This window comes from Pseudoxanthomonas dokdonensis, assembly GCF_001431405.1.
GTDB classification, from domain to species: Bacteria; Pseudomonadota; Gammaproteobacteria; order Xanthomonadales; family Xanthomonadaceae; genus Pseudoxanthomonas_A; species Pseudoxanthomonas_A dokdonensis.
This window is the reverse complement of sequence record NZ_LDJL01000008.1, coordinates 1-92706: the sequence shown is the minus strand read 5'-3', so window position 1 is coordinate 92706 and position 92706 is coordinate 1. Positions and strand designations below refer to the sequence as shown.

Here is a 92706-nt window from a genome sequence, read left to right as displayed (position 1 = left end):
GCTGGCCGGAGTCGAGTTTCTTCACGGCGACTTCAGGGAAGACAGCGTGTTATCGGAACTTGAAAGCATGCTGGACGGCCAGCCGGTGGACCTTGTGCTGTCCGATATGGCCCCCAATAAGAGTGGGGTGGGTGCGGTGGATCAGCCCCGGGCGATGTATCTGGCGGAGCTGGCCATGGATTTCGCCGACCGGCACCTGAAACCGGGCGGTACTTTCCTGATCAAGCTGTTCCAGGGCACCGGTTTTGACGAGTACGTGCGCGAACTCCGCCAGCGTTACGACAAGGTGGTCATCCGCAAACCCGACGCCTCACGCAAGCGTTCGCCCGAGGTCTATGCCCTGGGTCGTGGCAAGCGTGCAGTCGGTTGAGCTGCCGCCGCCCGGCGTGTGCGCAACCGACATGTTCAGATGAAGTAAGGTGAGATGACGTGACAATGCTGGACGCAATCCATTCAAGCAGGGAACCCCGGAGTCCATGAGGATGAACGACTTGACCAAGAATCTATTGCTGTGGGTAGTCGTCGCCATCGTGTTGATGGTGGTGTTCCAGAGCTTCTCCCCGAAGATGGGCCCGGGCACCGGTGCCTCTGAAATCACCTATTCCGAGTTCCTCGGCGAGGTCAACAACGGTCGCGTGTCGTCGGTCGATTTCACCAATGACACCAACTTCACCACCAATGCCATTAATTACAAGCGCAGCGACGGCACCAGCGGCACGGTCTATGGGCCGACCGATGACAAGCTGATCGATGTGCTGGTCAGCAAGAACGTGCAGATCACCCGCGAGAAGCCCGATAGCGGCATCTCCTTCGGTGCGATCCTGCTCAACTTCCTGCCGGTCATCCTGATCATCGGCTTCTGGATTTTCATCATGCGCCAGATGCAGGGTGGTGGTGGCGGTGCCAAGGGCGCGATGAGTTTCGGCAAGTCACGGGCCAAACTGCAGGGCGAAGACCAGATCAAGGTGACCTTTGCCGACGTTGCCGGCTGTGATGAAGCCAAGGAAGAAGTCGGCGAGCTGGTTGAGTTCCTGCGCGACCCGAGCAAGTTCCAGAAGCTTGGCGGCAAGATTCCGCGCGGCGTGCTGATGGTCGGCCAGCCGGGTACCGGCAAGACGCTGCTGGCCAAGGCCATCGCCGGCGAGGCCAAGGTGCCGTTCTTCAGCATTTCCGGTTCCGATTTCGTCGAGATGTTCGTCGGCGTCGGCGCCAGCCGCGTCCGCGACATGTTCGAGCAGGCCAAGAAGCATGCGCCATGCATCATCTTCATTGACGAAATCGATGCGGTCGGTCGTCACCGTGGTGCCGGTCTCGGCGGTGGTCATGACGAGCGCGAGCAGACCCTGAACCAGCTGCTGGTCGAGATGGACGGCTTTGAAGGAGGCGAGGGCGTGATCGTCATCGCCGCCACCAACCGTCCCGACGTGCTGGATCCGGCGCTGCTGCGCCCGGGCCGTTTTGACCGCCAGGTCGTGGTCGGCCTGCCCGACGTCAAGGGTCGCGAACAGATCCTGCGCGTGCACATGCGCAAGCTGCCGTTGGCTGACGATGTCGAGCCGATGGTCATTGCCCGCGGTACGCCCGGATTCTCCGGTGCCGACCTGGCCAATCTTTGCAACGAGGCCGCCTTGTTCGCCGCCCGCGGCAACGAGAAAGAAGTGCGGATGGATCATTTCGATCGCGCCCGCGACAAGATCCTGATGGGTGCCGAACGTCGCTCGATGGCGATGAGCGAGGACGAGAAGACCTTGACCGCCTATCACGAGGCTGGCCACGCCATTGTCGGCCGCCTGGTGCCTGAGCATGATCCGGTCTACAAGGTCACCATCATCCCGCGTGGCCGCGCCCTTGGCGTGACCATGTATCTGCCCGAAGGCGACAAGTATTCGTTGAACCGGGTCGCGATCGAATCGCAGCTGTGCTCGCTGTATGGCGGACGGGTCGCGGAAGAACTGATTTTCGGTGCCGACAAGGTCACCACCGGTGCTTCCAACGACATCGAACGGGCGACCAAGATGGCGCGCAACATGGTCACCAAGTGGGGCCTGAGCGACGAGATGGGACCGATTGCCTACGGCGAGGAAGAGGACGAAGTGTTCCTTGGCCGCTCGGTGACCCAGCACAAGAACGTGTCCGACGAAACCGCGCGCCGGATTGACGAGGTCGTGCGTACCATCCTCGACAAGGCCTACACCCGGACCAAGCAGCTGCTGACCGAAAACCTGGACAAGCTGCACACCATGTCACAGCTGTTGCTGGAGTACGAAACCATCGACGTGCCGCAGATCGACGCGATCATGGAAGGCCGGGATCCGCCGCCGCCGATAGGCTGGACCAAGCCGGAAAACAAGGATGGCAAGGGCGGTGGCGGCGACAGCCGACCATTGCCGCCGATTGCAGGGCCTGCCGCCCAGACCTGAGCACCGCGGCAGCCTGGTTGGCTTGCCAAAGCAACGTTGAAAGGCCAGAGTTCGCTCTGGCCTTTTTGCATGCAGAGTCAGCGGAAACATCCGCAGCGATGAACAGCAGGAACAAGGAAAATGCGATCGGTGCCGGTCTGGGCGTCGGCATTGCCGTGGGTGCGGGCGTCGGTGTCGCCTTCGGCAGTCTGGCCCTGGGTATCGGCATGGGTATCGCGCTTGCGTTTGCCGTCGGTATGCTGGTCGCGCACCTCAGGAAAGATTGATCATGTTCGATACCACACCGCAGCTGGATTGCGCAGGTCGCATCGTCAAGCTCGATCGCCCACGAGTGATGGGCATCGTCAATGTCACCCCGGATTCGTTTTCCGATGGTGGTGCCCACGATACGACCGATGCCGCGATTGCTCACGCGCTGGAGCTGGTGGCGCAAGGCGCCGACATCCTCGATATTGGCGGTGAATCGACCCGGCCCGGCGCGGCCGACGTGCCGCTGGCGGAAGAATTGCGACGGGTCATTCCGGTCATCGAGCAACTGGCGCGGCAAACCGACGTGCCGATCAGCATCGACAGCTGCAAACCGGAAGTGATGAGCGCAGCGGTCAGGGCCGGCGCCGGCATGATCAATGACGTCCGTGGCCTGCGCGGTGATGGCGCACTGCAGGCTGCCGCCGAAGCCGGTGTACCAGTGGTGCTGATGCACATGCTGGGTGAACCCCGGTCGATGCAGGATGCACCGGCGTACGACGATGTGGTCGGCGACGTGCATCGGTTTCTCGCCGAGCGCATTTTTGCCGCCGAGATGGCCGGGATCAGCAAAAAGAACATCGTCATCGATCCGGGTTTCGGCTTCGGCAAGACTACCGCCCACAATCTGGCACTGCTGGCACAGCTGCAGCGCTTCAGCGAACTGGGCGTGCCGGTGCTGGCGGGGCTGTCACGCAAACGCAGCATTGGCGAACTGACCGGCCGTGAACGGGCCAGCGAGCGGGTGGCCGGTTCGGTCGCCGCGCATCTGATTGCCGCCCAGCGCGGGGCGATGTTGCTGCGCGTCCACGACGTCGCCGCGATGGTGGATGCGCTGGCGGTGTGGAACGCGGTATCGGCCGTGGCATTGCCGCGGCAGACAGCCTCCGCCGCCCAACCGCTGTGGCCGGAAGACGACTGAGCCGGTGTGTCGGTCGTCCTGTCGAAATGAGGCAGGCATTCAGATTTGCGCCAGAGAGCCAGAATGATGCTTGATTTGAGCGGAGTTGAGCGATCTTGGCTGCTTTTGCCGCCAGCGACGTGAGTTCACCGGGTCTGGCTGGGGTTGGCGGGCTGCTTGCGTTAAGCTCGGTCGCTGTTTTTCTGCAAGGGGCCCTTCATGACCGTCAGTACACCGCTGCTCGTCACCTTTTCTCTGTACCTCGTCGCCATGGTGGGCATCGGATTCTGGGCCTGGCGCTCGACCAAGACGTTTGATGACTACATCCTGGGTGGACGCTCGCTGGGCGGTTACGTCACCGCCCTGTCGGCCGGCGCCTCGGACATGAGCGGCTGGCTGCTGATGGGCCTGCCCGGCGCGCTGTATCTGACCGGCGTGTCTGAATCGTGGATCGCCATCGGCCTGTTGCTGGGCGCCTGGGTCAACTGGAGCTTCATTGCCGGCCCGTTGCGGGTGTATACCGAGCGCGCCAACAACGCGTTGACGTTGCCGGACTATTTCACCCATCGGTTTGCCGACCACAACCGGGTGCTGCGGCTGGTGTCGGCGCTGGTGATCCTGGTGTTCTTCACCGTTTACTGTGCCTCGGGCATCGTCGCCGGTGCGACCCTGTTCCAGGGGGTATTCGGAATCCCGTATTCGTATGCGCTGTGGCTGGGCGCCGGTGCGACCATCATCTATACCCTGGTCGGCGGCTTTCTGGCGGTGAGCTGGACCGACACCGTGCAGGCCACGCTGATGATCTTCGCGCTGCTGCTGACCCCGATCATCGTGCTGATGCACAACGGCGGCTTCGAACACAGTGTCGAACTGATTCGCCAGGTTGACCCCGGCCGGCTCGAATGGATCGGCAAGGGCGGCGTCATCGCGGTGATTTCGGCGTTGGCCTGGGGCCTGGGCTACATGGGCCAGCCACATATCCTGGCCCGCTTCATGGCCGCCGACAGCGTCAAGACCATTCCGCAGGCGCGGCGCATCGGCATGAGCTGGATGTTCCTGTGCATGCTGGGTTCGGTCAGCGTCGGTCTGCTCGGCATCGCCTACTACGCGGCCAATCCGCAGGATGCCGGCATGGTCAACGAGAACCGCGAACGCATCTTCATTTCGCTGGCCACCCAGTTGTTCAACCCGTGGGTCGCCGGCATCCTGATGTCGGCCATCCTGGCGGCGGTGATGAGCACCTTGTCGTGCCAGTTGCTGGTCTGCTCCAGCGCGCTGACCGAGGATTTCTACAAAGGCTTCCTGCGCAAGGATGCCGGCCAGAAGGAGCTGGTCTGGGTCGGCCGCCTGATGGTGCTGGCCATCGCGCTGCTGTCGATCTGGATCGCCCGCGACCCCGACAGCCGCGTGCTCAGCCTGGTCAGTTACGCCTGGGCCGGCTTTGGTGCCGCATTCGGCCCGGTGGTGATGTTGTCGCTGTTCTGGAAGCGGATGACCCGCAATGGCGCGCTTGCCGGCGTGGTGGTCGGCGCGCTGACGGTGATCCTGTGGAAGCAGACCGGCAGCAGCCTGTATGAAATCGTGCCTGGCTTCATTGCCGCCACCCTGGCCATCGTGGTGGTCAGCCTGCTCGGCAAGCAGCCGCCGGCGCAGGTGCAGGCGACCTTCGATGAAGTCGATGCCGAGCTGCACGCCAACGGCTACTGATCCGGCGATCACCCACGTCCATGTCACATGATCCACGCCCGATCGCCATCGCCCTGATGGGGCCGACGGCATCGGGCAAGACCGCACTGGCGCTGGAATGGGCGCAGCGCCTGGGGGGTGAGATCGTCAGCGTCGATTCGGCGCTGGTCTATCGGGGCCTGGATGTCGGCGCGGCCAAGCCGAGCGCGCTGGAGCGGCAGACGGTGACGCATCACCTGATCGATATCCGCGAGCCTTGGCAGCGTTATTCGGCTGCTGATTTCGCCAGCGATGCCCGGCAGGCGATGCAGGCCATCGCCGGACGTGGCCGGTTGCCAATCCTGGCTGGCGGCACCGGGCTGTATTTCCGGGCGCTGCTGGAAGGGCTGTCGCCGATGCCCGAGGCCGACCCCGCGACCCGCGCGGAGATCGCGGCCGAAGCCGCGCAGCAGGGCTGGGCGCGCATGCATGAGCAGCTGGCGGCCATCGATCCATTGGCTGCCGCGCGGATCAAGCCAGGTGATCCGCAGCGCATCCAGCGGGCGCTGGAGGTGTACCGTTTGAGTGGCAAACCGATCAGCGCATGGCAGGCCGAATCGCGCCTGCAGCGGCCGCCGTTCCGCGTGCTCAAGCTGGTGCTGGCGCCAGAACAGCGCCGTACCCTGCATACGCGCATCGAACAGCGCTTCGATCAGATGCTGGCGGCCGGCTTCCTCGACGAAGTCCGCCAGCTGCGCCAGCTGCCCGGCTTGCAGGCAGTGGCCGAACCGCTGGATCTACCGGCGATCCGCGCGGTCGGCTACCGCCAGGCCTGGGAACACCTGGACGGCGCGACCTCGGCGGCGGAGTTCCGTGATCGCGCCATTTTCGCCACCCGCCAGCTGGCCAAACGCCAGTTGACCTGGCTGCGCGGCGAACTGGACGCCCGCTGGTACGATCCGCAGCGGCAGCGTGCCGCGCTGGAATCAGCCTTGGCTCTCTTTGTCGCCGCGTGAGGGCGCGCGCCGGCGTACAGGCGACCCGTCGCCGCATGACGCCGGGCCCCGGCGGGTACGGCACTTGCTGGCCGGCCGGTCGCCGTCGCGGCGTGATTCATGCCAGGCCAGTACCTTCGGGATGCGATCCGTCGCGCCGATGTTGTGTAACATCGGAGCATCGCCAGCGGCAGGGGAGTTGTTTGCCCGGCGGTAAAAAAACAATACCTATAAGAACCAAAGGCGGGAACACGTTATGTCCAAGGGACAATCCTTGCAGGACCCTTTCCTGAATGCACTGCGTCGCGAGCGCGTGCCAGTGGCGGTTTACCTGGTGAACGGCATCAAGTTGCAGGGTACGATCGAATCCTTCGACCAGTTTGTCGTGCTGCTGCGTAATACGGTCAGCCAGATGGTCTACAAACACGCCATTTCCACCGTCGTCCCCGCCCGCAACGTGCGCATGGGCCCCGGTGGTGGTTACGTCCAGAACGGCGACGACGAAACGGCCAGCGAGGACGGCGGCGAATAATCTTGATGACAGGAGCCTTGACCCCCTTTGTTTGAACGATCCCGCAAGGGCGAACACGCGCTCCTGATTCAACCTTATTCCGGTGGCCCGCCTGACGAAGGCGCATCGGAGGAATTCACCGATCTTGCCCGTTCGGCCGGCGCCAGCATCGCTGCGCTGCTGACCGCGCGCATCGATCGCCCGAATCCGGCGACGCTGATTGGCAGTGGCAAGCTGGAAGAGGTCAAGGCGGCCGCCGATGCCACCGGTGCCGACCTCATCCTGGTCAATTTCCCGCTGTCGCCCGGCCAGGAACGCAATCTGGAAAAACACCTGCAACGGCGGGTGCTGGACCGTACCGGGTTGATTCTGGATATCTTCGCCCAGCGGGCGCGCAGCCACGAAGGCAAGCTGCAGGTCGAGCTGGCCCAGCTGCGGCACATGGCAACCCGGCTGGTCCGCGGCTGGACCCACCTTGAACGCCAGCGCGGCGGTTCGATAGGCCTGCGTGGCCCCGGTGAAACCCAGCTGGAAACCGACCGCCGACTGCTGCAGAAGCGGGTCGAGCAATTGCAGAAGCGCTTGGAAAAGGTCGAAGTGCAGCGGACCCAGATGCGTCGTGCCCGGGTCCGCAGCGAACTGCCACGGGTGGCCCTGGTCGGCTATACCAACGCCGGCAAGTCGACGTTGTTCAACGCGTTGACCGGCGCCGACGCTTATGCCGCCGATCAGTTGTTCGCCACCCTCGACCCGACCGTGCGCCGGGTGGATCTTTCCGGTGGCAGCGTGGTGCTGGCCGATACCGTCGGTTTCGTCCGCGATCTGCCGCATGAACTGGTCGCCGCGTTCCGCTCGACCCTGTCCGAGGCGCGCGAGGCCGACCTGCTGCTGCATGTCATCGACGCCGCCGACCCGGTACGCAATGACCGCATCGGCCAGGTCGACGAGGTGCTGCAGGAAATCGGTGCTGGCGATATTCCCCAGATCCTGGTGTTCAACAAGATTGATCGCATCGAGGGTGCGCAGCCGCGTCGCGACCAGCCCAGCGAGGGGCGCGAACGGGTCTGGCTGTCGGCCCGCGACAACCTCGGTCTGGATCTGCTGCAGGCGGTGCTGGCCGAACGGCTGGGCATGCAGCGGGTCCGTGGCGCGCTGCATCTGCCTTCGCGGGCGGCGCGGTTGCACGCGCGACTGCACGCCCTGGGCGCGATCCGCGCCGAATCGCACAACGATGAAGGCTGGCAGCTCGACATCGACATGGCCCTGGCCGATGCGCAGCGGCTGGCAGCACAGGCGGATGGTCATCTGCTGGAACCGCTGTTGCCGGCACAGGAAAACGAGCCCTGGCAGTGATTGCCGGCATCGCCCACCGCTGCGGCGGCGCGGCCGCGAGGTGGCCAGTGGCCGGCAGGGCCTTGTTCAACGGCCATCCGCCCGCATCTTGTAGAATCAACGACCTGCGCTGGCGGCTTGCCCGCGCATTTTCAATATGGAGTGGGCATGGCCTGGAATACACCTGGCAGTAATCGTCCCGGGGGCGGCGACGCTGGCGGCAGCGGATCCAACAATGGCCGCCGTGGCGGCAATCGACGCGGCGGTGGCAATGGCGTCGGCGATATCGTCGACCGTCTGCGTGGCCTGCTGGATGGCGGCGGTGGTGGCGGCAATCCGCTTCGCTGGGTGCTGATCGTGCTGGCGCTGCTGGTCCTGTTCAGCAGCTTCCAGCTGGTCGGCGAACAGCAGCGCGGCGTGGTCCTGCGTTTTGGCCAGTACGCCCGCATCATGCAGCCGGGCCCCAATTTCAAGTGGCCTTGGCCGATTGAAAGTGTCACCAAGGTCAACGCCACCGAGATCAAGACCTTCAGCAATACCGTGCCGGTACTGACCAAGGACGAGAACATCGTCACCGTCTCGCTGAACGTGCAGTACCGGATCCGCGACCCGCGCCTGTACCTGTATGGTTCGCGCAGCGCCGATGACGTGCTCAAGCAGGCTGCGCAGAGCGCGGTGCGCGAGCAGATCGGCCGCTCGGACCTGGATACCGTGCTCGGCGTGCGTGGCCCGCTCAGCGCCTCGGCCAAGGAGCGCCTGCAGCACTCGCTGGACGAATACCGCACCGGCCTGGTGGTGACCGAGCTCAACCTGCCTGACGCACGTCCGCCGGAAGAAGTGAAGCCGGCCTTCGACGAGGTCAACAGTGCCCAGCAGATCAAGGATCGCCTGGTCAATGAAGCGCATGCCTACGCCGCCAAGATCGTGCCCGAGGCACGTGGTGAAGCCGCCCGCAGGCGTACCGAAGCCGAAGGTTACAAGGCCGCGCTGATCGCCCGTGCCGAAGGCGACGCATCGCGCTTCGCCCAGTTGCAGCAAGCCTATGAAACCGCGCCCGAAGTCACCCGCAAACGCCTGTGGCTGGAAACCGTGCAGCAGGTGCTGTCGAAGAACCGTAAGGTCGTCGGTGGCGATGGCCGGCAGCTGATCTACGTGCCGATGCCTGGCGCGACCGGTAACGCGGCTGGCAACAGCGCCGCCCCGGCGGTACTGCCGCAGGACGTCATCATGCCGACCGTGCAGAGCGACAACGCACCGCTGCGTGATGGCGAACGCAGCCCCCGTCCGAACGGTCGCGAGGAGGCCCAACGATGAAAACTTCCCTGTGGGTCGCGCTCGGCGTGGCCGTACTGCTGGGCCTGATGGGCTCGGCCTATGTGGTCCGCGAGGGCCAGAGTGCGCTGGTCATCAACCTCGGCCGGGTCGTGCGTTCGGACATCAATCCGGGCCTGCACTTCAAGGTGCCGCTGGTGGAGACCGTGCGCGTGTTCGACCGGCGTTTCCAGGTGCTTGAAACCACCCCGGAACGTTACCTGACCTCCGAGCGCAAGGACGTCAGCATCGACTTCTTCGCGGTCGGCTACATCTCGGACCTGCGTGCGTTCTACGTGGCCACCAACGGCACCGGCGACCAGCGCGTGGCCAACGACCGCCTGCGCCCGATCATCACCGACTCGCTGCGCAACGAAATCAACAGCCGCACCCTGCAGCAACTGGTGTCGGGTGACCGCAACGAAATCGTCGCCGGCCAGCTGGAGAACATCAACAAGGCCACCGCCACCCTGGGCATGCACATCACCGATCTGCGGCTGAAGCAGATTGATCTGCCGACCGACAGCCAGGTCATCACCGACGTCTACGAGCGCATGCGTGCGCAGCGCAAGCAGGTCGCCAGCAAGCTGCGCGCCGAGGGTGAAGAGCAGGCCCGGACCATCCGTGCCGAAGCCGACCGTGACCAGACCGTGCTGGTAGCCGAAGCCGAGCGCGATGCCCAGGAGCTGAAAGGCCAGGGCGATGCGCAGGCGGCGGAGATCTATGCCAAGGCCACGGCCGCGGATCCGGCGTTCTATGCCTTCTACCGCAGCTTGGAGGCCTATCGTGGTTCGTTTGCCGACGGCAACGGGGTCATCGTGCTGGACCAGAACGACCCGTTCCTGCAGTACCTGCGCAACGACCGTTGAGGGATCAGCCGGCGCCGCCTCCGCACACCGGGGGCGGCGCTTTTTCGTAGTGGAGATGGCACATGCAAGATTTATGGACCGCACTGTGCCTGGTGGCGGTGCTTGAGGGCTTGTTCCTGTTTGTCAGCCCGGGCGGCTGGAAGCGCACCGTCGAGCAGCTGTGGCAGCTGGATGACCGCCAGATCCGCCAGTTGGGCGGGTTGATGCTGGTCGCTGGCGCCGCCGCGCTGTGGTGGCTGCGGCATTAGCCCGGATTCACACAAACACTGGCCGCAACGGTCGAAAACCCGGATAATGCACAAAAGCCGGATGGGTGGTTCTCGAATCGAGCCCCCCGCCGGCTTTTCCGCGTTCAGGGCCACCCCCGGCCACATATTTCTGGAGCAAGTGATGGGTCAGTCAGTCGTCGTTCTCGGTGCCCAATGGGGCGATGAAGGCAAGGGCAAAATCGTGGATCTGCTGACCGAGGAAATCGGTGCGGTGGTCCGCTTCCAGGGCGGCCACAACGCCGGCCATACCCTGGTCATCGGCGGCAAGAAAACCGTCCTGCACCTGATTCCGTCCGGCATCCTTCGCGAAGGCGCGCTTTGCCTGATCGGCAATGGCGTGGTGATTTCGCCGGCGGCCCTGCGCAAGGAAATCGAAGAGCTGGAAAGCGCTGGCATCGATGTCCGTTCGCGGTTGAAGATTTCGCCGGCCGCGCCGTTGATCATGCCGTACCACATCGCCTTGGACCAGGCGCGCGAAAAAGCCGCCGGTGGCAAGGCCATCGGCACCACCGGCCGCGGCATCGGCCCGGCCTATGAAGACAAGGTCGCGCGTCGTGGCATCCGCATCGCCGATCTGCATTACCCGGACCAGCTGGCGGAAAAGCTGCGCAGCGCGCTGGATTACCACAACTTCGTGCTGACCAAGTACCTCGGTGTGGACGCGGTCGACTACCAGCAGACGCTGGATGAGGCGCTGGCCTTCGGTGAGTACGTCCAGCCGATGAAATCCGACGTCGCCGGCATCTGCCACGAACTGCGCAAGCAGGGCAAGCGGGTGCTGTTCGAAGGTGCGCAGGGCGCACTGCTCGACATCGACCACGGCACCTATCCGTATGTCACCAGCTCCAACACCACCACCGGCGGCGCGTTGGCCGGTGCTGGCGTCGGCGCCGACGCCATCGACTACGTGCTGGGCATCTGCAAGGCCTACGCCACCCGCGTCGGCGGCGGCCCGTTCCCGACCGAGCTGGACGACGAGATCGGCCAGGGCATCCGTGACCGTGGCCAGGAATACGGCGCCACCACCGGGCGCCCGCGTCGCTGTGGCTGGATCGATATCGTCGCCCTGAAGCGTGCGGTGGCGATCAACGGCATTTCCGGCCTGTGCATCACCAAGCTTGACGTGCTTGACGGCATGAAGACGCTGAAGATCTGCATCGCCTACGAATACCGCGGCAAGCGTACCGAATACGCACCGCTGGATGCGCAGGGCTGGGACGAGTGCACGCCGGTCTACCTGGAATTCCCGGGCTGGGAAGAAAATACCCACGGCATCACCGAGTGGGACAAGCTGCCCGCGGCCGCCCGCGCTTACCTGCGCGCGCTGGAAGAACTGGCCGGCTGCCCGCTGTCGATTGTCTCCACCGGCCCCGACCGCGACCACACCATGGTCCTGCAGGATCCGTTCGCCTGAGCCAGTACCCCGGCGTCAGCAGCGCTGGCCGATAGCTCCACCACAAACCCCTTCCGACCGCCGGAAGGGGTTTTTTGTCTGCGCCAACGGGACCACGGGGCCTTCACGGGGCAATGCTAGCTTGGCTGCCATTGCGTCCCGTCCGGCGACGCGGAAGACGACAGGCGACAACGCATGGATCTGAAAAGCGGATATCCCTTCTGGGCGGTCAAGAACGGTCTGATGCAGGCGTTCCCGCCGCTGCGCACGGACCTGCGTTGCGAGGTCGCGGTGATTGGCGGCGGTATCACTGGCGCCCTGATTGCCGACGAGCTGTCCAGCCACGGCATCGACGTGGCGGTGTTCGAACAGCGCGACATCGCCTGGGGCAGCACCGCCGCCAGCACCGCCTTGCTGCAATACGAAATCGACACGCCGATGGCCACGCTGGCCCGGCAGTACGGCGAAGACAATGCGGTGCTGGCGTACCGTGCCTGCGCCGAGGCCATCCCGCTGCTGCAGGCCAAGGCCCGCTCGCTGCGCGATGTTGATTTTGCCCGCGTGCAGAGTCTGTATTACGCCAGCCGGCGACGGCATGTGGACGACCTGCGCGAAGAATTTGCACTGCGCAGGAAGCATGGCTTCGACCTGCAGTGGCTGTCGGCCGAGGCGCTCGACGAGCGCTTCCAGCTGAAGGCGCCGGCGGCGTTGTTGACTGCGCTGGCGGCCAGCGTCGATCCGTACCGCTTCTGCTATCGCCTGTTTGGCAGGCTGCAGCGGCGCGGCGTCAGTGTCCATGACCGCACCGCCATCGAACGGATCACGCCGACACCACGCGGCGTCGATCTGGTTACTGCGCAGGGCCATGCCATTCGTGCTGGCCATGTGGTCATGGCCGCTGGCTACGCCAACCAGCGCTGGCTGCGGCACAAGGTCGCCAGCAACCGCAGCAGCTATGCGTTCATCACCGACCCGCTGCCAGCCGGGCAACTGGATTTTCTTACCGACACGGTGCTGTGGGAAACCGCGCGTCCGTATCTATACCTGCGCACGACCGGCGACAACCGTCTGCTGGTGGGTGGCCAGGACGACACGATTGATGTGCCTGCGCGCCGCGATGCGCGGGTGGAAAAGAAAACCCGCAAGCTGGTGAAACAGGTGCAGGCATTGTTCCCGCAGCTGCCGGTGCAGCCGGCGTTTTCATGGGCCGGTACGTTTGCCGAGACCGACGACGGCCTGCCATTCTTCGGCGCCCATCCTGACAGCGGCAAGCGGGTGCTGCTCGCGATGGCCTATGGCGGCAATGGCATCACCTATTCGGCCATCGGCGCCGGCATCATCCGCGCCGCGATCCAGCGCCAGCCGCATCCGCTGGCGCAGTTGTTTTCGTTCAATCGCATCGACTGAAAGTAGAGCGGAGCCTGCTCCGCTGGGACGTGGACCCAACAACAACGGCATTGGCGCGCGTGAATAGCAGCAGCGCCTGCTCCGCTGAAGAAGGCTCTAGGCATTGCCGGCCATCACCCGCTGCACCAGCCGCTTGATGGTGGTGCCCTGTACCAGGATCGAGAACACCACCACCGCGTAGGTCATCGACAACAGCAGATCGCGGGCGGGTCCAGATGGCAGCGACAACACCAGTGCCACCGAGATGCCACCGCGCAGGCCACCCCAGGTCAGCAGCTTCCAGGCGCCGTCGGGAAGATTGAAGCTATGGCCGAATGCAGCCACCGGCACTCCCACCGCCAGCCAGCGTGCTGCCAGCGCGATGACGATGGCAACGGTCGCGGCCAGCAGCACCGGGCCATTGAACACCACCATCACAATCTCCAGTCCCAGCAGCACGAACAGCACGGCGTTGAAGATCTCGTCCAGCAGTTCCCAGAACAGATCCACGTGGTGGCGGGTGGTATCGCTCATCGCCAGCGCCCGGCCCTGGTTGCCGACAATCAGGCCGGCCACCACCATCGCCAGCGGACCGGACACATGCAGGGCGTGGGCCAGTTCGTAACCGCCGAGCACGCCGGCCAGGGTCAGCAGCACCTCGACCTGGTAGTTGTTGATGCTGCGCAACAGATAGAACAGCAGCGCACCCAGCAGCCCGCCGAGCAGCAAACCACCGCCGGCCTCCTTCAGCAGCAACAGCCCTGCATCGGCGACGCTGGGCGGGGTGTCCTGCAAGGCGGCGCTGAGCAGGATCGAAAACAGCACCACGCCGACACCATCGTTGAACAACGATTCGCCGGAGACCACCAGCTTGACGCTGTCCGGCGCGCCCGCGGATTTCAGTATCCCCAGCACCGCAATCGGGTCGGTCGGTGATATCAGCGCGCCAAACACCAGGCAGTAGCCGAGCGACAGCTCAAAGCCCAGCCAGGGCAGGGCGACATACAGGCCATAGCCGACGATTACCGTCGACAGCGCGGTGCCGAACACCGCCAGCAGTCCGACCGGCCAGCGGTAGCTGCGCAGTTGGCTCAGGTCGATATGCAGGGCGCCGGCGAACAGCAGCACCGACAACATCCCCTGCATCAGCAGGTCGGAAAAATCGATGGATTGCAGCAAGGTGGTTTCGTACTGGCGCAGGCTGCCGAATCCCAGCCGGTCCAGCCCGATCAAGCCCAGTGACAGCAGCAGGGCGACCGCCATCACCCCGATGGTGGTCGGCAGCCCGACGAAACGGTGGTTCACGTAGGCCAGCAGCGCGGTCAGCACCAGACAGATGACGGCGACTTCAAACATGTATCAGCTCCTTGGCGAGGCACGCCTTGCGGACCAGAATGTAGCAGGCCAGGATGGCGACACGACCGCCATCGCAAGCAAAGGCAGCACTGTGCCCGTGTCATCGGTGCTTGACAATTCGACGTTCCAGGCGCATTGATGTGTATATATAATGCGCCATATACGACGAATTAACGCGTTAATATCAGTTAATTCGTCAAAAAAGACGATTTATGGGAAATGAAATTTCAGATGATGCGGTGCTTCAGCAGCTGGGTTCCCGGCTGGCAGCGCAGCGGCTGGCACTCAATCTGACCCAGGCCGAGCTGGCCGAGCAGGCCGGTGTTTCCAAGCGCACCCTGGAGCGGTTGGAGGCCGGTGCAGTCGCCTCGCAGCTATCAACGCTGGTGCGCGTGTGCAGGGTGCTGGGGTTGGCCGACAATTTCGAGCGTCTGGTCCCGGCAGCGCCCAGCAGTCCACTGGCTGAGCTCAAGCAGCAGGGCGGCCGGCGGCAGCGAGCCTCCGGCAGCAGCGTGCCGGGCAGTCGCAAGCCGGGCAAACCCTGGCGGTGGGATCCGTGACCGTTGCCGAAGTACAACTGTGGGGGCGCACCATCGGCGCGGTGTCGCTGGCCGAAGGGGCGAGCACGGCCGCGTTCGAATACGTGCCCGAATTCGTCGACAGCGGCATCCAGCTGTCGCCACTGCGGATGCCGCTGGCACCACGCATCTACACGTTTCCGGAACTGCCAGCACCAGCCTTCCATGGCTTGCCCGGACTGTTGGCCGACTCGCTGCCGGATCGCTTTGGCAATGCCCTGATTGACCAGTGGCTGGCCAGCCAGGGCCGCAGCGCCGACAGCTTCAATGCGGTCGAGCGACTCTGCTACACCGGCGCCCGCGGCATGGGCGCGCTGGAGTTCCGGCCGGTACACGGTCCGCGCGCGCGCAAGGCCAGCCGCATCGACGTGGCTGCCCTGGTGCAGCTGGCCTCGGATGTGCTCAGCCAGCGCCGCGGCCTGCAGGCACGCTTGCAGGAGCCCGAGCAGCAGAAAGCACTGCAGGACATCCTGCGGGTCGGCACCTCGGCCGGCGGTGCCCGGGCCAAGGCCGTCATTGCCTGGAACCCCGGCAGCGGCGAAGTGCGCTCCGGCCAGGTCCCGGCGGATCCCGGCTTCGGTTACTGGCTGCTCAAGTTCGATGGCGTTGACGGCAACCGCGACAAAGAGCTGCTCGATCCCAGGGGCTTTGGCGCCATCGAATATGCATACGCATTGATGGCGCAGGCTGCCGGTATCGAGATGAGTGAATGCCGGTTACTGGAAGAAGGCGGACGTCGCCATTTCATGACCCGCCGCTTCGACCGGCTGGCCGACGGCAGCAAGCTGCATATGCAATCACTCGGCGCGCTGGCGCATTTCGATTACAACCTGCCCGGTGCCTATTCGTACGAACAGGCCATGCAGGTGATCCGCCAACTGCGACTGCCGATGCAGGCGCTGGAGCAGCAGTTCCGCCGCATGTTGTTCAACATCGTTGCCCGCAACCAGGACGATCACGTCAAGAACATCGCCTTCCTGATGGACCCGCAGGGCCAATGGTCGCTGGCCCCGGCCTTCGATGTCAGCTACAGCTACAACCCGGCCGGGGACTGGACCTCGCGTCACCAGATGAGCATGGCTGGCAAGCGCGACCGGTTCACCCTCGCCGATGTCGGCGCCTGCGCCAAGACCGTCGGCCTCAAGCGCGGTCGCGAGAAAATCCTGCTCGAAGAAGTCCGCAGCGCCGTGCAGCGCTGGCCGCAGTTCGCCGAACAGGCCCAGGTGAGCGAGCAGCAGAGTCGGCAGATAGGCAATGCGCACAGGCTCCAGCTGGCGGCGGAGTAGGGCGCCGATATCTTGCGTTTTTCAACAGATTGCATGAAGATGCGTTGCATATGCAACGCAAAGAGTCCTCGCTGAAATCCGCTACGCTCCCGTCGCTTCGCGTATCGCCCGCATTGCGGGAGGCCGCGGAGAGTGTGCTGGAGGAAGGCGAAACGCTGTCCAGTTTCGTCGAAAGCTCGGTGCAGGCGCAGATCTCACATCGACAGGCCCAGGCGACGTTCCTGGCACGGGGCCTGGCGGCACGCGAGCACGCGCAGATGACGGGACGGTATGTCTCATCGGCCAGCGTCCTGCACAAGCTTGAGGGGCAGTTGGACAAAGCCAGGCAGCGATTGAAGAAATGACCTTCCAGGTGCGCTTCACGGAAGAAGCTGCAGTTGATCTTGAACGGCTGTATGGCTTTCTGCTGGAGCACGGAGATGGTGACGCAGTTCAGGGTGAGCGAGCATTGAACGCGATCAGGCAAGCACTGACATTGCTTGAAGTGACACCTTTCAGTTGCAGGAAAGCCGGTACCCATCCATTGTTGCGCGAGTTGGTCATCGGATTTGGCAGCAGCGGTTACGTGGCGCTGTTTGAGATCGAGGACGCGCAGACAGTCACGGTGCTGGCGATACGTCACCAGCGCGAAGACGACTACCACTGAGCATGGAGATCACGCTCGGGATATGGCGTCGGCAACATCTGCCTTGAACCTGCAGCGATCCGCCAATCCTTTCAGTCCAGAACGTAACCCGCGCCCGCATCGTTGACCCGTAGTTCCACCCGTACGCGGGTGCGCAGCCAGTCGGCGAATTCCTGTTGGCTGAGCCGGCCTTCGGCCAATGCCTGCAAGTGCTGGTACTTTTCTTCGTTGCCCGTGGTGACGGTCATGCCATTGCAGGCCAGGAACAGGCGGTAGCTGATCTGGGCGGTGCGCAGGTTGCCGTCGCGGAACGGGCGCAGGTGGGCGAGGCCGAATGCGAGATGCGCGGCCAGATCGATGATATCCGGTGCTGTCGAACGGGCTGCGCGCCGGCGTTGTGGTGGCGCCAGTACGGTATCCAGGGTCGGTTCGCTGCGGACGCCGGCTTGTCCGCCGTAGCGGCCGATCTGATGGTGATGGATGGCGAGGACGAAGTCCTTCTGCAGCCACGCGATCATGGTGATGGCGGCTCTTGCAGTTTGCACAGCACTTCGTCGTCCTCACGCATGATCTGTTCGATGATGGCCAGGTGGTCCTCGAGCTGCGCGTCGAATCGACTGAGCTCGATGCCATCGCCGCTGATGGCCGCGTTGAGCACGTCACCCGCATTCAATCGCAGGCGTGCCAGCCATTCGCCGGGCAGGACGACGCCGAGCGCGTTGCCGATGGCGGTGATTTTCAGTTTCATGTCGATCCCTGACAGTCGTTGCTGACGCAAGCTATAGCGAAGCAGCGGCAGGATCAATCGCGTGGCTGGTCGAGGCCCACGTCACGCTGCACCTGCGTGACGCTGGCAGAAGCAGCCGACGCATCGGTTGCGAGGCAAGGCACGAACGTGAAGCGCGAGGCCGACGGGATCGACCGGCCTGCCCGAAGCTGCCGTGGCCGCTGGCACAGGACACAGAAAAAGGCCCCGCGATGCGGGGCCCTGGTTCAGTTGCCGGTGGCACGGGTGCTCAGGCGGCAGCGTCTTCTTCTTCATCCTTGAAGGCGTCGACCGGGATGCAGCTGCAGAACACGTTCTTGTCTCCATGCACGTTATCGACACGGGCGACCGGTGGCCAGTATTTCTGCTGGCGCAACACCGCCAGCGGGAATGCCGCCAGCTCGCGCGGGTAGGCGTGGGTCCATTCGCTGCCGGCGACCATGGTGGCGGTGTGCGGCGCGTGCTTGAGCGGATTGTCTTCGCGATCCAGGCGGCCATCTTCGATCGCGCGGATTTCCTCGCGGATCTCGATCATCGCGTTGATGAAGCGGTCCAACTCATGCAGCGATTCGCTTTCGGTCGGCTCGACCATCAGCGTGCCGGCGACCGGGAAGCTCAGGGTCGGGGCGTGGAAGCCGAAGTCGATCAGACGCTTGGCAACGTCTTCGGCGCTGATGCCGGTGGCGTCCTTGATTGGGCGCAGATCGAGGATGCACTCATGCGCGACCAGGCCGTTGCGACCGGTGTACAGGGTCTTGAAGTGCGGCTCCAGGCGCTTGGCCACGTAATTGGCGTTGAGCAGTGCGACCTGGGTCGCCTTGCGCAGGCCTTCGGTGCCCATCAGGGTGATGTACATCCAGCTGATCGGCAGGATGCTGGCGCTGCCATGGGTGGCGGCGCTGACCATGCCGACGGTCGGCGCGCTGTCGCCATAGGCCGCCGGCAGGAACGGGGCCAGATGCGCCTTGACCGCGCAGGGGCCGACGCCGGGGCCGCCGCCGCCGTGCGGGATGCAGAAGGTCTTGTGCAGGTTGAGGTGGGACACGTCCGAACCCCACTTGCCGGGCTTGGCGACACCGACCAGTGCATTCATGTTGGCGCCGTCGGTATACACCTGGCCGCCGTGCTGGTGGACGATGTCGCAGATCGCGACCACGTCTTCCTCGAACACGCCGTGGGTCGACGGGTAGGTGATCATCAGCGCGGCCAGCCGGTCGGAATACTTCTCGGCCTTGGCGCGGATGTCATCGACATCGACGTTGCCGTTGCTGTCGCACTTGGTCACCACCACGGTCATGCCGCACATCTGCGCGCTGGCCGGGTTGGTGCCGTGCGCGGATTCCGGGATCAGGCAGATGTCGCGCTGGTCGTCGCCGCGCGAGCGATGGTAGGCACGGATTGCCAGCAGGCCGGCAAATTCGCCCTGTGCGCCGGAGTTGGGTTGCAGGCTGACCGAATCGTAGCCGGTGCATTCGACCAGCATCGCTTCCAATCCATCGATCAGCTGCTGGTAACCGCGCGTCTGCCCGGCCGGCGCCAGCGGATGGATGTTGCCGAACTCGGGCCAGGTCACCGGGATCATCTCGGCGGTGGCGTTGAGCTTCATGGTGCAGCTGCCGAGCGGGATCATGGTCCGGTCCATCGCCAGATCCTTGTCCGCCAGCGAGCGCATGTAGCGCAGCAGTTCGTGTTCGCTGTGGTGGGTGTTGAATACCGGATGGGTCAGGAACTGACCGGTACGGCGCAATGCAACCGGCAGTGAATCATCGGTGCTGGCATCGGCCGCGTCGATGTCGGCAATCCGCGCGCCGAACAAAGCCGCCAACGCGATGACGTCTTCGCGGGTGGTGGTTTCGTCCAGGCTGATGCCGACGCTGCCGGCATCGATCTGGCGCAGATTGATGCGCGCAGCAGCGGCCTTGGCGTGCAGGTCGGCGGCATCGACGCCGGTGACGTGCAGGGTGTCGAAGAAATTGTCGCCGACGCTGGCACCGGCGCCGCGCAGGGCGCTGGCCAGGATTGCCGCCAGCCGGTGGACCCGGTGGGCAATCCGGGTCAGCCCTTCTGGGCCATGGTAGACCGCGTACATGCTGGCCATCACCGCCAGCAGGACCTGCGCGGTGCAGATGTTCGACGTCGCTTTCTCGCGCCGGATGTGCTGCTCGCGGGTCTGCAGGGTCAGGCGATATGCCGGTTTGCCTTCGGCATCAATGGAGACGCCAATCAGGCGGCCGGGCATGCTGCGCTTGTAGGCATCGCGGCAGGCCATGAAGGCCGCGTGCGGACCGCCGTTGCCAAACGGCACGCCAAAGCGCTGGCTGTTGCCGATGACGATGTCGGCACCCCAGCTGCCGGGCGCGGCAATCAGGGTCAGTGCCAGCAGGTCGGTGGCAACGCAGACCAGACCGTTGCGCGCGTGCACCGCGTCGCTGAGTGCCTGGTAATCGTGGACCTGGCCGAACGTGTCCGGGTATTGCAGCAGCACGCCGAAGCTGTCCACGTCCATCGCCTCATTGTCGTCGCCAACGTGCAACTGGATGTCCAGCGGTTCGGCGCGGGTGCGCAGCACCTGCAGGGTCTGTGGGTGCACGTTCTTGGAGACGAAGAACACATCCGACCTGGACTTGGCCGAGCGCTTGGCCAGGGTCATCGCCTCGGCGGCGGCGGTGGCTTCGTCCAGCAGCGAGGCATTGGCGATTTCCATCCCGGTCAGATCGGCGCACATGGTCTGGAAGTTGATCAGCGCTTCCATCCGGCCTTGCGAAATTTCGGCCTGGTAGGGCGTGTAGGCAGTGTACCAGGCCGGATTTTCGAGGATGTTGCGGAGGATGACGTTCGGCGTGTGGGTACCGTAATAGCCCTGGCCGATGAAGCTGCGGAAGACCTGGTTCTGATCGGCGATGGCGCGGATCTTGGCCAGCGCTTCGACTTCGCTGATCGCCTTGGGCAGGGCCAGCGGAGTGGGGGATTTGATCTTGCCCGGGACGATCGCGTCGGTCATCGCATCCAGCGAGTCATGGCCGATGACGCCCAGCATGTGCGCGATTTCGGCATCGTTGGGGCCGATGTGGCGCTCGAGGAAAGCGCTGTGGTGTTCGAGTTCCAGCAGCGACGGCTTGCGCTGCGGCGACGAGGCAGAATTCTGAGACATGGATAGGCGTCCAATAGGAGCGTGCGTGCCGCACGTTGGGCGCCCCTCTGTCCTTTTGCCTGAGAGTTTGGAAGCGTGCCACCCGCGGGTGGTCGACGAGGAATCTACGCTTCGTGCCCCTTCGGCGCCGGTTCGCCACAGTGGGCGTCGGTCTCTCCAGAGTGTGTATGCACGTCGGTATAAGGGCCTGAGCGATTACGGGCGTTGCGCCTTCGGCAGCGGTTCCGTCCGCTTCTCCCGCCGTGCATTTCGGCGCCAATTATACCCGTCCCCGGCGCGTGCGGGAGCCCACCACGGCGACCGCAAGCGCCGCCAGCGCGCGGTTTGGCGTTACCATGGCGGCCTTCCCCCACCCGCGTTCATCTGCCGGCCAGCCCGCGCCCGTCCGCCGGCCGCCGTCGGCCCTCCGCCCGTTCATCCGCGGCGGCGGCCCGAGCAGCCGGATGCCACGCGGCAGCACAGCGGAGTTGTTGACCCCATGACGTCCCCGACGAGTTCGTCCGCGCCGGTTTCCCGCGCCCGCCTGGCCATCCTGCTCGGTGGTCTGGCGATGTTCGGCCCGTTCTCCATCGATACCGTGTTCCCGGCCTTCCCGGCGATGGCTGCGCAGCTGGCGGTCGACAAGGTGGCGATGCAGCAGGTCATCAGCGTCTACCTGCTGACCTATGCTTTGATGAGCCTGGTGCACGGGCCGCTGTCGGACGCGTTTGGCCGGCGCAAGGTGATCCTTGGCGGATTGTTCGTATTCCTGCTGGCCTCGATTGGTTGCGCGTTGTCGATGACGATGACCCAGTTGCTGTTGTTCCGCGCGCTGCAGGGTTTGTCGGCCGGGGTCGGCTTCATCGTCGGTCGCGCGGTCATCCGCGATCTGTACGACGGCGACGACGCCCAGCGCCTGATGAGCCAGGTGTCGATGATATTCGGCATCGCCCCGGCCATCGCCCCGATCATCGGCGGCTGGATCCTGGGCTGGAGTGCCTGGCCGGTGATTTTCTGGTTCCTGGCCGGCTTCTCGCTGTTGCTGCTGGTGTCGGTCTCGATCTGGTTGCCGGAAACCCATGCAGCGGGTGCGCGCTCGCAACCTTCGCCACGACAGCTGTTGCGTGACTACTGGGGTATCGCCCGTAATCCGCGCTTCCTGCGGCTGGCCGCTGCCGGTTCGCTGAGCTTTGGTGGCATCTTCCTCTACATCGCATCGGCACCGGCATTCGTGATGGATCTGCTGCATCTCAACGAGCAGCAGTTCGCCTGGCTGTTCCTGCCAACGATTGGCGGAATGACCCTGGGCGCGTTCCTGTCCGGGCGTGCGGCCGGTCGCATCAGTGGCACCGCGCTGACCCGCATCGGTTTCGCCTGCATGGGCGCGGCCGCCATCGGCAACGTCACGTACAACCTGCTGTCACCGCAGCTGGGCCTGCCGTGGGCGGTGCTGCCGATGTGCGTGGCGGCGCTGGGGGTGGCGATGATTTTCCCGATCCTGACCCTGGCGATCCTGGACATGTATCCGCGCCAGCGCGGTGCCGCGTCATCGTTGCAGGCGTTCAGCAACCTGATGGTCAATGCCCTGATCGCCGGTCTGTTGTCGCCGTTGCTGAGCTTTGCCGGGCTGCCACTGGCGCTGGGCGCGGCCGCGTTCGCACTTGCCGGCTGGCTGTTCTGGCGCTGGGAAATGCATGTCAGTCACCGTCGTCCGCGGCTGCCGGCGGAGCCGGCGGCGATGGAACCCACCAACCAGATTTGAAGCTTGCCGACTTTCCAGGAGTACCCCTATGTCGATCCAGTCCAAGGCCCGTCGCGAGGCCAAGAAACGCAAAGTGGAAAAAGCCCGCAACCTGGCCCGCGCCAATGCACCGGCGATTGAACCGCACGCCGAATTACGCGATCCGCAGGGCCAGTTGCTGGCCGGTATCGTGCGCCGCGCCGATGTCTGGGTGCTGGGCATGAACGGTCAGATTGCCGGCAGCAGCGACAGCGCCGCCGAGGTGCTGATGATGATCAAGCGCGCGGCCAAACTGCACGAAGCCAACGGCCAGCCAGTGCGGCTGGTGTACTCGGATGAACTGCGTGATTTTGCCGAGATGGAAGCGGCAGCACTGAATATGTCGCTGGATGATTACGAAGCCAGGCTTGAGGCGGAGATGAAAGCCGCCGCCGAGGGTGAAGAGCCGCCGCCGTCTGTTGCCGCTGATGCGGCAAGCGTAGACGCCGACAACTCATCAAGCGACTGAATCGATCAGGATGTTGCTTGGTATTGCGGGTGCTTGGTATTGCGTGTTCGTAGAGCGCAGCTTGCTGCGCTGCCGCCATCGGCAGCAAGGATCAGCCGCGTTCAATCAGGCGTCATATAGTCTTGTCTTGGGCAGTGCAGCAAGCGCTGTTTTAGGTGATGTCTGGAAAGTAGCGGAGCAAGCTCCGCTCTACAGTGGGTTGGAAAGTAGTGCAGCGAGCTGCGCTCTACGGGGGACAAGTCGGATGCGGCAAGTGCCGCATCCGTTTCTGTATCCGCTCGGTTTGGTCAGTCCTGCTTGGCCGCTGACTCGGCTGCCGGTGTCGCCGCCTCGGGATTGCCAGCGGCCGGGGTTTCGACCGCGGCGGTGTCCTGCCAGCCGCAGGTCTGGCCTTCGTTCTGCTGCTTGAGCCAGTTCTGCAACGGAGCGAAGTATTCCAGCACGGCGCCGGCGTCCATCTTGTCGCTGCCGGTGACTTCCTTCAGCGTGGCCTGCCATGGCTGGCTGGCGCCTTTTTCCAGCATCGCCCAGAACTTCTGTCCGGCGGCCTTGTTGCCGTAGAAGGTGCAGTTGTACAGCGGGCCCTTGTAGCCGGCGGCATCGCACAGGCCCTTGTAGAACTGGAACTGCAGGATGTGCGAGAGGAAGTAACGCGTGTATGGCGTATTGCCCGGCACGTGGTACTTGGCACCCGGATCGAAGAAATCCTCGCCACGTGGCGTTGCCGGCGCCACGCCCTGGTACCTGGCTTTCAGGTCCCACCAGGCCTTGTTGTACTCGCTCGGCGTGATCGAGCCATCGAACACACCCCAGCGCCAGCGGTCGATCATCAGTCCGAACGGCAGGAACGACACCTTCGCCAGCGCCATGCGCATCTGCGCATTGACCAGCGCTTCGTCGCTGAGGCCGGCATCGGACATGCCGATCGACTTCAGGTAGTCCGGCGTCATTGCCAGCACCATGGTGTCGCCGATGGCCTCGTGGAAACCATCGTTGGCACCGTTCTGGAACAGCGGCGGCTGCTTGTTGTAGGCCAGGTCGTAATACAGGTGGCCAAGCTCGTGGTAGATGGTGGTGAAGTCTTCTTCGTTCGGCTTGATGCACATCTTGGTGCGCACGTCGCCGGCCATGTTCATGTCCCAGGCACTGGCGTGGCAGACCACGTCGCGGTCCAGTGGCTTGATGAACTGGCTCTTCTGCCAATAGCTTTCCGGCAGTTTGGGCATGCCCAGCGAGGTGTAGAAATCCTGCGCGCGCTCGGTCATCTGTTTGGCCACGTCCAGTTGCGCGGCGCGTTCGACCTTGAACAGCTGTTCGGTGTTCAAACCGGGGCCGGCCTTGGCCAGCTCGCGCGAATAGTTTGCCTGGTACTGCTTCTGCAGCGCGCCGGTGATGTCCGGGCTGCCGGCGTTGGGATAGGGCTGCAGCAGATCCCACAGGTTGCCCCAGTCCTGCTGCCACATGTTGCCCATCAGATGCGCTGGCAGCATGCCGCCAGTGACTTCGCCGCGCTCCTTGCCGTATTCGGCGTCGAGCTTGGTCCGGGTGTAGCAGTGCAACTGTTCGTACAGTGGCTTGACCTGGCCCCACAGACGGTCGGTTTCGGCGGCGATCTCCGCCGGTGTCATGTCGTAGCCGCTACGCCACATTTCGCCGGCATCGGCGTAACCCATCTCCTTGGCACCTTCATTGACCAGTTCGACGAAGCGCTGGTAATCCTTGCGCATCGGCTGCGACACGGTATGCCAGCCTTGCCACGCATCCAGTTGCGTGTTGTAGTCGCGACTGTTGCGCAGCACGTCTTCAAGCTCGCCCAGCTGGCGGCACTTCTGGTTGTCGCCTTCGCCGGTGCAGTAAGTGCCGGCGCCGTACATGCCGCCCATCCTGGAGGCAATCCTGGTCAGCTCGGCGAGCTTCTCCGGATCTTTCGGTGCCGGCATCGCGGTCGACAGTTTCAGCAACCGCAGGGCGCGGGCACTTTCCGGCGACATCTGCTTGCCTTCGAATTTGCGCGACTGCTCGATCCAGTCGTTCAACTGGGTCAGGTAGCGCTCGTTGTACTTGGATTCCAGCAGTTGGGTGTCATCGGTGATGTAGGTCGCCGACAGCCATTGCGACGCCACCATCTCCGGATACATCTTGCGGTACTCGTCGTTGATGCGGGCGACGAACTGATCCGCGGTTTCGCCCTCCGGTGCGTGCGCGGCGGTGGTCGGCGACTCGGCAGCATCCTTCTTGCAGGAGGCGAGGGTGAGCATGCCGGCGCTGACGGCCAGGGCGAGCAGGAGATGGCGTGGTTTCACAGGCAATCCTCAACGGGGGCGCGACGCGCAAGAACCGGAAGGCTAGTGCCCGGACGCGGGCTCCGCAAGTGGCCCCGGTGTGGCCAGGCTGGCGCGGATACGCTGCCGCAGGCGTTGCGCCCGGCGCCGGATTTTGCGCCGCAGCAAGGATTTGGACCAATACGAAACGGGGATGATTTCCTTGCCCCTGAGCACCGATTTGGCATCCACGCAGACCAGCCGCAAGCCGTTGGTTTCGTGCACCACCACCAGATTGCCGGCATTGAGGTCGAACAGCGGGATGCAGCGCTGCAGCAGCCATTGCTCCAGATCATCGACTGCCGCGCACAACGCGTCGACCAGTCCTTCGCCCGCCTGCGGTGGCGCTTGCAGGCAGGCAAACACGCTGCGTGCCAGCTGTCCGTCATCGTCAAACACCGCCCGGCATACCAGCGCATCGCCCCAGGGCGTGGCCTGGATGCGTTCGCACAGGCTGAAATGGCGTTGCACCTCGATGCCCCAGCGTCGCCGCAGGTAACGGCAGGCGGCCAGCTCGGTGTGGTTTTCGCCGGAGCGCGGAAAATGCCGTGCCCACCAGCGCGCCAGGCGCAGACGGCCGCGTGCCGGTGGCCGCTGATCGTCGGGAAGCTCGAACTTGAGCAGGGTCAGCGGGCTTTCCGGATTTCGCGTACATACGCGATTGGCGCCGCGGCCGATGATGTCCAGACCGCGCCAATGCGCTGTGCGCAGCGGCGGATATGGCGGGTGCCCAGGCACCTTGCTGCCGCTTGCCAGGTGTGCGGAGCCGCTCATGCGCCGATTTTCGCGCAGCCGGCCGGAGCAGCGCGTCGGATGCAGGCGCTCAGGCGGCGCACGAAACCGATTGCCGGAGTTCCAGCAGTCCATGGCCGGCTAGGAACTGCCGGGCATCACCGGCATCCTGCTCGAACCATGCCTGGGTCGACCCTAGCCGGAACGAATAGCCCCATGCGTCCATGTCCGCCATCAACCGTTGCCGGCCGACGCCGGGCAGCAGGTCGGCGAGGAGGATCTGCAGGTAGCAGGTCGCGTCTTCCTCGATATCCGAATCGGTCGCATCGGTATGCACCAGCGCCCGGCGCTCGGGCGGCAGCACGATCAGATGGCAGGCCTCGTGCAGCATCGAATGGATCGGCGTGTCATCACGCACGTAGACGTTGTGCGCGATGACCCCGGCTTCTGGATTGCCCCAGAAACTGCCGGGGATGTCGGCCCCATCCTCGACCCGGTGCAGTTCCAGATCGTAGCGGCGCAGCAGGTCCTGCAGGCAGGCAAACGGCAGCTCGGCGACACGCAGGACGGTCGATTCAAGCACCGCGGTCGCTGGGTGGTTCATCGGTGACATCCGGCATCGGCAGCCGCGGGCTCAGCCCTGCTGGCCCTCGGGCAGTGCCACTGAGATATCCAGCACGTCATGGTCGCCGTCCTTGATCAGATCGACCTTGACCGCATCGACGTCGACATTGACGTACTTCTTGATGACTTCCAGCAGTTCGCGGCGCAGCAGCGGCAGGTAGTCGGGGGCACCGCGGGAGCTACGTTCCTGCGCAATGATGATCTGCAGCCGGTTCTTGGCCGTCGCCGCAGTCGTGTTCTTGGCTTTCAGGAAATCAAATAGTCCCACAATCAACCTCCAAACAACTTGCTGAAGAAGCCCTTCTTCTCCAAGGTGGTAAAGCGCAGCGGGCGGTCTTCACCCAGCAGGCGGCCGACGGTGTCGTCATAGGCCTGGCCGGCTGGCGATTCCAGGTCCAGGATCACCGGCTCGCCCTTGTTGGATGCATTGAGCACGTCGCCCGACTCGGGAATCACGCCCAGCGTCTTCAGTCCCAGTACTTCCTCGACGTCGTTGATGCTGAGCATTTCGCCGGTCTCGACCCGTTGCGGGTTGTAGCGGGTCAGCAGCAGGTTGGCCTTGATCGGTTCGCCATCGCTTTCGGCGCGGCGGGTCTTCGAATCCAGCAGGCCGAGGATGCGGTCGGAGTCGCGCACGCTGGAGACTTCCGGGTTGACCACGACAATGGCCTGGTCGGCGAAATACATCGCCAGGAACGCACCTTTTTCGATGCCGGCCGGCGAGTCACAGACGATGAAATCGAAGCCGTCGGCGCTGAGATCGTTGAGGACTTTCTCCACGCCTTCCTTGGTCAGGGCATCCTTGTCGCGGGTCTGCGAGGCAGCCAGCACGTACAGGTTGTCGAAACGCTTGTCCTTGATCAGGGCCTGCTTCAGCGTCGCCTCACCGGTGGTGACGTTGACGAAGTCATACACCACGCGGCGTTCGCAGCCCATGATCAGGTCGAGGTTGCGCAGGCCCACGTCGAAGTCGATGACGGCGACCTTCTTGCCGCGGCGGGCGAGGCCACAGGCGATGCTGGCGCTGGTGGTGGTCTTGCCGACGCCGCCCTTGCCGGAAGTGACTACGATGATTTCAGCCAACGGGATTCTCCTTGCGAGTTGTTGTGTTTGAAGGACGCCGGGTTACTGGGCGGCGATCTTCAGTTGGTCTTTGTCCAGCCAGATCTGCACGGCCTTGCCCCGCAGTTCCTTGGGAATGTCTTCGAGCACCTGGTAATGACCGGCGATGGCCACCAGTTCGGCATGGAAATCACTGCAGAAAATCCGCGCGCTGGTGTTGCCCTGCGCGCCGGCCAGTGCCCGCCCGCGTAGCGTGCCATAGATATGGATGGAACCGTCGCTGATGACTTCGGCACCGGCGCCCACCGTATTGAGTACGGTCAGGTCGCGCTGTTCGGCATACAGCTGCTGGCCCGAGCGCACCGGGGTCTTCTGGATCATGCCGGGCTGGCCGGGGCCGGCGCTGGCGGCCGGCTGGCGGACCGGTTCCGGTGCCGGCGCGGCCGCAGCGGGGGCGGGCGGGGCGGCGTCGACGCGCTCGTACTGGGCACGGAATTTCGACAGCAGCGGCAGCCCCAGCTGCTCGGCCAGTTGTTCGGTTTCACGGGTGCCGTAGGCCAGCGCCACCGGCAACACGCCGGCGTCGCGCAGGCCCTGCAGCAGCGCCTGGGCGCTGTCCAGGTCCGGGATCCGTGAAAGGCCACCGAAGTCGATGATGACCGCGGCGCGGCCAAACAGCTTGGGCGCGCGTTCGACCCGCTCGCGCATTTCGCGGACCAGTTGCGGCACGTCCAGCGTGCGGACCCGCAGGTTGGCGATGCCGACCTGGCCGATTTTCAGTTCGCCGGCCTGTTCGTAATTGCTGTTCATCGGGGCGGCGCTCATGGATCGTTGGCCCGCGGAGTGGCCGAAGGTGTGGCATCGGCCAGCGTGCGCGCACGCGCCCACGGCTGGTCGGGCAACTGCCCGCCATAGGTATCACGCACCCACGGATAGCTGCACAGTTCCTTCATCAGCATGCTGGTGCGCACGTTGACGTTGGGCATGGTGTTCTGGCCGACTTCGCGGAAACCGAAACTGCCATGGAACAGCAGCGCCGGGTCGGCGCCGTGATCCAGGAATACTTCGCAGGCCAGCTGCGGATAGCGCAGCTCGGCATAGCTCTGGACGTCGGCGTAGAACGCGCGACCGACGCCGCCACCGCGACGGCGGCTGGCGACCACGATACGGTCGATGTAGAAGAATTGCGGATAACGCTCGCGGAACCAGGCGAAATTGCTGCTGTCGTGGTCCGCCTCGGAGCCAAACGCGACCAGGAATCCGGCCAGGTTGCCATCGCGCTCGGCGACGCGGAAATAGGCAGCCTGTTGGTAGAACCGTTGAAGCTTGACCGAATCCAGCGGGAGGATCGCCAATCCGGCGTTGTTGTTCAGGGCTAGGACGGAATCCAGCTCGTGCTCGCGCACGTCGCGGATGACAATCGACATTAATGACTCCGTACGGGGTCTTGCAGGGACATGGTGCGTAGGCCGGCTGCGACGGCCACCGCGCAATTATCGCACGGGCGGACCAGCCTGGCACGCTGGCGGTAAGCGTGCCGTGAACCGCCAGTGCCGCGCCGGGACATGACTTTAGTGGGGAGGCGCGCCGTCCCATTGGCCCTACTATGCTGGCCATGCTCGGACGAATCAGCCATACCGGACTCCTGCGCGCCACCGGCCTGTATTCATGGGCGCTGGTCGGCATCCCGATCATCCTCAATGTCTGGTTCCTGCCACCGTCCAGCGGCGCCGACGGGCAGGGCATCAACGTGCCGCTGACGGCACTGGCGTATTTCGGCTTCGGCGCCTGCTACTGGCAGCTGACCCGCTCGCTGGGCAGCGACAGCCGCGAACAGGCCAACGACATCTGGAACGTACCGCTGGCGCTGGTGCTGACGCTGGCGGCGGTGGCGGTCGGCTTCTACAGCCAGACCGGGCTCAGTGCGCTGTTGATGATGATCGTCGCCGGGGTGCTGCCGTGGCTGCTGAGCCTGCGCATCGCCATCCTGTGGCTGTTGCTGGCGCACGTGCCACTGGTCTGGTCGTTCATGGCGCTGGAGGATTTCAGCTTCTGGGAAGCGCTGTTCCAGTCGGCGTTCTACGTCGGCTTTGCCGCCTTCGTGCTGGTCACGGCCAATGTCGCCCGTGAACAGGCCCAGGCGCGTGAGGAACAGCGCCAGCTCAATGCCGAACTGCGTGCGACCCGTGCGCTGCTGGCCGAGAGCGCCCGGGTCAACGAGCGCACCCGCATTTCGCGTGAACTGCACGACCTGCTCGGCCACCACCTGACCGCGCTCAGCCTGAACCTGGAAGTGGCCAGCCACATCACCGAAGGCCGGGCCCAGGAACACGTGCGCCAGGCCCATACCCTGGCCAAGCTGCTGCTGACCGATGTCCGCGAAGCGGTCAGCCAGCTGCGTGAAAGCGGCGCCATCGACCTGGGCGCGGCGCTGCTGCCGCTGGCCGAGCAGGTGCCGTCGCTGGCCATCCACATGGACATCCAGGAACCGCTGACCCTGGACGATCCGCACCGCGCCCACGTGCTGCTGCGCTGCACCCAGGAAATCATCACCAACGCCGTCCGCCACGCCCACGCCAGCAATCTGTGGGTGCATTGCTGGCGCACCGGCGCCGATCTGTGCATCGACGCCCGCGACGACGGTGGCGGCGCCAGTCTGGTGGTCGCCGGCAACGGCCTGCGCGGAATGCGCGAACGGCTGGCCCAGTACGGTGGTCAACTGCAGGTCGAGAGCCAGCCGGGACAGGGGTTCCGGCTGCAGATCACGCTGCCGCTGCTGGACCCGGTGAGCGGGCCGGTGGCGGACATCGAGCGGCCTTTTGAGTCACAATCCGAACGGATTCCCGGAGGTTCCACATGATTCGTGTCTGCCTGGTCGACGACCAGACCCTGGTGCGGCAGGGCATACGCTCGCTGCTGGCGCTGGATGACGGTATTGAAGTGATCGCCGAGGCGGCGGATGGCAAACAGGCGGTCGAGCTGATCCCGCAGATCAAGCCCGACGTGGTGCTGATGGACATGCGGATGCCGGTGATGTCCGGGCTGGAGGCATTACAGGCACTGGCGCGTGCCGGCGAGCTGCCGCCGGCGATCATCCTGACCACCTTCGACGACGATCAGCTGGTGCTGGCCGGACTCAAGGCCGGGGCCAAGGGCTACCTGCTGAAGGATGTGTCGCTGGAGCAGCTGGTCGGCGCCATCCGCACCGTCGCCGACGGCGGCTCGCTGGTCCAGCCGGCAGTGACCCAGCGGCTGCTGTCGGGCCTGGAGCACATGCGCAACGAGTTCGTCAGCCTCGACCGGCCCGACCCGCTGACCGACCGCGAGACCGAAATCCTGAGGCTGATGGCCAGCGGCTTTTCCAACAAGGAAATCGCCAATTCGCTGGGCGTGGCCGAGGGCACCATCAAGAATCACGTCTCCAACATCCTCTCCAAACTCGGGGTGCGCGACCGCACCCGGGCCGTGCTCAAGGCATTCGAGCTCAAACTGGTCTGAGTCAGCGGTATTGTCCCCGGGCCATGCCGGTGCTGGCCGCAGCACGCCCCGGCCGGCCCGGATATTCGACCTTTTATGTGCCCGGATGGACTGCCGCCGGGCCGCCAAGCCTGTTAGGATGCCGGTTGCATATTTTTCAACGGCCGAGGCACCGGCCCCCGGAGACTCCTGAATGACCCGTTTGATCGAGTTCGTGATTGCATTGGCGCTGGTCCTGGCGCTGTTTGTGGTAATCGGCCTGGTATTGCCGTCCAAGCGCCACCTTGTAGAAAGCGTCGAGACCAACCGCAAGATGAGCATCGTGTTCGATACCCTGAACAACGTGCGTCGCCTGAAGGATTGGAACCCGCTGATTCCGGCCGGTGAAATGAGCTATGCCGGTGGCGACGCCAGCCATGCAGGCCAGGGCGCCCGCGTTGAATACAACTCCGAATCCTGGGGCAAGGGCAGCTGGGAAATCGTCGAAAGCGAACAGCCGGCCAGCCAGGATCAGCCCGGCAAGGTCGCCTACGCGATCAAGGACGACCGTACCGGCAAGAACAAGCACAGCGTGTTTTCGCTGGAGCCGACCGGCAAGAACAACCGCAACGTCAAGATCACCCAGACCTACGACATCGACTACGGCTGGGACCTGATGGGTCGCTACTCGGGCATGTATGTCAGCCGCCAGGTCGGTGACCTGATGAAGGCCGGCCTGTCCAAGCTGACCACCCTGCTGGCGGGCGTGCCGAACTATGACTACCGCCTGGAAGGCAGCAACCTGACCGGCCTGAAGGTCGTCGACGTACCGGCCGAGAACGTCCTGTTCGTCAACGCCGGCAACATCGACCGTACCAACGACGCCATCAAGGCGTCGATCAAGGCCAATGCCGAATGGATCCACCGGGTGATGGATGCCAACAACCTGGAGGCCGCCGGTCCGCTGCGTATCATCACCACCGATTTCGGTGCCGAGAAGTACGCCTTCGACGTGGCCATGCTGGTCCGCAAGAAGTCCGGCGACGCCAAGAAGGACGATGACAAGAAGGCCGACGCCGACAAGGCCGATGGCGATGACGCCGACAAGGCCGAGCCGGTCAACACCGACGTGGCCGAGGTCTATGCCGGTGAGCTGAGCGTCAAGATTCCCGACGGTGCGCCGGTGGAATACATCCACATCCCGGCCCACAAGGCAGCCAATGCCCAGTACACCGGCTTCATGGCCGGCCTGGACGTGGTCCGCAACTCGCTGCGCGCCTGGGCGACCACCAACGGTTACGAAGTCACCGACCGCCCGTACGAAGTCTGGAAGAAGGGCGTGGATGGTTCGTTTGAAGAAGACGGCGAATTCGACGTCTACTGGTCCGTCAAGCAGTAAGCAAAGCAGGTATCCATCCCTGATGCTGGTTTTCCAACGCGCCGCTTTTCAGCGGCGCGTTGCGTTTTGCACGATCCCTTTTTCCGGCAGGAAGCCATGTCCGCGAGAACCGATGTGCTGATGACTTATGACCGCCGCCAACGCAAACCCTCGTTCCTTGCCCTCACCGGTGGCCTGCTCGCCGCCACCGCGATAGGCCTGTCCGCGTATGCGGCCCATGGAGTGGCCGACGGCCACCAGCAGAGCAGCCTGCAGACTGCGTCGCTGTATGCGTTTGGCCATGGCATCGCGCTGGCGACACTGGCCCCGGGCACCACCCGCACGCTGGGCCGGCTGGCGTTGTACCTGCTGCTGCTGGGCACGCTGCTGTTCTGTGGCAGCCTGGCGCTGGGCGTGCTGGCCGGGGTCAGCACACGGATGGCGCCAGCCGGTGGCATCACCTTGATGCTGGGCTGGGTGGTGTGGGCGCTGGACGCCGTGCGGCGCTGAGCTGATGCCGCGTTATCGCCGTGGCCATGATGTTGATGCGGCCCACGCGCACCTGTTGCGGGTGGATCGCAGGCTGGCGGGCTGGATGCGGAAGCTGGGGCCGCTGCCGGCCATGCCCGAATGGCGCAAAGCCTTTGATCCGGTCGATGCGCTGGCGCGGGCCATCCTGTTCCAGCAGCTCAGCGGCAAGGCGGCGGCGACCATTGTCGGTCGGGTCGAGGCCGCGATTGGCAGCAAGCGCCTGCACTTCGACACCTTGGGACGAGTGGACGATGCCACCCTCCGTGGCTGCGGTGTGTCCGCCAACAAGACCCTGGCGCTACGGGATCTGGCCGCGCGCGAACAGGACGGTGACATCCCCGATCTGCGCAGGATGTCGCTGCTCGACGATGGACAGATCATCGCGGCGCTGACGCCGGTGCGCGGCATCGGTCGCTGGACCGTGGAGATGATGCTGATGGCGCGGCTGGGACGGCCGGACGTGCTGCCGGTCGATGACCTGGGCATCCGCAAGGGCGCGCAGCGGGTTGACGGCCTGCAAGACATGCCCAGCCCCCGGCAGCTGCTGGAGCGGGGCGAGCGCTGGGGGCCGTACCGCAGCCATGCCAGCCGCTATCTGTGGCGGATCGCCGATTTCGATGGCACCGCCAGGGCGCCGACGCCCCGCTCGCAGGAGTGAGCCGCCGGGTCCGGCCGAGGCTTCACCGGCCACTAACCGATGACCTCTGAAGATACCTGCAGCCGGGCATGCCGCCCGGATTGTCGGTTGGGGAATCGATCATGTCTGCAAACGTTCGTGTTGGTGGTACGCGCTCGACCATGGCTGTTCTGGCGTTCGGCCTGGCCTGTCTGCTGGCGGCAACGGCGGCATGGGCCAAACCTTCCAACAAATGGCGGTTGGAAGTCAGTGAGGGCGCCAATTCCGACGGCGTCATCGTCGTGGAGATAGTGCCCGAAGGTGGCACCGCGACCGACATCAGCATCCAGATCAAGGATGGCACCGGTGAGAACCACGTGGCGCGGGTCATCAAGGACGCGCTGGAACAGCAACTGGGCAAGGGCTATCACGTCGAGGTCGATGACGGCGAGGACGTTCTGGTCAAGGCCAAGTCCGGTACCCCGCACTTCGACATGGTCATCAAGCAGCAGACCGTTACCGGCGTGCGCCTGCACCTGCAGCGCGAATAATCAATCGTCGACGGATGCGTCTGCCGCCGGGCCGTGGCGCCAATGCCACGGCTCGTAGACGATGCCATGCGGATTGTCGCGCGGGTAGCTCATGTGGAAATCGTGGGCGGCGGCGTGCTGTTGCAGCCAGGCGAAGGCGGCGCTGTGCTCGAAGCTTTCCTCGGCTGCCGGCTCGCCGGGAGTGCTGATGTCCAGCGCCATGCCGCCGTGGTGCTCGCTGTAACCGGGCGCGGCATTGACCGTGAGAATCTGCGCGATGGTTTGCCCGCGTGCCAGCTTGCGCTCGAAAATGCCGAGCTGGTAGGCATGGCTTCGATAACCCGAGATCGCCTCCAGGCTCACGCCATTGGCGGCGGCGGCGGCGCGCAATGCCAGCCAGGCGCGAGCGGCGCTGGCGCTCAGCCATAACGGACGCCGGTAGCGGTCGAAACCGGCGAATGCCAATGTTGCCGGTTCGGCAACCAGTGGCAACCCGCTGCGCTGGCCGTAGCTCTCGTCCAGATCCAGCGCCCGCAGCCGCTCACGCAATCCATCCAGCGGCAACGGCGGCAGGGCCGCGAGGTCGCCCGCGCGGCGATCCAGCCAGTCGTCGCAGGCCGATACCGCCTGTGCCAGGCCCGGCTCATACGCCAGCCGGTTGACCAGTGGCTGCAATCCTTCCGCCTGCACGACAGCCAGATAGCGGCCGTCGCGCTTGCGCCGCAATACCGCCAGCGCACGCGACAGGTGGCGGGCGTCGGCATTGCTGCGCGCCTTCAACAGGCCGGCTGGCCAGACCTCGATATCGGCGCTGTTGAGCAGAACGGTTTTCAGTGGAATCGGTTGCCGATGCATGTCGCCAGCTTAGTGCGTGCAGCGCGCTTTGGGGCAACGGCGAACCAGGCAATGCGTCGCTTTGACGCGGTTGCCGGCAGCGGTCAATCGAATCAGCGTCATGCTTCGCGTTTGAACACCAGCAGCGACATCTGCATCGGGTGGCTGACCAGGTTGACCAGCTCCCAGCCCAGCTTGCCGTGGCGGGTCAGCTCTTCCTGGATGGCATCGGCCCGGAAACCGCCCAGCATGCCGGGTTTGACTTCGATGACCTGGTATTCCCAGCGCTTGCTCATGTCGATGACTCCTGGTTGTCTGGATCGGGTGTCGGCAGGCGCCCGCTCTTGCGCAGGGCGTCGCGCAACAGATATTCGATCTGGGCGTTGACCGAGCGCAACTCGTCATCGGCCCAGCGCTGGGTGGCGTTGAGAACCTCGGCACTGATCCGCAGCGGATAGGCTTTTTTTTCAGCCACGATGCTTCCCGCTCACCGGCTCAGTACAACGAGCCGGCGTTGACGACGGGCTGGGTGCCGCGGTCGCCGCACAACACCACCAGCAGGTTGCTGACCATCGCCGCCTTGCGTTCCTCGTCCAGCTGCACCACATCGTTCTTGCGCAGCTCGGCCAATGCCATTTCGACCATGCCGACGGCGCCGGCGACGATCCGCGTGCGTGCGGCGATGACCGCACTGGCCTGCTGGCGTTGCAGCATCGCCTGGGCAATTTCCGGCGCATAGGCCAGATGGCTGATGCGCGCATCCAGCACCTGCACGCCGGCATCGGCCAGGCGCTCGGCCAGCTCATCGCGCAGATGCCGGGAAATCTCGGTCGCATGGCTGCGCAAAGCCACCTGGCCTTCCTCGTGCTGATCGTAGGGATAGCTGGTGGCCATCGTCCGCAACGCCGATTCGGACTGGATGTGGACGAAGCTTTCGTAGTCGTCGACGTTGTAGACCGCCTCCGAGGCATCGACCACCTGCCAGACGATGACCGCGGCAATCTCGATCGGGCTGCCTTCCAGTTCGTTGACCTTGAGCTTGCCGCTTTCGAAATTGCGCACCCGCTGGCTGACCTTGCGCTTGCTGAAGAAAGGGTTGTTCCAGCGCAGTCCATTGTCCTTGACCGTGCCGACGTACTTGCCGAACAGGCTGACCACTGCTGCCTGGTTGGGCTGTACCGTGTACAGGCCAATCAGGCTGAGGAAGGCCAGCAGGCCCAGCAGCACGCCGGCCACGATCATCGGTACCGAATCGGGCCCCGGCGTGGAAGGGCCGATGCCGCTGAAGAACAACCAGCCGGCGATTACCGCGATGACCACGACGCCGAGCAGGAACGGAATGCCGGGCAGGGAACGGATGCTGTTTTCTTTCATGGTTGTCCTCCAATGAGGAATTAAAGATATCAAATTGATATCAGGTGTCAACGGTCGGTCGGTCGCATCGCCGCGGCCGGTAGAATGCCGGCCCAGACTCCCGCTTCCGGAAAATCGCATGACCACCATCGGCACGCCGCTGTCCCCGTATTCCACCCGTGTGCTGCTGCTGGGTTCCGGCGAACTGGGCAAGGAAGTGGCGATCGAGCTGCAGCGGCTTGGCGTGGAAGTGATTGCCGCAGACCGCTACGCCGACGCCCCGGCGATGCAGGTCGCGCACCGCGCGCACGTGCTGGACATGCTCGATGGCGAGGCCATCCGCGCACTGGTGGCAAGCGAAAAGCCGGATCTGATCGTGCCGGAGATCGAAGCCATCCATACCCAGACCCTGGTCGAACTGGAAGCCGAGGGCGTGGCCCGGGTGATCCCGACCGCGCGCGCCGCGCGACTGACCATGGACCGCGAAGGCATCCGCCGGCTGGCCGCCGAAACCCTCGGCCTGCCGACCTCGCCGTACCGGTTTGTCGACACCCATGCCGATTACCGCCAGGCGGTCAGTGAGATTGGCGTGCCGTGCGTGGTCAAGCCGCTGATGTCCTCGTCAGGCAAGGGCCAGAGTACGGTGCGCAGCGAGGCCGATATCGATGCCGCATGGGATTACGCACAGACCGGCGGCCGTGCCGGCGCCGGCCGCTGCATCGTCGAGGGCTTCGTGGATTTCGATTACGAGATCACCCTGTTGACCGTGCGCCATGCCGGCGGCACCTCGTTCTGCGCACCGATTGGCCACCTGCAGAAAGATGGTGATTACCGCGAAAGCTGGCAGCCGCAGGCGATGTCGGCGCTGGCCCTGCAACGTGCGCAGCAGATTGCGCAGGCGATTACCGATGACCTCGGTGGTCGCGGGGTGTTTGGGGTGGAGTTGTTCGTCAAGGGCGACGAGGTCTGGTTCAGTGAAGTCTCGCCGCGCCCGCACGACACCGGCCTGGTCACTCTGGCCTCGCAGGATCTGAGCCAGTTCGCGCTGCATGCGCGGGCGATTCTCGGCTTGCCGGTAATGGCCATCCGCCAGCATGGCGCCAGTGCCAGCTGCGCCTTGCTGGCGCACGGCAACGGGGTGCCGGTGTTCGACAATATCGATGCGGCCCTGCAACAGGCCGACAGCCAGCTGCGGTTGTTCGGCAAGCCGCGGGTGCAGGGCCAGCGCCGGGTCGGGGTGACCCTGGCACTGGGCGACGACATCGGCCAGGCGCGCCAGCGCGCTCGCGATGCGGCGGCGGCCATCGACATTCGACTGCAGGACGCGCCATGAACGTGCATCGTGGTTACGCCGTATTCCTGTTCCCGCAGGCGCTGGAAGCACTGGGCGATGCGATCAAACCGTACCTGGCCGACAATGCCGCCGGTCCGCATTTGCTGTGCCGTGAAATCGACACCGGTGGCGCGCTGTTCGAGATGACCCTGGAAGGCACCAATCCGCAGGGCGAAACGGTGCAGGTCGAGTTGATGCTGCCCGGCAGCATGGTCAAGCTGGTGGTGTCGGCGCAGAACGATGGCGCCATCGGTTTCGTCCCGCGGGTGCCGGCCAGCGATAGCGAAAAGACCGATTCCACCGCTTCAATGAATCTGTAGCACGCCGCCGGCGCAACACCCGCGCGTTTGCCTGGAAGCAGCCGTCAGGCCTGCTGCTAAGGCTGCAGATCGACCCAGACCAGGTGATGGTCGCTGCCGTCGGCGATAGCGGCGCGCGGATCGTCGCTGGCTGGCCAGAACACGCCATTGCCGAGCAGGCCGAAGCCGGTCGATGGCAACACGTAATCCAGTCGCATCGCCCCGGACTGCGGGCCGAAATCGCCGGTGACGTGCTGCGGTGCGCCGCGATGGACGATGCCCTGGCTGGCATAGCGGCGTGCGGTTTCGGCACCACCGGCGCTGCGTGGCGTTGGCTGCCGCATGACCCGCGGATGTTCCAGCAATGCCAGGATGGCGTCGTGATGGCCGTCGCCGTCGATCGGGTCATTGTTGAGGTCGCCGGCGATGATGAAGCGTGCATCGGCGGCCAAGCCACCACAGTGGCCTTGGTCATCGCACAGCCACGGTTTTTCCCCCGCCGAGATGTATTCGCGCCACAGGCGGATCTCGTCGGCATTGCGCAGGCCGTTGCGATCTTCAGGCCCGTCGAACACCGGCGGGGTCGGGTGCGAGACCAGGAAATGGACGGTCGCGGCAGGGGTCAGCACCGGTACGTCCCAGTGCGATTTTGACGACAACCTCAACTGCGCCCAGACCTGCGGCGAGTACCACGGTTTACCGGTGGCCGGGTCAAGCGGCTGCACCGCGCCGGGCATCGTGCTCCAGCGCAGCAGGCGGAAACTTCGCACCTGGCGCGCATCAATCGGATAGCGCGACAGCACCAGCATGCCGTACTGGCCCGGGTGCAGGCCGTAACCCCATGCGTCATTGCCACGGCTGCGGCCTTCACCGCCGACGTCACCGTTGCCATCCAGATCCAGGCCGCTGGGCACACCGGTATTCACCGGTGCCAGATAGCGGTATGGATACGTCAATGGTTCGCCGCCGCCTGGCTGCGCGACCTGCAGGTAACGTTGCTGGAACAGATCCGCGGCGCGCTCGTCAGCGTCGTAGTCGAATTCGTTCAACAGCACCAGATCCGGGCGCACCTGCTGCAGCACCGCGGCGATCTTGCGCGCATGCACGCTGTCGCCCTGCAACTCGGCAATCAGCCCGCCGGCGTCGTCCGAATACAGCGATGTGTTGTAGGTGGCCACGCGCAGTGGCTGGGCCGGTTTGGCCGGCGCCGGCTGATCAGCGGCGGTGGTACAGGCCGTCATCAGCAGCACCAGTGGCAGCAGGATGCATGCAGGCAGACAGGGCAGGGAAGGCAATGGGATTCGCATGCCCTATTCTGGCACGCACGGGTGACCGCGGAACGACAGTCAACGCTCGCTGCCGCCGTCATCTTCGCTTTCGGCAAACGCTCGCCAGCCACGGCCATCAAACGCCTGCAATGGGCGGAAACGACGCTTGTAATCCATCTTCCGGTGGCCGCGGATCCAGTAACCCAGATACAGGTGGGCCAGCGACTCCCGGCGTGCCCACTGCACCTGCCGCAGCACCGCCAGGGTGCCGAGCCCGCGTTGACGCAGGTCGGGATCGAAGAAGGTGTACACCGCCGACAACGCATCCGGCAGCACGTCGGTCACCGCCACCGCCAGCAGCCGGCCATCCTCGCGCAGCTCGAGGAAACGGCTCTGCGACCACGACCCCACGAGGAACTGATCGAACTCGCTGGCGCCATGATCGTCCATCCCGCCCTGCGGGTGGCGCATGCTCAGGTAGCGCTGGTAAAGCGCCAGGTGTTCCGGGGTGCGGCTGGCCATCACCACCCGGCTTTCGACCCGCTGGTTGCTGGCCGCGCAGCGGCGCTGGCTGCGGTCGGGGCTGAACTCGGCGACTGCTATGCGCACGGCGATACAGGCCCGGCAGGCGCCGCAGTAAGGTCGGTAGACGATGTCGCCCGAGCGGCGGAAACCCCATGCCAGCGCTTGCGGATAGAACGCGGCCAGGCGCGGATCACGCGGGTCCAGCACCAGGTCACGGGCCTGCCGGTCAGGCCAGTAACCGCACGCATGTTCGCCGGTATGGAACAGGCGCAGGTCCTCGGCCGGCTGCTGCGGATCAGCGCCCATCGCGAACTCCCTGCCGGTGACGCGGATTCGTCAGCGCAGGCGCCGATGCCGGCGCGGTCAATGGCCGGGACAGGCAGGACGCGGCGGGGGCGGGGCGCGTGCACATGACGGCAGCATACTGCGACGCGACGTTCGCGGCAGCTGCGACTGTCCATAAACTGAATGTTGCGCGACGCCGGTCAACCTTGTCAGGCGCCGGGCGTTTCCAGTGGCAATGACGCAATCGCGTCTGCCACCCGGAGAATGCAATGACCCGCAAGAGCATGATGATGATCGCCGTACTGACCGCATTGAGCGCCAGCGCCGCCTGGGCGGCCGCACCGGCCGCCACCGATGGCGCGGGTGCCCGGCCGCGGCTGGACGCCAACAACGATGGTGCGATCGACAAGGCCGAAGCGGCCAAATCGCCGTGGCTGGCGCAACAGTTCGACAGCCTGGACAAGAACCATGATGGCAGGCTGAGCGCCGACGAGCGGCCGCAGCACCGGCAGCGCAAAGGCACGCGTGGCGGCCACGGTGGCCCGCACGCGGCGATGGCCAGGCTGGACGTCAATCATGACGGCAAGCTGAGCCGTGACGAGGCCAAAGCCGATCCGCGCATGGCCGCACGCTTCGACAGCATGGACGCCAACGGCGACGGTTTCGTTGATCGCAGTGATCGCGAACTGGCCGAAAAGAAGCGCCGCGACCAATGGTTCACCGATGCCGATAGCGACAAGGACGGCAAGCTGACCCGTGCCGAAGTCGCCGCCGCCGATGCCAGGCGCGATGGCCAGAGGCGTGAGCAGATGCAGGCACGCATGCAGCAGCGTTTCGAAGGTGCCGACAGCAACAAGGACGGCAAGCTGAGCCGCGATGAAGTCAAGCAGAACCCGCGCCTGTCCCAGAAGTTTGATCAGATGGACAGCAACAAGGACGGTTATCTGGGCAAGGACGAATTGCAGAGCGCACATCCGCGGCGTTGATTGCCCCGGCTGTTTCCAAGACAACCATGGCTAGACCTGACCCCGCGCCGCAAGGCGCGGGGTCTTTCATGGGCTCATGCACGCTGTCCTGTTCCTGGCTGGCACAGTTATTGCCTGCGCCGGAACCGTAAGTCGATCAAGATCCGTTGTGGTCTACAGCAAGCCTTTGTTCCACAGCACACTGATCAGCGCGGTAACCGCCAGCACGCTGCTCAGTACAATCGATGTTGGCCCTGCCAGATAGGAGTAGCTGCGCCGGCGTCTGGCGTTGCCGGGTTTGGCCAGCAAAGGCCGCATGATGCGCGGCAATATCACCACGTATTGGTAGTTGACGACGGTCAGACCGGCAGCAAACACCAGCACGATCGGCCACCAGCGGACACTGACGGAGATGACCAGCAGCAGGGTGAGCAACCACAGCATGCCGGTGACTGAATTGCGCCACAGGAAACGCCGTATCTGTGCATATTCATCAGCGGTTTCGCAGAAACTGGACAGATACCACCAGCTCAGCAGATAACTCAGCAGACCTGCACCAATACCCAGCCCAATGCTTTGCCACAAAGGCATCTGCTCGATAAGGCCAGCCAGCAACACCCCAGCCGAGCCACCCGTCGCGCTGCTGGAAATCGCGCCGCCGAGCAGGCTGCCGGACCCCAGTTTTCCGACCCCGCCTCCAAGCAGGCCGGAGCCGATCACCGCCGCGGCGCTGGTCGCCGGGGTGGCCATCACCAACGCCCCGACCACCGTCAGGGTGAAGGCACTGCCTGGTGCACTGCTGCAGGCAAACTCGCCGAAGCGGCTGAGCATTTCACTGCGTACCAGCGCACGCGCACGCGACAACCGTTTGCGCACAGCGGCGTCACTGAGCCCCAGCAGCTCGGCTACTTGCTTTGAACTCTGGTCTTCGCGGTAATACAGCAACAAGGTTTCGCGGCTTTCGGCCGGCAGCGCCGAGATGAGCTCGTTGGCGACCTGTTCTTGTTCAGTCCTGGCCATCGACTCGGCCGGTGAGGGTGATGGATCGGCGCTGAGGCGGATCGCCAGTTCAGCAGCTTCGCCGATCAACGGACGGCGGCGATTGGCACGCAGCCAGTCGCGGGCCAGGTTGCGGGTGATCTGGCGCAGCCAAGGCAGAAAGCTGCTGTTGTGGTGCAGCTTGTCCAATTGTTGCCAGGCCTTGAGGAACGCCTCCTGGGCGATGTCCTCGCTGCTGGCCACGTCGCGGGTGATTGCCAGGGCGATGGCGGTGACCGTGTTCTGGCAGGCCGCGACAATGCGCCCGTAGGCGTCTTCATCACCCGCGCGGGCAGCGGGCAGTGTTTCATGCAGCATGGGTTCCAGCTGGGTGGCAATCATCGCGGTCTTCTCCAATGGCTCGCAATCAAGACGCGCGCTGCAGCAGGATGTGACCGGCGGCTTGCGCCGGTGTCCGCCGGGATCAACCGGAAGCGGGCTTGACCTGGACCCGGACCGACTCATCTTCGCTCGCGGGTTCGGCCGGTGCCGGTTGGCTTGCCGGTGACTCGGCCGGACTGCTCGGCACGCCGCGATGGCGGGTGAAGGTCATGTACGCGGCCGCGGCGATGATGATCAGCAGCAGGCCGCGGATCCACCAGGCCCAGTTGCGCCGCGTCGGCGCCTCATCCTGCGGCGGCCGGAAGGTCAGGCTGGCACCGGCGCCGGGACGGGTGCTTTCCAGCAGCCCGGCTTCGCGCAGGATCTCGCGGGCCCGCGGCTGGTCCTCGGCGTGGCGCACCCACAGCCCCGGCTGCAGGCCGGCCGGGACCGGGTCGGTGAAGCTGAACTGGCTGTTGCGCTTGCTCTGGTAGGAGCGGCCGTTGCTGATGTGCACTTCGATGCCGGCGTCGGTCAGCAGCCGCGCCACCCCTTCGACGGTCTCGATGCGCTGGCTGGTGAATATCTGCCGCATGTCAGCTCCTGGCCGGTACGTGGGCGGCGGCGCTGGCGTCGGGCACCACCCGGATCAGGCCTTCCTGGGCGGTACTGGCGACCAGCCGGCCCTGGCGGTCGAAAATCTGTCCGCGGGCCAGCCCACGCGAGTCCTGCGCGCTGGGGCTGTCGATTGAATACAGCAGCCACTCGTCGGCACGGAACGGACGATGGAACCACAGCGCATGATCCAGCGAGGCCATCTGCACGTTTGGCTGGTAGTAGCTGATGCCATGCGGGAACGTGGCCGTGCCCAGCAGCTGGAAATCCGATGCGTAGGCCAGCAGGGCGCGATGCAGTTCGGGCGAGTCGCCGACTTTTTCACTGAGCCGGAACCACACCTGCTGGTACGGCGGCCGCTTGGGCGGCGACAGTTCATCACGCGGATGCACATGGCGGAATTCGAACGGCCCGCGTCGCGACAACCAGCGCTGGACCTTGATCGGCAACGCCGCCAGCCGTTCAGCCGGCAGCGACGGATTGCCATCGAGGTCTTCCGGCGCCGGAACCTCGGGCATGTGGACCTGATGCTCGGCGCCGTCTTCGGCGGCCTGGAACGAGGCCGCGCAGAAAAAAATCACCCGGCCATGCTGGATGGCGGTGACCCGGCGCACCGAGAAGCTGCCGCCGTCGCGGGTACAGTCGACGTCGTAGACAATCGGCGCATCGATGTCGCCGGCGCGGAGGAAATAGGCATGCAGCGAATGTGCCTTGCGTTCGCTGGCCGACACCGTCGCCTGCGCCGCCGACAGGGCCTGGCCCAGCACCTGGCCGCCAAACACGTACTTGGTGCCGATGTCGCGGCTCTGGCCGCGGAACAGGTTGTCTTCCAGCCGCTCCAGCGACAACAGATCAATCAGTTCGCTTACGACGGGTTCGGGATGTTGGGGCACAAGCGGCTCGACGACGAAAACCAGCGCTGATTATAGCGGGGCGGCGTCGTCGGGCTGATCCAGCGGCAATCGCTGCAGCGGCGTGGCGGCGATCAGCGTGGGCCACGGGAACAACGGCCCCGGGTCGCGCTTGCGTAGCACCCGCTGCGTCGGGTCGTCGCTGGCCGGTTCGCTGCGCTGGTCCAGGTCTTCATGGCCAGCGATCCAGGCCAGAGCCGGCAACTGGCCGCGCAGATGGGCCAGCAATGCCAGCAGCGCGTCGATCTGGGCTTGCGGATAGGGCTCGTCCATCTGCTGGTGGGCGGCCGCCAGCCAGTGCGGGTAGCGGCCGCGGTTGACCAGTTCGATGCCAACCGAACGCGGGTTGTAGCCGCTGACGTGATGGGCGCAGCGTTCCAGCGCGACGTATTGTTCGATGCGACCATCGCGGTCGATGTAGAAGTGGCCACTGTTGCCGGTGCCGGACGCATACAGCACGCGTTCGCCGTATTCGCGCGCCATCGCCAGATCCGGCAGCTCGGTGCAGTGGATGACCACCAGATCGATGTCGGTCAGCGCGCGTGCCTGCAGCAGATGCTGGTACGGCAAGGGATGGGCGTGGATGAAAGGCGGGGCTGGCTGCATGGGCCGCATGCTAGCAGCCGGTGGGCCACAGCGGGCGCGCCAGCGCTCAAGTAAACTGTGGGCCTGCGCCGCCGCGCACCGCCGACTGCTGGAACCGCTGATGCCGCTCAATCCCGACTCGCCGCTGGCCAAACTGATGGCCACCCTGCCACGTAGCGGACAGCTGCGCTGGATTGGCCTGCGGCCGTCGCGTGAACAACCGATGGACGCGGTCGGCGAGGCGATCGCGGTCACCGGCGGCGGGCTCGAGGGCGACCGCTACCACGGCGGCAGCGGCAAGCGCGGGGTCACCCTGATCCAGGCCGAACACCTGCCGGTGATTTCGGCACTGGCCGATTTTCCCAACCTGATGCCGGAACTGCTGCGCCGCAACCTGGTGGTTTCGGGACTGCCGCTGATTGCGCTGAAAGGTCGCCGCTTCCGCATTGGCGAGGTGGTGCTGGAAGGCACCGAGCCCTGCGATCCATGCTCACGGATGGAAGCCGCGCTTGGCCCAGGCGGCTACAACGCCATGCGTGGCATGGGCGGCCTCTGCGCGCGCATCGTCGAAGGCGGCCGCATTGCCATCGGTGACCGCGTGGAAGCACTGTGATGGCGCGCGGCCACTGTATCCTCTCGCACGGTTTCGAAAGCGGCCCTGACGCGACCAAGGTCACCGCACTGGCCGAGGTCGCGCAGCGCCTGGGCTGGAGCCACGAACGGCCCGATTACACCGATCTGGATGGCAACCGCGACATCGGTCCGCTCGGTGACGTGCCGGCGCGCCAGCAGCGGCTGCTGGAACTGGCGCGCCGGGCCGCCGCGGCGGGGCCGCTGGTGCTGGCCGGTTCCAGCCTTGGCGCCTATATCGCCGCGCGGGTGTCGTTGCAGGTGCCGACGCGCGCGCTGTTCCTGATGGTGCCGCCGACCACGATGGGACCGTTGCCGGCGCTGGAGGCAGCGGCAGTGCCGACCAGCATCGTGCATGCCTGGCATGACGAGCTGATTCCGGCGGCCGAGGTGATTGCCTGGGCCGGCAAGCGTTCGGCCCGTTTGCTGCTGGTCAACGACAGCCACCGGCTGGCACGCCATGTAGAGACGAGCGCACAGGCATTCGAACAGTTGTTGTCGAGCTTGTAACCCACCCGCTGGCGCCGGCCTTGATGGTGGGCGCGCACCGGTTCCCGGCTGATGGAGGCGATTCCATCAGCCCTGTAGTGATTGATTGCATCCCGAGGTTGTCTTGAAATTCTTCGCTTCCTGCGCCAAAGGCCTGGAATACCTGCTTGCCGACGAACTGGTCGCGCTGGGTGCCAGCAAAGCCACCGCCACCACCGCCGGCGCCAACGTGCAGGGCGAACTGCAGGACGCGCAGCGGGCGGTGCTGTGGTCACGGCTGGCCAGCCGCGTGCTGTGGCCGATCGCCGAGTTCGAGTGCCTGGACGAGGCGGCGCTGTACCACGGCGTGCTGGCCATCGACTGGACCGCGCACATGCGGCCGGGGCTGACCCTGGCGGTGGATGCGCACGTGTCCGGCACCGCCATCACCCACGCGCGCTATGCCGCGCAGCGGATCAAGGACGCGGTGGTTGACCACCTGCGCCAGCAGGGCTGGGAGCGGCCTTCGGTGGATGTCGACAATCCCGATGTCCGCATCAACCTGTCGCTGCGGCGTGGACGGGCAACGATCTCGATCGATCTGTCCGGTGGCTCGATGCACCGGCGCGGCTGGCGGCAGGTGCAGAACGATGCCCCGTTGAAGGAAAACCTGGCCGCGGCGGTGCTGATGCGCGGTGGTTGGCCCGGTGCCTACAAAGGCGGTGGTGGGCTGCTGGATCCGATGTGCGGCAGCGGCACCCTGTTGATTGAAGGCGCGTTGATGGCCGCCGATGTCGCCCCTGGCCTGCAACGTCACGGCAACCTGCTGCCGACGCGCTGGCCGGGCTTCGACGACGAAGCCTGGCGCGGGATGTTCGCCGATGCCAGTCATCGCGAGCAGGCAGGCATGGCGGCACTGAAGCCGGTGTTCTTTGGCAGCGATCTGGACCCGCGGGCGATCCGCGGTGCCCAGGACAACGCGGTGCTGGCCGGTCTGGCCGGGGTCATCCAGTTTTCCGTGGCCGACGTCGCGCAACTGGCGGCGCCGGCGCTGGCCCATGGCCTGGTGGTCTGCAATCCACCTTACGATGAGCGACTGGCCGCCGATGCCGCGTTGTACAGGACCATCGGCCAATCCTTGCAGCGCAGCGTGCCGCAATGGCGTGCCAGCCTGCTGTGCGGCAACCAGGAACTGGCCTACGCCACCGGGCTGCGCGCGGCCAAGAAATACCAACTGTTCAATGGCGCCATCGAATGCGCGTTGATCGTCTGTGATCCGATCGGTACGCCACGCGCGCAAAGCGATGCACCGCGCGAGCTCAACGAAGGCGCGACGATGGTCGCCAATCGCCTGCGCAAGAACCTGAAGCGCTTCAAGTCCTGGACCGGGCGCGAGGGCATCAGCTGTTACCGGGTCTACGATGCCGATCTGCCCGAGTATGCCGCCGCGATCGATCTGTATCAGGAGGCCGGCGGCCAGGCGGGAAGCGGTCGCCGCTTCCTGCATGTGCAGGAATACGCGGCCCCGGCATCGATTCCCGAGCATGACGTGCGGCGTCGATTCGGCGACCTGCTGGCGGCGGCACGCGAGGTATTCGCATTGCCGCCCGAGCAGGTGGCAATCAAATCGCGTGAGCGTGGCAAGGGCGGCAGCAAGTACGGTCGCATGGAGCAGCGTGGCGAGTTTTTCTGGGTCGAGGAAAACAACGCGCTGCTGAAGGTCAACCTGTTCGATTACCTCGACACCGGCCTGTTCCTCGATCATCGGCCGTTGCGCAGGCGGATCGCCAGCGAGGCGCGGGGCAAGCGCTTCCTCAACATGTTCTGCTATACCGGCGTAGCCAGCGTACAGGCCGCGGTCGGCGGCGCGGCAACTACCACCAGCGTGGACCTGTCGGCCACTTACCTGGAATGGTGTGGCGACAATCTCTATCGCAACGGTTTTGGTGGCGATGCCCATCGCCTGGTCCAGGCCGATGCGTTGCGCTGGCTGGAAGCCGAGGGCGGCGAATATGATCTGATCTTCTGCGACCCGCCGACGTTTTCCAACTCGGCCCGGGCCGACGATTTCGACGTCCAGCGCGAGCACGTGCGCCTGCTGCGGGCAGCGGTGTCGCTGCTGGCGCCGGGCGGCGTGCTGTATTTCAGCAACAACTTCCGCCGTTTCAAACTGGATATCGAGCAGGTATCCGCCTTCGCCCGTTGCGAGGACATCAGCGCCAGCACCATCCCGATGGATTTCGAACGCAACCCGCGCATCCACCGCTGCTGGCGACTGCAGCGGGCCTGACGCGGCCATGCGCTTGTAGATGAGCGGCATCGGCGTGCACAGGGACTGACCACCTGCGCTCTACCGCTCGCCACATCTGCGCGCGCAGCTTTCATGGGCCAGGAAAGCGAAAGCAAACGCCAAAGCGAATGCTCAAGCAAGTGCTCAAGGGCAAGTGCTCAAGCAAGTGCTCAAGCAAGTGCTCAAGCAAGTGCTCAAGCAAGTGCTCAAGCAAGTGCTCAAGCAAGTGCTCAAGCAAGTGCTCAAGCAAGTGCTCAAGCAAGTGCTCAAGCAAGTGCTCAAGCAAGTGCAAAGGCTCAAACAAAAGAAAAAAACATCATCGTCATCCCGGCGAACGCCGGGATCCAGCTTCTCAGCCTCAGTTCCGGGCAAACGGCTAGATCCCGGCATTCGCCGGGATGACGGGCATCTGGAAGGTCGCGGAAGGTGGATGACCCGACATTCGTCGGTTGAAAACCCGGCGAACGCCCGGATGACGACTTAATTGGAGAACCCGGCTGGGTGGTGGTGCTTCATTTGCCACACATGTGTCTACTGGCACAATCGAAACGTCCATGAAGGAGTAAGGAACATGACCCTGTTGCGCATGTCACCGTTGTTGCTGGTGTTGTTGGCCGCCTGCAGCGCCCCCGAGCCACCGGCCGCAGCACCGGCCCAACAGTCGGCTCCGGCTGCTGCCAATCCACCGCAGCGGGCCGATGTGCCGGAGGTGCCGATGCCCGGCAGTGATCGCGACAGCCACGGCTGCATCGGCTCGGCCGGCTATCGCTGGTGCAGCAAGACCCAGCAATGCGAGCGACCCTGGGAGTTGGCCAAGCAACAGGGCTTCGACAACACCAGCGACGCTTTCGATCAGTATTGCGGGATGCCCGACGCGACGTCTTCGTGAAGCCCGGGCCTGCCGCCGTGGGCGGCAGGTCTATTTCATCGTCGGCATCGAAAACTCAGCGGCGTGCGAATCCGGCCAGCGCGCGGTGATGGTCTTCAGCCGGGTGTAGAAGCGCACGCCATCGGGACCGTGCATGTGCAGTGGGCCGAACAGCGAGCGCTTCCAGCCGCCAAAACTGTGGAATGCCATTGGCACCGGAATCGGCACGTTGATGCCGACCATGCCGGCTTGCACCTGGTGCGCGAACTGGCGGGCGGCGCCGCCATCGCGGGTGAAAATGGCGGTGCCGTTGCCAAACTCGTGCTGGTTGACCAGCGCAAGCGCAGCGGCCAGATCCGGCACCCGCATCACGCACAGCACCGGGCCGAAGATCTCTTCACGATAGATCCGCATCTGTGGCTGGACATGGTCGAACAGGCAGCCGCCGAGATAGAAACCGTCTGGATGATCGGCCATCGTCAGGTTGCGGCCGTCGACCACCAGGCTTGCCCCTTCCTGCACGCCGAGATCGACATAGTCACGGACCTTGTCGCGATGCGTGGCGGTGACCAGCGGGCCCATTTCCGGATCATCGCAACCGGGTCCGATGCTCAACGCGGTGACCCGGGGTGCGAGTTCGGCGACCAGCGCGTCGGCGCAGGCATCGCCAACGCAGACCGCGACCGAGATGGCCATGCAACGCTCACCGGCGGATCCGTAGGCAGCGCCGAGCAGTGCCGACGCGACGCCCGCGATGTCGGCATCGGGCAATACCACCATGTGGTTCTTGGCTCCGCCCAATGCCTGCACCCGCTTGCCCTGGGCACTGCCACGGGCATGGATGTATTCGGCAATCGGGGTTGAGCCGACAAAACCCAGGGCCTGTACCCGTGGCTCGTCGATCAGCGCATCGACGGCTTGCTTGTCGCCATGGATGACATTGAAAACGCCATCGGGCAGGCCGGCCTGTTGCAGCAGTTCGGCCATGAACAACGCGGCTGACGGATCCCGCTCGGACGGCTTCAGCACAAAGGTGTTACCGCAGGCCAACGCGACCGGGAACATCCACAGTGGGACCATCGCCGGGAAGTTGAACGGAGTGATGCCGGCGACCACGCCCAATGGCGAGCATTCGCTCCAGGAGTCGACATCGCGACCGACGTTGATTGAATGCTCGCCCTTGAGCAGGTGCGGAATGCCGCAGGCGAACTCGACTACTTCCAGACCGCGGGTGACTTCGCCACGGGCATCGGAAATGACTTTGCCGTGTTCGCTGGTGATGATCGCGGCCAGCGCGTCGGCATGGCGCTCAAGCAATTCCTTGAAGCGGAACATCACCCGCGCGCGATTGAGTGGAGTGGTTGCCGCCCAGCCCGGATAGGCCGCCGCTGCCGCGTCCACCGCCAGCGCCACGTCGGCGGCGCCGGCCAGTGGCACCCGCACGCTGATCTGTCCGCTGGCCGGATTGAATACTTCGCCATGGCGGCCACTGCTGCCCAGCCAGGGCTGGCCATTGATGTGGTGGTTGAGTACGTCGGTCATGGCTTCACCACCTCGGCGCAGTTGCGGACATCGCGTTGATGCAGGGCAGGGTTGTGGTCATTCCAGCGCTTGCAGCGCCGGCAGATAGTCGTAGCCCAGATCCTCGGCCACCGCCTGGTAGGTCACGTGGCCGCGATAGACGTTGAGTCCGGCGCGCAGGTGCGGGTGATCGAGCAAGGCCTGGCGCGCGCCCTTGTTGGCCAGTTGGATGGCGTATGGCAAGGTCGCATTGGTCAGTGCGAAGGTCGAGGTCCGCGCCACTCCGCCGGGCATGTTGGCCACGCAATAGTGGATCACCCCATCGACCTCGTAGGTCGGGTCCTGGTGGGTGGTCGCCTTGCTGGTCTCGAAACAACCGCCCTGATCAATCGCCACGTCGACCAGCACCGAACCGGGTTGCATCAGCCTGAGTTGATCGCGCGCGATCAGCTTGGGTGCGGCCGCACCGGGTATCAGCACCGCGCCGATCACCAGATCGGTGGTTGGCAGGCGCTCTTCGATCGCATCGTGGGTCGAATAGATCGTGGTCAGTTGATGTCCGTAGATCTCATCCAGGTATTTCAGCCGTTCCAGTGAACGGTCCAGCACGGTGACGTGGGCGTTCATGCCCATTGCCATCCGCGCGGCGTTGATGCCGACCACGCCGCCGCCGATCACCAGCACTTCCGCCGGCTTGACCCCGGGGACGCCGCCGAGCAGCACACCGGAACCGCCCTGTGCTTTTTCCAGGGCATGGGCGCCGGCCTGGATCGACATCCGCCCGGCCACTTCGCTCATCGGCGCCAGCAAGGGCAGGCCGCCGCGATCATCGGTGACGGTTTCATAGGCGATCGCGATGCAGCCGGACTTGATCAGTGCCGCGGTCTGTTGCGGGTCCGGTGCCAGGTGCAGATAGGTGTAGAGAATCTGATCCGGACGCAGCATCGCGCACTCGACCGGCTGCGGCTCCTTGACCTTGATGATCATCTCGGCGCGCTGGAATATCTCGGCCGGGGTGGCGACGATCTCGGCACCGGCACGCTGGTACTGCTCGTCAGTCAGGCCGATGGCCTTGCCGCCGTCCTGCTGGATCAGGACCTGATGGCCGTGCTTGACCAGCTCGCGCACGCCCGACGGAGTCAGGCCGATGCGGTACTCGTGGTTCTTGATTTCCTTGGGGACGCCGATAAGCATGTGATTCTCCGGAGCATGACCCGCGCCTGGCGCGGGCGGAAGTGTCAGGGACAGCGGTAACAGGATCAGGCAACGCCGCGGATGATGTCGGCCAGGCGCTCGAAGATCTGATCGATGTGTGTTTTCTCGATGATCAGCGGCGGTGACAAAGCAATCACGTCACCGGTGACCCGGGTCAGCATGCCGCCCTTGTGGAAGGCGTCGTTGAACACATCGAAGCCGCGCGTACCGGGCGCGCCGTCGCGCGGGGCGAATTCGATCGCGCCAATCAGACCGTAGTTGCGGATGTCGATCACGTTCGGCAATCCCTTCAGCGAATGGATCGCCTGTTGCCAGTAGTCGCCCAGTTCGATGGCTTTTTCGAACAGGTTTTCCTCGGCATAGGTATCCAGCGTTGCCAGGGCGGCGGCGCAGGCCAGCGGATGACCGGAATAGGTGTAGCCATGGAACAGGTCGATGGCGTTGTCGGCGCCTTGCGCGAAGGCCTGGTGAATCCGCTCCGAGACCAGCACCGCGCCCATCGGCACGCAGCCGTTGCTCAGGCCCTTGGCCGCGGTAATGATGTCCGGGGTGACACCGACACGCTGTGCCGCGAACGCCTTGCCGACGCGACCGAAGCCGGTGATCACCTCATCGAAGATCAGCAGGATGCCGTGCTTGTCGCAGATCTGGCGGATGCGCTGCAGGTAACCGTCCGGCGGCAGGATGACCCCGGCCGAACCCGAGATTGGCTCGATGATGACCGCGGCGATGGTCGAGGCATCGTGCAACGCGACCAGCCGTTCCAGATCCTCGGCCAGCTCCAGTCCATGCGCCGGCAGACCCTGGGAAAACGCGTTGCGCTGGATGTCCAGTGTGTGCCGCAGATGATCGGTGCCGGGCAGCAGTGGGCCAAACCACTTGCGGTTGTTGGGCAGACCACCGACCGAAATACCGCCAAAGCCGACCCCGTGATAGGCCTTCTCGCGGCCGATCAGGCGGGTGCGCTGGCCATCGCCGCGGGCGCGGTGGTAGGCGAGCGCGATCTTCAATGCACTGTCGACCGATTCAGAACCGGAGTTGGTGAAGAACACATGGTTCAAGTCGCCCGGACTCAATTCGGCCAGGCGCTGCGCCAGCACGAACGGCAGCGGTGAACTCATCGAGAAGTTGGGCGCGAAATCCAGGGTTTCGATCTGGCGCTTGACCGCCTCGACGATACGCGGCCGGGCGTGGCCGGCGTTGACGCACCACAGGCCGGCGCAGGCATCGAGGATCTCGCGGCCGTCGACGTCGCGGTAATGCATGCCCGAGGCGCTGGCCAGCAGGCGCGGCGCGGCCTTGAACTGCTTGTTGGCGGTGAACGGCATCCAGAACGCATCCATCGATGCCGGCTTGGCGGTCGCCTGTTGCTGGTAGTAATCCGCCAGCGCGGTGGTGGCGGCAGGGTCGGGGCTCATTGGTGACTCCAGGCGGACACGGATGTTGCCGGCAGCTTATCGCGTTGAAAAAACTTTACAACTGGCCATGGGCATGCCCATCCGGATGCCGGGTGGTGGCGGTCATGAGCGTGTCAAATGAACAGTTATCGGCGCGTAACGCGCGGTCGCGCAAATTGACCCGTCGCCGCATCGGTGTAAAGTATCCGGCAATATTCACTGAGCCCGGCGATGTCGCGATGGATATAGGTGCCCGCCTGCAGCTGGTCCGCAAAACCAGGGGCCTGAGCCAGCGCGAGCTGGCCAAGCGGGTCGGCGTGACCAACAGCACCATCTCCCTGATCGAGCAGAACAAGGTCAGCCCGTCGGTCAGCTCGCTGAAGAAAGTGCTCGATGGCATCCCGGTGTCGCTGGCCGATTTCTTCACCCAGGATCTCGACATCGGCCTGCCGGACAACCCGTTCTACTCGGCCGATGAGTTGCCCGACGTCGGCAACAATGACATCCACTATTTCCTGGTTGGCCAGCATCGACCGCAGCGGCAGATGTGCATCCTGCGCGAAGTCATGCCGCCGGGCAGTGACACCGGCGAAAGCATGCTGGTACATGCCGGCGAGGAAGGCGGAGTGGTCATCGCCGGCCAGGTCGAGGTCACCGTAGGCGATCAGGTGCGGGTGTTGCAGGCCGGTGAAGCCTACTATTTCGAAAGCCAGGTGCCGCATCGTTTCCGCAATGTCGGCGAGCAGGAAGCGGTGATTTTCAGTGCCAATACGCCCGCGACTTTCTGAGGCGCGGCAACGCCTTGTTGATCTCTGCCGTGGTCGAAGCCGACATCCGCTTCCACCGCCCCCAATGACAGGACTTGAGCATGAACGCAGCGCATACCCGTGACAGTTGGCAGGCCCTGGCCGATGCCCTGACGCCCCGCACCCAGGCCTTCATCGATGGCCGCTATGTGGATGCGATCAGTGGTGCCGGCTTCGACTGCATCAGCCCGATTGACGGCAGGCTGCTGGGCACGGTGGCGCAATGCGATGGCCGCGACATCGACCGCGCGGTGCTCGCCGCGCGCCGCAGTTTCGACAGCGGCGCCTGGTCGGCGGCCAAACCGAGCCATCGCAAGAAAGTGTTGCTGGCGTTTGCCGCGCTGCTGGAGACCCATGCCGACGAACTGGCATTGCTGGAATCGCTGGACATGGGCAAACCGGTCAGTGATGCGCGCAACGTCGATGTTGCCGCCAGCGTGCGCTGCTTCCGCTGGACCGCCGAGGCACTGGACAAGGTCTACGGCGAAATCGCGCCGACCGGCAACAACGAACTGGGCATGATCACGCGCGAACCGCTGGGTGTGGTGGCGGCGATCGTGCCGTGGAATTTCCCGCTGTTGATGGCTTCGTGGAAGCTGGCGCCGGCGCTGGCGATGGGCAACTCGGTGGTGCTGAAGCCGTCGGAGAAATCACCGTTGAGCGCGATCCGCATCGCCGAACTGGCGATCCAGGCCGGTTTGCCCGAAGGCGTCTTGAACGTAGTGCCGGGCTTCGGCAAGGAGGCCGGCGAGCCGCTGGCGCTGCACATGGATGTCGATGGACTGGTGTTCACCGGCTCGACCGCGGTCGGTCGCCGGCTGCTGCAATGCGCCGGTCTGTCGAACATGAAACGCGCTTACATGGAATGTGGCGGCAAGAGTCCGAACCTGGTCTTCGCCGACGCCCCGGACCTGGACAAGGCCGCCGAAGCCGCGGCCAGTGGCATCTTCTACAACCAGGGGGAAGTCTGCACCGCTGCCTCGCGGCTGCTGGTTGAGCGCTCGATCAAGGATGAGTTCGTTGCCTGCGTGGTCGAGGCCGGACGCAGGCTGCAGCCTCATCATCCGCTGGAACCGGGCGCGCCGATGGGGGCGATGGTCGATGAAATGCAGACCACGCGCGTGCTCGGTTATATCGAGCAGGGCGTGGCCGAAGGCGCGCAACTGCTGCTCGGCGGCAAGCGTGCACAGGTACAGGAGGGCGGCTGCTACATCGAACCGACGGTGTTCGATGGCGTCGCCCATGAACACATCATCGCCCGCGAGGAAATCTTCGGGCCGGTGCTGTCGGTCATCGGGTTCGATGACGAAGAACACGCCTTGCGGATGGCCAATGACAGCGAGTACGGATTGGCCGCCGGGGTCTGGACGCGTGACATCAGCCGCGCCCACCGGGTTGCGCGCAGGCTGCGCGCCGGCAGTGTCTGGGTCAATTACTGGGACGGTGGTGACATGACCGCACCGTTTGGCGGTTACAAACAATCCGGCAACGGACGCGACAAGTCGCTGCACGCCTTCGACAAGTACACCGAGGTCAAGGCGACCTGGATCAATCTGGGCGATTGAGCAGAGCGCGGATGCCGGCAATGGCGTCGTCGCCACCATTGCACGCGGCAGCAGGCATCAGATTCAATCCGGTCGATCAACGCCGGTCCAGCAGCGCTATGATCTCGTCGCTGCTGGCGCGCTCGCCGAGCCGCGGGAATATCCGCTCGATGCTGTTGTCATGCGCATCGGCGCGGGTATCGGTCATCGCATCGGTGGCCAGGACCACGTTGAAGCCCAGTTCGTAGGCCTGGCGGGCGGTGGACTCGACTCCGATGCTGGTGGAAACGCCGGCGATGACGGTCTGGGTGACATCAAGCTGGCGCAGCCGTGTTGCCAGATCGCCGTGGGTGAAGGCGCCCCACACCTGTTTGCTGATCAGGATGTCGGTGGGCTGCGGCCGCAGTTCGGCGACCAGCTGCGACCAGTCGGCGGGACGTTCGCCGGCCATGCCTCTGGATTCAACGCGGCCCGGCGCGCCACCGGTCACGTTGACCAGGACAACCGGTAGACCACGTTGGCGGAACGCCTCCGCCAGTCGGGCGGCATGCTGGACGATGACATCGGTGGGATGCACGGTCGGCTGGTTGACGATGCCCTGCTGCAGATCGATGCAGATCAACGCGGGTCGGGGATCCAGTCGGGTCAATGGCATGAGATGGCTCCTGTAACCTGGGTCGGACGATGACGATGGGCGGCCCGGGCAGGGCACGGCCAACGCCAGCATGACAGCAGCGGTGTTGCCGGCGTGTATTGGCAACCCCCATCCACGGCCACGATGATTTCGCCGCGCGGCGGCTTATCTGCCAGAATCCGGCGGTCAGCCCGCGATGGAAGTCCAATGCCAGAGACCGTGATGCCCGGCGCCGCCCGCGCCACCAACTCGCCTGCGCGGGTACTGTTTGCCAGCCTGATCGGCACCACCATCGAGTTCTTCGATTTCTACATCTACGCCACCGCGGCGGTACTGGTGTTCCCTAGCCTGTTCTTCCCCTCCGCGGACCCGGCATCGGCGACCCTGCAGTCACTGGCGACGTTTGCGCTGGCGTTCTTCGCCAGGCCGATAGGCTCGGCGCTGTTTGGCCATTACGGCGATCGCATCGGCCGCAAGGCCACGCTGGTGGCGGCATTGTTGACGATGGGCCTGTCGACGGTGGCGATTGGCCTGCTGCCGACCTATGCCAGCATCGGCGTGGCGGCTCCGGCCTTGCTGGCACTGTGCCGGTTCGGCCAGGGCCTGGGGCTGGGTGGCGAATGGGGTGGCGCGGTGTTGCTGGCGACCGAGAACGCGCCGCCCGGCAAGCGCGCCTGGTACGGGATGTTCCCGCAGTTGGGCGCGCCGATCGGGTTCCTGTGTTCGACCGGCATTTTCCTGTTGCTGAGCGAAGTGCTGACTGATGCGCAGTTCATCGGCTGGGGCTGGCGGATTCCGTTCCTGGCCAGCGCGGCGCTGGTGTTCGTTGGTTTGTGGGTGCGCTTGCGGATCACCGAGACACCGGACTTCCAGAAGACGCTGGACAGCGACCAGCGCGTGCGCCTGCCGATGTGGACGGTGCTCAGCCATTATCCGGGCCAGCTGCTGGCGGGCACCTTCATGGTGCTGGCGACATTCGTGCTGTTCTACCTGATGACCGTGTTCTCGCTGAGCTGGGGCACCGCGCAACTGGGCTACAGCCGCGAGCAGTTCCTGTTGCTGCAGATGGTCGGTGTGTTGTTCTTCGCCGTGTGCATCCCGTTGTCGACGCTGTTCGCCGATCGTCATGGCCGGCGCCTGGCGATGGTGATCGCGAGTGTGCTGATCTTCGTGTTCGGGCTGTTCTATGCGCGCCTGTTCACCGCCGGTGCGGCCTGGCAGGTGCTGCTGTTCCTGTCGCTGGGGCTGGCGGCGATGGGCCTGACCTATGGGCCATGCGGCACCTTGCTGGCGGAGTTGTTCCCGACCGAGGTGCGCTACACCGGCGCCTCGCTGGCATTCAATCTGGCCGGTATTTTCGGTGCCTCGCTGGCCCCGTACATCGCTACCTGGCTGGCTGGCCATTACGGTCTGGCCTACGTTGGTTATTACCTGTGCGTGGCGGCGGCACTGACCTTGCTGGCGTTGGCATGGATGCCGCGGCAACGTGGCTGAGCGTCGCCGGCCGACAGCTCACCAGAGCGCGTCACGCAGCTTGTACCAGGCCATCGCCGCGACCAGCAGCGGGGTGCGCAGGGCGCGGCCGCCGGGGAAGCTGGCGTGCCCGATCCTGGCGAACGCGTCCAGCCGTTCGGACTGGCCACGGATGGCCTCGGCGATGAAGCGCCCGGCCATGCCGGTGGCGGCAACGCCGTGGCCGGAAAATCCCTGCGCGAAATACAGGTTGTCACCCAGCCGTCCGAAGTGCGGCGCGCGGTTGCGCGAGATGTCGATCAGGCCACCCCACAGGTAGTCCATGCGGACATCGGCCAGTTGCGGGAACACCCGCCGCATGCGCCGGGTCATGGTCGCGCGCAGGCTCGGCGGCGGCAGCGTCGAATAGCTGGCGCGGCCACCGAACAGCAAGCGGTGATCTTGGCTGAGGCGGAAATAATCCAGCGCCCAGTTGGTATCCGCCACCGCCATGTCATTGCCGATCAGTGCGCTGGCCCGCTCGGCACCCAGTACTTCAGTCGCGGCGATGTAGGTGCCGACCGGCATGATCCGCGATTCCAGTTCGGGGGCGATGCCGCGCAGCAGCGCGTTGCCGGCGAGGATGCCGGACTGGCACCGCACCTGGCCAGCGCGGGTGTGCATGATCGGTTGTGCGCCGCGATCAACACGGGTGACAGCCGATTGCTCATGGATGACCACGCCCGCCGCCAGGCAGGCGCGGGCCAGGCCGAGTACATAGGCCAGCGGATGCAAATGGCCGCTGTGCGGATCGTACAACGCACCGAGGTAGCGGTCGCTGGCAAGCTGCCCGCGCAGTTGTTCGCGGCTCCACCATTGCACCGGATACTGGTAACGTTCGCTCATGTGGCGGGCGGCGGCCTGCCATTCGCTGACCTGGCGCGGTTTGATCGGGGTCGAGGCGTGGCCATCGCGCCAGTGGCAATCAATCCGGTGGCGTTCGATGCGCTGGCGCAGCCAGTGCACGCCCTCGCGCGAGTAGTCGAACAATCTGCGCGCATCGTCGAAGCCGATCAGTGACTCCAGCGCCGCTTCGCCGCAGCTGTAACCGGCGATGACCTGGCCACCGTTGCGACCGGAGGCACCCCAGCCGATCCGCGCTGCTTCCAGCACCACCACCCGGTAACCGGCCTCGGCCAGCTCCAGCGCCGCCGACAGACCGGTGTAACCGGCGCCGAGGATGCAGACGTCGGCCTCGGCACTGCCCTGCAATGCCGGCTGCAACGGCAGTAACGGCGTGCTGGCGGCGTACCAGCTGGGTGGATAGGACGAAGTGGCCGATGAGCTCATACGCTGCGCAGGTACCAGTCGTATTCCAGATCACTGACGTGGCTTTCGAAGCGGCGCATTTCGGCCAGTTTCTGTTGCCCGAACACATGCTGGAAGCTCGCCCCAAACTGCTCGTTGATCCAGTTGCTGGCGAGGAAGTCATCGATCGCCTGGCGCCAGTAGGGAGTGTGGATATCGGTCTGCTCGTAGGCGTTGCCGACGACGGGTGGGCCCGGCTCGCGTTGCCGTTCGATACCGTCGAGCATGCCGGCCAGCACTGCCGCGGTCACCAGGTAGATGTTGGCATCGGCACCGGCGATGCGGTGTTCGATGCGGGTGTTGGCCGGGTCGCTGTGCGGGATGCGCAGGGCGACCGTGCGGTTGTTGTAACCCCAGCAGTCGTTCAACGGCACGAACGCATTGAGCACGAAGCGACGATAGCTGTTGGCATGGGGTGCGAACAGCAGCAGGCAGTCTTTGGCGTTGTGTTGCAGGCCACCGATGGCATGGCGCAGCGCGGCCGTGGGCTGGTTCACCGGGGAAGCAAACACGTTGTTGCCATCGCCGTCGAGCACGCTGACATGGATATGCATGCCACTGCCGGCCTGATCGACCAGCGGCTTGGCCATGAAACTGGCCTGCACGCCCTGCTGCTGCGCCACCGCCTTGATCGCGCGCTTCAGGTATACCGCGTCATCGCAGGCACGCAGCGCGTCGTCGCGATGCTTGAGGTTGATTTCGAACTGGCCCGGCGCGTATTCGGCGACCGCGGTGTCGGCCGGTATTGATTGCGCCTGGCAGGCGCCGGCGACCGCATCGGTGAAGCCGCGATAATCGTTGAGGTCTTCGATGTAATAGACCTGGGTACTGGTGTTGCGTGCGCCGGTGACCGGATTGAGCGAACTGCGCGGCCGGCCGTGCTGGTCACAGCGCTGGTCGAACAGGTAGAACTCCAGCTCGACCGCGACCACCGGCGTCAGCCCGCGTTGTGCGTAGCGTGCCAGCACCGCGCCCAGCACCTCGCGCGGATTGGCGGCAAACAGGCCGCCGGCACCGTCTTCCATCGTCAGCAGCAACTGCGCCATCGGCCGCGGCGACCACGGCACCGGTCGCAGCGAGCCGGGCAGTGGCCGGCAGATCCGATCCTCGTCACCGATGTCATAACCGAGGCCGGTTTCTTCCACCGTGTTGCCGGTGATGTCGGTGCCGATCAGCGACATCGGCAGGCATACGCCGTCGCGGTAGATCTTCTCCAGCGCGCTGCGATCGATGCGCTTGCCGCGCAGCAGGCCATTCATGTCCGGCAGCAGCAGATCGACGGCCTCGCAGGCGGGCATGGCCTGGAGGGTCGCCAGATCCGTGGCCGACATGCCGGGCGCGGATGGAGTGGCAGTGGAGCGGGGCTGGTTCATGGGTTAGCCAACAGGAGACAGGAGCGGAGAGCGTGTCATGGTCATTTGCCTGAGTGCAAAGCCGTGGTCATGGGGGTGAAGCAGAGCGCCTGTATCGTGTCTGCCGCGGCCGGTGTCGCGGTGGTCGCCAGGCCAGCACATGGCGGATGACACGCTCTCCCAGTGGCCGGATTTTGTCAAGAATACTCAACGCGAATGGTGCTGGAACACTGCCAATGACAAAGGTAAGCCGTTTAAAGCCCGGTTTTGGTGCTATCAGTCGCGGCCGCCGGATGCGTGTGTTGTAAAAATAAAACGGCCGGGTTAAGTTGGCCTGACACCTCTCCGAGCGTTCCGTATGGCCAGCCCAGCCCTGGTCGCGTTGCCCACCGACCGCAAGCAGATTGGCATGCACCCCTTCCTCGCGGTGGGCGAAAAGTATGTCCGCGCAGTGATCAACGGCGCCGGTTGCCTGCCGGTGTTGTTGCCGACGCTGGTGCCGTCGTTACCGCTGCGCGAATGGCTGGCCGGGGTCGATGGCATCGTCCTGACCGGTTCGGTCAGCAATATCGAGCCACATCATTACGGCGACGAAGTCTCATACGAAGGCAACCTGCACGACCCGGCACGCGATGCCACCACCTTGCCGCTGGTACGGCTTGCATTGGAACTTGAATTGCCGTTGCTGGCGCTGTGCCGCGGCTTCCAGGAGGTCAACGTCGCCCTGGGTGGCACGCTGTACCAGAAAGTCCAGGAGCAACCGGGCATGCTGGACCATCGCGAAGACACCTCGGCGCCGCTCGAGCAGCAGTACGGGCCGGCACATGTGGTGGATCTGGCCGCTGGCGGGCTGCTGGCCGGCCTGGCGGGTGTCAGCCAGGTGCGGGTCAACTCGCTGCACGGGCAAGGCGTGCGCACGCTGGGCGACGGTCTGCTGATCGAGGCGACCGCGGCCGACGGTCTGGTTGAAGCTTTCCGCCACGTGGGCCCGGGTTATCTGCTCGGCGTGCAGTGGCATCCCGAGTGGCGGGTCACCGAAAATCCGTTCTACCTGAGCATTTTCCAGTCGTTCGGCCAGGCCTGTCGTGAGCATGCCAGCCGACGCCAGCAGCGAGCAGTTCCATGAATCGACGAAAACAGCCAAGCAGCGTCATCAGCGTTGCCGACCCCTCCGAGAGTTCCCTGCGGCGCTGGCTGAAAGAGCGCCACATCACCGAGGTCGAATGCCTGGTGCCCGACATCACCGGCAACGCCCGCGGCAAGATCATCCCCGCCGACAAGTTCTCCCACGACTACGGCACCCGCCTGCCGGAAGGCATATTCGCCACCACCGTCACCGGCGATTATCCGGATGACTACTACGAACTGACCTCGCCGTCGGATTCGGACATGTTCCTGCGTCCGGATCCGGATACCGTGCGGATGGTGCCGTGGGCAGCCGATCCGACCGCGCAGATCATCCACGACTGTTTCACCAAGGACGGCGCGCCGCATGATCTGGCCCCGCGCAGCGTGTTGCGGCGGGTACTGGATGCCTATGCCGAGGCCGGACTGCGGCCGGTGGTGGCGCCTGAGGTGGAGTTCTTCCTGGTCCAGAAAAACACCGACCCGGACTTTCCACTGCAGCCGCCGGCCGGCCGTTCCGGTCGCCCGGAGACCGCGCGCCAGTCGTATTCGATCGACGCGGTCAACGAGTTCGATCCGATCCTCGACCTGATGTACGACTACAGCGAGGCGATGGAGCTGGACGTGGACACCTTGATCCATGAATCCGGCGCCGCCCAGCTGGAAGTCAACTTCGTTCATGCCGATGCGATGTCGCGTGCCGATCAGGTGTTCCTGTTCAAGCGCACCATGCGCGAGGCGGCGATGCGGCACGGCGTTTACGCCACTTTCCTGGCCAAGCCAATGGAAAACGAGCCCGGCAGCGCCATGCATATCCACCAGAGCGTGCTCAACGGCAAGGGCGAAAACATATTCAGCGGCGGCGACGGCAAGATCAGCGCGATGTTCGGTCATTACCTGGCCGGCCTGCAGAAGTACATGCCGATGGCGATGGCGCTGCTGGCGCCCAACGTCAATTCCTATCGCCGGCTGGCGCTGGGGCAGGTGGCACCGATCAACGTGCAGTGGGGCTACGACAACCGCACCTGTGGCCTGCGGGTGCCGATGGACACGGCGGAAAACACCCGCGTCGAGAGTCGCTTCGCCGGTTCCGACGCCAATCCCTACCTGGCGATGGCCGCGACCCTGGCCTGCGGCCTGCTGGGCATGCGCGAGAAGCTCAGCCCGACCCAGCCATTGACCACCAGCGCCCAGGATGTCGGCTTCGAGCTGCCGCGCTCGCTCGGCGATGCGCTGGACAAACTGGAAGTCTGCGAGCCGATCAAGGCGATGCTGGGACCGCGATTCATCCGCGCCTATGTATCGGTCAAGCGCAAGGAATATGAAACCTTTTTCCGCGTGATCAGCTCGTGGGAACGCGAGTTCCTGCTGTTGAATGTATGAGCCTGCCCGCCATCTCAAGGAGCACCAGACATGCCGTATCTTGATTTCCGCGTTTCCGCAAAGCCATCGCAGCAACAGGCAGAGCGCGTCGCCGGCATTCTCACGGAACTTACCGCCACCGTTCTGGGTAAAAAGCCCGAGCTGACCTCGGTGTCGATCCATGCGATGGAGGCTGGGCATTGGTACATCGGTGGCAACAGTCTCGCCAGTCAGTCACTGGTGACGTTCTATCTGGACATCAAGGTCACTGAAGGCACCAATACCAAGAATGAAAAAGCCGAGTACGTCCGCCGCGTGTTTGCCGCGGTGGCCGATATATTCGGCGCGCTGGCGCCAGCCAGTTACGTCGTGATTGATGAGGTTCATGCAGACGCCTGGGGCTACCAAGGGCAGACCCAGGAATATCGTTACATCCGCGGCAAGCCGTTGTGACAGCAGCATCATCCGGCTGAGCTGGCCGGCTCAGCCAGCTTGTTTCAGGCGATGGCGCGGCAACCGGCCGTGCATCGCTGATTCCTGCGAACAGATGTCGTGCCGGGAAGCACGGCCCTGCCTTTACGGAGATGACATGACAACCCTCGATACCCGCCACCTGCAGCAGCTCGATGCCGCCCACCACCTGCATCCGTTCAATGACAATGCCGCGCTGGCCAAGCGCGGCACCCGCATCCTGACCCGCGGCGAGGGCTGCTATGTCTGGGATGCCGACGGCAACCAGCTGCTGGATGCGTTTGCCGGCCTGTGGTGCGTCAACATCGGCTATGGCCGCAAGGAACTGGGCGTGGCCGCGGCCCGGCAGATGGAAACGCTGGCGTACTACAACAGTTTTTTCCAGTGCACCACCGAGCCGACCATCGCGCTGGCGGCCAAGCTGGCCGAGCTGGCGCCGGGCGACCTGAACCATGCTTTCTTCACCAATTCCGGCTCCGAAGCCAACGACACCATCCTGCGGCTGGTGCGGCACTTCTGGGCGGTGCAGGACCAGCCGCGGAAGAACATCTTCATCGGTCGCCATGACGGCTACCACGGCACCACCATGGCCGGTGCCAGCCTGGGCGGGATGAAAGGCATGCACCAGCAGGGCGGGCTGCCGATACCGGACATCCATCACATCGATCCGCCTTTCTGGTTCATCGACGGTGGCGATCTGTCGCCGGACGAATACGGGCTGGTCGCGGCGCGGCGGCTGGAAGACAAGATTCTGGAACTGGGCCCGGAGCGGGTGGCGGCCTTCATCGGCGAACCGATCATGGGCGCGATTGGTGTCTACATCCCGCCGATGACCTACTGGCCGGAGATTGAACGCATCTGCCGCAAGTACGACGTGCTGCTGGTCGCCGATGAAGTGATCTGCGGCTTCGGCCGTACCGGTGAGTGGTTCGGATCGCAGTACTTCGGTTTCCAGCCCGACGTGATGACCATCGCCAAAGGCATCACCTCCGGCTATATCCCGCTGGGGGCGGCGATGTTCAACGACCGCGTCGCCTGGGTGCTGAAAGAGCAGGGCGGTGAACTGGCGCACGGCTGTACCTATTCGGGGCATCCGGTCTGCGCGGCGGTGGCGCTGGAGAACATCCGCATCATGCAGGACGAGAAACTGGTCGAGACCTGCCGGCATGACACCGCCCCGTACCTGGCCGAGCGCTGGGCGCAGCTGGGCGAACACAAGCTGGTCGGCGAAGCGCGCATCGCCGGCATGATGGGCGCGCTCGAGCTGGTGCCGGACAAACGCCAGCGGCGGTTTTTCCGCGAGCGTGGCAGCGTCGGCGGGGTCTGCCGCGATCACGCGCTGGCACAGGGATTGATACTGCGGGCAACCTGGGACGCGATGTTGCTGTCACCACCGCTGATCATCAGCCGCGAGCAGATCGACATGCTGTTCGCACGCACCTGGAAAGCGCTGGACGCGACCGCCGCCGGGCTGGCGGCATGAGCCGCGCCGGCCCCCATCCATCGCAGATCCTCCGCGCCAGCCGCTGCCAGGGCAGCGGTGGCGGGGGTATCATGCGGACGAAACCCCCAATCCGGAGAATGAAATGAAGCGGCTGACACTGGTCCTGGCGGCAACGGTGTGCGCAGGCGTCCTCGGCGGATGCGCGGACAAGGGCGCGGATGGCAAGGCGGGTGCCGCCGCCGACGTGGTCAACGTCTACAACTGGTCCGACTACATCGCCGAAGACACCATCCCCGGCTTCGAGAAGGCGACCGGCATCAAGGTCACCTACGACGTGTTCGACAGCGATGAAATGGTCGAGACCAAGATGCTGGCCGGTTCCTCCGGCTACGACGTGGTGGTGCCTTCGCTGGCGTTCCTGGGCCGGCAGATCCAGGCCGGCGTGTTCCTGCCGCTGGACAAGAGCAAGATCCCCAACCTGAAGAACGTCGACCCGGCCATGCTCAAGCGCATCGCCGTGCAGGATCCGGGCAACCAGTACGCGGTGCCCTATATGTGGGGGACCACCGGCATCGGCTACAACGTCGACAAGATCAAGGCGATCTTCGGCAGCACCGATGTCACCAACAGCTGGGACCTGGTGTTCAAGCCCGAAAACGCGGCCAGGTTGAAGGATTGCGGTATCACCCTGCTGGACACCCCGACCGAGCTGATCCCGATCGCGCTCAACTATCTGGGCGAGGATCCGAACAGCTTCGACCCGGCGGTGATCGCCAAGGCCACCGCCTTGCTGACCGCCATCCGTCCGTATGTGCGCAATTTCCATTCGTCCTCGTACATCAACGACCTGGCCAATGGTGATCTGTGCCTGGCGGTTGGCTGGTCCGGTGATGTCATCCAGGCGCGTGACCGTGCTGCCGAGGCGGGCAACGGCGTCAACATCGGCTATTCGATCCCGCGCGAGGGCGCACCGCAGTGGTTCGACATGCTGGCCATCCCCAAGGATGCCAAGCACGTCGATCAGGCCTATGCCTTCATCAACTATCTGTTGACCCCGGAAGTGGCCGCGGCCAACACCAACTTCGTCACCTATCCCAACCCGATTCCGGCCTCCAAGCCGCTGGTCGACGAATCCATCCGCAACGATCCGACGATCTACCCGCCGGCCGATGTCGATGCCAAGCTCTTCATTTTCGCGATCCTGCCGCCGGAGGTGGCTCGCGAGTACACGCGCATCTGGACCGAACTCAAGACCGGTACCTGAGCAACACGCTGCTGGCCAGTCGGGGAGCAGGCACAGGAGCAACATGTCCACGCAGGATGCAGGGTGAAACTTCACAGGTGGAGAAGCTGATGAAACTACGATTCCTGGTGGCAGCCGCGGCGATTGCGGGATTGGCCGCGTGTGGCGACAGGGCCGCGACGGGGAGCGGCGCAGACAAGGCCACGGATACCAGCAAGGTAGTGAATGTCTACAACTGGTCGGACTACATCGCCGACGACAGCATCCCCAATTTCCAGAAGCAGACCGGCATCAAGGTCATCTACGACGTGTTCGACAGCAACGAGTTGCTGGAGACCAAGCTGCTGGCCGGTTCCAGCGGCTACGACATCGTGGTGCCGACCCTGAACTTCCTCGGCCGGCAGATCCAGGCCGGGGTATTCCTGCCGCTGGACAAGAGCAGGATTCCGAACTACGCCAACCTTGATCCGCAGATGATGGCGCGCATCGCCAGGCAGGATCCGGGCAACGAATATGCAATTCCTTACATGTGGGGCACCACCGGCATCGGTTACAACGTCGACAAGGTCAAGGCCGCATTCGGCAATACCGACATCGCCAACAGCCTGGATATCGTGTTCAAGCCGGAGAACATCGCCAAGCTGAAGGACTGCGGGGTGACGCTGCTGGATACACCTTCGGAACTGATCCCGATCACGCTCAACTATCTCGGCGAAGATCCCAACAGCACCGACCCGGCGGTGATCGAGAAGGCGGCAGTACTGCTGCGTTCGATCCGGCCGTACGTGCGCAACTTCCATTCCTCGCAGTACATCGATTCGCTGGCCAATGGTGACACCTGCCTGGTGGTCGGCTGGTCCGGCGACATCATCCAGGCCCGCGACCGCGCCGCCGAGGCGGGCAACGGCGTCAACATTGCCTACGCCATTCCGAAAGAGGGCGCGCCGCAGTGGTTCGACATGCTGGCCATCCCCAAGGATGCCAAGCACGTCGATGAAGCCTATGCGTTCATCAACTACCTGCTCGACCCGCAGGTGATGGCCAACAACTCCAACTTCATCAACTATCCCAACGCGGTGCCCAAGTCGATGCCGCTGATGGATGAGAGCATCACCGGTGATCCGACGGTGTATCCGCCGCCGGAGGTGGCCAGCAAGCTGTTTACGTTCGCCATCGTCCCGCCGGAAGTGGATCGCCTGTATACCCGTATCTGGACCGAACTCAAGACCGGCAAATGAAGCAATGCCCGGCGCCAGCCGGGCAGCGCCACCGCGGTGGCACCCACCTCAAGGAGACGACCGTGGCAATGGCCAACGCCAGACCGGACAAAGCAACCGTTGAGCGACCCGACGCCAAGGTCGCGGTGGAGGACTATCTCAGCATTGTCGACCTGCGCAAGGAGTTCGATGGCTTCGTCGCCGTCGACGATGTCAGCCTGAATATCCGCAAGGGGGAGATCTTCGCTCTGCTTGGTGGATCGGGCAGTGGCAAGTCGACCCTGCTGCGCTGCCTGGCCGGCTTCGAGCGGCCGACCAGGGGCAGCATCCGCCTGGATGGACAGCTGTTGAACGAGTTGCCGCCGTACGAGCGGCCGTTGAACATGATGTTCCAGTCCTATGCGCTGTTTCCGCACATGACGGTGGAACAGAACATCGCTTTCGGCCTCAAGCAGGACCGCCTTGGCAAGGATGCGATCAAGCTGCGGGTCGACGAGATGCTGGCGCTGGTGCAACTGGAGAAACTGGCACGGCGCAAACCGCATCAGCTGTCCGGCGGCCAGCAGCAGCGGGTCGCGCTGGCGCGTTCGCTGGCCAAGGATCCCAAGCTGTTGTTGCTGGACGAACCGATGGGCGCGCTGGACAAGAAACTGCGCTCGCAGATGCAGCTGGAACTGGTCAGCATCATCGAGAAGTCCGGCGTCACCTGCGTCATGGTCACCCACGACCAGGAAGAGGCGATGACCATGGCCACCCGCATCGCACTGATGGACCAGGGCTGGATCCGCCAGGTCGGCACCCCTGATGAAATATACGAGTCGCCGACCAGCCGCTTCGCCGCCCAGTTCATCGGTTCGGTCAACCTGCTGGAAGGACGAATCGAGGAAGACCAGGCCGAGTACATCACCATTGCCTCGCCGGCATTGGACAGGCCGATCTACATCGGTCACGGCGTCTCCGGGTACGAAGGCCAGGAAGTGGCGTTCGGGGTAAGACCGGAGAAGGTCCAGATCAGCAAGGAAGAACCGGCGCAGCCGCACAACAAGGCGCATGGCGAAATCGAGGACATCGCCTATTTCGGCAGCCATTCGGTGTTTCATGTGCGGCTCGATAGCGGCTTCATGATGCTGGCCAATTTCGCCAATCAGGAACGCTGGGCCAGCGAAGGCATGACCTGGGGCGACAAGGTCTGGCTGGCCTGGGGCGACAACGAAGGGGTGGTGCTGACCTCATGAACAGGCACTGGTGGAAAGCCTGCTTGCCCGGTCCGCGCTGGTCGCTGATCTCGGTGCCCTATCTGTGGCTGTTGGTGTTCTTCGCCATCCCGTTCCTGATCGTGCTGAAGATCTCGTTCGCCAAGCTGGCGATCGCGATGCCGCCGTATACGCCGATCCTGGAATACGTCGACGAAGCACTGACCCTGAAGCTCAACCTCGGCAACTACGCCTCGCTGTTCATGGATTCGCAGTACGGGCTGGCCTATCTGAGCTCGATCAAGATTGCCGGTATCTCGACCCTGCTGGCGTTGCTGATCGGCTATCCGATGGCCTATGTCATCGCCCGGCTGCCAGCGAGCACCCGCAACATCGCGATCATGCTGGTGATCCTGCCGTCGTGGACCTCGTTCCTGATTCGCATCTACGCCTGGATCGGCATCCTCAAGAGCAGCGGCATGGTCGGCTCGCTGCTGGAGAAGACCGGCATCATCAAGCTGCTCAACATGCTCGGCCTGATCGACGGCAACCAGATCCTGTACACCCCGCTGGCCGCCTACATCGGCATCGTCTATGCCTACCTGCCTTTCATGGTGCTGCCGCTGTACAGCAATCTGGTCAAGCATGATCACCGCCTGATCGAGGCCGCCTACGATCTGGGCGCACGGCCGTGGCAGGCGTTTTTCCGCATCACCGTGCCGTTGTCGCGCGCCGGCATCATCGCCGGCTGCATGCTGGTGATGATCCCGGCAGTCGGCGAGTTCGTGATCCCGGAACTGCTGGGCGGTCCGGATACTCTGATGATCGGACGGGTGTTGTGGAATGAGTTCTTCAACAACCGTGACTGGCCGGTGGCCTCGGCGGTCGCCATCGTCATGCTGATCCTGCTGATGGTGCCGATCCTGTTGTTCAACCGGGTCCAGCAGCGCGAGATGGAGGGCCGGCTGACATGAAGATGCCCGCACGCTGGTCGACCTGGCTGGTGCTGGGACTGGGATTCGCATTCCTGTACCTGCCAATCCTGATCCTGATGGTGTACTCGTTCAACGAGTCACGGCTGGCAACGGTCTGGGCCGGATTCTCGACCAAGTGGTATGGCGAGCTGTTCCGCGACCGGCAGATGCTGGGGGCGGCCTGGATCAGCCTGAAAGTGGCGTTCTGGACCGCCTGCGCGGCGGTGGTGCTGGGGACGATGGCGGCGCTGGTGATGACGCGGATGCGTCGATTCCCCGGCAAGACCCTGTTCGGTGCCCTGATCACTGCACCACTGGTGATGCCGGACGTGATCATCGGCTTGTCGATCCTGCTGATGTTCGTTTCGGTCGGCAGCATGTTCCATCTCGAGTCCAAGGGTGTGGTGGCGATCTGGATAGCCCACGTGACCTTCAGTCTGGCGTTCGTGACCGTGGTGATTTCCTCGCGGCTTTCGGAACTGGACAAGTCGCTGGAGGAAGCAGCGATGGATCTGGGCGCCAACCGGATCAAGGTGTTCTTCCTGATCACCCTGCCGATCATCGCACCGGCACTGGTCTCGGGCTGGTTGCTGGCCTTCACCCTGTCGCTGGATGACGTGGTGATCGCCAGCTTCGTCGCCGGCCCCAGCTCGACCACCTTGCCGATGAAAGTGTTCTCGTCGGTGCGGCTGGGCCTTAGCCCGAAGATAAACGCCTTGGCGACGCTGATGATCGTCGCGGTTTCGATGGTGGCACTGTTCGGATGGTGGCTGACCTACCGCGAGGAGCGCCAGCGCCAGCGCGACATCAAGCTGGCGCTGCAGCCGGACAAATAGTCCTCGCAGCCACATCGGCATCGCACCCGCTGGTGGCTGACGGCCTGCTAACGCGCGCCCGTGCAGACTGACCGCGGATTTCCGGAGAACGCACCATGAGTACCCGCATCATCAACCCCGCCAATGGACAGCTGGCGTATTCGATTGAACTGATGGACGCCGCCGCCATCGAAGCGGTGCTGGCGCAATCGCAACGGGCGTTCGCGCAATGGTCGGCACACAGCCTGCAACACCGCGGCCAATTGCTGCGCCAGGTCGGCCACGAGCTGCGTGAGCGCAAGCACGACATCCAGCGGATCATGACCACCGAAATGGGCAAGCTGCGCAAGGAAGCCATCGCCGAAATCGAGAAATGCGCCGGGGCGTGCGATTACTACGCCGACCATGCCGCCGAGTTGCTGGCCGACAAAGCCATCGCCACCGATGGCAGCCGCAGTTATGTGCGCTACGAGCCGATCGGCTGCGTGCTTGCGGTGATGCCATGGAATTTTCCGCTGTGGCAGGTGTTCCGCTTCCTGGCCCCGGCCTTGATGGCCGGCAACGTGGCGCTGCTCAAGCACGCCAGCAACGTGCCGCATTGCGCCGATGTCATCGCTGATGTGTTGCGCGAAGCTGGCCTGCCACCGGGCGTGCTGGGCGTGCTGCACATCGACAATGATCAGGCCGCCGAGGTCATCCGCGATCCGCGGGTGGCGGCGGTGACCCTGACCGGCAGCGAGCGAGCGGGCCGTTCGGTGGCTGCCAACGCTGGCCAGCAGTTGAAGAAGTCGGTGATGGAGCTCGGCGGCAGTGATGCCTTCATCGTGCTGGAAGATGCCGACCTGGACAGTACCGTCACCGCCGCGGTGGCATCGCGTTTCGGCAACGCCGGGCAGACCTGTATCGCGGCCAAGCGCTTCATCGTGGTCGAGGCGATCGCCGACGCCTTCATCGAACGTTTCGTCGCCGCCGCATCCAGGCTGCGCTTGGGTGATCCACAGGACGACGCCACCAGCCTTGCGCCGATGGCACGGCAGGATCTGCGCGACGAGTTGCACAGGCAGGTGCTGGCCAGCGTCGAGCAAGGCGCGGTGGTCCTGCTCGGTGGCCAGCCCGACAGCTCGCATGCCGGCTATCCAGCCACCATCCTCGACCGGGTGGTGCCGGGCATGCCGGCCTACGAAGAGGAATTGTTCGGCCCGGTGGCCAGTCTGTTGCGGGTGGCCGGTGAAGTGGAAGCGGTCAAGGTCGCCAACGATACCCGCTTCGGACTGGGTGGCAGCGTGTGGACGCGTGATGCCGCCCGTGGTGAGCGGATTGCCGGGCAGTTGCAGGTGGGCGCGGCCTTCGTCAACGCCATCGTCCGCAGCGATGTGCGGTTGCCGTTCGGTGGCGCCAAGCAGTCCGGCTTCGGCCGCGAGCTGGCCGAACACGGCATCCACGAATTCATGAACATCAAGTCGGTCTACGTCGCCTGAAAGTTCGGCCGGACCCGCCGCCGGCCGGTTGAATGCAGCGCAAGGCGGCATCGGCATGTGCGGCGATGGCAGGCGGAGCGGCGGCAAGCGTGCATGGCTGGAACAGATGGTGTCGTCCAGCGCGCTTCTGTTAATACGCCGCCGGTGCCATCTTTGCGGCAACTGAAATGGAGACACGCCATGAACACTTCGACCACCAGCTCGCCCGCACGGGTCATCCGCCTGCTGCGTGGCCGCGCGGCGTCCGATGGCGCCGGGGTCAAGCTGACCCGGGTCATTGGCGGTCCGGATCTGCCGGATCTGGACCCGTTCCTGCTGCTCGATGAATTCGGCACCGACCGCCCGGAGGACTATCTGGCGGGTTTTCCCGAGCATCCGCATCGCGGTTTCGAAACCGTTACCTACATGCTGGATGGACGCATGCGACACAAGGACAACCACGGCAACGAAGGCCTGTTGACGCCGGGCTCGGTGCAGTGGATGACCGCCGGCCGCGGCCTGGTCCACTCGGAGATGCCGGAGCAGGAATCCGGTCGCATGCGCGGTTTCCAGTTGTGGGTCAATCTGCCAGCACGCGACAAGATGACCGATCCGAAATACCAGGAGTTCGCGGCCGAACGGATCCCGGTGACGCAACCGGCACAGGGTGTCACGGTCAAGGTCATCGCTGGCCAGGTCGGGCAGGTCAGTGGGCCCATCTCGCAGGCGGCCACCGATCCGCTTTACCTGGACATCGAACTGCAGGCCGGTGCCGACTGGCAGTACCGGCTGCCACAGGGACACAATGCGTTTGCCTATGTCTTCGAAGGCGACATCACGGTGGGCCGTGGCGAGGAAGCACGCCCGGTAGCCGCACAGGAGCTGGCGGTGCTCGGTGGCGGTGAGGAGCTGTCACTGCACGCCGGTAGCGCCGCGGCGCGTCTGATCCTGGTAGCAGGTCGTCCACTGCGCGAGCCGGTGATGCGGCACGGACCGTTTGTCATGAACACCCGTCAGGAACTGATGCAGGCATTCGTCGATTTCCAGGAAGGCCGTTTCTGATGGCCAGCCGGGCGCCGTCGACAGCAGCACCGGGCGGGGTCACGACAACGAAAAGGCCGGGGATTCCCGGCCTTTCCGCTATGCGGGCAACAGGTGCTTGAAGACGATCAGTCTTCGCGTCCAAGCCACTTGTAGGCCATGCCGCCAATCAGGCCACCCAGGATCGGTGCCACCCAGAACAGCCACAACTGGCTGACCGCGCCGGAACCGGCGAAGAAGGCCACGGCGGTGGAACGCGCCGGGTTGACCGAGGTGTTGGTGACCGGAATGCTGATCAGATGGATCAGAGTCAGGGCCAGACCAATGGCGATCGGCGCGAAGCCCGCCGGTGCCCGCGGATGGGTCGAGCCCATGATTACGATCAGGAAGAACGCGGTCAGCACCACTTCGCACAGGAAGGCGGCGGCGACCGTGTAACCGCCCGGTGACAAGGCACCGTACCCGTTGCTGGCAAAGTTGCCGGCTGCCAGCGGGTTGTTGTTGAAGTCGGCATTGCCCTTGGCAATCTGCATCAGGATGAAGCCGGCGACCAGGCCACCCAGTACCTGGGCCACGATGTAGGGCAGCAGTTCGCGGGTCGGAAAGCGACCGCCAGCCCACAGGCCGAAGCTCACCGCCGGATTGAAATGCCCGCCGGAGATATGTCCAAACGCGTAGGCGCCGGTGAGCACGGTCAGGCCGAATGCCAGCGCCACGCCGACGAAGCCGATGCCCAGCGGATTGCCGTCGCCGCCAAAGTTGGCAGCCAGTACCGCGCTGCCGCAACCTCCCAATACCAGCCAGAAGGTACCCAGGAATTCCGCTGTCAGTTTCTTGCCAAGATTCATGCTTGAACCCCCAAAGTTAAATTAGGCCGCCGTTTTTGGCGGTGCGCGAAAGATATACGAAGCCCATCACGGTTTTGTTCGATTTACGTTATCGCGGACTCACAAATAACCTCAGTGCTCGGGCAAGGGAATGAACTCCGTCTCGCCTTCGATATGCCCGAACCTGTCATCCAGCCAATCCTGCTTGGCCTGTTCAATACGCTCCCTCGAGCTGGACACGAAGTTCCACCACATGTGCCGGGGGGCGTCCAGTGGTTCGCCACCGAGCAGCATCGCTTTCACCGGCGTCAGTGCGCGCAGCACCGGACGGCTGCGCGGATCCAGCACGACCAGATGCTTCTCCGGAATATCCGCGCCATCCAGCTGCGCCTGTCCTTGCAGCAGATAGATGGCGCGCTCGACGTGTTCGTTCTCGATCGCCAGTTCGGCATCGGCGGCCAGATCCACGGCGACGTTGAAGGTATCGGCAAACACCCGTACCGGTGATTCCTCGCCATAGGCGCGGCCGGCGATCACCCGCAACCAGGCGCCGTTGTGGCGGAATTCGGGCAAGGTCCTGGCCGCGTGGTGATGGAACTCCGGCGAGGTTTCCTCGTGGCTCTTCGGCAAGGCGACCCATGTCTGCATGCCATGCACCGCGTGCGCCTGCTGGCGGGTGTGGCCAGGGGTGCGTTCGGAATGAGCGATGCCGCGACCAGCGGTCATCCAGTTGACGTCGCCGGGCAGGATCACCTGTTCCGAGCCAAGCGTGTCCTTGTGGCTGATCGCGCCGGACCAGAGATAGGTCACCGTGGCCAGACCAATGTGCGGGTGTGGCCGCACGTCGATGCCACGGCCGGGGTCGAACGTCGCCGGCCCCATGTGATCGACGAACACGAACGGGCCGACGCTGCGCGCCTGCAGGGAAGGCACTGCGCGGCGGACTTCGAAGCCGCCGCCCAGATCATGTACGCGAGGGGTGATGATGGTGGTCATGGGGGTATGGTCAGACAGTCAAATCGAAAGATGCCAGTCGGGCAGGCAGCGATGTGCGCGGCCGGCAAGGATCATGGCAACCTCGGAAGCAGGGCGCCGGTGCGACCGATGTAGTCCCGGTAGCGTTCACCGAACAGCGACAACAACCAGTGCTCCTCGCGCCGCAGCTTGAACCAGAAAGAAGCCAAGGCCAGCGCCAGTGCGATCAGTCCGCGCCACTCGCCAATCATTATCGCGGTGCCGGTAAACATCAGCAGCAGCGCGCTGTAGATCGGATGACGGACGCGGCGATAGGGCCCGTTCTCGACCAGTGCGTGCGCCTGCTTGATCTGGACCGATACGCTCCAGTTGCGCCCCAGCGACCAACGCGACCAGATCGCCAGTACCGCGCCGGCCACGCACAGCAGCAGCCCAACGGCTTCGACCGTGAGCGAGTGGGGCAGGAATGCGTCGCGTAACCAGCTGTCGCCGAACCACTCACCTGGCCCCAGCAGGGCCACCACCGCCAGCAAGGGCAGCCAGTAATACAGAAAGCGCTGCAGCGACGGCTCCGAACGCTCTACGGGCTTGTTGCCGCGCGCGCTCCACATCCAGTACAGGCAGACCGATGCCCAGGTCAGTTTGAGCGCCACGTTGAATCCGTGCGTCATGGCCAGCTCCCCGATGACTTCGTAGCGAGTATTCTCCGCCAACCTGATTACGTCAACCTGACAGCCAGCAGTCGTTGGCAGGCGCCCTGCGCCGGCCTGATCCAACTGCGGCCACATCCACTGGTGCGGCGCGATCCCACAGGTTATCGGCGCGCTGCGCGGACGAGCCCAGCCACCTCATCCAGGCGCTGATCCGAAGGCCAGCCCTGGAAGGCCTGACGGTAACGATTGCCATCGCGGACATACAACGTCGGCGTCGCCCATGAAGTGATGAAAGGCCATGCCTGCCGGCTGTAGGCAATCCCGCTGTTGCCGGCGGGGATGATGTCGGCCAGCTCGGTCAATGGCTGCAGATACAGGCTGCCATCGACCGGGAACAGCCACAGCACGCTGTGCCTGAAGAAATCCGCCAGTGCGGGGTCAGCCATGATTGCCGCCAGTGCGCGCTTCGACGGCTGGCAATAGGGGCCGTAGACCATGATGGCATCGAAACCTTCGAGGTCGACATTGGCCAGCTGGATGCCGCCATCGCCAGTCGCTGCCCTGATCACGCCAGGCTGGTTCGCGTCCCATGCCGACGACTGCCGGACGGCCGTGCGCGGGTCGGCCCCGGCGCCGGCCACATGGTCCATCAGTTCGAAGTCACGCAAGCGCACCGCCGAGGAGCGCAAGCTGCGCCGGATGTCCTCCGACAGCAGCGAATGCTCTTCCAATGTCTTTGCGGTGGAAGCAAGCAATGGCCTGTAAGCCACGTTGTTGGTGTAGAAGATCACCTTGGCCAAGCGCCTGGACAATGCCTGCAACTGCTCATCGTCAAGCGCCGCCGGCGCACCATAGGCGCGGCGCAAGGGAACAAACAGATCATCCACCTGGCCTGCAAACGACTGGCCGCCACTGTCGAGGGTGGACGACTCCAGTGCCGCCATCCTGCTGTCAAAAACTGACTCTGCAAGCGCAACCGCAGTGGCCTGTGAGGTCTGTTTGGCCTGTCCGCTCTGCGCATGCAGGGCAGGAGACAGAGCCATGAAAACAGGGAGTAACGCTGCCAGGAAAGCACGGAAGGACATCAGCAGGCTCGTTGCGTGTGTGTCCTTCCATTAGCATCGAGCATTGATGGCCGTCAAATCCAAGCGCTCGGCAGCAGTTTCAACAACAGCGGAACCCGCTCTTGCCGCCATAGCGGGCTTCCTGGCGCTCGCGGAAGAACGTCTTGTAATCCATCGGCTCGCGGTCCGGGTGCTTTTCCAGGATGTGGCGGACGTAGTTGTCGTAATCGGGCACGCCGCAACACAGGCGTGCCGTCTGCACCAGCCGGCGCCAGACCCGTTTGTGGGTCTGGTAATGGCCGATGGTGACCAGTTGGGTACCCATCTCAATCGCCTCCGCTCACAGCTGGGCCAGTTGCGCCTGTTGCTGCGCGTCCAACGCCACGTAAGGGGTTTCCTTGTCACTGCGTTGCGGGTTGCGGCGTGCGGCGACAATGGCGCGCAACGAATAGACCAGGATGCTCAGTACCACCAGCAGGAACAACGCGGTCAAGCCAGTGTTGACATAGGCATTGACCACGATCTGGTGCATCTGCTCGACGCTCTTGGCCGGCGCGGCGATCTCGCCGCGGGCGATGGCATCGTTGAACTTACTGGCCTGGGCCAGGAAGCCCTGGCCGGGATCGTGGTCGAAAATCTTGATCCAGCCGGCGGCGGTGGTACAGATCAGCAGCCATGCGGCGGGCACCGCGGTGACCCAGGCGTAGCGGTCACGCTTGAGCTTGAACAGCACCACCGTGCCCAGCATCAAGGCGATGCCCGCCAGCATCTGGTTGGAGATACCGAACAGCGGCCACAAGGTGCGGATGCCGCCATACGGATCCTTGACCCCGGTGTACAGTAGATAACCCCACAGTGCCACGCAACCGGCGGTGCCGATCAGATTGGCGGTCCATGACTCGGTGCGCTTGAGCGCGGGCACGAAGGTACCGAGCAGATCCTGCAGCATGAAGCGCCCGGCCCGGGTGCCGGCATCGACCGCGGTCAGGATGAACAAAGCTTCGAACAGGATCGCGAAGTGGTACCAGAACGCCATCATGTCTTCGCCCGGCAGCAGCGCATGCAGGATCTGGGCAATGCCCACCGCCAGGGTCGGTGCGCCACCGGCGCGGGCCAGGATGGTGCTTTCACCGATCTCGCGGGCGGTGCTTTCGAGTACGTCGGGGGTGATGGTGAAGCCCCACTGGCTGATCGTCGCGGCCACCGTCGCGGCATCGGAACCGACCGCCGCGGCCGGGCTGTTCATCGCGAAGTAGATGCCCGGTTCGATGATCGAGGCCGCTACCAGCGCCATGATCGCGACGAACGATTCCATCAGCATGCCGCCGTAGCCGATGTAGCGCATGTGGCCTTCACTGGCCAGCAGCTTGGGCGTGGTGCCCGAGGCGATCAGTGCGTGGAATCCGGACACCGCGCCACAGGCGATGGTGATGAACAGGAACGGGAACATGCCGCCTTTCCAGACCGGCCCGGTGCCATCGATGAACTGGGTGGTGGCTGGCATCTTCAGATCCGGCATGACCACGATGATGCCGATTGCCAGCGCGACGATGGTGCCGATCTTGAGGAAGGTGGACAGGTAATCACGCGGTGCCAGCAGCAGCCACACCGGCAGCACCGCGGCGACAAAGCCGTAGCCGATCAGCATCCAAGTGATCTGGACATCGGTGAAGGTGAAAGCCGGGCCCCAGGTCGGGTGCGCGGCGACCTTGCCGCCGTACCAGATCGCCGCCAGCAGCAGGATCAGTCCGACCACCGAGATTTCGCCGATCTTGCCGGGGCGGATGTAACGCATGTAGACGCCCATCAGGATCGCGATCGGCATCGTCGCGATCACGGTGAACATGCCCCACGGACTTTCCGCCAGCGCTTTGACCACCACCATCGCCAGCACCGCCAGGATGATGATCATGATCAGGAACGCGCCGAACAGGGCAATCGTGCCGGCCACCGGTCCCATTTCCTCGCGTACCAGTTCGCCCAGCGAACGGCCGTTGCGGCGGCTGGAGATGAACAGGACCATGAAGTCCTGCACCGCGCCGGCCAGGACCACGCCGATGATCAGCCACAGCATGCCGGGCAGGTAACCCATCTGCGCGGCCAGCACCGGACCGACCAGCGGACCGGCGCCGGCGATGGCGGCGAAGTGGTGTCCGAACAGCACCTGCTTGTTGGTCGGAACGTAGTCCAGGCCATCGTTGTTGAGCACTGCCGGGGTCGCGCGGGTGGCATCCAGGTGCATCACCTTGTTGGCGATGAACAGGCTGTAGTAGCGGTAGGCAATCAGATAGATGGAGACCGCGGCGGTGACGATCCATACCGCGTTGATGTGTTCACCCCGGCGCAAGGCCACGGTACCCAGTGCAAACGCACCCAATACCGCCAGTGCGGCCCAGGCCAGCTTGGACAGACCCTTCATGAAGCACCCTCCACGGAAACTCCGCTAAGCGTCCTCCGTTGCGGCGGAGGGGTCAATCCGTAAACGCCGGTGCAGGCTGCTACTTTGGTCGAAGCGTCGACCGTCCTTCGAGTCGCCGTCGCGGTGGCCGCTACAGCCAGCGGGCGCGCTTGAACCACCAGTACAGGCCGCCGCAGACGCCGGCCACGGCGACGATCAGCAGTGGATAGGCGTGGCGGCCATCGAGCTCGGGCATGTGGTGGAAGTTCATGCCGTACCAGCTGGTGATCAGAGTCGGCGCGGCCAGCAGCGCCGCCCAGGCGCCGAGTCGCTTGACCGTCTCGCCCTGGGCCAGGGTCACCAGCGACAGGTTCAGGTTCATCGCGCTGGTCAGCATTTCGCGCAGGGTGTCGGTGGCCTCGTTGACGCGTTGCGCGTGGTCGTGGACATCGCGGAAATACAGCCGCACTTCGTCCGGCACCAGGCTGCTCTGCGAACGCGACAGCTGCGCCAGCACATCCTGCAGCGGTGCCACCGCCAATCGCATGCGGGTCAGTTCGCGCTTCAGATCGTACAGCTTGAGCACGGTAACGCGGCGGAAATTGTCGGAGAAGATGTCTTTTTCCAGCGCATCCAGGGTGTGATGGAAGCTGTCTACGATGGGTCGATAGTTGTCGACGATGCAATCCATCACCGCGTACAGGCAGTAGGACGGGCCCAGCGACAGCATTTCCGGCTCACGCTGGACCCGTTCGCGGACGCCGGTGTATGAGCGCGATTTGCCGTGGCGCACGGTGACCAGGTAGCGCGGCCCCAGGAACGCATGCGTTTCGCCGTAATCGATGTGGTCGTGCTCTTCCTGCGCGGTGCGCATCACCGCGAAGAACGAGTTGCCGTAGGTTTCCAGCTTGGTCCGCTGATGCGCGTTCTGCGCATCCTCTACCGCAAGATCGTGGAGCTGGAATTCGTCCTGCAACTGGTACAGCACGCTCGCGGCCGGCTCGTATAAACCGACCCAGACAAAACTGCCATCGTCGACCGCCAGGACATCGCTGATTTCGTCCAGGCCGATGTCACGGCGCATGCCGTGCCTGTCGTAGACAACGCAATTGATGACGCTGGCCGGCTGCTGCTTGTCCGCCGGGGGCGGCGAATGGTGGGTCGGTGTCTGCATGCGCCCATCGTGCGGCATGCAGGCCACTGGCGGCAAGGTGGCGGCCGGTTTCGACGCCTGGGTGCGTGGCCGATCGACGTCGATGCCCGGCATTTACCGGGCATCGAAGGCTGCCATCACTGGGCGATGAAACGCACCGCCGTACCGCCGCCGGCGGCCATGTGCAGGCTCAGGGTCTGATCGTGGAGCACGGCGGCCTCGCGGGTTTCAATCTGGATGTCCTGCGGTGCGGTCTGCCAGTGGGCGTTGGCGCCATCCTGATAGATCTGGGCGATATAACGGCGATCCGGATCCAGGAATGACAGCGGTACTTGCAGCGTCCGCGCCTGTTGATTGCTGATCGCGCCCAGGTACCAGTCATCGCTGTTGCGATCCTTGCGCGCGATGCTGGCGTATTCGCCGACTTCACCGGCCAGTACCCGTGACTGTTCCCAATCCACTGGCACGTCCTTGATGAACTGGAACGGCGCCGGGTTGGCTTCATAGTTTTCCAGCAGATCCGCGGCCATCTGCAGCGGGCTGTAGATCACCACGTAAAGCGCCAGTTGCTTGGCCCAGGTGCTGGCCACGCCGGTCGGCGAGCGGGTCTTCATGCCGAAGATGCCGGGGGTGTAATCCATTGGTCCGGCCAGCAGGCGGGTAAATACCAGATTGGCCTCGTGCTCGGGCGGATTGCCCGGCTGGCCCCAGGCGCTGTATTCCATCCCGCGCGCGCCCTCGCGGGCAATCCAGTTGGGATAGGTGCGGCGCAGGCCTGTGTCCTTGATCGGCTCATGCGCATTGATCGCGATGTGACGTTTGGCGGCCTCGGTGACGACCTTGAGATGATGGCGAGCCATGTCCTGGCCCTCGTGCCAGGCGTAATGGACCTGGCCATCGAGGCCGCGCACCTTGGCCTGGCCTGCGTCGGCGACATAGCCGGTCTTGACGCTGGTCACGCCTACCCGCTGGTACAGATCCAGCGCTGCTTCCAACTGGGTTTCGTAGTGGGCGGCGTTGCCGGAGGTTTCGTGGTGGCCGATCAGCCGCACGCCCTTGGAGATGGCATAGGCCGACAGTTTTTCCAGATCGAAGTCCGGATACGATTCGGTGAAGCTGAAGTCCTCGCCGTTGCCGAACCAGTCGCCATCCCAGCCCACGTTCCAGCCTTCCACCAGCACGCCGTCAAAGCCGTTGGCGGCGGCGAAATCGATATGCTTCATGACGTTTTCGTTGGTCGCGCCATGCCTGGGCCCGGACGCCCAGGTTTTCTGGTCCAGATGCATTTCCCACCACACGCCGACGTACTTCATCGGCTTGACCCAGCTGACATCACCGAGCGCATTGGGCTCGTTGAGGTTGAGGATCAGGCTGGAGTTGGCCAGGCCGGCGGCGTCATCGGCGACCATCAGCGTGCGCCACGGGGTGTTGAACGGTGCCTGGCGGATGACTTTGCCATCGCCAATGCCGGGCGTCAGCAGGGCGCGGAAGCGGCGGTCCTCGATGCGGGTCAGGTTCATGCCGGCGTAGTCGACCAGCGCGGCCTCATGCAGCGACAGGTGGGTGCCATCGTCGAGCTTGAAGGTAATCGGCGTCTGCGCGTCGCCTACCTGCTGCACCGGCGTGTGCTGGTACAGGTACTCGGCACGGTTCCATTGCTCGGCCGGAATCCACCAGGCGCTGCCGTCACTGGCCAGGTTGAACTCGGTCAGCTCCTGGCTGATTCTTACTTCCGGCAACGCTGCCTGTTGCGGAAATTCGTAGCGAAAACCCAGGCCGTCGTCATAGACACGGAAGACCACGTCGAAGCTGCGCTTCGGCGCGATGGTCTCGCTCAGGGTCACCCGCAGTTCGTTGTAATGGTTGCGGACGAAGCGACGCTCGCCCCACGGTTGTTCCCACTTCTCGTCGACCTTGCGGGTGCTCGGCTTGCCCAGGCGCATGTTGCGTTCGAACTTGGGCGCGTCGAGCAGGATGAAACCCAGTCGCGAATCATCAATCAGTGGTTTGCCGCGGCGCTGGACGGCGTAGGCGGGGCGGCCGTCATTGTCGGTGGTCAGGCTGACCTGCAGACTGCCGTCCGGCGAGGAGACCGTGACCGGCGCGGCCTTGGCGGCGGGATCGGCGGCCATCGACGGCAACGCGAACAGACACAGCAGAAGCAACCAACTACGACGAACCATCTTGCGGACCCCTAGGCTTGATCAGGTCCGCATCCTGCGTCAGTTGCGTGCTTGGATACGTTTGAATACGTATGCAACGGCCAACTGGATGGGCAGCAGCAGCGCCACCCAGATCTGGTTGGATTGCGGCGAAACCGCCAGCCAGTGCGGCAACCACGCCACCAATGCGCAGGCGGCAACCAGATAACTAGTCCAGACGGTCCAGCGCGCCGGTTTGCGGCGTCGCAGCAAGGCAATTGCGCCGGGCAGCAACAGCAGGCACAGCGGATTGAACAGCAGCAGGTTCTGGTTGCGATACGCGGCCCAGTGCTCGGTAAAGCCCCACAGGAACGCCAGCACCAAGCCGAGCACGCCAAGCAGCAGCCAAATTGGCAGCATCAGTGCGGCGAACAGGCGCGGCGCGCGCAGGCCCAGCACCGCCAGGGCGATGGCCAGCAGGACGCCGGCCAGCAACCACGGTTTGTAGCTGCGCGATTGTTCGGCCGGTTCCGGGGCGATGCGATGCGGCAGCATGACCTGCTCGGACGACACCAGTGGTTGCCCGGCGCTGTTGCGTGATTCACCCAGGCTGTCGGCCAGCCGCATCGGCACGTAGGCCTCGTCCCAGCGTGACAGCGGGACGTCGGTGGATGGGCCCAGGCCGATGTCGAAGCCCAGCCACATCCAGGTCGCCGGCGAGGCCAGGCGCACCGCTTCGCTGCGCAGGGTGTTGCCGCGCGAGCGACCGGACAGTTGTGATTTCAGGCCCCCGCCCAGCGCCCGGTCGATGGCGTCACGGACCTTGGTCGAACAGTTGGAAGTGAAGTAGTCGTAGCGGTAGCGGGCGTTTTCCGGCCGGGCCTGTTCGGCCAGCGAGTCGGCCAGCGCCTGCGCCTGTTGCGGGGTCAGATCCAGCCACTGGATCTTCACCCCGCGTCCTTCGTCACGGTAAGTCGCCAGGTCCTGCTCCAGCGGCAGCGCCACCAGGTAGTACTGCATGACGCCGTTGACGAAATTGCCGATGAAGTCATCTTCGCTGGGATCGAAGGCACCAAAGTTGTACGAGGTGGCCTGGCCGCTCTGCGGGTCCTGGACGATGATGGCATCATGGCCGAAGCGCTCGAAGAACACTTCGCCCGGCTGCATCGTCATCACCCCGATGCGCGGCGCGGCGACGGCAACGCTGGCCATCAGCAGCAGCACGCAGGCCAGCCACGCACGCAGCCACGCGGGCGCCGGCATCCGCTGCCGCGACGGCTGATCAGGAATGGTCGGACGAAACACTGACGTGGAAGGCATGCACGCGGCGGCCGTCGGCCTTGGCCACCCGGAAGGTGAACGCCGACAGGGTGAGTTCTTCGCCGGTTTCCGGCAGGTGGCCGATGGCGGCGGTAACCAGGCCACCGACGGTGTCGTATTCGTCATCGGCAAAATCCGCGCCAAAACGTTCGTTGAAGTCATCGATCGGGGTCAGTGCATCGACCACGTACTGGCCGTCCGGCTGGATGGCGATCAGCAATGCGTCGTCTTCTGCTTCATCGTGCTCGTCGTCGATCTCGCCTACGATCTGTTCCAGCACGTCTTCGATGGTGACCACGCCGGCGACGCCGCCGTACTCATCGACCACGATCGCCATGTGGTTGCGCGACAGCCGGAATTCCTTCAGCAGCAGGTTGAGTTTCTTCGACTCGGGAATCAGCACCGCCGGCCGCAGCAGTTCGCGGATGCCGTCCGGACGGGTCTCGGACACCACCCCGCGCAACAGGTCCTTGGCCAGCAGGATGCCCAGCACCTCGTCCTTGTCATCGCCATGCACCGGGAAGCGCGAGTGGCCGGATTCGATCACCTGCTTCATCAATTCGATGAAGTCGCCCTCGACCGGCAACGAGACCATCTGCGCGCGCGGAATCATCACATCGCCCACGGTCAGGTCGGCGACCGCGATGGCGCCTTCCATCATCCGCAGCGTATCGCTGCCGATCAGGTCATCGGCTTGCGCGTGGCGCAACATCTCCAGCACGTCGTCGCGGCTGGAGGGCTCACCGGAAAACGCCGAACTTATGCGGTCCAGCCAGCTGCGCCGTTTTTCCGGATGTCTGCCATCCGGATGTTTGCCATCGGCATGCTTGGTTTCCGGATGTTTGTCGGTTTCCGGCGCGGGGGTACTGTCGTCTTCAGGCATCTCGTGTAGGCAGGCACCCGCGGCGCGGGCGACCGGGCCAGTCTATCAGGATGCAAGCGCGCTAGTGGGCCGCCGGGGCAGCGATCGATGCCGGGCTTTCCGCTGGTTCTTCTTCCGGATCAATGCTGTAGGTACAACCCAGCAGGGTCTTGCCCGGATGCGAGGTGACGTTGGAAACGTTCAAGATCATCGAACGCACCTGGGCCTTGCCGTCGCCGTCGATGAAGGGCTCGCTCAGCACCTCCTTGCCGAACATGGCCTTTTCCGGGGTGTCGAGCGCGGTTTCCAGTTGCAGCTGCCGGGCCAGCGGCCGCGGGTCGGGCAGGTCCAGCACCGCCATCACGCTGGAGCCGGCGAAGGCGATGTGGTCGGTGCGATGGCCGAGCACGGTGATTGGCTGGTTGAGCAGGTATTCGCTCATGAACATGTTGGCCTGCGGCAACGGCCGCCAGCCGAGGGCAACGGCCTGCAGCGGATCCTGGATGGCGATGGCCAGCGGCAGGAAGTTTTCCGGCGTGTCCTGGCAGCTGATCAGTCTGGCCAGATCGACCTGGGCAGGATCCAGCGTGGGCGGCGCGCCCGGGTCGGCGGAAGTGGCGGCGTGGGCATTGCCGGTGGCAAGCGCCAGCGACAGCGCCAGTGATGCCAGCAGCGGATTGCAATCGATCATGGACAGGTACTGTGGTTGGTTTCAGAGCTGGGCGTAGGGATCGGCGATGCCCATTTCGGCGAGGATGTCGCGTTCCAGCTGCTCCATCGCCTCGGCTTCCTTGTCGTCCTCGTGGTTCCAGCCGAGCAGGTGCAGGGTGCCGTGCACGGTCAGGTGCGCGTAGTGGGCCGCCAGCGGTTTTTTCTGCTCCCTGGCCTCGCGCGCCACCACTGGCGCACAGATCACCAGGTCACCGAGCAGCGGCATGGTCACTCCCTTCGGCAGCTTGATGTCCTCGGCCATTTCAGCCGGGAAACTCAACACGTTGGTGGCGTAGTCCTTGCCGCGGTAATGGCGGTTGAGCGAACGGCCTTCGCGGCTGTCGACAATGCGGATGGCCAGGTCGGCCTCACGGATGCGGCCATGCAGCGCCGCGCCGACCCAGCGCCGGAAGCTGACCGCCGCCGGCAGGCCCAGTCGCGGCAGGGCATAGCTGACTGATACTTCCAGGCGTACTGGCCCCTTGGTCATGCCGGTCCGGTCTCCGCGTCTTTGCTGTCCCGTGCATCGTAAGCCTGCACGATGCGGGCGACCAGTGGGTGCCGGACCACGTCGCGGCTGCCAAAGAAGGTGAAGCTGATGCCGTTGACCCCGTTCAGCACTTCCAGTGCGTCCTTCAGGCCGGACTTCTGGTGCTTGGGCAGGTCGATCTGGGTCATGTCGCCGGTGACCACCGCGGTGCTGCCATAGCCGATGCGGGTCAGGAACATCTTCATCTGTTCGATGCTGGTGTTCTGCGCCTCGTCGAGGATGACGAAGGCATCATTGAGCGTACGTCCGCGCATATAGGCCAGCGGGGCAATCTCGATGACATTCTTTTCCAGCAGCTTGACCACTTTCTCGACGCCGAGCATTTCGTACAACGCGTCGTACAACGGGCGCAGATAGGGGTCGACCTTCTGGCTCAGATCGCCAGGCAGGAAGCCCAGCTTCTCGCCGGCTTCGACCGCCGGGCGCACCAGCACCAGTCGCTGCACGCGCGCTTCGTTCAGCGCCTCGACCGCGCTGGCCACCGCCAGGAAGGTCTTGCCGGTGCCGGCCGGGCCAATACCGAAGTTGATGTCGTGGGTGGCGATGGCATGCAGGTAGCTGGCCTGGTTGTGGCCACGCCCGCGCACGGTGCCGCGCTTGACCTTGATGCTGACTTCCTGCGGCTCGAAGCCGCCGGCGGCCAGATGGTCGACGTTGGCCTGGTTCAGACGCAGGTGGATGGCTTCGTTGTCGAAGGTCTCGCTGTCGGCTTCCTCGTACAGCGCATGCAGCAGTTTCTCGGTGGCCTTGACCGCCTTGTCCGGACCGGTGACCCGGAACACGTGGCCGCGGTTGGCGATTTCCACTCCCAGGCGCAATTCGATCTGGCGCAGGTGGGCATCGAACGGGCCGGCCAGGTTGGCCAGGCGTTCGATGTTCTCGGGTTCCAGGGTGAATTCGCGTTTGCTGTGGTTGCTCATGATCAATGTCTGGTCTCGTCGCCGGCGTCGTCGACTTCCCACTGGTGGAAGATGTAGGCCTCGTCTTCCAGCAGTGCCTGGTCGAAATGCTCCTCGTCCGGAGCGTCCTCGCGCAGCGTCAGTTCGGGGGATTCCTGCACGCCGATGACTTCCCAGCCGGCTTCACGCAGGAAATGGCTGGCGTGCTGCAGCGGATCATGCGACAAGCCGGGCATCTGGTAACACAACACATAGGCGCCGCCGTAAGCCACAGAATCAGCGGTATTGGGCAACGGCCGGGCTTCCAGCACGAAGACCCACAAGCGAGGCAGTTCCTGGGCGATGGTGACGGTCCTTGGCGGCGAGGTGGAGGGAAGGCAGGGTAACGCGGCGGCCGTGAAGCGGTCACCACATCAGGGACAGGAAACTGGGGACTTGCATCTAATTAAACAATGAATTAAATATGCCGGATGGCCAGCAGGAAACCTCCGACCCCGGCACCCAGGCCCGCGCGTCCCCGGCGTGGCCCCGGCCGGCCATCGACCGAGCAGGCCGACCTGCGCGCGCAGATGCTGGACGCGGCGCTGGCCTGCTACGTGCGCAACGGCATCGCCGCGACCTCGCTGCGCGATATTGCCCGCCGCGCCGAAGTCACCCCGGCATTGCTGCACTACTACTTTGGCGACAAGGAAAAGCTGCGCCAGGCGGTGGTCGATGAGCGCCTGCTGCCAGTGGTGGCGCAGTTGCAGATGCCGCTGCGCGCTGCGAAGTCGTCGATTGCCGGGGTGATTGAAGGATTCGTGCGCGGCATCGTCGAACTGGTCCGCCAGCATCCCTGGCTGCCCAGCCTGTGGGTGCGCGAGGTGGTGTCCGATGGCGGCGCGTTGCGCGGGATGATGGTCGAGCAGATTGGCCCACAGCTGCCGCAGGTGCTGGCGGCACGTTTTGCCCAGGCCCAGGCCGACGGCGAATTGAACGCGCAACTGGATCCGCGCCTGCTGGTGGTGTCGCTGGTCGGACTGACGATGTTCCCGCTGGCCGGCGCACCGATCTGGAAAGCGGTATTCAAGGCCGACGAGCTGGATCTGGATGCCTTGTGCAAACACACCCTGGCATTGCTGCAACAGGGACTGGAGTTGAAACCATGACAATTTCATCGCCGCGCCCGCTGCTTGCCCGTGGTGGCCTGCCGCTGCTCGCCGCGCTGGCACTGGCGGCATGTTCGCCATCGCCGCCGCAGGCGCTGGGTACGCTGGAATGGGACCGGGTGACGTTGCCGTCGCCTGCCGCGGAGAAAATCGTCCGCATCGATGTCCGCGAGGGCCAGCAGGTGCAGGCCGGTGCGCCTTTACTGCAGCTGGAACTGACCCGCGACGATTCGCAGCTGGCGGCGGCGCAGGCCCAACTGCTGCAGAACCAGCAGCGCCTGGACGAACTGCAGAACGGCCCGCGCCAGGAAGACATTGCCCAGGCCCGCGCCAACCTGGCCGCGGCCAGGGCGCGGGCGCTGGAAGCCGATACCTACTACCGGCGCATCGTGCCGCTGGGTCGCCAGCAACTGGTCGCCGCCGCCGACGTCGATACCGCGCGCAGCGCCAAGCAGAGTGCCGACGCACAGGTCGGGGTGGCGCAGGCCGCGCTTGATGAACTGTTGGCCGGCACCCGCCGCGAGCAGATCGCGCAGGGCAGGGCTGCGGTGCTGTCGGCACAGGCACAAGCGCGGCTGCAGGCCGCCACCCGGGACAAACTGATCGTGACCGCACCGCGTGCCGGCCGCGTCGACAGCCTGCCGTATCGCCTGGGCGATCAGGCACCGCTGGGCTCGCCGCTGGCGGTGCTGCTGGTCGGCGACACGCCGTATGCTCGGGTCTACGTGCCGGAGCAGCAGCGTGCCGACGTGCAGGTCGGTGACCCGGTCCGGATCTTCGTCGATGGTCGCGACGCCGCCCTGGCCGGCAAGGTGCGAATGATCCGCAGCGAACCCAGCTTCACTCCGTATTACGCGTTGATCGGCAAGGACGCGGCGCGCCTGAGCTATATCGCCGAAATCAGCCTCGGCCGCGACGCCGCCAATCTGCCCGCCGGCTTTCCGCTGCGCGCAGAATTCGGTCCCGCACGCGATGACTGAGACCGGCGCCGCGGCAACGGCTGAGGGGGCGAGTGATGACATCGCCATCCGGGTCCGTGGACTGAGCAAGCGCTTCGGCGATCTGACCGCGGTCGACAACGTTGACCTGCAGGTGCCCAAGCGTGCCGTTTACGGCTTCCTGGGCCCCAACGGTTCCGGCAAGTCGACCACCATCCGCATGCTGTGCGGCTTGCTGACGCCGAGCGCCGGCAGCATCGAGGTGCTGGGGCTGCAGATACCCGAGCAGTCGGAGGCGTTGCGTCTGCGCATCGGTTACATGACCCAGAAATTCTCCCTGTTCGAAGACCTCAGCGTGCGCGAGAACCTGGAGTTCCTGGCCGCGGTGCAGGGGCTGTCGCGCAGCCGCGCCAGGCAGCGCATCGACGAACTGATCGCGCAGTACCATTTCCAGGATCGGCAGAAACAACTGGCCGGCACCATGAGCGGTGGCCAGAAGCAGCGGCTGGCATTGGCCGGCGCGGTGATCCACCAGCCCGAGCTGCTGTTCCTGGACGAGCCGACCAGCGCGGTGGACCCGGAGTCGCGCCGCGACTTCTGGGAAAAACTGTTCGAGCTGGCCGACGCCGGCACCACCTTGCTGGTCTCCACCCATTACATGGACGAAGCCGAGCGCTGCCATCGCCTGGCCATCCTTGATCGCGGCGCGCTGGTCGCCGACGGCACTCCGGCGCAGCTGTCGCATGCATTGCAGGGGCGCACTCTGCAAGTGGCCGCCGGTCAGCCGCGCCAGGTACATGATCTGCTCAAGCAGGTCGACGGGGTCATCAGCGTGGCCCAGATCGGCAACGCGCTGCGGGTGCTGACCAGCGACGATCCGCAGGTGCAGGCACGGGTGTCGGCCGCGCTGGATGACGCCGGCCTGCAGGCGCAGGTGCAGCTGACCGAGCCTAATCTGGAAGACGTGTTCGTCGCCGCCACCCGCGGCCAGTCGAGGCCACGGCAACAGGAGCCAGCACGATGAACTGGAGACGCCTGCAGGCGGTGATGCTGAAGGAAGTGCGGCAGATGCGCCGTGACCGCATCACCCTGGCGATGATTGTCGCCATCCCGGTGATGCAGCTGCTGCTGTTCGGCTATGCCATCAATACCAACCTGCGGGATCTGAACGCCGGCATCGTCGACCAGGCCAACACCAGTGCCTCGCGCGCGCTGGTCATGGACATGCTGGCAACCACGGTGATCAAACCGTCGCTGCAGGCCGAGACTCCGCAGCAGCTGATGGATGCGCTGCGGCGCGGCCAGATCAGCATTGGCATCGTGGTGCCGCATGACTTCGAGCGTCGCCGCGGCGAAGGCCGCGAACTGGTGCAGGTGCTGGTCGATGGCAGCGACAACGCGGTCCAGGCTGCCGCCGTGCAGCTGGCACAGGTGCCGGTCGACAACCCGCGTGGCATCGCCGCCAATCCGGATGCGCGCGCGGTGGCGCCGATCAGCGTGGTCAGTTTCTACAACCCGGAACGGCGCTCGGCGGTCAACATCGTGCCCGGCCTGATTGGTGTGATCCTGACCATGACCATGGTGCTGTTCACCGGCGTGGCCATCGTGCGCGAACGCGAGCGCGGCAACATGGAACTGTTGATCGCGACCCCGGTCAGCAGTGCCGAGCTGATGGTCGGCAAGGTCACGCCCTACGTGTTGATAGGCCTGCTGCAGACCACCGTGGTGCTGGCGCTGGGCGTCTGGCTGTTCCAAGTGCCCATCAACGGCAGCCTGCTGCATGTGTACCTGATCGCCTGTCTGCTGATCGTCGCCAACCTGGCACTGGGATTGTTGATTTCGACCCGTGCGCAGTCGCAGTTCCAGGCGATGCAGATGACCTTCTTCGTGTTCCTGCCCTCAATCCTGCTGTCGGGTTTCATGTTCCCGTTCGCCGGCATGCCGCGTCCGGTGCAGTGGCTGGCCGAGGTGTTGCCGCTGACCCATTTCCTGCGGCTGATCCGCGGAGTAATGCTGCGCGGCGCCAGCATGTGGGAGCTGTGGCCGGATCTGCTGGCGTTGCTGGCCTTCATCGCAGTGATGATGACCGCTGCGATCCTGCGCTTCCACAAGCGCCTGGATTAACCAGCGAACGATGGCCGGCGCCAGGCGCGCCAGAGCGGGTGACCGGCCAGGGCGATGCCGGCGATGGCAGTGAGCATGCCGCCCAGCAGATCCACTGCGTAATGCTGGCCAGTGGTGATGATGCTGGGAAACAACAGCAGCACCAGCCAGATCCAGCGTCGTGCCGCCGGATACTGCGCGGCGAAGGCAAACATCACCACCGTCGGGATGGTGATGTGGCCGGATGGAAAGCAGGTGTCGGGCTCGTCCAGTGCCAGCAGCAACTGCCAGGCAGAGGTGGTCAGCGGATCCAGCGTGTCCGGCAGTGGATGCCGTGGCAATTGCGTGGGCCAGGCCAGCCACACCAGCAGGTTGATCGCCATCGCCACCACATAGGCACGAAAGGTGGCCAGCAACAGGCGCCGCTCGCGAATGCAGACCGCCAAGAACGGATTGATCAGCAGCAACAGCCAGTAAGGCCAGATCGTCCACGCATGCCAGCCAAACCAGCTGTCCAACGCCGTTACCGGCAACATGGTCGGGGTGCGCAGCGGATGCGCATTGACCCACAGGTACAGCGCGGTATTGAAAACCACCACCGCGCTGACCGCGAGCACTCGCACGCGCAGCCTGACCGGTGCGTCGATCGCAGTCGCTGCCATCCCCTCCGCGGTCGTCCTGACCGAGCGAGAACTCATGCCTGTGCCGGTGTTTCCAGCTCGGCGACGCGGCCGCGCAGCGAGTTGCTGAGGGCTTCGGTGATCAGCACGTCGACGAACTGTCCGACCAGCCGCGGATGGCCGGGGAAGTTCACCGAGCGCATGTTCTCGGTCTTGCCGGTCAGCTCGTGCGGGTTCTTCTTCGACGGGCCTTCCACCAGCACGCTCTGGACGCTGCCGACCATGGCCTGGGAGATGCCGGCGGCATACGCGTTGATGTGCGCCTGCAGCCGTTCCAGGCGGGCATGCTTGACCTCGCTGGGGGTATCGTCGTGCAGGTCGGCCGCCGGGGTGCCGGGACGGCGCGAATAGATGAAGGAGAACGACTGGTCGAAGCCGACGTCCTCGATCAGTTTCATGGTCTTGTCGAAGTCGGCATCGGTTTCGCCGGGGAAGCCGACGATGAAATCCGACGATATCGAAATGTCGGGACGCACTGCGCGCAACTTGCGGATTTTCTGCTTGAACTCCAGCGCGGTGTAGCCGCGTTTCATCGCCGACAGGATCCGGTCGCTGCCGGCCTGGACCGGCAGGTGCAGGTAATTGGCCAGCTGCGGCACGTCGCGGTAGGCCTCGACCAGTGAGTCGGAGAACTCCAGCGGATGCGAGGTGGTGAAGCGGATCCGGTCGACGCCATCGATCTCGGCGATGGTCCGGATCAGCAGGCCGAGATCGGCCACTTCGCCTTCATCGCCATACGGGCCGCGGTAGGCGTTGACGTTCTGGCCCAGCAGATTGATTTCGCGCACGCCCTGCGCGGCCAGGTCGGCCACTTCCACCAGCACGTCCTCGAACGGGCGGCTGAGTTCGGTACCGCGGGTATAGGGCACCACGCAGAAACTGCAGTACTTGCTGCAGCCTTCCATGATCGAGACGAAGGCGCTCGGGCCTTCGGCACGCGGTTCCGGCAGGCGGTCGAACTTCTCGATTTCCGGGAAGCTGATGTCGACCTGCGGCTGTCCGGAAGCCCGCCGTTCGCGAATCAACTCCGGCAGGCGGTGCAATGTCTGCGGGCCGAATACCAGATCCACGTAAGGCGCGCGCTTGACGATGGCATCGCCCTCCTGGCTGGCGACGCAGCCGCCGACGCCGATCAGTACCGGCTTGCCATCCTTCTTCAGCGCTTTCCAGCGGCCGAGCTGGCTGAAGACCTTTTCCTGGGCCTTTTCGCGGATCGAACAGGTATTGACCAGCACGACGTCGGCTTCTTCCGGCTTGTCGGTCAGTTCCAGTCCCTCGGCGGCGGCCAGCACGTCGGCCATCTTGGCCGAGTCGTAGACGTTCATCTGGCAACCGTGGGTCTGGATGTACAGCTTGCCGCGGGCGGGGACCGGCGCGGAGGGCGCGGCCGAGGGCAGGTCGAGCAGGGTGTTTTCAGTGGTCATGGGCAGGCGGGCCGGGGCTGGCGGTTAATCCAGGCGGTCTTCGAGGACGGGCAGGGCCGCTAGTGTAGAGCGTGTCGCCCCGGTTTTGAGCTCCGCGGGCGGC

At 64.6% G+C, this 92706-nt stretch carries 94 protein-coding genes, 1 pseudogene and 2 riboswitches; of the genes and pseudogenes, 52 read left to right on the top strand and 43 right to left on the bottom strand.

Going from position 1 to position 92706, the window contains the following annotated elements; translation table 11 throughout:
• The 13 genes from ABB29_RS08660 to ABB29_RS08605 form a co-directional block, all read left to right on the top strand.
• Positions 1-370, top strand: a 370-nt coding sequence (locus tag ABB29_RS08660) for an SAM-dependent methyltransferase (protein WP_281177430.1), incomplete at its 5' end; no start/stop codon positions are given.
• A 112-nt stretch (positions 371-482) separates the two neighbouring features.
• Entirely contained in the window at positions 483-2420 is a 1938-nt protein-coding gene (gene ftsH, locus ABB29_RS08655) for an ATP-dependent zinc metalloprotease FtsH (protein ID WP_057658223.1), read from the top strand.
• A gap of 98 nt (positions 2421-2518) precedes the next feature.
• Complete coding sequence (locus ABB29_RS16495; protein WP_170185859.1) at positions 2519-2686, top strand: glycine zipper domain-containing protein; 168 nt, start codon at positions 2519-2521, stop codon at positions 2684-2686.
• Between the two features lie 2 nt (positions 2687-2688).
• The gene (gene folP, locus ABB29_RS08650; protein ID WP_057658222.1) at positions 2689-3588 is read left to right on the top strand and encodes a dihydropteroate synthase; all 900 of its coding nucleotides are present in this window, start codon (positions 2689-2691) and stop codon (positions 3586-3588) included.
• Positions 3589-3786: 198 nt separating this feature from the next.
• Entirely contained in the window at positions 3787-5274 is a 1488-nt protein-coding gene (gene putP / locus ABB29_RS08645) for a sodium/proline symporter PutP (RefSeq protein ID WP_057658221.1), read from the top strand.
• A gap of 20 nt (positions 5275-5294) precedes the next feature.
• Positions 5295-6248: a tRNA (adenosine(37)-N6)-dimethylallyltransferase MiaA gene (miaA, locus tag ABB29_RS08640; RefSeq protein ID WP_057658220.1), complete on the top strand. Its 954-nt coding sequence runs from the start codon at positions 5295-5297 to the stop codon at positions 6246-6248.
• A gap of 235 nt (positions 6249-6483) precedes the next feature.
• A complete protein-coding gene (gene hfq / locus ABB29_RS08635; protein WP_057658219.1) occupies positions 6484-6759 on the top strand; it encodes an RNA chaperone Hfq in 276 nt (91 codons plus the stop codon).
• Between the two features lie 27 nt (positions 6760-6786).
• Positions 6787-8091, top strand: a complete 1305-nt coding sequence (hflX, locus tag ABB29_RS08630; RefSeq protein WP_057658218.1) for a ribosome rescue GTPase HflX — start codon at positions 6787-6789, stop codon at positions 8089-8091.
• 147 nt (positions 8092-8238) lie between these two features.
• Positions 8239-9384, top strand: coding sequence for an FtsH protease activity modulator HflK (gene hflK, locus ABB29_RS08625; RefSeq protein ID WP_057658217.1), 1146 nt, complete (start codon positions 8239-8241; stop codon positions 9382-9384).
• Positions 9381-10250 carry a protease modulator HflC gene (gene hflC / locus ABB29_RS08620; protein WP_057658216.1) on the top strand — a complete coding sequence of 290 codons (870 nt, stop codon included), beginning with the start codon at positions 9381-9383 and terminating at the stop codon, positions 10248-10250. The genes hflK and hflC overlap by 4 nt, the downstream gene beginning before the upstream one ends.
• A 62-nt stretch (positions 10251-10312) precedes the next feature.
• Positions 10313-10498, top strand: coding sequence for a DUF2065 domain-containing protein (locus tag ABB29_RS08615; RefSeq protein ID WP_057658215.1), 186 nt, complete (start codon positions 10313-10315; stop codon positions 10496-10498).
• 142 nt (positions 10499-10640) lie between these two features.
• Positions 10641-11933, top strand: a complete 1293-nt coding sequence (locus ABB29_RS08610) for an adenylosuccinate synthase (RefSeq protein ID WP_057658214.1) — start codon at positions 10641-10643, stop codon at positions 11931-11933.
• A gap of 174 nt (positions 11934-12107) precedes the next feature.
• Positions 12108-13319 carry an NAD(P)/FAD-dependent oxidoreductase gene (locus ABB29_RS08605; RefSeq protein ID WP_057658213.1) on the top strand — a complete coding sequence of 404 codons (1212 nt, stop codon included), beginning with the start codon at positions 12108-12110 and terminating at the stop codon, positions 13317-13319.
• A gap of 96 nt (positions 13320-13415) precedes the next feature.
• Here the strand turns inward: ABB29_RS08605 and ABB29_RS08600 are convergent, their stop codons facing one another.
• Positions 13416-14654 carry a cation:proton antiporter gene (locus ABB29_RS08600; protein WP_057658212.1) on the bottom strand — a complete coding sequence of 413 codons (1239 nt, stop codon included), beginning with the start codon at positions 14652-14654 and terminating at the stop codon, positions 13416-13418.
• 239 nt (positions 14655-14893) lie between these two features.
• Here ABB29_RS08600 and ABB29_RS08595 point away from each other — a divergent pair, with 239 nt between their 5' ends.
• The 4 genes from ABB29_RS08595 (at position 14894) to ABB29_RS08580 (ending at position 17164) form a co-directional block, all read left to right on the top strand.
• Positions 14894-15214 carry a helix-turn-helix transcriptional regulator gene (locus tag ABB29_RS08595; protein ID WP_211260714.1) on the top strand — a complete coding sequence of 107 codons (321 nt, stop codon included), beginning with the start codon at positions 14894-14896 and terminating at the stop codon, positions 15212-15214.
• Positions 15211-16518, top strand: coding sequence for a type II toxin-antitoxin system HipA family toxin (locus ABB29_RS08590; protein WP_057658210.1), 1308 nt, complete (start codon positions 15211-15213; stop codon positions 16516-16518). The genes ABB29_RS08595 and ABB29_RS08590 overlap by 4 nt, the downstream gene beginning before the upstream one ends.
• A 71-nt stretch (positions 16519-16589) precedes the next feature.
• On the top strand, positions 16590-16862 hold the full coding sequence (locus tag ABB29_RS08585; protein WP_057658240.1) for a YlcI/YnfO family protein: 273 nt from the start codon (positions 16590-16592) through the stop codon (positions 16860-16862).
• A complete protein-coding gene (locus ABB29_RS08580; protein ID WP_057658209.1) occupies positions 16859-17164 on the top strand; it encodes a type II toxin-antitoxin system RelE/ParE family toxin in 306 nt (101 codons plus the stop codon). The genes ABB29_RS08585 and ABB29_RS08580 overlap by 4 nt, the downstream gene beginning before the upstream one ends.
• Before the next feature lie 71 nt (positions 17165-17235).
• On the opposite strand, the gene ABB29_RS08575 is transcribed toward ABB29_RS08580, so the two are convergent.
• The 3 genes from ABB29_RS08575 to gcvP all read right to left on the bottom strand — a co-directional run bounded on the left by ABB29_RS08575 (position 17236) and on the right by gcvP (position 21060).
• A complete protein-coding gene (locus ABB29_RS08575; RefSeq protein WP_057658208.1) occupies positions 17236-17661 on the bottom strand; it encodes a type II toxin-antitoxin system death-on-curing family toxin in 426 nt (141 codons plus the stop codon).
• The gene (locus ABB29_RS08570) at positions 17658-17891 is read right to left on the bottom strand and encodes an AbrB/MazE/SpoVT family DNA-binding domain-containing protein (RefSeq protein WP_057658207.1); all 234 of its coding nucleotides are present in this window, start codon (positions 17889-17891) and stop codon (positions 17658-17660) included. The genes ABB29_RS08575 and ABB29_RS08570 overlap by 4 nt, the downstream gene beginning before the upstream one ends.
• Positions 17892-18159: 268 nt before the next feature.
• Positions 18160-21060 (bottom strand): aminomethyl-transferring glycine dehydrogenase, encoded by a 2901-nt coding sequence (gcvP, locus tag ABB29_RS08565; protein WP_057658206.1) that lies wholly within the window; start codon positions 21058-21060, stop codon positions 18160-18162.
• 43 nt (positions 21061-21103) lie between these two features.
• Positions 21104-21224: riboswitch (glycine riboswitch) on the bottom strand.
• 1 nt (position 21225) lies between these two features.
• Positions 21226-21310: riboswitch (glycine riboswitch) on the bottom strand.
• 228 nt (positions 21311-21538) lie between these two features.
• Between gcvP and ABB29_RS08560 the strand changes: the two genes are divergently transcribed.
• Together ABB29_RS08560 and ABB29_RS08555 are read left to right on the top strand one after the other, a co-directional pair.
• Complete coding sequence (locus tag ABB29_RS08560) at positions 21539-22801, top strand: multidrug effflux MFS transporter (RefSeq protein ID WP_057658205.1); 1263 nt, start codon at positions 21539-21541, stop codon at positions 22799-22801.
• Between the two features lie 28 nt (positions 22802-22829).
• Positions 22830-23288, top strand: a complete 459-nt coding sequence (locus ABB29_RS08555) for an endonuclease V (protein ID WP_057658204.1) — start codon at positions 22830-22832, stop codon at positions 23286-23288.
• Positions 23289-23575: 287 nt separating this feature from the next.
• Here the strand turns inward: ABB29_RS08555 and ABB29_RS08550 are convergent, their stop codons facing one another.
• From ABB29_RS08550 to ABB29_RS08520, 7 genes are read right to left on the bottom strand one after another with little or no spacing between them, the layout of a single operon-like run.
• Positions 23576-25591 (bottom strand): M2 family metallopeptidase, encoded by a 2016-nt coding sequence (locus ABB29_RS08550; protein WP_157062575.1) that lies wholly within the window; start codon positions 25589-25591, stop codon positions 23576-23578.
• A 42-nt stretch (positions 25592-25633) separates the two neighbouring features.
• Positions 25634-26383 (bottom strand): YrbL family protein, encoded by a 750-nt coding sequence (locus ABB29_RS08545; protein WP_057658203.1) that lies wholly within the window; start codon positions 26381-26383, stop codon positions 25634-25636.
• A 49-nt stretch (positions 26384-26432) separates the two neighbouring features.
• The gene (locus tag ABB29_RS08540; protein ID WP_157062574.1) at positions 26433-26945 is read right to left on the bottom strand and encodes a hypothetical protein; all 513 of its coding nucleotides are present in this window, start codon (positions 26943-26945) and stop codon (positions 26433-26435) included.
• A 30-nt stretch (positions 26946-26975) separates the two neighbouring features.
• Positions 26976-27233, bottom strand: coding sequence for a cell division topological specificity factor MinE (minE, locus tag ABB29_RS08535; protein WP_057658202.1), 258 nt, complete (start codon positions 27231-27233; stop codon positions 26976-26978).
• A 2-nt stretch (positions 27234-27235) separates the two neighbouring features.
• Positions 27236-28048 (bottom strand): septum site-determining protein MinD, encoded by an 813-nt coding sequence (minD, locus tag ABB29_RS08530; protein WP_057658201.1) that lies wholly within the window; start codon positions 28046-28048, stop codon positions 27236-27238.
• 42 nt (positions 28049-28090) lie between these two features.
• Positions 28091-28837: a septum site-determining protein MinC gene (minC, locus tag ABB29_RS08525; RefSeq protein ID WP_057658237.1), complete on the bottom strand. Its 747-nt coding sequence runs from the start codon at positions 28835-28837 to the stop codon at positions 28091-28093.
• Positions 28838-28848: 11 nt separating this feature from the next.
• Complete coding sequence (locus ABB29_RS08520) at positions 28849-29454, bottom strand: GNAT family N-acetyltransferase (RefSeq protein ID WP_057658200.1); 606 nt, start codon at positions 29452-29454, stop codon at positions 28849-28851.
• Between the two features lie 188 nt (positions 29455-29642).
• Between ABB29_RS08520 and ABB29_RS08515 the strand changes: the two genes are divergently transcribed.
• The 6 genes from ABB29_RS08515 to ABB29_RS08490 all read left to right on the top strand — a co-directional run bounded on the left by ABB29_RS08515 (position 29643) and on the right by ABB29_RS08490 (position 34559).
• The gene (locus tag ABB29_RS08515) at positions 29643-30887 is read left to right on the top strand and encodes a sensor histidine kinase (protein ID WP_083487696.1); all 1245 of its coding nucleotides are present in this window, start codon (positions 29643-29645) and stop codon (positions 30885-30887) included.
• The gene (locus ABB29_RS08510) at positions 30884-31525 is read left to right on the top strand and encodes a response regulator (protein WP_057658199.1); all 642 of its coding nucleotides are present in this window, start codon (positions 30884-30886) and stop codon (positions 31523-31525) included. Before ABB29_RS08515 ends, ABB29_RS08510 begins: the two co-directional genes overlap by 4 nt.
• A gap of 172 nt (positions 31526-31697) precedes the next feature.
• Positions 31698-32882 carry a polyketide cyclase gene (locus tag ABB29_RS08505; RefSeq protein WP_057658198.1) on the top strand — a complete coding sequence of 395 codons (1185 nt, stop codon included), beginning with the start codon at positions 31698-31700 and terminating at the stop codon, positions 32880-32882.
• A 96-nt stretch (positions 32883-32978) separates the two neighbouring features.
• Complete coding sequence (locus ABB29_RS08500) at positions 32979-33371, top strand: DUF423 domain-containing protein (protein ID WP_057658236.1); 393 nt, start codon at positions 32979-32981, stop codon at positions 33369-33371.
• 4 nt (positions 33372-33375) lie between these two features.
• Positions 33376-34050: a DNA-3-methyladenine glycosylase family protein gene (locus ABB29_RS08495; RefSeq protein ID WP_057658197.1), complete on the top strand. Its 675-nt coding sequence runs from the start codon at positions 33376-33378 to the stop codon at positions 34048-34050.
• A 101-nt stretch (positions 34051-34151) separates the two neighbouring features.
• Entirely contained in the window at positions 34152-34559 is a 408-nt protein-coding gene (locus ABB29_RS08490) for a hypothetical protein (protein WP_157062573.1), read from the top strand.
• Here ABB29_RS08490 and ABB29_RS08485 read toward each other — a convergent pair whose 3' ends face one another.
• From ABB29_RS08485 to ABB29_RS08475, 4 genes are all read right to left on the bottom strand, one after another.
• Entirely contained in the window at positions 34560-35393 is an 834-nt protein-coding gene (locus ABB29_RS08485; protein ID WP_057658195.1) for a M15 family metallopeptidase, read from the bottom strand.
• Between the two features lie 98 nt (positions 35394-35491).
• Positions 35492-35668 carry a DUF4177 domain-containing protein gene (locus ABB29_RS16115; protein ID WP_083487690.1) on the bottom strand — a complete coding sequence of 59 codons (177 nt, stop codon included), beginning with the start codon at positions 35666-35668 and terminating at the stop codon, positions 35492-35494.
• Positions 35665-35847: a type II toxin-antitoxin system antitoxin gene (locus tag ABB29_RS08480; RefSeq protein WP_057658194.1), complete on the bottom strand. Its 183-nt coding sequence runs from the start codon at positions 35845-35847 to the stop codon at positions 35665-35667. The genes ABB29_RS16115 and ABB29_RS08480 overlap by 4 nt, the downstream gene beginning before the upstream one ends.
• A gap of 20 nt (positions 35848-35867) precedes the next feature.
• A complete protein-coding gene (locus tag ABB29_RS08475; protein ID WP_057658193.1) occupies positions 35868-36746 on the bottom strand; it encodes an SPFH domain-containing protein in 879 nt (292 codons plus the stop codon).
• Between the two features lie 118 nt (positions 36747-36864).
• Here ABB29_RS08475 and purT point away from each other — a divergent pair, with 118 nt between their 5' ends.
• Both purT and ABB29_RS08465 read left to right on the top strand, forming a co-directional pair.
• The gene (gene purT / locus ABB29_RS08470) at positions 36865-38058 is read left to right on the top strand and encodes a formate-dependent phosphoribosylglycinamide formyltransferase (RefSeq protein ID WP_057658192.1); all 1194 of its coding nucleotides are present in this window, start codon (positions 36865-36867) and stop codon (positions 38056-38058) included.
• Positions 38055-38378 carry a hypothetical protein gene (locus tag ABB29_RS08465; protein ID WP_057658191.1) on the top strand — a complete coding sequence of 108 codons (324 nt, stop codon included), beginning with the start codon at positions 38055-38057 and terminating at the stop codon, positions 38376-38378. Before purT ends, ABB29_RS08465 begins: the two co-directional genes overlap by 4 nt.
• Before the next feature lie 56 nt (positions 38379-38434).
• Here the strand turns inward: ABB29_RS08465 and ABB29_RS08460 are convergent, their stop codons facing one another.
• Together ABB29_RS08460 and ABB29_RS08455 are read right to left on the bottom strand one after the other, a co-directional pair.
• Positions 38435-39664, bottom strand: a complete 1230-nt coding sequence (locus tag ABB29_RS08460) for an endonuclease/exonuclease/phosphatase family protein (protein WP_083487688.1) — start codon at positions 39662-39664, stop codon at positions 38435-38437.
• 39 nt (positions 39665-39703) lie between these two features.
• Positions 39704-40456 carry an arginyltransferase gene (locus tag ABB29_RS08455; RefSeq protein WP_057658190.1) on the bottom strand — a complete coding sequence of 251 codons (753 nt, stop codon included), beginning with the start codon at positions 40454-40456 and terminating at the stop codon, positions 39704-39706.
• 248 nt (positions 40457-40704) lie between these two features.
• On the opposite strand from ABB29_RS08455, the pseudogene ABB29_RS08450 reads away from it, so the two are divergent.
• Both ABB29_RS08450 and ABB29_RS16800 read left to right on the top strand, forming a co-directional pair.
• Positions 40705-41319: pseudogene (locus ABB29_RS08450) on the top strand (EF-hand domain-containing protein); the annotation flags it as partial.
• Positions 41302-41421, top strand: coding sequence for an EF-hand domain-containing protein (locus ABB29_RS16800; protein ID WP_425414747.1), 120 nt, complete (start codon positions 41302-41304; stop codon positions 41419-41421). The pseudogene ABB29_RS08450 and the gene ABB29_RS16800, both read left to right, overlap by 18 nt.
• A 153-nt stretch (positions 41422-41574) precedes the next feature.
• On the opposite strand, the gene ABB29_RS08445 is transcribed toward ABB29_RS16800, so the two are convergent.
• The 4 genes from ABB29_RS08445 to ABB29_RS08430 form a co-directional block, all read right to left on the bottom strand.
• Positions 41575-42780, bottom strand: coding sequence for an RNA polymerase sigma factor (locus ABB29_RS08445; protein WP_057658234.1), 1206 nt, complete (start codon positions 42778-42780; stop codon positions 41575-41577).
• A gap of 82 nt (positions 42781-42862) precedes the next feature.
• Positions 42863-43354 carry a putative signal transducing protein gene (locus ABB29_RS08440; protein ID WP_057658188.1) on the bottom strand — a complete coding sequence of 164 codons (492 nt, stop codon included), beginning with the start codon at positions 43352-43354 and terminating at the stop codon, positions 42863-42865.
• A gap of 1 nt (position 43355) precedes the next feature.
• The gene (gene tesB, locus ABB29_RS08435; protein ID WP_057658187.1) at positions 43356-44267 is read right to left on the bottom strand and encodes an acyl-CoA thioesterase II; all 912 of its coding nucleotides are present in this window, start codon (positions 44265-44267) and stop codon (positions 43356-43358) included.
• Positions 44268-44297: 30 nt separating this feature from the next.
• Positions 44298-44891 carry an N-acetylmuramoyl-L-alanine amidase gene (locus ABB29_RS08430; protein WP_057658186.1) on the bottom strand — a complete coding sequence of 198 codons (594 nt, stop codon included), beginning with the start codon at positions 44889-44891 and terminating at the stop codon, positions 44298-44300.
• 100 nt (positions 44892-44991) lie between these two features.
• Here ABB29_RS08430 and ABB29_RS08425 point away from each other — a divergent pair, with 100 nt between their 5' ends.
• From ABB29_RS08425 to ABB29_RS16490, 5 genes are all read left to right on the top strand, one after another.
• Positions 44992-45483, top strand: a complete 492-nt coding sequence (locus ABB29_RS08425) for an MOSC domain-containing protein (protein ID WP_057658233.1) — start codon at positions 44992-44994, stop codon at positions 45481-45483.
• Complete coding sequence (locus ABB29_RS08420) at positions 45483-46010, top strand: alpha/beta hydrolase (protein WP_057658185.1); 528 nt, start codon at positions 45483-45485, stop codon at positions 46008-46010. Before ABB29_RS08425 ends, ABB29_RS08420 begins: the two co-directional genes overlap by 1 nt.
• A gap of 103 nt (positions 46011-46113) precedes the next feature.
• Positions 46114-48258, top strand: a complete 2145-nt coding sequence (rlmKL, locus tag ABB29_RS08415) for a bifunctional 23S rRNA (guanine(2069)-N(7))-methyltransferase RlmK/23S rRNA (guanine(2445)-N(2))-methyltransferase RlmL (RefSeq protein ID WP_057658184.1) — start codon at positions 46114-46116, stop codon at positions 48256-48258.
• A gap of 154 nt (positions 48259-48412) precedes the next feature.
• The gene (locus tag ABB29_RS16355; RefSeq protein ID WP_157062572.1) at positions 48413-48742 is read left to right on the top strand and encodes a hypothetical protein; all 330 of its coding nucleotides are present in this window, start codon (positions 48413-48415) and stop codon (positions 48740-48742) included.
• A gap of 87 nt (positions 48743-48829) precedes the next feature.
• The gene (locus ABB29_RS16490; RefSeq protein WP_083487686.1) at positions 48830-49147 is read left to right on the top strand and encodes a hypothetical protein; all 318 of its coding nucleotides are present in this window, start codon (positions 48830-48832) and stop codon (positions 49145-49147) included.
• A gap of 30 nt (positions 49148-49177) precedes the next feature.
• Here ABB29_RS16490 and ABB29_RS08400 read toward each other — a convergent pair whose 3' ends face one another.
• From ABB29_RS08400 to aptA, 3 genes are all read right to left on the bottom strand, one after another.
• The gene (locus ABB29_RS08400) at positions 49178-50668 is read right to left on the bottom strand and encodes a CoA-acylating methylmalonate-semialdehyde dehydrogenase (RefSeq protein ID WP_057658182.1); all 1491 of its coding nucleotides are present in this window, start codon (positions 50666-50668) and stop codon (positions 49178-49180) included.
• Positions 50669-50725: 57 nt separating this feature from the next.
• Positions 50726-51841, bottom strand: a complete 1116-nt coding sequence (gene ald, locus ABB29_RS08395) for an alanine dehydrogenase (protein WP_057658181.1) — start codon at positions 51839-51841, stop codon at positions 50726-50728.
• A gap of 65 nt (positions 51842-51906) precedes the next feature.
• Positions 51907-53205 carry an omega-aminotransferase AptA gene (gene aptA / locus ABB29_RS08390; RefSeq protein WP_245622584.1) on the bottom strand — a complete coding sequence of 433 codons (1299 nt, stop codon included), beginning with the start codon at positions 53203-53205 and terminating at the stop codon, positions 51907-51909.
• A 179-nt stretch (positions 53206-53384) separates the two neighbouring features.
• Between aptA and ABB29_RS08385 the strand changes: the two genes are divergently transcribed.
• Together ABB29_RS08385 and ABB29_RS08380 are read left to right on the top strand one after the other, a co-directional pair.
• On the top strand, positions 53385-54047 hold the full coding sequence (locus ABB29_RS08385) for a cupin domain-containing protein (RefSeq protein ID WP_245622581.1): 663 nt from the start codon (positions 53385-53387) through the stop codon (positions 54045-54047).
• Between the two features lie 80 nt (positions 54048-54127).
• Positions 54128-55630: an aldehyde dehydrogenase gene (locus ABB29_RS08380; RefSeq protein WP_057658178.1), complete on the top strand. Its 1503-nt coding sequence runs from the start codon at positions 54128-54130 to the stop codon at positions 55628-55630.
• A gap of 76 nt (positions 55631-55706) precedes the next feature.
• On the opposite strand, the gene ABB29_RS08375 is transcribed toward ABB29_RS08380, so the two are convergent.
• A complete protein-coding gene (locus ABB29_RS08375; protein ID WP_057658177.1) occupies positions 55707-56264 on the bottom strand; it encodes an isochorismatase family protein in 558 nt (185 codons plus the stop codon).
• Positions 56265-56450: 186 nt separating this feature from the next.
• Between ABB29_RS08375 and ABB29_RS08370 the strand changes: the two genes are divergently transcribed.
• On the top strand, positions 56451-57737 hold the full coding sequence (locus ABB29_RS08370) for an MFS transporter (RefSeq protein ID WP_157062571.1): 1287 nt from the start codon (positions 56451-56453) through the stop codon (positions 57735-57737).
• A gap of 18 nt (positions 57738-57755) precedes the next feature.
• Here ABB29_RS08370 and ABB29_RS08365 read toward each other — a convergent pair whose 3' ends face one another.
• Both ABB29_RS08365 and ABB29_RS08360 read right to left on the bottom strand, forming a co-directional pair.
• Complete coding sequence (locus tag ABB29_RS08365) at positions 57756-59045, bottom strand: NAD(P)/FAD-dependent oxidoreductase (protein ID WP_057658175.1); 1290 nt, start codon at positions 59043-59045, stop codon at positions 57756-57758.
• The gene (locus tag ABB29_RS08360) at positions 59042-60436 is read right to left on the bottom strand and encodes a glutamine synthetase family protein (RefSeq protein WP_425414745.1); all 1395 of its coding nucleotides are present in this window, start codon (positions 60434-60436) and stop codon (positions 59042-59044) included. The genes ABB29_RS08365 and ABB29_RS08360 overlap by 4 nt, the downstream gene beginning before the upstream one ends.
• Before the next feature lie 337 nt (positions 60437-60773).
• On the opposite strand from ABB29_RS08360, the gene ABB29_RS08355 reads away from it, so the two are divergent.
• From ABB29_RS08355 to ABB29_RS08305, 11 genes are all read left to right on the top strand, one after another.
• Positions 60774-61541 carry a gamma-glutamyl-gamma-aminobutyrate hydrolase family protein gene (locus ABB29_RS08355; RefSeq protein WP_057658173.1) on the top strand — a complete coding sequence of 256 codons (768 nt, stop codon included), beginning with the start codon at positions 60774-60776 and terminating at the stop codon, positions 61539-61541.
• Positions 61538-62923, top strand: a complete 1386-nt coding sequence (locus ABB29_RS08350) for a glutamine synthetase family protein (RefSeq protein WP_057658172.1) — start codon at positions 61538-61540, stop codon at positions 62921-62923. Before ABB29_RS08355 ends, ABB29_RS08350 begins: the two co-directional genes overlap by 4 nt.
• Before the next feature lie 30 nt (positions 62924-62953).
• Entirely contained in the window at positions 62954-63355 is a 402-nt protein-coding gene (locus tag ABB29_RS08345; RefSeq protein WP_057658171.1) for a tautomerase family protein, read from the top strand.
• A 136-nt stretch (positions 63356-63491) separates the two neighbouring features.
• Positions 63492-64856 (top strand): aspartate aminotransferase family protein, encoded by a 1365-nt coding sequence (locus ABB29_RS08340; protein ID WP_057658170.1) that lies wholly within the window; start codon positions 63492-63494, stop codon positions 64854-64856.
• 112 nt (positions 64857-64968) lie between these two features.
• Positions 64969-66081 (top strand): polyamine ABC transporter substrate-binding protein, encoded by a 1113-nt coding sequence (locus ABB29_RS08335; protein WP_057658231.1) that lies wholly within the window; start codon positions 64969-64971, stop codon positions 66079-66081.
• Between the two features lie 89 nt (positions 66082-66170).
• Positions 66171-67298, top strand: a complete 1128-nt coding sequence (locus ABB29_RS08330; RefSeq protein WP_057658230.1) for a polyamine ABC transporter substrate-binding protein — start codon at positions 66171-66173, stop codon at positions 67296-67298.
• Positions 67299-67366: 68 nt separating this feature from the next.
• Positions 67367-68512 carry an ABC transporter ATP-binding protein gene (locus tag ABB29_RS08325; protein WP_083487694.1) on the top strand — a complete coding sequence of 382 codons (1146 nt, stop codon included), beginning with the start codon at positions 67367-67369 and terminating at the stop codon, positions 68510-68512.
• Positions 68509-69444, top strand: a complete 936-nt coding sequence (locus ABB29_RS08320) for an ABC transporter permease subunit (protein WP_083487684.1) — start codon at positions 68509-68511, stop codon at positions 69442-69444. Before ABB29_RS08325 ends, ABB29_RS08320 begins: the two co-directional genes overlap by 4 nt.
• Positions 69441-70280, top strand: a complete 840-nt coding sequence (locus tag ABB29_RS08315; RefSeq protein WP_057658168.1) for an ABC transporter permease subunit — start codon at positions 69441-69443, stop codon at positions 70278-70280. Before ABB29_RS08320 ends, ABB29_RS08315 begins: the two co-directional genes overlap by 4 nt.
• A 95-nt stretch (positions 70281-70375) precedes the next feature.
• Positions 70376-71737 carry an NAD-dependent succinate-semialdehyde dehydrogenase gene (locus ABB29_RS08310; RefSeq protein ID WP_057658167.1) on the top strand — a complete coding sequence of 454 codons (1362 nt, stop codon included), beginning with the start codon at positions 70376-70378 and terminating at the stop codon, positions 71735-71737.
• A gap of 180 nt (positions 71738-71917) precedes the next feature.
• On the top strand, positions 71918-72778 hold the full coding sequence (locus tag ABB29_RS08305) for a pirin family protein (protein ID WP_057658166.1): 861 nt from the start codon (positions 71918-71920) through the stop codon (positions 72776-72778).
• A gap of 107 nt (positions 72779-72885) precedes the next feature.
• Here ABB29_RS08305 and aqpZ read toward each other — a convergent pair whose 3' ends face one another.
• The 14 genes from aqpZ to ABB29_RS08235 all read right to left on the bottom strand — a co-directional run bounded on the left by aqpZ (position 72886) and on the right by ABB29_RS08235 (position 86633).
• Positions 72886-73605: an aquaporin Z gene (gene aqpZ, locus ABB29_RS08300; protein ID WP_057658165.1), complete on the bottom strand. Its 720-nt coding sequence runs from the start codon at positions 73603-73605 to the stop codon at positions 72886-72888.
• Between the two features lie 111 nt (positions 73606-73716).
• Positions 73717-74580 carry a pirin family protein gene (locus ABB29_RS08295; RefSeq protein ID WP_057658164.1) on the bottom strand — a complete coding sequence of 288 codons (864 nt, stop codon included), beginning with the start codon at positions 74578-74580 and terminating at the stop codon, positions 73717-73719.
• Positions 74581-74651: 71 nt separating this feature from the next.
• Positions 74652-75230, bottom strand: coding sequence for a methyltransferase family protein (locus ABB29_RS08290; RefSeq protein WP_057658228.1), 579 nt, complete (start codon positions 75228-75230; stop codon positions 74652-74654).
• 143 nt (positions 75231-75373) lie between these two features.
• Positions 75374-76156, bottom strand: a complete 783-nt coding sequence (locus ABB29_RS08285; RefSeq protein ID WP_057658163.1) for a hypothetical protein — start codon at positions 76154-76156, stop codon at positions 75374-75376.
• Positions 76157-76376: 220 nt separating this feature from the next.
• Positions 76377-76601, bottom strand: coding sequence for a YbdD/YjiX family protein (locus tag ABB29_RS08280; protein ID WP_057658162.1), 225 nt, complete (start codon positions 76599-76601; stop codon positions 76377-76379).
• A gap of 15 nt (positions 76602-76616) precedes the next feature.
• Positions 76617-78695, bottom strand: coding sequence for a carbon starvation CstA family protein (locus ABB29_RS08275; protein ID WP_057658161.1), 2079 nt, complete (start codon positions 78693-78695; stop codon positions 76617-76619).
• 130 nt (positions 78696-78825) lie between these two features.
• Positions 78826-79848 (bottom strand): magnesium/cobalt transporter CorA, encoded by a 1023-nt coding sequence (corA, locus tag ABB29_RS08270; RefSeq protein ID WP_057658227.1) that lies wholly within the window; start codon positions 79846-79848, stop codon positions 78826-78828.
• A 116-nt stretch (positions 79849-79964) separates the two neighbouring features.
• Positions 79965-82010: a glycoside hydrolase family 97 protein gene (locus tag ABB29_RS08265; RefSeq protein ID WP_057658160.1), complete on the bottom strand. Its 2046-nt coding sequence runs from the start codon at positions 82008-82010 to the stop codon at positions 79965-79967.
• A gap of 39 nt (positions 82011-82049) precedes the next feature.
• On the bottom strand, positions 82050-83231 hold the full coding sequence (locus ABB29_RS08260) for a lipoprotein N-acyltransferase Lnb domain-containing protein (protein ID WP_083487682.1): 1182 nt from the start codon (positions 83229-83231) through the stop codon (positions 82050-82052).
• Positions 83232-83250: 19 nt separating this feature from the next.
• Positions 83251-84171, bottom strand: coding sequence for a CorC family transporter (locus ABB29_RS08255; protein ID WP_083487680.1), 921 nt, complete (start codon positions 84169-84171; stop codon positions 83251-83253).
• 61 nt (positions 84172-84232) lie between these two features.
• Complete coding sequence (locus ABB29_RS08250; RefSeq protein ID WP_083487679.1) at positions 84233-84841, bottom strand: hypothetical protein; 609 nt, start codon at positions 84839-84841, stop codon at positions 84233-84235.
• 21 nt (positions 84842-84862) lie between these two features.
• Positions 84863-85351, bottom strand: coding sequence for an rRNA maturation RNase YbeY (ybeY, locus tag ABB29_RS08245; protein WP_057658158.1), 489 nt, complete (start codon positions 85349-85351; stop codon positions 84863-84865).
• The gene (locus tag ABB29_RS08240) at positions 85348-86331 is read right to left on the bottom strand and encodes a PhoH family protein (RefSeq protein WP_057658157.1); all 984 of its coding nucleotides are present in this window, start codon (positions 86329-86331) and stop codon (positions 85348-85350) included. Before ABB29_RS08240 ends, ybeY begins: the two co-directional genes overlap by 4 nt.
• A gap of 2 nt (positions 86332-86333) precedes the next feature.
• Entirely contained in the window at positions 86334-86633 is a 300-nt protein-coding gene (locus ABB29_RS08235) for a hypothetical protein (RefSeq protein ID WP_057658156.1), read from the bottom strand.
• A gap of 147 nt (positions 86634-86780) precedes the next feature.
• On the opposite strand from ABB29_RS08235, the gene ABB29_RS08230 reads away from it, so the two are divergent.
• From ABB29_RS08230 to ABB29_RS08215, 4 genes are read left to right on the top strand one after another with little or no spacing between them, the layout of a single operon-like run.
• The gene (locus tag ABB29_RS08230; protein WP_057658155.1) at positions 86781-87458 is read left to right on the top strand and encodes a TetR/AcrR family transcriptional regulator; all 678 of its coding nucleotides are present in this window, start codon (positions 86781-86783) and stop codon (positions 87456-87458) included.
• A complete protein-coding gene (locus ABB29_RS08225) occupies positions 87455-88438 on the top strand; it encodes an HlyD family secretion protein (RefSeq protein WP_057658154.1) in 984 nt (327 codons plus the stop codon). The genes ABB29_RS08230 and ABB29_RS08225 overlap by 4 nt, the downstream gene beginning before the upstream one ends.
• A 46-nt stretch (positions 88439-88484) precedes the next feature.
• Positions 88485-89420 (top strand): ABC transporter ATP-binding protein, encoded by a 936-nt coding sequence (locus ABB29_RS08220; protein WP_057658224.1) that lies wholly within the window; start codon positions 88485-88487, stop codon positions 89418-89420.
• Positions 89417-90520: an ABC transporter permease gene (locus ABB29_RS08215; RefSeq protein WP_057658153.1), complete on the top strand. Its 1104-nt coding sequence runs from the start codon at positions 89417-89419 to the stop codon at positions 90518-90520. Before ABB29_RS08220 ends, ABB29_RS08215 begins: the two co-directional genes overlap by 4 nt.
• On the opposite strand, the gene ABB29_RS08210 is transcribed toward ABB29_RS08215, so the two are convergent.
• Positions 90517-91161, bottom strand: coding sequence for a phosphatase PAP2 family protein (locus tag ABB29_RS08210; RefSeq protein WP_057658152.1), 645 nt, complete (start codon positions 91159-91161; stop codon positions 90517-90519). The two genes, ABB29_RS08215 and ABB29_RS08210, sit on opposite strands and share 4 nt — an antisense overlap.
• 32 nt (positions 91162-91193) lie before the next feature.
• A complete protein-coding gene (gene miaB, locus ABB29_RS08205; protein ID WP_057658151.1) occupies positions 91194-92603 on the bottom strand; it encodes a tRNA (N6-isopentenyl adenosine(37)-C2)-methylthiotransferase MiaB in 1410 nt (469 codons plus the stop codon).
• Positions 92604-92706 lie beyond the last annotated feature (103 nt).

Coding starts and splice junctions, on each gene's coding strand:
- ftsH (WP_057658223.1), top strand. CDS start 483: ATGAACGACTTGACCAAGAATCTATTGCTGTGGGTAGTCGTCGCCATC.
- ABB29_RS16495 (WP_170185859.1), top strand. CDS start 2,519: ATGAACAGCAGGAACAAGGAAAATGCGATCGGTGCCGGTCTGGGCGTC.
- folP (WP_057658222.1), top strand. CDS start 2,689: ATGTTCGATACCACACCGCAGCTGGATTGCGCAGGTCGCATCGTCAAG.
- putP (WP_057658221.1), top strand. CDS start 3,787: ATGACCGTCAGTACACCGCTGCTCGTCACCTTTTCTCTGTACCTCGTC.
- miaA (WP_057658220.1), top strand. CDS start 5,295: ATGTCACATGATCCACGCCCGATCGCCATCGCCCTGATGGGGCCGACG.
- hfq (WP_057658219.1), top strand. CDS start 6,484: ATGTCCAAGGGACAATCCTTGCAGGACCCTTTCCTGAATGCACTGCGT.
- hflK (WP_057658217.1), top strand. CDS start 8,239: ATGGCCTGGAATACACCTGGCAGTAATCGTCCCGGGGGCGGCGACGCT.
- hflC (WP_057658216.1), top strand. CDS start 9,381: ATGAAAACTTCCCTGTGGGTCGCGCTCGGCGTGGCCGTACTGCTGGGC.
- ABB29_RS08615 (WP_057658215.1), top strand. CDS start 10,313: ATGCAAGATTTATGGACCGCACTGTGCCTGGTGGCGGTGCTTGAGGGC.
- ABB29_RS08610 (WP_057658214.1), top strand. CDS start 10,641: ATGGGTCAGTCAGTCGTCGTTCTCGGTGCCCAATGGGGCGATGAAGGC.
- ABB29_RS08605 (WP_057658213.1), top strand. CDS start 12,108: ATGGATCTGAAAAGCGGATATCCCTTCTGGGCGGTCAAGAACGGTCTG.
- ABB29_RS08600 (WP_057658212.1), bottom strand. CDS start 14,654: ATGTTTGAAGTCGCCGTCATCTGTCTGGTGCTGACCGCGCTGCTGGCC.
- ABB29_RS08580 (WP_057658209.1), top strand. CDS start 16,859: ATGACCTTCCAGGTGCGCTTCACGGAAGAAGCTGCAGTTGATCTTGAA.
- ABB29_RS08575 (WP_057658208.1), bottom strand. CDS start 17,661: ATGATCGCGTGGCTGCAGAAGGACTTCGTCCTCGCCATCCATCACCAT.
- ABB29_RS08570 (WP_057658207.1), bottom strand. CDS start 17,891: ATGAAACTGAAAATCACCGCCATCGGCAACGCGCTCGGCGTCGTCCTG.
- gcvP (WP_057658206.1), bottom strand. CDS start 21,060: ATGTCTCAGAATTCTGCCTCGTCGCCGCAGCGCAAGCCGTCGCTGCTG.
- ABB29_RS08560 (WP_057658205.1), top strand. CDS start 21,539: ATGACGTCCCCGACGAGTTCGTCCGCGCCGGTTTCCCGCGCCCGCCTG.
- ABB29_RS08555 (WP_057658204.1), top strand. CDS start 22,830: ATGTCGATCCAGTCCAAGGCCCGTCGCGAGGCCAAGAAACGCAAAGTG.
- ABB29_RS08545 (WP_057658203.1), bottom strand. CDS start 26,383: ATGAGCGGCTCCGCACACCTGGCAAGCGGCAGCAAGGTGCCTGGGCAC.
- ABB29_RS08540 (WP_157062574.1), bottom strand. CDS start 26,945: ATGAACCACCCAGCGACCGCGGTGCTTGAATCGACCGTCCTGCGTGTC.
- minC (WP_057658237.1), bottom strand. CDS start 28,837: ATGAACAGCAATTACGAACAGGCCGGCGAACTGAAAATCGGCCAGGTC.
- ABB29_RS08520 (WP_057658200.1), bottom strand. CDS start 29,454: ATGTCGATTGTCATCCGCGACGTGCGCGAGCACGAGCTGGATTCCGTC.
- ABB29_RS08515 (WP_083487696.1), top strand. CDS start 29,643: ATGCTCGGACGAATCAGCCATACCGGACTCCTGCGCGCCACCGGCCTG.
- ABB29_RS08510 (WP_057658199.1), top strand. CDS start 30,884: ATGATTCGTGTCTGCCTGGTCGACGACCAGACCCTGGTGCGGCAGGGC.
- ABB29_RS08505 (WP_057658198.1), top strand. CDS start 31,698: ATGACCCGTTTGATCGAGTTCGTGATTGCATTGGCGCTGGTCCTGGCG.
- ABB29_RS08500 (WP_057658236.1), top strand. CDS start 32,979: ATGTCCGCGAGAACCGATGTGCTGATGACTTATGACCGCCGCCAACGC.
- ABB29_RS08495 (WP_057658197.1), top strand. CDS start 33,376: ATGCCGCGTTATCGCCGTGGCCATGATGTTGATGCGGCCCACGCGCAC.
- ABB29_RS08490 (WP_157062573.1), top strand. CDS start 34,152: ATGTCTGCAAACGTTCGTGTTGGTGGTACGCGCTCGACCATGGCTGTT.
- ABB29_RS08485 (WP_057658195.1), bottom strand. CDS start 35,393: ATGCATCGGCAACCGATTCCACTGAAAACCGTTCTGCTCAACAGCGCC.
- ABB29_RS16115 (WP_083487690.1), bottom strand. CDS start 35,668: ATGAGCAAGCGCTGGGAATACCAGGTCATCGAAGTCAAACCCGGCATG.
- ABB29_RS08475 (WP_057658193.1), bottom strand. CDS start 36,746: ATGAAAGAAAACAGCATCCGTTCCCTGCCCGGCATTCCGTTCCTGCTC.
- purT (WP_057658192.1), top strand. CDS start 36,865: ATGACCACCATCGGCACGCCGCTGTCCCCGTATTCCACCCGTGTGCTG.
- ABB29_RS08465 (WP_057658191.1), top strand. CDS start 38,055: ATGAACGTGCATCGTGGTTACGCCGTATTCCTGTTCCCGCAGGCGCTG.
- ABB29_RS08460 (WP_083487688.1), bottom strand. CDS start 39,664: ATGCGAATCCCATTGCCTTCCCTGCCCTGTCTGCCTGCATGCATCCTG.
- ABB29_RS08455 (WP_057658190.1), bottom strand. CDS start 40,456: ATGGGCGCTGATCCGCAGCAGCCGGCCGAGGACCTGCGCCTGTTCCAT.
- ABB29_RS08445 (WP_057658234.1), bottom strand. CDS start 42,780: ATGATTGCCACCCAGCTGGAACCCATGCTGCATGAAACACTGCCCGCT.
- ABB29_RS08440 (WP_057658188.1), bottom strand. CDS start 43,354: ATGCGGCAGATATTCACCAGCCAGCGCATCGAGACCGTCGAAGGGGTG.
- ABB29_RS08430 (WP_057658186.1), bottom strand. CDS start 44,891: ATGCAGCCAGCCCCGCCTTTCATCCACGCCCATCCCTTGCCGTACCAG.
- ABB29_RS08425 (WP_057658233.1), top strand. CDS start 44,992: ATGCCGCTCAATCCCGACTCGCCGCTGGCCAAACTGATGGCCACCCTG.
- ABB29_RS08420 (WP_057658185.1), top strand. CDS start 45,483: ATGGCGCGCGGCCACTGTATCCTCTCGCACGGTTTCGAAAGCGGCCCT.
- ABB29_RS16490 (WP_083487686.1), top strand. CDS start 48,830: ATGACCCTGTTGCGCATGTCACCGTTGTTGCTGGTGTTGTTGGCCGCC.
- ABB29_RS08400 (WP_057658182.1), bottom strand. CDS start 50,668: ATGACCGACGTACTCAACCACCACATCAATGGCCAGCCCTGGCTGGGC.
- ald (WP_057658181.1), bottom strand. CDS start 51,841: ATGCTTATCGGCGTCCCCAAGGAAATCAAGAACCACGAGTACCGCATC.
- aptA (WP_245622584.1), bottom strand. CDS start 53,205: ATGGATGCGTTCTGGATGCCGTTCACCGCCAACAAGCAGTTCAAGGCC.
- ABB29_RS08385 (WP_245622581.1), top strand. CDS start 53,385: ATGAGCGTGTCAAATGAACAGTTATCGGCGCGTAACGCGCGGTCGCGC.
- ABB29_RS08380 (WP_057658178.1), top strand. CDS start 54,128: ATGAACGCAGCGCATACCCGTGACAGTTGGCAGGCCCTGGCCGATGCC.
- ABB29_RS08375 (WP_057658177.1), bottom strand. CDS start 56,264: ATGCCATTGACCCGACTGGATCCCCGACCCGCGTTGATCTGCATCGAT.
- ABB29_RS08370 (WP_157062571.1), top strand. CDS start 56,451: ATGCCAGAGACCGTGATGCCCGGCGCCGCCCGCGCCACCAACTCGCCT.
- ABB29_RS08365 (WP_057658175.1), bottom strand. CDS start 59,045: ATGAGCTCATCGGCCACTTCGTCCTATCCACCCAGCTGGTACGCCGCC.
- ABB29_RS08360 (WP_425414745.1), bottom strand. CDS start 60,436: ATGAACCAGCCCCGCTCCACTGCCACTCCATCCGCGCCCGGCATGTCG.
- ABB29_RS08355 (WP_057658173.1), top strand. CDS start 60,774: ATGGCCAGCCCAGCCCTGGTCGCGTTGCCCACCGACCGCAAGCAGATT.
- ABB29_RS08350 (WP_057658172.1), top strand. CDS start 61,538: ATGAATCGACGAAAACAGCCAAGCAGCGTCATCAGCGTTGCCGACCCC.
- ABB29_RS08345 (WP_057658171.1), top strand. CDS start 62,954: ATGCCGTATCTTGATTTCCGCGTTTCCGCAAAGCCATCGCAGCAACAG.
- ABB29_RS08340 (WP_057658170.1), top strand. CDS start 63,492: ATGACAACCCTCGATACCCGCCACCTGCAGCAGCTCGATGCCGCCCAC.
- ABB29_RS08330 (WP_057658230.1), top strand. CDS start 66,171: ATGAAACTACGATTCCTGGTGGCAGCCGCGGCGATTGCGGGATTGGCC.
- ABB29_RS08325 (WP_083487694.1), top strand. CDS start 67,367: ATGGCCAACGCCAGACCGGACAAAGCAACCGTTGAGCGACCCGACGCC.
- ABB29_RS08320 (WP_083487684.1), top strand. CDS start 68,509: ATGAACAGGCACTGGTGGAAAGCCTGCTTGCCCGGTCCGCGCTGGTCG.
- ABB29_RS08315 (WP_057658168.1), top strand. CDS start 69,441: ATGAAGATGCCCGCACGCTGGTCGACCTGGCTGGTGCTGGGACTGGGA.
- ABB29_RS08310 (WP_057658167.1), top strand. CDS start 70,376: ATGAGTACCCGCATCATCAACCCCGCCAATGGACAGCTGGCGTATTCG.
- ABB29_RS08305 (WP_057658166.1), top strand. CDS start 71,918: ATGAACACTTCGACCACCAGCTCGCCCGCACGGGTCATCCGCCTGCTG.
- aqpZ (WP_057658165.1), bottom strand. CDS start 73,605: ATGAATCTTGGCAAGAAACTGACAGCGGAATTCCTGGGTACCTTCTGG.
- ABB29_RS08295 (WP_057658164.1), bottom strand. CDS start 74,580: ATGACCACCATCATCACCCCTCGCGTACATGATCTGGGCGGCGGCTTC.
- ABB29_RS08290 (WP_057658228.1), bottom strand. CDS start 75,230: ATGACGCACGGATTCAACGTGGCGCTCAAACTGACCTGGGCATCGGTC.
- ABB29_RS08285 (WP_057658163.1), bottom strand. CDS start 76,156: ATGGCGGCACTGGAGTCGTCCACCCTCGACAGTGGCGGCCAGTCGTTT.
- ABB29_RS08280 (WP_057658162.1), bottom strand. CDS start 76,601: ATGGGTACCCAACTGGTCACCATCGGCCATTACCAGACCCACAAACGG.
- ABB29_RS08275 (WP_057658161.1), bottom strand. CDS start 78,695: ATGAAGGGTCTGTCCAAGCTGGCCTGGGCCGCACTGGCGGTATTGGGT.
- corA (WP_057658227.1), bottom strand. CDS start 79,848: ATGCAGACACCGACCCACCATTCGCCGCCCCCGGCGGACAAGCAGCAG.
- ABB29_RS08265 (WP_057658160.1), bottom strand. CDS start 82,010: ATGGTTCGTCGTAGTTGGTTGCTTCTGCTGTGTCTGTTCGCGTTGCCG.
- ABB29_RS08260 (WP_083487682.1), bottom strand. CDS start 83,231: ATGCCGGCGCCCGCGTGGCTGCGTGCGTGGCTGGCCTGCGTGCTGCTG.
- ABB29_RS08255 (WP_083487680.1), bottom strand. CDS start 84,171: ATGCCTGAAGACGACAGTACCCCCGCGCCGGAAACCGACAAACATCCG.
- ABB29_RS08250 (WP_083487679.1), bottom strand. CDS start 84,841: ATGATCGATTGCAATCCGCTGCTGGCATCACTGGCGCTGTCGCTGGCG.
- ybeY (WP_057658158.1), bottom strand. CDS start 85,351: ATGACCAAGGGGCCAGTACGCCTGGAAGTATCAGTCAGCTATGCCCTG.
- ABB29_RS08240 (WP_057658157.1), bottom strand. CDS start 86,331: ATGAGCAACCACAGCAAACGCGAATTCACCCTGGAACCCGAGAACATC.
- ABB29_RS08230 (WP_057658155.1), top strand. CDS start 86,781: ATGGCCAGCAGGAAACCTCCGACCCCGGCACCCAGGCCCGCGCGTCCC.
- ABB29_RS08225 (WP_057658154.1), top strand. CDS start 87,455: ATGACAATTTCATCGCCGCGCCCGCTGCTTGCCCGTGGTGGCCTGCCG.
- ABB29_RS08215 (WP_057658153.1), top strand. CDS start 89,417: ATGAACTGGAGACGCCTGCAGGCGGTGATGCTGAAGGAAGTGCGGCAG.
- ABB29_RS08210 (WP_057658152.1), bottom strand. CDS start 91,161: ATGGCAGCGACTGCGATCGACGCACCGGTCAGGCTGCGCGTGCGAGTG.
- miaB (WP_057658151.1), bottom strand. CDS start 92,603: ATGACCACTGAAAACACCCTGCTCGACCTGCCCTCGGCCGCGCCCTCC.